General features: G+C 67.9%; 109 protein-coding genes (2 of these 109 running past the window's edge). 65 read left to right on the top strand and 44 right to left on the bottom strand.

Features of this window, described 5'->3' with window-relative positions; all coding sequences use genetic code 11:
- Together EOJ32_RS15310 and EOJ32_RS15305 are read right to left on the bottom strand one after the other, a co-directional pair.
- Positions 1-1,449 carry the 5' portion of a nitrite/sulfite reductase gene (locus EOJ32_RS15310; protein WP_127899129.1) on the bottom strand. The gene continues 210 nt to the left of window position 1, outside the view, so the window shows 1,449 of its 1,659 coding nt (coding positions 1-1,449); its start codon is at positions 1,447-1,449; its stop codon lies beyond the left edge, outside the window.
- On the bottom strand, positions 1,442-1,789 hold the full coding sequence (locus EOJ32_RS15305) for a DUF2849 domain-containing protein (RefSeq protein WP_045981428.1): 348 nt from the start codon (positions 1,787-1,789) through the stop codon (positions 1,442-1,444). Before EOJ32_RS15305 ends, EOJ32_RS15310 begins: the two co-directional genes overlap by 8 nt.
- A 99-nt stretch (positions 1,790-1,888) precedes the next feature.
- Here EOJ32_RS15305 and EOJ32_RS15300 point away from each other — a divergent pair, with 99 nt between their 5' ends.
- Both EOJ32_RS15300 and arsC read left to right on the top strand, forming a co-directional pair.
- Positions 1,889-2,404, top strand: coding sequence for an Lrp/AsnC family transcriptional regulator (locus tag EOJ32_RS15300; RefSeq protein ID WP_127899128.1), 516 nt, complete (start codon positions 1,889-1,891; stop codon positions 2,402-2,404).
- Position 2,405: 1 nt separating this feature from the next.
- Positions 2,406-2,780 carry an arsenate reductase (glutaredoxin) gene (arsC, locus tag EOJ32_RS15295; protein WP_127899127.1) on the top strand — a complete coding sequence of 125 codons (375 nt, stop codon included), beginning with the start codon at positions 2,406-2,408 and terminating at the stop codon, positions 2,778-2,780.
- Between the two features lie 66 nt (positions 2,781-2,846).
- Here arsC and EOJ32_RS15290 read toward each other — a convergent pair whose 3' ends face one another.
- From EOJ32_RS15290 to EOJ32_RS15280, 3 genes are all read right to left on the bottom strand, one after another.
- Positions 2,847-3,365: a hypothetical protein gene (locus EOJ32_RS15290; protein ID WP_127899126.1), complete on the bottom strand. Its 519-nt coding sequence runs from the start codon at positions 3,363-3,365 to the stop codon at positions 2,847-2,849.
- Positions 3,359-5,041 (bottom strand): YadA-like family protein, encoded by a 1,683-nt coding sequence (locus EOJ32_RS15285; RefSeq protein ID WP_127899125.1) that lies wholly within the window; start codon positions 5,039-5,041, stop codon positions 3,359-3,361. Before EOJ32_RS15285 ends, EOJ32_RS15290 begins: the two co-directional genes overlap by 7 nt.
- A gap of 107 nt (positions 5,042-5,148) precedes the next feature.
- Entirely contained in the window at positions 5,149-5,607 is a 459-nt protein-coding gene (locus EOJ32_RS15280) for an Rrf2 family transcriptional regulator (RefSeq protein ID WP_045981432.1), read from the bottom strand.
- Between the two features lie 181 nt (positions 5,608-5,788).
- Between EOJ32_RS15280 and EOJ32_RS15275 the strand changes: the two genes are divergently transcribed.
- The 9 genes from EOJ32_RS15275 to EOJ32_RS15235 all read left to right on the top strand — a co-directional run bounded on the left by EOJ32_RS15275 (position 5,789) and on the right by EOJ32_RS15235 (position 18,116).
- Positions 5,789-6,451, top strand: coding sequence for an alpha/beta hydrolase (locus EOJ32_RS15275; RefSeq protein ID WP_045981433.1), 663 nt, complete (start codon positions 5,789-5,791; stop codon positions 6,449-6,451).
- Between the two features lie 11 nt (positions 6,452-6,462).
- Complete coding sequence (locus EOJ32_RS15270; protein WP_127899124.1) at positions 6,463-7,587, top strand: HD domain-containing protein; 1,125 nt, start codon at positions 6,463-6,465, stop codon at positions 7,585-7,587.
- A gap of 102 nt (positions 7,588-7,689) precedes the next feature.
- A complete protein-coding gene (locus EOJ32_RS15265) occupies positions 7,690-8,901 on the top strand; it encodes an NADP-dependent isocitrate dehydrogenase (RefSeq protein ID WP_127899123.1) in 1,212 nt (403 codons plus the stop codon).
- 172 nt (positions 8,902-9,073) lie between these two features.
- Positions 9,074-9,742 (top strand): phosphoribosylformylglycinamidine synthase subunit PurQ, encoded by a 669-nt coding sequence (gene purQ, locus EOJ32_RS15260; RefSeq protein WP_127899122.1) that lies wholly within the window; start codon positions 9,074-9,076, stop codon positions 9,740-9,742.
- A gap of 140 nt (positions 9,743-9,882) precedes the next feature.
- On the top strand, positions 9,883-11,598 hold the full coding sequence (locus EOJ32_RS15255; protein WP_127899423.1) for an ATP-binding protein: 1,716 nt from the start codon (positions 9,883-9,885) through the stop codon (positions 11,596-11,598).
- A 23-nt stretch (positions 11,599-11,621) separates the two neighbouring features.
- Positions 11,622-12,947, top strand: coding sequence for a sigma-54 dependent transcriptional regulator (locus EOJ32_RS15250; RefSeq protein ID WP_127899121.1), 1,326 nt, complete (start codon positions 11,622-11,624; stop codon positions 12,945-12,947).
- Between the two features lie 403 nt (positions 12,948-13,350).
- Entirely contained in the window at positions 13,351-14,553 is a 1,203-nt protein-coding gene (metZ, locus tag EOJ32_RS15245; protein ID WP_127899120.1) for an O-succinylhomoserine sulfhydrylase, read from the top strand.
- A gap of 96 nt (positions 14,554-14,649) precedes the next feature.
- Positions 14,650-15,612, top strand: a complete 963-nt coding sequence (gene folE2 / locus EOJ32_RS15240; RefSeq protein ID WP_045981439.1) for a GTP cyclohydrolase FolE2 — start codon at positions 14,650-14,652, stop codon at positions 15,610-15,612.
- Between the two features lie 137 nt (positions 15,613-15,749).
- Positions 15,750-18,116, top strand: coding sequence for an ATP-dependent helicase (locus EOJ32_RS15235; RefSeq protein WP_127899119.1), 2,367 nt, complete (start codon positions 15,750-15,752; stop codon positions 18,114-18,116).
- Here EOJ32_RS15235 and EOJ32_RS15230 read toward each other — a convergent pair.
- Positions 18,080-18,892 (bottom strand): EcsC family protein, encoded by an 813-nt coding sequence (locus tag EOJ32_RS15230; RefSeq protein ID WP_164871453.1) that lies wholly within the window; start codon positions 18,890-18,892, stop codon positions 18,080-18,082. The genes EOJ32_RS15235 and EOJ32_RS15230 overlap by 37 nt on opposite strands.
- A 14-nt stretch (positions 18,893-18,906) precedes the next feature.
- On the bottom strand, positions 18,907-19,839 hold the full coding sequence (locus EOJ32_RS15225) for a cation diffusion facilitator family transporter (RefSeq protein WP_205963157.1): 933 nt from the start codon (positions 19,837-19,839) through the stop codon (positions 18,907-18,909).
- Positions 19,840-19,944: 105 nt separating this feature from the next.
- Here EOJ32_RS15225 and EOJ32_RS15220 point away from each other — a divergent pair, with 105 nt between their 5' ends.
- From EOJ32_RS15220 to EOJ32_RS15205, 4 genes are read left to right on the top strand one after another with little or no spacing between them, the layout of a single operon-like run.
- Positions 19,945-20,253: a hypothetical protein gene (locus EOJ32_RS15220; protein WP_052714614.1), complete on the top strand. Its 309-nt coding sequence runs from the start codon at positions 19,945-19,947 to the stop codon at positions 20,251-20,253.
- Positions 20,254-20,261: 8 nt separating this feature from the next.
- Positions 20,262-20,819, top strand: a complete 558-nt coding sequence (locus tag EOJ32_RS15215) for a DUF1523 family protein (RefSeq protein WP_127899117.1) — start codon at positions 20,262-20,264, stop codon at positions 20,817-20,819.
- Positions 20,816-21,754 carry a deoxyribose-phosphate aldolase gene (gene deoC / locus EOJ32_RS15210; protein ID WP_127899116.1) on the top strand — a complete coding sequence of 313 codons (939 nt, stop codon included), beginning with the start codon at positions 20,816-20,818 and terminating at the stop codon, positions 21,752-21,754. The genes EOJ32_RS15215 and deoC overlap by 4 nt, the downstream gene beginning before the upstream one ends.
- A 7-nt stretch (positions 21,755-21,761) precedes the next feature.
- Positions 21,762-24,095 (top strand): aldehyde dehydrogenase family protein, encoded by a 2,334-nt coding sequence (locus EOJ32_RS15205; protein ID WP_127899115.1) that lies wholly within the window; start codon positions 21,762-21,764, stop codon positions 24,093-24,095.
- Positions 24,096-24,132: 37 nt separating this feature from the next.
- On the opposite strand, the gene EOJ32_RS15200 is transcribed toward EOJ32_RS15205, so the two are convergent.
- From EOJ32_RS15200 to EOJ32_RS15190, 3 genes are all read right to left on the bottom strand, one after another.
- Positions 24,133-25,113, bottom strand: a complete 981-nt coding sequence (locus EOJ32_RS15200; RefSeq protein ID WP_045981443.1) for an ABC transporter permease — start codon at positions 25,111-25,113, stop codon at positions 24,133-24,135.
- Complete coding sequence (locus EOJ32_RS15195; protein WP_045981444.1) at positions 25,106-26,113, bottom strand: ABC transporter permease; 1,008 nt, start codon at positions 26,111-26,113, stop codon at positions 25,106-25,108. Before EOJ32_RS15195 ends, EOJ32_RS15200 begins: the two co-directional genes overlap by 8 nt.
- A 116-nt stretch (positions 26,114-26,229) precedes the next feature.
- The gene (locus EOJ32_RS15190; protein WP_127899114.1) at positions 26,230-27,933 is read right to left on the bottom strand and encodes a peptide ABC transporter substrate-binding protein; all 1,704 of its coding nucleotides are present in this window, start codon (positions 27,931-27,933) and stop codon (positions 26,230-26,232) included.
- Positions 27,934-28,181: 248 nt separating this feature from the next.
- Here EOJ32_RS15190 and EOJ32_RS15185 point away from each other — a divergent pair, with 248 nt between their 5' ends.
- From EOJ32_RS15185 to purU, 3 genes are all read left to right on the top strand, one after another.
- Positions 28,182-30,014: an ABC transporter ATP-binding protein gene (locus EOJ32_RS15185; RefSeq protein WP_127899113.1), complete on the top strand. Its 1,833-nt coding sequence runs from the start codon at positions 28,182-28,184 to the stop codon at positions 30,012-30,014.
- Positions 30,015-30,104: 90 nt separating this feature from the next.
- Positions 30,105-31,271: a M20 aminoacylase family protein gene (locus EOJ32_RS15180; RefSeq protein WP_045981468.1), complete on the top strand. Its 1,167-nt coding sequence runs from the start codon at positions 30,105-30,107 to the stop codon at positions 31,269-31,271.
- A gap of 116 nt (positions 31,272-31,387) precedes the next feature.
- Positions 31,388-32,272, top strand: a complete 885-nt coding sequence (gene purU / locus EOJ32_RS15175) for a formyltetrahydrofolate deformylase (RefSeq protein ID WP_127899112.1) — start codon at positions 31,388-31,390, stop codon at positions 32,270-32,272.
- Here purU and EOJ32_RS15170 read toward each other — a convergent pair.
- The 5 genes from EOJ32_RS15170 to EOJ32_RS15150 form a co-directional block, all read right to left on the bottom strand.
- On the bottom strand, positions 32,269-33,375 hold the full coding sequence (locus tag EOJ32_RS15170; protein WP_127899111.1) for a VWA domain-containing protein: 1,107 nt from the start codon (positions 33,373-33,375) through the stop codon (positions 32,269-32,271). The two genes, purU and EOJ32_RS15170, sit on opposite strands and share 4 nt — an antisense overlap.
- Before the next feature lie 149 nt (positions 33,376-33,524).
- Positions 33,525-34,601: a BMP family ABC transporter substrate-binding protein gene (locus EOJ32_RS15165; RefSeq protein WP_127899110.1), complete on the bottom strand. Its 1,077-nt coding sequence runs from the start codon at positions 34,599-34,601 to the stop codon at positions 33,525-33,527.
- A gap of 31 nt (positions 34,602-34,632) precedes the next feature.
- Positions 34,633-35,520, bottom strand: a complete 888-nt coding sequence (locus EOJ32_RS15160; RefSeq protein WP_045981450.1) for an ABC transporter permease — start codon at positions 35,518-35,520, stop codon at positions 34,633-34,635.
- Positions 35,517-36,593 carry an ABC transporter permease gene (locus EOJ32_RS15155; protein WP_046001368.1) on the bottom strand — a complete coding sequence of 359 codons (1,077 nt, stop codon included), beginning with the start codon at positions 36,591-36,593 and terminating at the stop codon, positions 35,517-35,519. The genes EOJ32_RS15160 and EOJ32_RS15155 overlap by 4 nt, the downstream gene beginning before the upstream one ends.
- Entirely contained in the window at positions 36,590-38,101 is a 1,512-nt protein-coding gene (locus tag EOJ32_RS15150; protein WP_205963222.1) for an ABC transporter ATP-binding protein, read from the bottom strand. The genes EOJ32_RS15155 and EOJ32_RS15150 overlap by 4 nt, the downstream gene beginning before the upstream one ends.
- Positions 38,102-38,205: 104 nt before the next feature.
- Here EOJ32_RS15150 and dnaE point away from each other — a divergent pair, with 104 nt between their 5' ends.
- From dnaE to ftsH, 14 genes are all read left to right on the top strand, one after another.
- The gene (gene dnaE / locus EOJ32_RS15145; RefSeq protein ID WP_046001370.1) at positions 38,206-41,676 is read left to right on the top strand and encodes a DNA polymerase III subunit alpha; all 3,471 of its coding nucleotides are present in this window, start codon (positions 38,206-38,208) and stop codon (positions 41,674-41,676) included.
- Between the two features lie 99 nt (positions 41,677-41,775).
- The gene (gene ruvC / locus EOJ32_RS15140) at positions 41,776-42,285 is read left to right on the top strand and encodes a crossover junction endodeoxyribonuclease RuvC (RefSeq protein ID WP_127899108.1); all 510 of its coding nucleotides are present in this window, start codon (positions 41,776-41,778) and stop codon (positions 42,283-42,285) included.
- On the top strand, positions 42,282-42,992 hold the full coding sequence (ruvA, locus tag EOJ32_RS15135) for a Holliday junction branch migration protein RuvA (protein WP_127899107.1): 711 nt from the start codon (positions 42,282-42,284) through the stop codon (positions 42,990-42,992). The genes ruvC and ruvA overlap by 4 nt, the downstream gene beginning before the upstream one ends.
- 15 nt (positions 42,993-43,007) lie before the next feature.
- Positions 43,008-43,928 carry a zinc metalloprotease HtpX gene (gene htpX / locus EOJ32_RS15130; protein WP_127899106.1) on the top strand — a complete coding sequence of 307 codons (921 nt, stop codon included), beginning with the start codon at positions 43,008-43,010 and terminating at the stop codon, positions 43,926-43,928.
- Complete coding sequence (gene ruvB / locus EOJ32_RS15125; protein WP_045981457.1) at positions 43,925-44,956, top strand: Holliday junction branch migration DNA helicase RuvB; 1,032 nt, start codon at positions 43,925-43,927, stop codon at positions 44,954-44,956. Before htpX ends, ruvB begins: the two co-directional genes overlap by 4 nt.
- A gap of 36 nt (positions 44,957-44,992) precedes the next feature.
- Positions 44,993-45,388 carry a tol-pal system-associated acyl-CoA thioesterase gene (gene ybgC, locus EOJ32_RS15120; RefSeq protein WP_127899105.1) on the top strand — a complete coding sequence of 132 codons (396 nt, stop codon included), beginning with the start codon at positions 44,993-44,995 and terminating at the stop codon, positions 45,386-45,388.
- Between the two features lie 167 nt (positions 45,389-45,555).
- Positions 45,556-46,248, top strand: a complete 693-nt coding sequence (gene tolQ, locus EOJ32_RS15115; protein ID WP_045981459.1) for a protein TolQ — start codon at positions 45,556-45,558, stop codon at positions 46,246-46,248.
- A 1-nt stretch (position 46,249) separates the two neighbouring features.
- The gene (locus EOJ32_RS15110; RefSeq protein ID WP_046001374.1) at positions 46,250-46,699 is read left to right on the top strand and encodes an ExbD/TolR family protein; all 450 of its coding nucleotides are present in this window, start codon (positions 46,250-46,252) and stop codon (positions 46,697-46,699) included.
- Between the two features lie 3 nt (positions 46,700-46,702).
- Entirely contained in the window at positions 46,703-48,643 is a 1,941-nt protein-coding gene (locus tag EOJ32_RS15105) for a protein TolA (RefSeq protein WP_127899104.1), read from the top strand.
- Positions 48,644-48,698: 55 nt separating this feature from the next.
- Positions 48,699-50,018, top strand: a complete 1,320-nt coding sequence (gene tolB, locus EOJ32_RS15100; RefSeq protein WP_127899103.1) for a Tol-Pal system beta propeller repeat protein TolB — start codon at positions 48,699-48,701, stop codon at positions 50,016-50,018.
- A gap of 7 nt (positions 50,019-50,025) precedes the next feature.
- On the top strand, positions 50,026-50,625 hold the full coding sequence (gene pal / locus EOJ32_RS15095; RefSeq protein WP_071209482.1) for a peptidoglycan-associated lipoprotein Pal: 600 nt from the start codon (positions 50,026-50,028) through the stop codon (positions 50,623-50,625).
- Complete coding sequence (locus EOJ32_RS15090) at positions 50,625-51,527, top strand: tetratricopeptide repeat protein (protein WP_045982843.1); 903 nt, start codon at positions 50,625-50,627, stop codon at positions 51,525-51,527. Before pal ends, EOJ32_RS15090 begins: the two co-directional genes overlap by 1 nt.
- Positions 51,524-52,750 carry a tRNA lysidine(34) synthetase TilS gene (gene tilS, locus EOJ32_RS15085; RefSeq protein ID WP_052714845.1) on the top strand — a complete coding sequence of 409 codons (1,227 nt, stop codon included), beginning with the start codon at positions 51,524-51,526 and terminating at the stop codon, positions 52,748-52,750. Before EOJ32_RS15090 ends, tilS begins: the two co-directional genes overlap by 4 nt.
- A 57-nt stretch (positions 52,751-52,807) precedes the next feature.
- Complete coding sequence (gene ftsH, locus EOJ32_RS15080) at positions 52,808-54,697, top strand: ATP-dependent zinc metalloprotease FtsH (protein ID WP_045982844.1); 1,890 nt, start codon at positions 52,808-52,810, stop codon at positions 54,695-54,697.
- 43 nt (positions 54,698-54,740) lie between these two features.
- On the opposite strand, the gene EOJ32_RS15075 is transcribed toward ftsH, so the two are convergent.
- The gene (locus EOJ32_RS15075) at positions 54,741-55,169 is read right to left on the bottom strand and encodes an organic hydroperoxide resistance protein (protein ID WP_127899102.1); all 429 of its coding nucleotides are present in this window, start codon (positions 55,167-55,169) and stop codon (positions 54,741-54,743) included.
- A 99-nt stretch (positions 55,170-55,268) separates the two neighbouring features.
- On the opposite strand from EOJ32_RS15075, the gene EOJ32_RS15070 reads away from it, so the two are divergent.
- From EOJ32_RS15070 to folD, 3 genes are read left to right on the top strand one after another with little or no spacing between them, the layout of a single operon-like run.
- A complete protein-coding gene (locus EOJ32_RS15070; RefSeq protein WP_164871452.1) occupies positions 55,269-55,727 on the top strand; it encodes a MarR family winged helix-turn-helix transcriptional regulator in 459 nt (152 codons plus the stop codon).
- 46 nt (positions 55,728-55,773) lie between these two features.
- Positions 55,774-56,076: a chorismate mutase gene (locus EOJ32_RS15065; protein ID WP_045982896.1), complete on the top strand. Its 303-nt coding sequence runs from the start codon at positions 55,774-55,776 to the stop codon at positions 56,074-56,076.
- Positions 56,073-56,948, top strand: a complete 876-nt coding sequence (gene folD, locus EOJ32_RS15060; protein WP_045982846.1) for a bifunctional methylenetetrahydrofolate dehydrogenase/methenyltetrahydrofolate cyclohydrolase FolD — start codon at positions 56,073-56,075, stop codon at positions 56,946-56,948. The genes EOJ32_RS15065 and folD overlap by 4 nt, the downstream gene beginning before the upstream one ends.
- Here folD and EOJ32_RS15055 read toward each other — a convergent pair.
- From EOJ32_RS15055 to tldD, 6 genes are all read right to left on the bottom strand, one after another.
- The gene (locus EOJ32_RS15055; protein ID WP_127899101.1) at positions 56,945-57,517 is read right to left on the bottom strand and encodes a hypothetical protein; all 573 of its coding nucleotides are present in this window, start codon (positions 57,515-57,517) and stop codon (positions 56,945-56,947) included. The genes folD and EOJ32_RS15055 overlap by 4 nt on opposite strands.
- A 65-nt stretch (positions 57,518-57,582) precedes the next feature.
- Positions 57,583-58,221, bottom strand: a complete 639-nt coding sequence (locus tag EOJ32_RS15050; protein ID WP_046001381.1) for a 3-oxoacid CoA-transferase subunit B — start codon at positions 58,219-58,221, stop codon at positions 57,583-57,585.
- Entirely contained in the window at positions 58,221-58,925 is a 705-nt protein-coding gene (locus EOJ32_RS15045) for a CoA transferase subunit A (protein WP_127899100.1), read from the bottom strand. Before EOJ32_RS15045 ends, EOJ32_RS15050 begins: the two co-directional genes overlap by 1 nt.
- Before the next feature lie 99 nt (positions 58,926-59,024).
- Positions 59,025-61,742 carry a type I DNA topoisomerase gene (gene topA, locus EOJ32_RS15040; protein WP_127899099.1) on the bottom strand — a complete coding sequence of 906 codons (2,718 nt, stop codon included), beginning with the start codon at positions 61,740-61,742 and terminating at the stop codon, positions 59,025-59,027.
- A 94-nt stretch (positions 61,743-61,836) separates the two neighbouring features.
- Positions 61,837-62,973, bottom strand: coding sequence for a DNA-processing protein DprA (dprA, locus tag EOJ32_RS15035; protein ID WP_127899098.1), 1,137 nt, complete (start codon positions 62,971-62,973; stop codon positions 61,837-61,839).
- 67 nt (positions 62,974-63,040) lie between these two features.
- The gene (gene tldD, locus EOJ32_RS15030; RefSeq protein WP_127899097.1) at positions 63,041-64,462 is read right to left on the bottom strand and encodes a metalloprotease TldD; all 1,422 of its coding nucleotides are present in this window, start codon (positions 64,460-64,462) and stop codon (positions 63,041-63,043) included.
- A 208-nt stretch (positions 64,463-64,670) separates the two neighbouring features.
- On the opposite strand from tldD, the gene coxB reads away from it, so the two are divergent.
- The 10 genes from coxB to EOJ32_RS14980 all read left to right on the top strand — a co-directional run bounded on the left by coxB (position 64,671) and on the right by EOJ32_RS14980 (position 73,610).
- A complete protein-coding gene (gene coxB, locus EOJ32_RS15025; protein WP_084693889.1) occupies positions 64,671-65,576 on the top strand; it encodes a cytochrome c oxidase subunit II in 906 nt (301 codons plus the stop codon).
- A gap of 68 nt (positions 65,577-65,644) precedes the next feature.
- Complete coding sequence (gene cyoE, locus EOJ32_RS15020; RefSeq protein ID WP_046001386.1) at positions 65,645-66,562, top strand: heme o synthase; 918 nt, start codon at positions 65,645-65,647, stop codon at positions 66,560-66,562.
- Positions 66,562-66,792: a hypothetical protein gene (locus EOJ32_RS15015; protein WP_046001387.1), complete on the top strand. Its 231-nt coding sequence runs from the start codon at positions 66,562-66,564 to the stop codon at positions 66,790-66,792. Before cyoE ends, EOJ32_RS15015 begins: the two co-directional genes overlap by 1 nt.
- Positions 66,789-67,361, top strand: a complete 573-nt coding sequence (locus EOJ32_RS15010; protein WP_127899096.1) for a cytochrome c oxidase assembly protein — start codon at positions 66,789-66,791, stop codon at positions 67,359-67,361. The genes EOJ32_RS15015 and EOJ32_RS15010 overlap by 4 nt, the downstream gene beginning before the upstream one ends.
- A gap of 34 nt (positions 67,362-67,395) precedes the next feature.
- Positions 67,396-68,223 carry a cytochrome c oxidase subunit 3 gene (locus tag EOJ32_RS15005; RefSeq protein WP_045982855.1) on the top strand — a complete coding sequence of 276 codons (828 nt, stop codon included), beginning with the start codon at positions 67,396-67,398 and terminating at the stop codon, positions 68,221-68,223.
- Positions 68,224-68,302: 79 nt separating this feature from the next.
- A complete protein-coding gene (locus EOJ32_RS15000) occupies positions 68,303-68,974 on the top strand; it encodes an SURF1 family protein (protein ID WP_127899095.1) in 672 nt (223 codons plus the stop codon).
- A 10-nt stretch (positions 68,975-68,984) separates the two neighbouring features.
- Positions 68,985-70,361, top strand: coding sequence for a threonine synthase (gene thrC / locus EOJ32_RS14995; RefSeq protein ID WP_127899094.1), 1,377 nt, complete (start codon positions 68,985-68,987; stop codon positions 70,359-70,361).
- Positions 70,362-70,423: 62 nt separating this feature from the next.
- On the top strand, positions 70,424-71,632 hold the full coding sequence (locus tag EOJ32_RS14990) for a pitrilysin family protein (protein ID WP_127899421.1): 1,209 nt from the start codon (positions 70,424-70,426) through the stop codon (positions 71,630-71,632).
- The gene (locus EOJ32_RS14985) at positions 71,632-72,213 is read left to right on the top strand and encodes a GNAT family N-acetyltransferase (protein WP_127899420.1); all 582 of its coding nucleotides are present in this window, start codon (positions 71,632-71,634) and stop codon (positions 72,211-72,213) included. Before EOJ32_RS14990 ends, EOJ32_RS14985 begins: the two co-directional genes overlap by 1 nt.
- Entirely contained in the window at positions 72,213-73,610 is a 1,398-nt protein-coding gene (locus EOJ32_RS14980) for an FAD-binding oxidoreductase (RefSeq protein ID WP_127899093.1), read from the top strand. Before EOJ32_RS14985 ends, EOJ32_RS14980 begins: the two co-directional genes overlap by 1 nt.
- On the opposite strand, the gene EOJ32_RS14975 is transcribed toward EOJ32_RS14980, so the two are convergent.
- Together EOJ32_RS14975 and EOJ32_RS14970 are read right to left on the bottom strand one after the other, a co-directional pair.
- Positions 73,607-74,140, bottom strand: coding sequence for an adenine phosphoribosyltransferase (locus tag EOJ32_RS14975; RefSeq protein WP_127899092.1), 534 nt, complete (start codon positions 74,138-74,140; stop codon positions 73,607-73,609). The genes EOJ32_RS14980 and EOJ32_RS14975 overlap by 4 nt on opposite strands.
- Positions 74,137-74,739 carry a flavin reductase family protein gene (locus tag EOJ32_RS14970; RefSeq protein WP_045982860.1) on the bottom strand — a complete coding sequence of 201 codons (603 nt, stop codon included), beginning with the start codon at positions 74,737-74,739 and terminating at the stop codon, positions 74,137-74,139. The genes EOJ32_RS14975 and EOJ32_RS14970 overlap by 4 nt, the downstream gene beginning before the upstream one ends.
- Positions 74,740-74,851: 112 nt before the next feature.
- On the opposite strand from EOJ32_RS14970, the gene EOJ32_RS14965 reads away from it, so the two are divergent.
- Both EOJ32_RS14965 and EOJ32_RS14960 read left to right on the top strand, forming a co-directional pair.
- Positions 74,852-75,448, top strand: a complete 597-nt coding sequence (locus EOJ32_RS14965; protein ID WP_127899091.1) for a GNAT family N-acetyltransferase — start codon at positions 74,852-74,854, stop codon at positions 75,446-75,448.
- Entirely contained in the window at positions 75,408-76,199 is a 792-nt protein-coding gene (locus tag EOJ32_RS14960) for an EcsC family protein (protein WP_127899090.1), read from the top strand. Before EOJ32_RS14965 ends, EOJ32_RS14960 begins: the two co-directional genes overlap by 41 nt.
- A 48-nt stretch (positions 76,200-76,247) precedes the next feature.
- Here the strand turns inward: EOJ32_RS14960 and EOJ32_RS14955 are convergent, their stop codons facing one another.
- Positions 76,248-77,780, bottom strand: a complete 1,533-nt coding sequence (locus tag EOJ32_RS14955; protein WP_127899089.1) for an ATP-dependent RecD-like DNA helicase — start codon at positions 77,778-77,780, stop codon at positions 76,248-76,250.
- A 98-nt stretch (positions 77,781-77,878) separates the two neighbouring features.
- Between EOJ32_RS14955 and EOJ32_RS14950 the strand changes: the two genes are divergently transcribed.
- The gene (locus tag EOJ32_RS14950; RefSeq protein WP_045982863.1) at positions 77,879-78,085 is read left to right on the top strand and encodes a hypothetical protein; all 207 of its coding nucleotides are present in this window, start codon (positions 77,879-77,881) and stop codon (positions 78,083-78,085) included.
- A 67-nt stretch (positions 78,086-78,152) separates the two neighbouring features.
- On the opposite strand, the gene ccrA is transcribed toward EOJ32_RS14950, so the two are convergent.
- Positions 78,153-79,442 carry a crotonyl-CoA carboxylase/reductase gene (ccrA, locus tag EOJ32_RS14945; RefSeq protein WP_046001395.1) on the bottom strand — a complete coding sequence of 430 codons (1,290 nt, stop codon included), beginning with the start codon at positions 79,440-79,442 and terminating at the stop codon, positions 78,153-78,155.
- Between the two features lie 208 nt (positions 79,443-79,650).
- On the opposite strand from ccrA, the gene EOJ32_RS14940 reads away from it, so the two are divergent.
- Complete coding sequence (locus EOJ32_RS14940; protein WP_127899419.1) at positions 79,651-81,609, top strand: protein meaA; 1,959 nt, start codon at positions 79,651-79,653, stop codon at positions 81,607-81,609.
- Positions 81,610-81,694: 85 nt separating this feature from the next.
- Positions 81,695-82,618, top strand: coding sequence for an acyltransferase (locus EOJ32_RS14935; RefSeq protein ID WP_127899088.1), 924 nt, complete (start codon positions 81,695-81,697; stop codon positions 82,616-82,618).
- 60 nt (positions 82,619-82,678) lie between these two features.
- Here the strand turns inward: EOJ32_RS14935 and rpmE are convergent, their stop codons facing one another.
- The 10 genes from rpmE to EOJ32_RS14885 form a co-directional block, all read right to left on the bottom strand.
- Entirely contained in the window at positions 82,679-82,900 is a 222-nt protein-coding gene (rpmE, locus tag EOJ32_RS14930) for a 50S ribosomal protein L31 (protein ID WP_042249018.1), read from the bottom strand.
- A gap of 14 nt (positions 82,901-82,914) precedes the next feature.
- Positions 82,915-83,298, bottom strand: coding sequence for a 50S ribosomal protein L19 (gene rplS, locus EOJ32_RS14925; RefSeq protein ID WP_045982866.1), 384 nt, complete (start codon positions 83,296-83,298; stop codon positions 82,915-82,917).
- Entirely contained in the window at positions 83,295-84,182 is an 888-nt protein-coding gene (gene trmD / locus EOJ32_RS14920; protein ID WP_127899087.1) for a tRNA (guanosine(37)-N1)-methyltransferase TrmD, read from the bottom strand. The genes rplS and trmD overlap by 4 nt, the downstream gene beginning before the upstream one ends.
- A complete protein-coding gene (gene rimM / locus EOJ32_RS14915) occupies positions 84,179-84,679 on the bottom strand; it encodes a ribosome maturation factor RimM (protein WP_046001398.1) in 501 nt (166 codons plus the stop codon). The genes trmD and rimM overlap by 4 nt, the downstream gene beginning before the upstream one ends.
- Positions 84,680-84,730: 51 nt before the next feature.
- Complete coding sequence (gene rpsP / locus EOJ32_RS14910; protein ID WP_045982869.1) at positions 84,731-85,087, bottom strand: 30S ribosomal protein S16; 357 nt, start codon at positions 85,085-85,087, stop codon at positions 84,731-84,733.
- Positions 85,088-85,115: 28 nt separating this feature from the next.
- Positions 85,116-85,412: a chorismate mutase gene (locus tag EOJ32_RS14905; RefSeq protein WP_042249024.1), complete on the bottom strand. Its 297-nt coding sequence runs from the start codon at positions 85,410-85,412 to the stop codon at positions 85,116-85,118.
- Positions 85,409-85,945 (bottom strand): GNAT family N-acetyltransferase, encoded by a 537-nt coding sequence (locus EOJ32_RS14900; protein WP_045982870.1) that lies wholly within the window; start codon positions 85,943-85,945, stop codon positions 85,409-85,411. The genes EOJ32_RS14905 and EOJ32_RS14900 overlap by 4 nt, the downstream gene beginning before the upstream one ends.
- Positions 85,942-87,438, bottom strand: coding sequence for a signal recognition particle protein (ffh, locus tag EOJ32_RS14895; RefSeq protein WP_127899086.1), 1,497 nt, complete (start codon positions 87,436-87,438; stop codon positions 85,942-85,944). The genes EOJ32_RS14900 and ffh overlap by 4 nt, the downstream gene beginning before the upstream one ends.
- 163 nt (positions 87,439-87,601) lie before the next feature.
- The gene (locus EOJ32_RS14890) at positions 87,602-88,000 is read right to left on the bottom strand and encodes a TonB C-terminal domain-containing protein (protein WP_127899085.1); all 399 of its coding nucleotides are present in this window, start codon (positions 87,998-88,000) and stop codon (positions 87,602-87,604) included.
- A gap of 72 nt (positions 88,001-88,072) precedes the next feature.
- A complete protein-coding gene (locus EOJ32_RS14885) occupies positions 88,073-88,660 on the bottom strand; it encodes an FMN-dependent NADH-azoreductase (RefSeq protein ID WP_127899084.1) in 588 nt (195 codons plus the stop codon).
- 101 nt (positions 88,661-88,761) lie between these two features.
- On the opposite strand from EOJ32_RS14885, the gene EOJ32_RS14880 reads away from it, so the two are divergent.
- The 3 genes from EOJ32_RS14880 to EOJ32_RS14870 all read left to right on the top strand — a co-directional run bounded on the left by EOJ32_RS14880 (position 88,762) and on the right by EOJ32_RS14870 (position 91,433).
- Positions 88,762-89,607: a LysR family transcriptional regulator gene (locus tag EOJ32_RS14880; protein ID WP_127899083.1), complete on the top strand. Its 846-nt coding sequence runs from the start codon at positions 88,762-88,764 to the stop codon at positions 89,605-89,607.
- Positions 89,608-89,695: 88 nt separating this feature from the next.
- Positions 89,696-90,589, top strand: coding sequence for a DMT family transporter (locus EOJ32_RS14875; RefSeq protein ID WP_127899082.1), 894 nt, complete (start codon positions 89,696-89,698; stop codon positions 90,587-90,589).
- Between the two features lie 73 nt (positions 90,590-90,662).
- Positions 90,663-91,433 (top strand): division plane positioning ATPase MipZ, encoded by a 771-nt coding sequence (locus tag EOJ32_RS14870; RefSeq protein WP_045982875.1) that lies wholly within the window; start codon positions 90,663-90,665, stop codon positions 91,431-91,433.
- Between the two features lie 53 nt (positions 91,434-91,486).
- Here the strand turns inward: EOJ32_RS14870 and EOJ32_RS14865 are convergent, their stop codons facing one another.
- From EOJ32_RS14865 to EOJ32_RS14835, 7 genes are all read right to left on the bottom strand, one after another.
- Complete coding sequence (locus EOJ32_RS14865) at positions 91,487-92,821, bottom strand: pyruvate dehydrogenase complex dihydrolipoamide acetyltransferase (protein ID WP_127899081.1); 1,335 nt, start codon at positions 92,819-92,821, stop codon at positions 91,487-91,489.
- Positions 92,822-92,833: 12 nt separating this feature from the next.
- Entirely contained in the window at positions 92,834-94,213 is a 1,380-nt protein-coding gene (locus tag EOJ32_RS14860; protein ID WP_127899080.1) for a pyruvate dehydrogenase complex E1 component subunit beta, read from the bottom strand.
- Positions 94,214-94,226: 13 nt separating this feature from the next.
- A complete protein-coding gene (gene pdhA / locus EOJ32_RS14855; protein WP_045982878.1) occupies positions 94,227-95,261 on the bottom strand; it encodes a pyruvate dehydrogenase (acetyl-transferring) E1 component subunit alpha in 1,035 nt (344 codons plus the stop codon).
- 84 nt (positions 95,262-95,345) lie between these two features.
- Positions 95,346-95,639: a septum formation initiator family protein gene (locus EOJ32_RS14850; protein ID WP_045982879.1), complete on the bottom strand. Its 294-nt coding sequence runs from the start codon at positions 95,637-95,639 to the stop codon at positions 95,346-95,348.
- Between the two features lie 61 nt (positions 95,640-95,700).
- Positions 95,701-96,480 carry a 23S rRNA (adenine(2030)-N(6))-methyltransferase RlmJ gene (gene rlmJ / locus EOJ32_RS14845; protein WP_127899079.1) on the bottom strand — a complete coding sequence of 260 codons (780 nt, stop codon included), beginning with the start codon at positions 96,478-96,480 and terminating at the stop codon, positions 95,701-95,703.
- A 39-nt stretch (positions 96,481-96,519) separates the two neighbouring features.
- Positions 96,520-96,735 (bottom strand): DUF2945 domain-containing protein, encoded by a 216-nt coding sequence (locus tag EOJ32_RS14840; protein WP_127899078.1) that lies wholly within the window; start codon positions 96,733-96,735, stop codon positions 96,520-96,522.
- Positions 96,736-97,351: 616 nt separating this feature from the next.
- On the bottom strand, positions 97,352-97,579 hold the full coding sequence (locus EOJ32_RS14835; RefSeq protein ID WP_045982882.1) for a DUF1127 domain-containing protein: 228 nt from the start codon (positions 97,577-97,579) through the stop codon (positions 97,352-97,354).
- A gap of 338 nt (positions 97,580-97,917) precedes the next feature.
- On the opposite strand from EOJ32_RS14835, the gene EOJ32_RS14830 reads away from it, so the two are divergent.
- The 9 genes from EOJ32_RS14830 (at position 97,918) to murD (ending at position 108,690) form a co-directional block, all read left to right on the top strand.
- The gene (locus EOJ32_RS14830; RefSeq protein ID WP_127899077.1) at positions 97,918-99,009 is read left to right on the top strand and encodes an Mrp/NBP35 family ATP-binding protein; all 1,092 of its coding nucleotides are present in this window, start codon (positions 97,918-97,920) and stop codon (positions 99,007-99,009) included.
- A gap of 630 nt (positions 99,010-99,639) precedes the next feature.
- On the top strand, positions 99,640-100,152 hold the full coding sequence (locus EOJ32_RS14825) for a division/cell wall cluster transcriptional repressor MraZ (RefSeq protein ID WP_045982884.1): 513 nt from the start codon (positions 99,640-99,642) through the stop codon (positions 100,150-100,152).
- Between the two features lie 3 nt (positions 100,153-100,155).
- Positions 100,156-101,118: a 16S rRNA (cytosine(1402)-N(4))-methyltransferase RsmH gene (gene rsmH / locus EOJ32_RS14820; RefSeq protein WP_127899076.1), complete on the top strand. Its 963-nt coding sequence runs from the start codon at positions 100,156-100,158 to the stop codon at positions 101,116-101,118.
- Positions 101,118-101,477 (top strand): cell division protein FtsL, encoded by a 360-nt coding sequence (locus tag EOJ32_RS14815; protein ID WP_045982886.1) that lies wholly within the window; start codon positions 101,118-101,120, stop codon positions 101,475-101,477. The genes rsmH and EOJ32_RS14815 overlap by 1 nt, the downstream gene beginning before the upstream one ends.
- On the top strand, positions 101,474-103,303 hold the full coding sequence (locus EOJ32_RS14810) for a penicillin-binding protein 2 (RefSeq protein ID WP_045982887.1): 1,830 nt from the start codon (positions 101,474-101,476) through the stop codon (positions 103,301-103,303). The genes EOJ32_RS14815 and EOJ32_RS14810 overlap by 4 nt, the downstream gene beginning before the upstream one ends.
- Positions 103,300-104,799 carry a UDP-N-acetylmuramoyl-L-alanyl-D-glutamate--2,6-diaminopimelate ligase gene (locus tag EOJ32_RS14805; protein WP_205963156.1) on the top strand — a complete coding sequence of 500 codons (1,500 nt, stop codon included), beginning with the start codon at positions 103,300-103,302 and terminating at the stop codon, positions 104,797-104,799. The genes EOJ32_RS14810 and EOJ32_RS14805 overlap by 4 nt, the downstream gene beginning before the upstream one ends.
- Positions 104,796-106,166 carry a UDP-N-acetylmuramoyl-tripeptide--D-alanyl-D-alanine ligase gene (gene murF / locus EOJ32_RS14800; RefSeq protein WP_127899075.1) on the top strand — a complete coding sequence of 457 codons (1,371 nt, stop codon included), beginning with the start codon at positions 104,796-104,798 and terminating at the stop codon, positions 106,164-106,166. The genes EOJ32_RS14805 and murF overlap by 4 nt, the downstream gene beginning before the upstream one ends.
- Before the next feature lie 4 nt (positions 106,167-106,170).
- On the top strand, positions 106,171-107,253 hold the full coding sequence (gene mraY, locus EOJ32_RS14795; RefSeq protein ID WP_046001410.1) for a phospho-N-acetylmuramoyl-pentapeptide-transferase: 1,083 nt from the start codon (positions 106,171-106,173) through the stop codon (positions 107,251-107,253).
- Between the two features lie 30 nt (positions 107,254-107,283).
- Positions 107,284-108,690 (top strand): UDP-N-acetylmuramoyl-L-alanine--D-glutamate ligase, encoded by a 1,407-nt coding sequence (gene murD, locus EOJ32_RS14790; protein WP_127899074.1) that lies wholly within the window; start codon positions 107,284-107,286, stop codon positions 108,688-108,690.
- Between the two features lie 3 nt (positions 108,691-108,693).
- Here murD and EOJ32_RS14785 read toward each other — a convergent pair whose 3' ends face one another.
- Positions 108,694-109,455, bottom strand: coding sequence for an enoyl-CoA hydratase (locus tag EOJ32_RS14785; RefSeq protein ID WP_127899073.1), 762 nt, complete (start codon positions 109,453-109,455; stop codon positions 108,694-108,696).
- A 56-nt stretch (positions 109,456-109,511) separates the two neighbouring features.
- Between EOJ32_RS14785 and EOJ32_RS14780 the strand changes: the two genes are divergently transcribed.
- From EOJ32_RS14780 to rpsI, 3 genes are all read left to right on the top strand, one after another.
- On the top strand, positions 109,512-109,952 hold the full coding sequence (locus EOJ32_RS14780; RefSeq protein ID WP_045982892.1) for a PaaI family thioesterase: 441 nt from the start codon (positions 109,512-109,514) through the stop codon (positions 109,950-109,952).
- Between the two features lie 133 nt (positions 109,953-110,085).
- The gene (rplM, locus tag EOJ32_RS14775; RefSeq protein ID WP_042248180.1) at positions 110,086-110,550 is read left to right on the top strand and encodes a 50S ribosomal protein L13; all 465 of its coding nucleotides are present in this window, start codon (positions 110,086-110,088) and stop codon (positions 110,548-110,550) included.
- Positions 110,551-110,552: 2 nt separating this feature from the next.
- Positions 110,553-110,853: the 5' portion of a 30S ribosomal protein S9 gene (gene rpsI / locus EOJ32_RS14770; RefSeq protein WP_045982905.1), read on the top strand. Its footprint extends 191 nt past the window's final position; the window shows 301 of its 492 coding nt (coding positions 1-301); the start codon lies at positions 110,553-110,555; the stop codon falls past the right edge of the window.

Below are 110,853 nucleotides of genomic sequence, written 5' to 3'. Positions count from 1 at the left end.
CGTGATCTGATAGTTTTCCACGCCCGCACGATCCAGCCCCAGGATGCCGATATGGCCCAGGTGGTGATGCCCGCAGGCGTTGATGCAGCCCGAGATGCGGATGTTCAGGTTGCCGATCTCCTCCTCCAGCCCGACGGAGCGGAAATGGTCGGCGATCTCTTCGGCGATGGGGATGGAACGGGCGGTGGCCAGCGCACAGTAATCCATGCCGGGGCAGGCGATGATGTCGCTGGTCAGCCCGGCATTGGCGGTGGCAAGGCCCGCGGCGCGCAGCTCGGCGTACAGCGCCGGCAGGTCCGACTTGTGCACATGCGGCAGGGCCACGTTCTGGTCGTGCATCACGCGCAGGTCGTCGTGGCCGAACCGTTCGGCCAGATCGGCCAGCAGGCGCATCTGGTCCGCGCTGGCGTCGCCCGGCGTCTGGCCCGGCGCCTTGAAGGTCACGACGACGCTGGCATAGCCCTCGACCCGGTGCTGATGCAGGTTCGTATCAGACCAGCTGCGGAAGGCCGGGTTCGCCTGCCGCTCGGCCTCATAGCCATCGACGGGCGCGTTGCGGAAGGACGGCGCGCGGAAGCGGTCCTTGAACACGGCCAGCGCGTCGCGGTCGGCGCCGTGGAAATCGCGGCGGCGGGCCAGGAACTCTTCGTCGATCTCGGCGCGCATGACGTCGATACCGCGCTCCAGCACGGTGATCTTGATGCGGGCCTTGTACTTGTTGTCGCGGCGCCCGGCCAAGTTGTAGGTCGCGATGATCGCCTCGACGTAAGGCAGCAGGTCCTCCTCGGGCAGGAAGTCGCGGACGACCTGACCCAGGAGCGGCGTGCGGCCCAGACCGCCGCCGATCCAGACCTCGAAGCCGGTCTTGCCGTTCCGCTCGGTCAGGCGCAGGCCGATGTCATGGGCGGCGATGACGGCACGGTCCTTCTTCCCGCCGGAAATGGCGATCTTGAACTTGCGCGGCAAGAACTGGAATTCGGCGTGATCGGTGGACCAGCTGCGCAGCAGCTCCGCATAGGGGCGCGGATCGGCGGCCTCGTCGAAGGCCGCGCCAGCGAAGGCGTCGGTGGTCACATTGCGGATGGTGTTGCCGCTGGTCTGGATGGCGTGCATGCCGACATTGGCCAGCGCGTCCAGCATGTCCGGGATGTCCACCAGCTTGGGCCAGTTGAACTGGATGTTCTGGCGGGTGGTCCAGTGGCCGTAACCCTTGTCCCACTTCTCGGCCAGCAGGGCCAGGGTGCGCATCTGGTCCGGGCTGATCGTGCCATAGGGAATGGCCACGCGCAGCATGTAGGCATGCAGCTGCAGATAGACGCCGTTCATCAGGCGCAGTGGCTTGAACTCGTCCTCAGTCAGGCTGCCGTCCAGGCGGCGGGCGACCTGGGCGCGGAATTCGGCCGCGCGCTGGCGGACATAATCGGTCTCGACGGGGCGGATATCAAACATGGGCGGTTTCCGTCTTCTGGGCGTCGGCTTGCCGATCGGCCTGGATGCCGTGGAAATAGTTGGACGGTCCGCGCTGGCGGAAGGCCTCGCGGAAATGGACGGGCTCGGGTCCGTCGGGACCGCGCCTGGCCTCGACCAGATAGGGACCGACGACGATCTCGGATTGCGCCACGGCCTGCAGCAGGTCCAGGTCGGCGATGGCCTCGTCGTCATAGACGGTCGCCTGGCGCGGATCGCGGGTCCAGCCGTCGGCGCACATCCACACATTGTGGCCTTCGCGAAGGTCGTTCGCGGTGATGACGCCGGGGCGTGCGGCCGACAGGGGGAAGGATTTGCTCATGACTGGACCTCGCGGTTTTGCTGACCTCTATATAGAATTTCGTTCTGGATTCTGCACAGTGGTCGCGGCAAATAAGGACGATCGACCAAGGAGCGCGCCATGCCGGAACCGATTTCCCCCGATGCGGGCGCAGGCCAAACGCCTGTCCGCCTGGACGAGGTGGACCGCAAGATCCTGTTCCTGCTGCAGCAGGATGCCAGCCTGTCGCTGGACCAGATCGCCGATCGGGTGGGGGCCTCCAAGACCCCGGTCTGGAACCGAATCCGCAAGCTGCGAGAGGCAGGCGTGATCCGCCGTCAGGTCGCCATCCTGGATCCCGAGGCGCTGGGGCTGGAGGCCTGCTTCTTCGTGCTGATCCGCACCAGCGAGCATGACCGCGACTGGGCCGCGCGCTTTCTGCGCGCGCTGCGCGAGCGGCCCGAGGTGGTCGAGGCACACCGTCTGGCGGGCGACATCGACTATATCCTCAAGGTGCAGGTCAGGAACGCCCGCGCTTATGACCGCTTTTACCAATCGCTGATCGGCGAGGTGAAGATCCACAACGTCACGGCCCTGCTGTCGATGGAGGAGATCAAGGCGACCAGCGCCCTGCCCATCCCGGACGGGGAGCGCTGAGATGGGTTGGGTGATCTGGCACAAGCCGACCTGCTCCACCTCGCGCTGGGTTCTGGCCGCGCTGCGCGAGGCGGGGATCGCACCCGAGGTGCGCGACTACATCACCGCGCCGCCGTCCGAGGATGCGTTGCGCGATGCGCTGTCGCGTCTGGGCATCGGGGCGCGGGGGTTGCTTCGGCGCAAAGGAACGCCATTCGCGGAACTGGGCCTGGGCGATCCGGCGCTGTCCGATGACGCGCTGGTCGCGGCGATGGCGGCCCATCCGATCCTGATCGAACGGCCGGTCGTCTTCGCGCCGCATGGCGCGGTGCTGTGCCGGCCCAAGGAGCGGGTCAGTGAGCTGATCGCCCGCAATCACGCAGGTGGTCCGCCGTGATCCGGTGGGGGTGCGGGGTGCGAACCGACAGATGACGCCCAGACTGCGGCGACATCGGCAGATGCCTTACGGATCGATCGGATCGAACGCCCCGACAGAGATGCCCAGCAACAGCCAACGCCGCCCCTCCAGCCCCAGGACCAGATCGAAGCTGACATGACGCGGCTGCAGCGGGACAAAGCCGGTCAGGCGCAGCTCCTGCCCGGTATCGGACAGCGCGCTGTCCAGGATGACCGGGTCGACGACCATCGCCTGCAGCAGGTCCAGCCGTTCCTCGCGCAGCGGCGTGAACAGGCCCGCCAGGCGCGTCGGATCGTTGGCCAATGCGAATTCCGGGGCGGCGATGTCGCGCAGCACCGTGTAGTTGCCCGTCCAGTTGCCGTGGTTCACCGCCGCCAGCACGTCGCGGATCAGGGCGGTGGCATAGCTGGGTTCGACAAGGGGGGCCTCGGCCCGGGGTTCGGGCTGCGGTTCGGCGGGGGCGTCCTGCGCATGGGCGCTGGCGCCGACCAGCGCCAGCGCCATCGCGATGGCCAGGGACAGCGCATGCGCCGTCCCCGTCCGTGTTGCGGCGTGGCCTACCACGCGTAGGTCACGCCGATGCGGCCGCCGACCTGGTTCTGGTCAAAGCCATAGGTGATGCCCGCGTCGAACTGGGTGTTCGCGTCGAAGCGGTAGCCCATCGACGCGGCCAGTGCCTGCGAGCCTTCGAAGCTGCCGATGCTGGTCGACACGGCATAGGTCTTGTCCTCGGGGACATAGGGGGTGTTCAGCGCCATCGCCATGGCAATGCCTTCCTTGTTGTCCTCGACCTGCTGGCCCAGAGAGCGCACGCGGCCGTTCAGCGACGACATGCTCTCGCCGATCGACCGGTCGACCGCCAGGTTGCCCTGCGCGTCCGAGGTCACGACGCCGATGGGGGTGCCCTGCGCCGCCGTGCTGGCATCCGACGCGATGCCCGCCGCGCGATAGGTGTTGGCGCCGTTGCCCAGCACGAACTCGTTCGCGCGGGTCGCGGTCGCGCCATCACCGATGGCGACCGAGTTGTCGGCCGCAGCGACCGCCTGGTTGCCAAGCGCGATCGACCCCGATCCCATGGCCATCGCGGCCTCGCCGATGGCGGTCGAGCGCACGCCGCTGGCCGCTGCCAGGTGGCCGAAGGCATGGGCGCGTTCGGCGGTGGCCTGCGCCTGCCAACCGAAGGCGGTGGCGGCGGTGCCGTTCGCGACCGATTCACCGCCGACCGCGGTGGTCGAGGTGCCGGTCGCGACCGAGGTGTCGCCGATGGCCAGCGCGTCGGTGCCGTTGGCGATGGATTCGTTGCCGATGGCGGTCGAGAAATCCGACTGGGCGTCGGCATTCTCGCCCACGGCCAGCGAGCGGACACCCTGCGCGGTGGCCAGGTGGCCGATGGCCTGGGCGCGTTCCGCGGTCGCCATGGACTGCCAGCCGATGGCGCTGGCACCCGGCCCGGTCGCGACCGATTCGCCACCGATGGCGGTGGTCGAGTTGCCGTTCGCCGCGGCCGTGTCGCCCACGGCCAGCGCATCGATGCCGTTGGCGATGGATTCGTTGCCGATGGCGGTGGACAGGTCGGTCTGGGCGTCGGCATTCTCGCCGATGGCCATCGACCGGACGCCCTGTGCGGTGGCCAGGTGGCCGAAGGCCTGGGCGCGTTCGGCGGTGGCTTGGGCCTGCCAGCCGATGGCGCTGGCGCCGGGGCCGGTCGCGACCGATTCGCCGCCGACCGCAGTGGTCGAGTTGCCGTTCGCCGCCGCGGTGTCGCCCACGGCCAGCGCGTCGACGCCGTTGGCGGTGGATTCGTTGCCGATGGCGGTGGAAAGGTCGGTCTGCGCGTCGGCGTTCTTGCCCACGGCTAGGGACCGGACGCCTTGGGCGGTGGCCAGGTGGCCGATGGCCTGCGCGCGTTCCGCGGTGGCCTGCGCCTGCCAGCCGATGGCGCTGGCGCCCGGCCCGGTCGCAACCGATTCGCCGCCGACCGCGGTGGTCGAGGGGCCGGTGGCGGTCGCCTCTCCGCCGATGGCCACGCCGTCCACGGCGGTCGCATCGGTCGAGGCGTTGTCGCCGATGGCGACCGACAGCGGGCCCTCGGCGATGGCGGTCGGGCCGCAGGCCAGCGATCCGGCGCCGCCTGCGCCCTGCTGGCACTCCTGTGCGGCTGCCGTGCCGACGGCGCCGGTCATCGCGATGGCGGCAGCACCGCCTAGCAGCATGGCACGGGTACGGGTCAGGTGGGTCATGGGATTCTCCTCATCCGTTGGACAGGGCCTTTTGCGGGCCTCTGACCGGGGGACGCGGGAAACCGCCGACCGGATCCAGGATTTGTCGAATTAATTCCCGGGCGGCCTCAGTCGTCCACGACGTTGAGGATCTTGGGCAGCGCGGGGCAGGGCAGCAGCTGGTTCTTCGCCACGTCGGCCAGCGTGTGATTGTGCAGGAAGACATAGACATGCGCGGACAGGCTTTCCCACAGCCGGTTCGACAGGGTCTGCGCCCGCGACCCGGAAATGCCGCCCGACGCGCCCGCGCCGATATGCATGGCGCTGACGGTCTCGTCCACGGCCTCCAGGATCTCGGCCACGCGGATCGTCTCGGGGGTGCGGGCCAGGCGGTATCCGCCGCCCGGACCGCGCACGGACGCCACCAGCCCCGCCCGGCGCAGGCGCACGAACAGCTGTTCCAGATAGGGCAGCGAGATGTCCTGGCGTTTCGAGATTTCGGCCAGCGAGGTCAGGTCGCCCCCCTTGGCGATGGCCAGGTCGGTCAGCGCGATGATCGCGTAGCGTCCCTTGGTGGACAGTTTCATGGCGCGTCTTCCCCCCGATGGTCCCTGCCGGGCCTGCCTTTGCATTGACGCGCGCCGTCGTCGCGCGCTATGCCCGGCCCAGCATGTTTCTTGCCAAACCTGTGCCGGCTGCCCAGATATCCCGTCTAGAAGCCATGCGCGCACGCGTCAAGAAACCCGACAGGACCTGTGAAGGACAACCATGCCCGAGCTGATTTTTCCCGGCCCCGAAGGCCGTCTCGAAGGCCGTTACCACCCTCAGCCCGGCAAGCCAGACGCCCCCATCGCCATCGTGCTGCATCCGCACCCGCAATATGGCGGGACGATGAACAACCGCGTCGTCTACAACCTGCACTATGCGTTCCACCGCATGGGGTTCACGGTGATGCGGTTCAACTTCCGCGGCGTGGGCCGCAGCCAGGGCGAATTCGACCAGGGCATCGGAGAGCTGTCCGATGCCGCCTCGGCACTGGATTACCTGCAGGCGATGAACCCCAATTCCAAGCATTGCTGGGTCGCGGGATTCAGCTTCGGTGCGTGGATCGGGATGCAGCTGCTGATGCGCCGCCCCGAGATCACCGGCTTCATCAGCGTGGCCCCGCCCGCGAACATGTACGATTTCAGCTTCCTGGCGCCGTGCCCGTCGTCAGGCCTGATCGTGAACGGCACTGCCGACCGCGTTGCTCCGCCCAAGGACACCGCCACCCTGGTGGGCAAGCTGCGCGAGCAGAAGGGCATCACCGTCACCCATGAGGAGATCGAGGGCGCGGACCATTTCTTCCGCGACGACGAGACCCACATGAAGCCGATGATCGACCTGGTGCAGGGTTACGTCAGGAAGCGCCTGACCGAGACGTCGCGCTGAGGGCTGCGGCCATGCTGGACGATGCGTTCGCCTTTCTGTGCGAGGCGGACCGGCTGAAGTCGGTCCACCGCGCCAGCGTCCTGATGGACCTGTCGCGCCCCGAGAACAGTGCAGAACACAGCTGGCACGTCGCCCTGTGGGCAATGGTGATGGGCGCCAGCGACCGCGCCATCGCGATGATCCTGATCCACGACCTGGTCGAGATCGACACCGGCGATCAGCCGATCCACCTGGATCATGACGTGGAAGGCCTAGCCATCGCCGAGGCCGCGGCGGCGGATCGCATCTTTGGCCTGGCGCCGGACGGGGCGCGTCTGGCCGCCCTCTGGCGCGATTTCGAGGGGCGCGCGGACGCTGCCGCGGTGACCGCCAAGCGCATGGATCACGCACAGCCCATCTTTCAGGTACTCCAGGCGCGCGATCCGATCCCCGACCATGTCCGGATCGTGCGCGACAACCTGTCGGCCGGACGCGCGGCGCGGTTCGAACGCGAATGGCCGCAGGGGTGGCAGGCCGCGCAGGCGCTGCTGTCCGGGCAGGAGGTCGCCCAGGGCGATCTGGCCCGCCGCCTGGCCTTTCTGGCCGAGGCCGACGCGCTGAAGGGCGTCCTGCGCGCAAACCGCCTGCTGGACGGATCGCGTCGCGAGAACAGCGCCGAGCACAGCTGGCATCTGGCGCTGTACGCGCTGGTGCTGGGCGGTCTGGCGGGGCCGGGCGTCGATCCGGGCCGCGTCATCCGGATGCTGCTGATCCACGATCTGGTCGAGATCGACGTGGGCGATGTGCCCCTGCATTCCGCCGGCGGGCAGGCGCATGGATCGGCGGCGATCCAGGCCGCCGAGGAGGCCGCCGCGCGGCGCCTGTTCGGCCTGCTGCCCGACCCGCAAGGACAGCAGATGCTGGCCCTGTGGCAGGAGTTCGAGGCGGCGGCCAGCCCCGATGCCGTCTTCGCCAAGGCGCTGGACCGCTGCCAGCCCGCCGTCCAGAACCTGCGGTCGGGCGGCGCGGGCTGGGTCGAATACGACGTGACCCTGGCGCAGGTGGAAAGCCGCGTGGGCCCTTGGGTCGAACGCGGCTGCGCGCCGCTGTGGCAGTGGCTGCACAACGGTCTGCGCGCCCATTTCGCGGGCAGCTAATCACCGGACGGGTGTCTTGCATACCATCGCATACCGTCTTTCAATCGGACGCTTTTGCGGCTAGAAGCGGCGCGACCGTATCCACCGCACAAGGGGCAGTTCATGTCGAAGATCAAGGTTGCCAATCCCGTCGTCGAGCTGGACGGGGACGAGATGACGCGGATCATCTGGGACTTCATCAAGCAAAAGCTGATCCTGCCCTATCTGGACATCGACCTGAAATATTATGACCTGGGCATCGAGGAGCGCGACCGCACCAACGACCAGATCACCATCGACGCGGCCGAGGCGATCAAGCGCCACGGGGTCGGCGTGAAATGCGCGACCATCACCCCCGACGAGGCGCGGGCCGAGGAATTCGGCCTGAAGAAGATGTGGCGCAGCCCCAATGGCACGATCCGCAACATCCTGGGCGGCGTGATCTTCCGCGAACCAATCATCTGCAAGAACGTGCCGCGGCTGGTGCCGGGCTGGACGCAGCCGATCATCGTCGGCCGCCACGCCTTCGGCGACCAGTACAAGGCCACCGATTTCCGTTTTCCGGGCAAGGGCAAGCTGACCATCAAGTTCGTCGGCGAGAACGGCGAGACGATCGAGCACGAGGTCTATGACGCCCCCGCCGCCGGGGTCGCAATGGCCATGTACAATCTGGACGATTCGATCCGCGATTTCGCCCGTGCCTCGCTGAACTATGGCCTGGCGCGCGGCTATCCGGTCTATCTGTCAACCAAGAACACGATCCTCAAGGCCTATGACGGCCGCTTCAAGGACCTGTTCCAGGAGGTCTACGAGGCCGAGTTCCAGGACCGGTTCAAGAAGGCCGGCATCCATTACGAACACCGCCTGATCGACGACATGGTCGCAAGCGCGATGAAATGGTCGGGCGGCTATGTGTGGGCCTGCAAGAACTATGATGGCGACGTGCAGTCGGACACCGTCGCGCAGGGCTTTGGCAGCCTTGGCCTGATGACCTCGGTCCTGATGACCCCGGACGGCAAGATCGTCGAATCCGAGGCCGCCCATGGCACCGTCACCCGCCACTATCGCGAACACCAGAAGGGCAATGCGACCTCGACCAACTCGATCGCGTCGATCTTTGCCTGGACCGGCGGCCTCAAGCACCGCGCCAAGCTGGACGACAACGCCGCCCTGCTGACCTTTGCGCAGACGCTGGAGAAGGTGACCGTCCAGGCGGTCGAGGACGGCCACATGACCAAGGACCTGGCGCTGCTGGTGGGTCCCGACCAGAAATGGCTGACCACGATGGGCTATCTGGAAAAGGTCGACCAGTACCTGAACAAGGCGCTGAACTGATCACGAAGGCCGGGCAATCGCCCGGCCTTCTGCTTTCCGAGGGCGCAGGATGCATTTCTCCGTTGTTCAAATACCCCCGGGGGGATCGCCGCAAGGCGATGGGGGGCTGGCCCCCCTTTCTTTGGAACCCGGCCTGCGCTAAGGGCAGGGCGTCCCAAGCAGGAGTCCCGCGATGAAAGCCGCCGTCGTCACCTTTCCCGGATCGAATTGCGACCGCGACCTTGCCGTCGCGCTGGAACAGGCGGGGGCCGAGGTGGTGCGCGTCTGGCACAAAGACAGCCAGCTGCCCGACGGGATCGACCTGGTCGGCGTGCCGGGCGGGTTCTCCTATGGCGACTATCTGCGCTGCGGGGCGATCGCCGCGCATTCCCCCATCGCCGACGCGCTGCGGGCCCATGCGGCGCGGGGCGGCTATGTGCTGGGGATCTGCAACGGCTTGCAGGTGCTGACAGAACTGGGCCTGCTGCCCGGCGCGCTGATGCGCAACACCGGGCTGACTTTCCTGTGCAAGCCGTCGGTCCTGACCGTGGGCACCGCGGACAGCGCCTTCACCGGCGGTTACGCCAAGGGCCAGCGGATCTGCATTCCGGTGGCCCATCACGACGGCAACTATCAGATCGGCACCGAAGGCTTGGCGCAGCTGCGCGATCAGGACCGCATCGCCTTCACCTATGCCCCGGCGATCAACGGGTCTGTCGGCGACATCGCGGGCGTGCTGTCGGAAAACCGGCGCGTCCTGGGCATGATGCCGCATCCCGAACGCGCCGCCGACCCGGTCACGGGCGGCACCGACGGGGCGGCGCTGTTCACGGGGCTGGCCACGGCGCTGACGCACGCCTGACTTGAGCCGGACCGTTCTTCGCCATAGATTGCGTCAGCCGATCTTGTGGGACGGGTCCGTGCGTGGTCACTGAGGATCATATCGAAGACAGCGCCGAACGCAGGCGCGGCAGGGTCGGCCAGCCGGTCAACCCCTGGTGGCTGCGTGCGACGATCGCACTGATCTGCCTGGCAGCGCTGGGCACGATCTGGGTCACCAACGCATGGCTGACCGACCGCTTCTCCGAGAACACGCGCGTGCGGTCCGAACTGCGTCTGGCGCTGTATTCGGGCAACCTGATGTCGGAACTGCAGCGCAATTCGGTCGTGCCCTTGCTGCTGGCGCGTGACCCGGCGCTGATCGGGGCGCTGAACGGCAACGATTTTTCCACCACCTCGGCGCGGCTGATGACCGCGCAGAAGGAGATCGGCGCGGCCTCGATCCGCCTGTTGGACGCATCGGGGCGGGTCGTGGGGGCCACCGACCGCTATCAGATCGGCACGAACAGCGTCGCGGCCCCGCAATATGTCGAGGCGCTGCGGTCGCGCGACACGGTCTTCACCGTGTCCGAACTGGCATCGGGCGCCCATGAGTTCGCCTATTCCCGCGCCGTGGTGTCCGAGGGGCGGACGCTGGGTGTGATCGTCGTGGGGGCCGACCTGACCCGGCTGGAGCGGTCCTGGGCGGGCATTTCCGATGCCGTGGCCGTCACCGACAGCGAGGGTGTGATCATCCTGTCGACCGAGCCGCGCTGGCGTGGCCTGACCGTCGCCGAGGCGCAGGCGGTGCGCGATGCGCCCTCTGCGATCCGGCGGGCGTTCCAGGTGACGGCGGACTGGACCTCCAGCCCCGCCGACGCCTATGTCCAGGGCCGCGCGGTGATGCAGTCCGAGGCGCGGGTGCCGTTCCGCGGCTGGCGGATGATCAGTTTCACCGCCTATTCGTCCGTGCGCGAGCGCGTCAACGCCATTCTGGCGCTGCAGATCATGGGTTTTGCCATCCTGCTGGCGGGGGCGTTCTGGATGCTGTCGCGGCGCGCGCGCATCCAGAGCCAGGCCTATATGCGCGAATCGGCCGACCTGCGCGCCCTGAACGCCCGCCTGACCCGAGAGATCGCGGAACGCGAGCGCGTGCAGAAGGAGCTGCGCGTGGCCGAGCAGACCATGCAGCAATCCTCCAAGCTGGCCGCCCTGGGAGAGATGTCGGCCGGCGTCAGCCACGAGCTGAACCAGCCCTTGGCCGCGATGAAAACCTATCTGGCGGGGGCGCGGCTGCTGCTGCAGCGCGGCCGCCCCGAGGAGGCGCTGTCCAGTTTCCAGCGCATCGACGACCTGATCGACCGGATGGGCGCGATCACCCGGCAGCTGAAGTCCTATGCCCGCAAGGGCGGCGAGGCGGTCGAGCCGGTCGATCTGCGCGCCGCGGTCAGCAGCGCGCTGACCATGATGGAGCCCCAGCTGCGCACCCGGCCCATCCGCATCATCCGCATCGTGCCGCGCGAACGGGTGATGGTCATGGCCGATCGCATCCGGCTGGAACAGGTGCTGATCAACCTGCTGCGCAACGCGGTCGACGCGGTCAAGGGCCGCCCCGACGCCGCGATCGAGATCACGGTCGAGGCCGCGGCTCACGCCTATGTGTCCGTCCGCGATAACGGGCCGGGTGTCTCGGACCTGGAAAAGCTGTTTGAACCCTTCTGGACCACCAAGAAGCCCGGCGAGGGGACCGGGCTGGGGCTGGCGATCTCGTCCACGATCGTCGCCGATTTCGGGGGTCGCCTGACCGCCCATAACGAAAACACCGGCGGAGCGGTGTTCCGGGTCGAGCTGCCGCTGCACCGCCCCGGACAGCCCCGTCAGGCCCTGGCGGCCGAATGACGCAACACGAGAGGATGACAAGAATGTCCCGCAAGCTGAAGATCGCCATCGTGGATGACGAACCCGACATGCGCGAATCGATCAGCCAGTGGCTGGTCCTGTCGGGCTTCGAGACCGAAACCTTTGCCAGCGCCGAGGACGCGCTGAAGGTCATCGGGTCCGACTGGCCCGGCATCGTCGTCAGCGACATCCGCATGCCCGGCATGGACGGCATGGCCTTTCTGAAACGCCTGATGGGCCTGGATTCGAACCTGCCCGTCATCATGATTACCGGCCATGGCGACGTGCCCATGGCGGTCGAGGCGATGCGCCTTGGCGCGATGGATTTTATGGAGAAGCCCTTCAACCCCGACCGCATGACCCAGCTGGCCAAGAAGGCCACGCAGGCCCGGCGCATGACCCTGGACAACCGCGCCCTGCGCCGCGACCTGTCCGAAGGCCAGCAGGTCATGTCCAAGCTGATCGGCGCCAGCCCGGTGATGGAGCGCCTGCGCGAGGACATCCTGGACCTGGGCCAGGCCGACGGCCACGTGTTGATCGACGGCGAGACCGGCACCGGCAAGACGCTGGTGGCGCATGCCCTGCACGCGGTCGGGCCGCGCGCGTCCAAGAAGTTCGTGCCGGTCAGCTGCGCGGCCTATAACGACGAGGCCCTGGCATCGCGCCTGTTCGGCCCCATCGAGGACGGGCTGCCCGCCGTCGAGGAGGCCCGCGCCGGCACGCTGTGCCTGGAGGATGTCGAGGCCCTGTCCGAGGCAATGCAGGCCCGCCTGCTGGCGTTTATCAGCGAGCAGGGCACACCTGCCGAGACGCGCATCATCGCGATCAGCAACGCCCGTGGCGAGGGCCGAAAGGCCGAGGATTCGCTGCGTCCCGACCTGTTCTATCGCTTGTCGGCGCTGAAGATCACCCTGCCGCCGCTGCGTGCGCGGGGCGAGGACATCCTGGCGCTGTTCACCCGCATGACCGAGCAGTTCAGCGAGGAATACGGCTGCGAGCCGCCCCAGGTCAGCGCGCAGGAGGCCGCCCAGCTGCTGCAGGCGCCCTGGCCGGGCAACATCCGCCAGCTGATCAACGTGGCCGAACGCGCGGTCTTGCAGAACCGCCGCGGATCGGGGTCGATCGCATCGCTGCTGATGGCGGATGGCGAGGACAACCAGCAGGCCACCACCACCGAGGGCAAGCCGCTGAAGGAATATGTCGAGAGCTTCGAGAAGATGCTGATCGACAACACCATGCGCCGCCACAAGGGCAGCATTTCCGGGGTGATGGACGAGCTGTGCCTGCCGCGCCGGACGCTGAACGAAAAGATGGCCAAGTACGGCCTGCAGCGCGGCGACTATCTGTAAGGGACCATTGGGGGCGGCGCGACCTGCCGCCCCCAACTGTCCGGGTCCCGCCGTCCGAATAAACACGCGATGGTCACAGCAACACACTGGACCGCAGGAACCGTCTTCAGAAAACTTGTGACACGACCCCGCACCTGCGGGACGCTGGTGAAAGCGGGGCGAAAGCCCCGTACCGGTTTTGGGTGAACATCACCCGACCGTGGTTCAACCATAGCTTGCGACCCGTCGGTTTCCAACTGTCCATTTGGACAGGAAGATCAAGCATCCCCCTGTAAAATAACCGTTTATCTGCATTTCCTGCAATTTGTCGGCTAGGCGACAGTTCGGCGCGCCCGGGGTCGCGGGACTTGCGAAAGATGCCTGTGGGGATTACGCCGCAGGGGACCACGGAAAGGCAGCCCGCATGAGCGTTTCGTCCGACGACAAGTTCACCCCCCGCACCCCCCATCCCCGGACCCAGGCCGTCCATCACGGCACCCGGCGCAGCCAGTATGGCGAGATGGCCGAGGCGATCTTCCTGACCCAGGGCTTCGTCTATCCCGACGCCGCCTCGGCCGAGGCGCGGTTCCAGGGCACCGGCCCGGACGAGTTCATCTATGCCCGTTACGGCAACCCCACCAGCCGCATGTTCGAGGACCGCATCGCCGCGCTGGAGGGGACCGAGGACGCCTTTGCCACCGCCAGCGGCATGGCCGCCGTCAACGGCGCGATGTTCGCGATGTGCAAGCCGGGCGATCACGTCGTCGCGGCGCGGGCGCTGTTCGGGTCCTGCCTGTACGTGCTGGATCTGCTGGTGCGGTTCGGGGTCAAGGTCAGCTATGTCGACGGCACCGATCTGGACCAATGGGCCGAGGCGATCACGCCCGGCACGCGGGCGGTGTTCTTCGAAAGCGTGTCGAACCCCACGCTGGAGGTGATCGACATCCGGGCCGTCGCGGACCTTGCCCATGCGGCGGGCGCGACGGTGGTGGTCGACAACGTGTTCGCGACCCCGGTCTTTTCCCGCGCGGTCGAGCAGGGGGCCGATGTGGTCGTCTATTCCGCGACCAAGCATATCGATGGCGGCGGGCGGGCGCTGGCCGGGGTGATCTGCGGCACGCGTCAGTTCGTGCGCGAGGTGGCCGAGCCCTATCTGAAGCATACCGGCGGCGCGATCAGCCCGTTCCATTCCTGGATCATGCTGAACGGGCTTCAGACCATGGACCTGCGCGTGCGCGCCCAGGCCGAGGCCGCCGCGGGCATCGCCGCCGCGCTGCACGGCCATCCGGCGCTGAGCCGCGTGATCTATCCGGGCCTGGCCGATCATCCGCAGCACGACCTGGCCATGCGGCAGATGGGGTCGGGCGGCACGATGATCGCGATGGAACTGGCGGGCGGCAAGGAGGCGGCATTCGCCGCGCTGGATCGTCTGCGGATCATCGCGATCTCGAACAACCTGGGCGATGCGAAATCCATCGTGACCCATCCGGCCACCACCACCCATTCGCGCCTGACCGACGAGGACAAGGCGCGCCTTGGCATCACGCCGGGCCTGTTGCGCCTGTCGGTGGGGTTGGAGGACGCGCGCGACCTGACCGCCGATCTGATGGACGCGCTGCAGGGCTGAGCCGGGCTGCGTCATCGTGGCGTGGCGCATCTGCGGGGGCGGGCTGACATTTGTTGTGCCGCCCCCTATATCTGTGGCGATCACGCCGGAGGCACCATGACCGAGATCCGCCCCCTGACCCCCGCCTATCCCGCGCTGGCGCGCAGCTATGACGCGGAGTTCCGCGTCGACCCCGCCTACAAGGACAGCCTGCCGGACCTGCAGAACGGGCCTGCCAGCCTGATCGTGGGCGCGCGCACCGCGATCCAGCATGTGGGCATCTCGAACTTTCGGCTGCCGATCCGCTATCTGGTGCGCGACGGCGGAGAGATCACGCTGGAGACCAGCGTGACCGGCACCGTCAGTCTGGAGGCCGACCGCAAGGGCATCAACATGTCGCGGATCATGCGGTCATTCTATGGCCATGCCGATCATGCGTTCAGCCTGTCGGTGCTGGAGGCGGCGCTGGACGACTACAAGACCGACCTGGACGCGCTGGATGCGCGGATTCAGATGCGGTTTTCGTACCCGGTGCGGGTGGACAGCCTGCGGTCGGGCCTCTCGGGCTGGCAATATTACGACATCGCGCTGGAGGTGATCGACGTGGCCGGCGCGCGGTTGCGGGTCATGCATGTCGATTACATCTATTCGTCGACCTGCCCCTGTTCGCTGGAACTGTCCGAGCATGCCCGACAGACGCGCGGGCGGCTGGCCACCCCGCATTCGCAGCGGTCGGTCGCGCGGATATCGCTGGTGATGGACGGCCCCGAGCGGATCTGGTTCGAGGATGTCATCGCGCTGTGCCGCGCCGCGGTGCCGACCGAGACGCAGGTCATGGTCAAGCGCGAGGACGAGCAGGCCTTTGCCGAGCTGAACGCGGCGAACCCGATCTTTGTCGAGGATGCGGTGCGGGCCTTTGCGGGCCAGCTGATCGCCGATCCGCGGGTAGGCGATTTTCGTGTCGTGGCCAGCCACCAGGAATCGCTGCATTCGCATGATGCGGTCAGCCTGCTGACCAGCGGGCCGACCTTTGCCCAAGCATCGCTGGACCCCGCGACTTTTGCAGGGTTGCGCGCCTGATCTGCGTCCCGCGGTGGCCGGGGGAGCTGCGCGCCCCCCGGACCCCCTGCTGATGGGGCGCACCATTTCGGCACGGATGAGAACATAGGGCGAACGTCGGGCTTTCCTTGGCGCGCGGCGATGCCTATGTTGGCGGAATGGAGCATTTCGACGATTCCGATGATCTGGCGGCGGTGCCGCTGTCGCAGCGCGCGATGGCCGCGCGGCCCGCGCCGTATCTTGACGGGCTGAACGCCGCACAGCGCGCCGCTGTCGAAGCGCTGGACGGGCCTGTCCTGATGCTGGCGGGGGCCGGCACGGGCAAGACCCGTGCGCTGACCACGCGAACCGCGCATCTGCTGATGCTGGGCAAGGCGCGGCCCGGGCAGCTGCTGGCCGTGACCTTCACCAACAAGGCCGCGCGCGAGATGAAGGACCGGATCGGCCGCCTGCTGGGCGATGCGGTGGAGGGGATGCCTTGGCTGGGCACCTTCCACAGCATCAGCGTCAAGATCCTGCGCCGCCATGCCGAGCTGATCGGGCACGGCAACCTGCACCTGAAGCCCAGTTTCACTATTCTGGACACGGACGATCAGATCCGCCTGCTGAAGCAGCTGATCGCGGCCGAGAACATCGACGAGAAGCGTTGGCCCGCACGGCAGCTGGCGCATCTGATCGATGGGTGGAAGAACCGCTGCATCACGCCCGGCAACCTGCCCCGGGGCGAGGGTGAGGCGTTTGACGGGCATGGCGGCAAGCTGTACGCGGCCTATCAGGACCGGCTGCTGACGCTGAACGCGGTCGATTTCGGCGACCTGCTGATGCATTGCGTGACGCTGTTCCAGGCGCATCCAGACGTGCTGCGCCAATGGCAGGACCGGTTCCGCTATATCCTGGTGGACGAGTATCAGGACACCAACGTCGCGCAGTACATGTGGCTGCGGCTGTTGGCGCAGGCGCATCGCAACATCTGCTGCGTGGGCGACGACGACCAGTCGATCTATGGCTGGCGCGGGGCCGAGGTTGGCAACATCCTGCGGTTTGAGAAGGACTTTCCGGGCGCCGAGGTGATCCGGCTGGAGCAGAATTACCGGTCCACCCCGCAGATCCTGGCGGCGGCGTCCGGCCTGATCGCGGCGAACCAGGGGCGGTTGGGCAAGACGCTGTGGACGGATGCCGAACCGGGCGAACCGGTGCGCCTGATCGGGCATTGGGACAGCGAGGCCGAGGCCCGCTGGATCGGCGAGGAGATCGAGGCGTTCCAGGGCGGCCATCGACAGGCCCTGGGCCGCGTCAGCCTGAACGACATGGCGATCCTTGTGCGCGCGTCGCACCAGATGCGGGCCTTCGAGGACCGGTTCATGACCATCGGGTTGCCTTACCGCGTGATCGGCGGCCCGCGGTTCTATGAGCGGCAGGAAATCCGCGACGCGATGGCCTATTTCCGGCTGGTCGTCAGCCCGGACGACGATCTGGCCTTCGAGCGGATCGTGAACACGCCCAAGCGGGGCCTTGGCGACAAGGCGCTGCAGACGGTCCAGCATGCGGCGCGCCAGAACGGCGTGAACCTGCTGGAGGGCGCGCGCATCGTGGTCGAGGACAAGCAGCTGGGCGGCAAGGGGCTGGCCAACCTGCGCGATTTCGTAGGCCTGATCGGGCGGTCGCATATGGCGGTGCGCGACGGTGTCGGCCATGTGGAGCTGGCCGAGCGGGTGCTGGACGAATCGGGCTATACCGCGATGTGGCAGAACGACAAGTCGCCCGACGCGCCGGGGCGTCTGGACAACCTCAAGGAACTGGTCAAGGCGCTGGAGGAGTTCGAGAACCTGCAGGGGTTCCTGGAGCACGTGTCGCTGGTCATGGACCGCGACAATGCCGACGACGACGAACAGGTCAGCATCATGACCCTGCACGGCGCCAAGGGGCTGGAGTTTCCGGTCGTCTTTCTGCCCGGATGGGAGGACGGCCTGTTCCCCAACCAGCGCGCCATGGACGAGCAGGGCACCAAGGGCCTGGAGGAGGAGCGGCGGCTGGCATATGTCGGCATCACGCGGGCCGAACGGCTGGCCACGATCACCTTCGCGGGCAACCGGCGCCTGTACGGCCAGTGGCAGAGCGCCCTGCCGTCACGCTTCATCGACGAGCTGCCCGAGGAGCATGTCGAGGTGCTGACCCCGCCGGGCCTGTATGGCGGCGGCTATGGTGCGGCGATGGCGATGGCGGGCGGCACGCGGATGGACGAACGGGTGGCCAAGGCCGATGTCTATGCCTCTCCGGGATGGAAGCGGATGCAGGCGCGGGCCGCCGATCGCGGCCAGCCGGTGCATCGCACCCCCGTCACGATCAACGCGGCGCCCGCGTCGCGATTCAGCGTGGGCGACCGCGTGACCCACGCCAAGTTCGGCGAGGGTCTGGTCATGGGGATCGCCGAGGACACGCTGACCGTTCAGTTCGAGGCCGGGTTCAAAAACATCAAGGCGGCCTATGTTCAACTGGCAAGCGGGGGCGACGACGTCCCCTTCTGACGGCGGGATAGGCGGGGCTGTCCCGCGCGGGTCAGGGCTTGGGCATAGGCCGCGTCGACATCCGTGCCCGGATGGTTTTCTGCCAGGCGCAACAGGCGGAAATGGATGTCTGCGACCCGTTCGTAGTAATCCAGGAAGGCATAGTTGATCGCGGCCCCCGTCGCCGCGCCCAGGACCGGAACGGCCTGCGCGCCCAGCTTGGTCGTCAGGCGGGTCGCGAACTGACCGGCAAAGCGGGTGATAAGCGTCGACACGGTCTGCCCATTGGTCAGCAGGCGGTTCGCCAGGAACGATTGCGCGGCCGCGTCTCCCTCTTGTCCCGGCTCGCCGTACTGGAACACCGCCAGGCATTCCAGCCGCACCCGCGGATCGGTGGTGTCAAAGCCATGCTTGCGCGCGACCTTCTGGATGGAATTGAAGATGACCGTGGTCGAGGCCACCAGGTCCGGCACGATGCCCGCCAGCCCGAACCATCCGCCCGTGGCCCCCGACATCACCGCCGCCGCCCTGTTGGCGACCAGCGGCGCGTCACGCACCACGCTGATCCCGTCACCGCGCGCAGACAGGTCGTACAGTTGGCGGAACGCGCTTTCCATGACCTTTTCCAGCGACAGGGGCGACAGGCCCAAGACCGTGGTGGCCGCGCCTTCGGTCAGCCGGCCCACCGCCTCGACCCCGCGCATCAGCAGGCCGCGACCGGCCAGCTGGCGGGCGGCCAGGCGGTCCAGTTCGGCCTGCAGGTCGGCGGTCGGATCGGTCAGCGCGGTCGAGGTCATGGTGATGCTCCTGGTCAGTCGGCCCATTCGGGGTCGGTGGTAAAAGCGATGGTCAGCCAGCGGTTCGTGATGTCGCCGCCGATGGCGTCGCCGATCTGGTCGCGGATGGCGTCCCATTCCTCCAGCGGGCGGGGGGGCTGGCCCTGGGGGACGATGAAGTACAGCTCTATCTGGCGGCCACGGCCGACGCGGGCGACATAGGCGCGGTGGTCCAGGAATCCGTGCCGGGCCACCACGTCGCGGGCCACGCGGTCGACCTGCGCCATCATGTCCGGCGGCGTGATCAGCAGGATGTCGGCCAGTGCCCTGCGGATGGTCGGCACCGGCAGCGGGATCACGATCACGCAGACCAGCGCCAGCACGGCCGGATCGACATAGGGCGACAGGGGCGCCAGCGCCGTTCCCTGGATCGCCCAGCCAAAGACGAAGGCCGCCAGCAGCGCCCCCGTCAGCGCCGCCGAGATGGTCCAGCCCTGCACGTCCAGCGCCACGAAGTTGGACCGGATCGACAGGTTGGCGTGACGGTTGTGGATCGCCATGCCCACCGCCACGATCACCACGACGACCGCATAGACGATGGCCCGCCCGAAATCGAGTTCGCGCCCCCCGGCCAGCAGGCTGCCCACCGCGGTGACCAGCGCATAGATCGCCGCCCCCGACAGCAGGACGCCGTTCAGGCCCAGGACCATCGGCTCCAGGTGCCAGAACCCCATCGTGAAGCGCTGGACCAGCCGCGCCTGGCGGCGTTCCGACAGGCGTTGCGTGATCAGCGACGACACCAGCAGCGCGACCGACGTCATCACCGCATCCGTCAGCGAATAGATGCCGTCGAAGATGATCGACGCCGACCCCGACGCCACGCCGAAACCGATCCCCACCGCCGCCACGACGAAGGTCATGGCGATCGACAGGCGCAGGACGGCTTGTTCGGACATCGGGCGGGTCATGGGGGTCCTTTCGGCCGCCGAACGCCGCACGCGTTCAAAGGGTTGCACGCTGCGCCGCCGTGACGCGACGCGACATCTGGCCCCTGCCGCGCGGGGCGTGCTAACGTGGTCGCCAATGATGACGGGGGCTTTGCGGTGGCGGTGATCCGGCTGTGGCTGTTCGTGCTGGCGGCGCAGGTGGTGTTCTATGTGCTGCTGCGCATGCATATCCGGTCCGGACAGGTCGAACGCCTTGAGAACCGGTGGGATGCCCGCCATCCCGACCAGGCCGGGAACACCGCCGCACGGCGCGCGTTCATCGCCAAGGCGATGGTCGGGTTCAACCGAACCCTGCGGGCGCGGCTGGCCGGCTTGGTCTTCGTGTTGCCCACGCTGGCCGTTGTGGTCATCGTCATCCTGGTCAACTGGCAATAGGAGCTGCCATGTCTTATGTGCGCGTCGTCGCAGGCGTCCTGTTCGGCATCCTGGTCTTTGGCCTGCTGGATTACACCCTGCCGTCCCAGAACACGCTGCGGATCAGCAACACCTACAACCGCCTGACGGAGATCCCGCCCTCGGCCGCGATCTTCTGGGCATCCGACAGCACCGGCACGGTCGAGAACGCCCAGGGCCAGCGCGACGTGCGCTTCATCGACGCGGTGCGGCCCGGCGGGCGCGTCTTCGTCTATCGCAACGAGGATACGGGCTGGGTCTGGCCGCCCTATTTCAAGTATGACAGCGCGAACCTGCAGGCCGAGGCCACGAACCTGCAGTCCTCGGCGCGTGATCCGATCTGGGTCAGCGTGACCGCCTATGGCTGGCGTCTGCCGTGGATGTCGACCTATCCCAATGCGATTTCCATCAACACCGTGGCGGGCCCCGACGACCGCCCGACCAACTGGGCCGCGCTGATCGTATGTGGCGTGCTGCTGGCCTTGCTGACGCTGGTCTGGCGCATGTGGGCGCAGTTCCGTCAGCGCAGCGCAAGGAGACCGGCATGACCAACCCCGGAACCGACCTCCACCCCGACTGGTTCGAGGGCATCCGCATCAACACCCCGGCGGTCGAACGCCGCGCCGCGACGTTACCCGCGCGCCGCAGCCTGAAGAAGGATCACCAGACCGCGTGGCTTTTGAACGCGGTGCGCTGCATCGACCTGACCACGCTGGCGGGCGATGACACGCCCGACCGGGTCGCCCGTCTGTGCGCCAAGGCGCGCCAGCCGATCGCCGCCGATCTGCTGGAGGCCGTGGGCGTGACCGGGCTGACCACCGGCGCGGTCTGCGTCTATCCGACGATGGTCGCGCCCGCCAAGCGCGCCCTGGGCAACAGCGGCATCCCCGTCGCCAGCGTGGCGACTGGCTTTCCCGCAGGCCTGATGCCCCTGGACCTGCGCCTGGCCGAGATCCGCTATGCCGTGGATCAGGGCGCCGATGAGATCGACATCGTCATTACCCGCGCCCATGTGCTGCAGGGCAACTGGGCGGCGCTGTATGACGAATTGCGCGCCATGCGCGAGGCCTGCGGGGCCGCGCGGATGAAGGCGATCCTGGCCACCGGCGATCTGAAGTCGCTGGAGAATGTCGCCAAGGCCAGCCATGTGGCGATGCACGCCGGGTCGGACTGGATCAAGACCTCGACCGGCAAGGAGGGCGTGAACGCGACCCTGCCGGTCAGCTTGGTCATGGTTCGCACCATCCGCGACTTTCATGCCCGCACCGGCATCAAAGTCGGGTTCAAGCCCGCGGGCGGCCTGCGCACCGCCAAGGACGCGATCAGCTGGCAGGTGCTGATGGCCGAGGAGCTGGGCCGCGACTGGCTGGCCCCGGACCTGTTCCGCATCGGCGCCTCCAGCCTGCTGGGCGATATCGAGCGCCAGATCAGCCACCATGTGACGGGCCGCTACGCCGCCGCCCACCGCCAAGCGATTGCCTGAGGATCCGATGACCAAAGTGAGCGAGATCATGCAGACGATGGAATACGGCCCCTCGACCGAGGACGCGTCCGCGGCCCGCGACTGGCTGGCCCGGCGCGGGACGTTCGGCCATTTCATCAACGGCAGCTTCACCAAGCCGGGCGACACCTTCGAGACCCGCGACCCCGCCACCGGCGAGGTTCTGGCCCGCGTGACGCAGGGAACGGCGGACGACGTCGCGACGGCGGTCAAGGCCGCGCGCCGCGCGCAGAAGGGCTGGGCCGCGCTGACCGGCACCGAACGGGCGCGGCATCTCTATGCGCTGGCCCGCCATGTGCAGAAGCGCGAGCGCTTCCTGTCGGTCCTGGAGACGCTGGACAGCGGCAAGCCGATCCGCGAGGCGCGCGACATCGACATCCCGCTGGTCGCGCGGCATCTCTATCACCACGCGGGTTGGGCCGAACTGCGCGACACGCGGTTCCCGGGCCATGCGCCCCTGGGCGTCTGCGGCCAGATCATTCCGTGGAACTTTCCGCTGCTGATGCTGGCTTGGAAGGTGGCGCCCGCGCTGGCCGCGGGCAACACGGTCGTGCTGAAGCCCGCCGAATACACCCCCCTGACCGCCCTGGCCTTTGCCGAGATCTGCCAGGAGGTCGGCCTGCCCGCGGGCGTCGTGAACATCGTGACCGGCGACGGCGCGACGGGCGCGGCCCTGGTCGCGGCGGACGTGGACAAGATCGCCTTCACCGGCTCGACCGAGGTCGGGCGCGGCATCGCCACCGCCCTGGCCGGGACCGGGCGCAAGCTGACGCTGGAACTGGGCGGCAAGTCACCCTTCGTGGTGATGGAGGATGCCGACCTGGACGCCGCCGTGGAGGGCGTGGTGGACAGCATCTGGTTCAACCAGGGCCAGGTCTGCTGCGCGGGCTCGCGCATCTTGGTGGCGGAATCCGTCGCGGAGCGGTTCGAAACGCTGCTGTCGGCCCGCATGGCGCGGCTGCGCGTGGGCGCGCCCTTGGACAAGTCCACCGATATCGGCGCCATCGTCGATCCGGTGCAGAAGGACCGCATCCTGTCGATCTGCCGTGCCGCGACCGATGCCGGGGCGGAACTGGTCGGCGGGCAGGCGCAGGAGGGCTGCTTCATCGCACCCGGATACCTGAAGAACATCGCCCCCGCCAATCCCGGCATGGAGCAGGAGATCTTCGGCCCCATCGCCACGCTGTCGACCTTCCGCACCGCGGATGAGGCGGTCGAGCTGGCCAACAACACCCGCTATGGCCTGGCCGGATCGGTCTGGTCGGAAAGCGCGACGGTCGCCACCGACATCGCCGCGCGGATCAAGGCCGGGGTGATCTGGATCAACGGCGCTAACATGTTCGACGCCGCGGCCCCCTTCGGCGGCTATCGCGAAAGCGGCTATGGCCGCGAGGGCGGGGCCGCGGGGATGCGCGACTATCTGGCCGAACCTGCGGTGAAACCGGCGCGTGAGATTGCGTTGAAACCGGTCGTCGCGGTAACGGACGGGGCCGCGCCGCAGCAGGGCATCGACCGCACGGCCAAGCTCTATTACGGCGGCGTGCAGAAGCGGCCGGATGGCGGCGCGATGTATGCGGTGCCGGGCGGGCTGGCCCCCCTGGGCAGCCGCAAGGATATCCGGAACGCCGTCGAGGCGGCGACCAAGGCCGGCAAATGGGCCGCGGCGGGCGGTCATGCCCGCGCGCAGGTCCTCTATTACATCGCCGAGAACCTGTCGGCGCGGGCCGCGGAATTCGCCGCCCGCACCAGCCGGGCCGAGGTCGATGCCGCCATCGCGCGCGCCTTCCATTATGCGGCCTGGGCCGACAAGTTCGACGGCGCCACCGTGCAGGCCAAGCCCGGCCATCTGGTCAACGTGATCCCCGAACCGATGGGCGTCATCGGCATCGCCTGTCCGAATGCGCAGCCGCTGGCGGGGTTCCTGTCGCTGGTGCTGCCCGCCATCGCCATGGGCAACGCGGTCGTGGCGATCCCCGCGCAGGACGATCCGCTGGCGGTGACGGACCTCTATCAGGTGTTCGACACGTCGGACCTGCCTGCGGGCGTGGTCAATATCGTGACCGGGGTCACCGCCGATCTGGCCGTGCCCTTGGCTGCCCATGAGGAGGTCGCGGGCTTCTGGCACGCGGGACCCGCGGCAGGGCTGGCGGCGGTGGACCGGGCGGCGGCGGGGAACCTGAAGCCGGTCTGGGCCGTGCCCGCCCGCGACTGGACCGGTGGTCACGCGCAGGGCGAGACCTTCCTGCATCACGCGACGCGGTCCAAGACGATCTGGCTGCCCTATGGCGCCCTGCCTGCGGGCAGCGGCAGCGCGGCCTATTGAAACGAAGAAGGGGGGGCCGCTTGGCCCCCCTTTACCGTCAGCGCCCCCGGATGCGGGGGTCCATGGCGTCGCGCAGCCCGTCGCCGATATAGTTCACGCACAGCACCGTCAGCGAGATCAGCAAGCCGGGAAAGATCACCCGCCACGGATACAGCACCATCTGGTCCACGGCGTCGAACAGCAGCCGTCCCCAGGTCGGGAAGTCGGGCGGAAAGCCCAAGCCCAGGAAGGACAGCGCGCTTTCGGTGATGATCGCGGTGGCAATGCCCAGGGTCGCGGCCACCATGATCGGCGACAGCACGTTGGGCAGGATGTGGCGCGTGATCATCCGGTGCGACGGCGTGCCGATGGACCGCGCGGCCAGGATGAACTCGCGTTCCTTCAGGCCCAGCACCTCGCCGCGCACGATGCGGGCGGCCTGCATCCAGCTGGTCGCGCCGATGGCGGTCACGATCAGGAAGAAGATGCCAAGCGCCGGGCCGAAGGTCTGCGACAGCGGCTCGCGGAACAGCGTCACCATCAGCAGCAGCAAAGGCAGCAGCGGCAGCGCCAGGAACAGCTCTGTCAGGCGCATCAGCGGCGCATCCAGCCGGCGGAAGTAGCCCGACATCACGCCGATCAGGCTGCCCAGGAAGATCGCGATGATCATCGCGGTCAGGCCGACGGCGATGGACACCTGGCCGCCCGCCATCAGGCGCGCCAGCAGGTCGCGGCCCAGCTGGTCGGTGCCCAGGGGATGGGCCGCGGAGAAGCCCGAGTTGCGGGCGCGGATGTCCACATAGGTCGGGTCGATCGTCCAGATCAGCGGTCCGACGGACACGAACAGGATGATCGCCACGAACAGCACCAGCGCCACCATCGCGCCGCGGTGGCTGCGGAACTGGCGCCAGACGTCGGACCACTGGCTGCGGGTCTCGACCGCGCCCTGGGGGGGCACGACCGGGGGGCTGGCGGCGGCGGGGACGGCGGCGTTGCCTGCGGCGGCGCGCAGGTCGTCGGGGGATTTGGGGTCAGTCATAGCGGATCCTCGGGTCCAGCACCCCATAGAGGATGTCTGCGATCAGGGTGAAGACGACGATCAGGATGGCAAAGATGAAGGTCAGCGTCAGGACCATCGGGATGTCGTTGCCGTGGATCGAGGTGATCAGCAGCTGTCCCAGCCCGTTCACCTTGAACACCTGTTCGGTGATGATGGCGCCGCCGAACACCGCCGGCAGGCCAAGCGCGATCACGGTCACGACCGGGATCAGGCTGTTGCGCAAGACGTGCTTCAACACGACGACGCGTTCGGACAGGCCCTTGGCTCGGGCGGTGCGGACATAGTCCTGGCCCAGGTTGTCCAGCATGGACGAGCGCATGAAGCGGCTGATCTGCGCCGCGTTGTAAAGCGCCAGCACCGTCACGGGCATCACCATCTGGCGGGCCTGCTGCTTGAAGCTGGCCCAGTCGTCGACCTGCAGCGTGGTGTCATAGACCGACGGGAACCACTGCAGGTTCACCGCGAAGATGATGATCAGCACGACGCCGGTGAAGAAGGTGGGCATCGAGAACCCGATCATCGACACGAAGGTGCCGATCTGGTCGAACCAGCTGTACTGCTTGTAGGCCGAGATGATCCCGATGGGGATCGCGATGAGGATGCCCACCAGATAGGACATTCCGACCACGGTCAGGGTCTGCGGCACGCGCTGGGCGATCACGTCGAAGACGGGGCTGCGCGACTGGAAGCTGATGATGCGCTGGGCGCCGTCGCTGAAGTTCGTGCCGAACCACTGGTCGGTCCAGTACAGCGGCTCGACCCAGAAGAACTGCTTCAGCCACAGCAGGTAGCGGACCGGCCAGGGCTCGCCCAGGCCCAGGGCCGCACGCATGCGTTCGCGGACCTCCGGGGGCACGGTCAGGGGCACGTCGCCCAAGGGGTCGCCGGGCGAGGCTTCCAGCAACAGGAAGATCACCAGCGAGATGAACAGCAATGTCGGAATGGCCAGCAGCAGCCGGCGGATGGTGAAACTCAGCATGGTGCCTCGATCCGGTGGTTTCTGGGCATCTGTGTCCCCCCGTCACGGTCCCGCGCGCCCGCGGGCCCCTGAGAGAGGGGCGCCGCCCCGGCGCAGGGCCAGGGCGGCAGGATGCATTACTGTTCGACGCGGGTCCAGTCCGCGACGTTCCAGATCTCGCTGTCCCAGGCGTTCAGCTGCACGCCGCCAAGCGTGTTCGAATGCGCCGAGGCCGTGCCGCGATAGACCAGCGGGATGATCGCGTTGCTGTCCTTGGTCAGCATGTCGTTCATCGTCCGGCCCATGGCGGCGCGTTCGTCGGCGTCGACGATGCCTTCGATCTCGTCGACCATGCGGTCGTATTCCGGGTCGCAGAAGCGGCTGATGTTCTCGCCCTGCCACTGGTTGGCGGGCGAGGGCGCCTTGTCGCAGGTCCACTTGGACAGGTAGGGCGCCGGGTTGTTGCCGTCGAAGTTGTCGGCATACATCTCGACGTCGGCATAGAACTTCTGCAGCGTGTCGGGCGAGCCCGCATCCGAGCCGAAGAACACCGACGCGTCGACCGTCTTCAGTTCGGTCTGGACGCCGATTTCCGACCACCACTGCTTGATCAGCGCCTGGAAGTCCTGGCGGACCGCATTGACCGAGGTCTGGAAGACCATGTTCAGCTGCACGCCGTCCTTCTCACGCACGCCGTTGCCGCCCATCGTCCAGCCTGCCTCGTCCAGCAGGGCGTTCGCACCGGCGATGTCCTGGGTCAGGCATTCGGTGTTGTCGGACGCCCAGGCCTCGGGGGCGGGGACATAGTTGCAGGTCGGCTGGCCCGACGTGCCATAGCCGATCTCGACCAGCAGGGCGCGGTCGATGGCCATGGACAGCGCCTTGCGCACCGCCGGGTCCGACAGGAACGGATGCGGATGCGCGGCGGTCGAACGCTCGCCCTCGGGCAGCGACGATGACGGGTCGGTCAGGTTGACGTGGATGCGTTCCACCAGCGTGCCGAAGGCGGCCGAGACCTTGCCGCGGCCCGCGGCCTCCATGCCGGCGATGACGTCGGGGGCCAGCTGGGTGTTCCAGGCATAGTCGAACTCGCCGGTCTCCATGACCGACCGCGCGGCGCCGGCCGCGTCGCCGCCACCCTTGACCAGCACGGTCGCGAAGGCGGGCTTGGCCGCGTCGCGGTATTCCGGGTTCGCTTCCAGGCTGATCGTGTCGTTGGTCAGGAACTGGGTGACGCGGAACGGGCCGGTGCCGATCGGGCCAAAATTCTGGTCGGTGCAGGTCGGCGCGTTCACGCCCTTGCAGGCCTCGAACTGGGCCTTCTGCAGGATCGGCGACTGCGATCCGACAAAGGCCGAGAACGGGTCGGCGCGCGGTGAATCGAAGGTGACCTTGACGGTCTGCGGATCGACCGCCTCGACCGCGGTGATGCCCTCGAACTTGGCCAGCTGCGCGCAGCCACCCTCGGGGTCCATGCAGTATTCGGCGGTGAAGACGACGTCATCGGCGGTCAGCGGCGTGCCGTCCGACCATTTCACGTCGTCGCGCAACGTCCAGGTGACCGAGGTCAGGTCCTCGGCGATGCCGCCGTTCTCCAGCGACGGGATTTCCGTCACCAGGCGGGGATAGATCTGACCTTCGGTGTCATAGCCCGCCAGCGGTTCCAGGACCAGGCTGCCGGCGATGACCTCTTTGGTGCCGCCCGACAGATAGGGGTGCATCAGGGTCGGGGCCTGCCACATGATGATGTTCAGCTGGCCGTCGCTGCCGCGTTCCGCGAAAGCGGCAGGGGCCATCGCCAGCGTGGCGGCGGCGCCCATCAGACCGGTTCTCAGTTTCATTACACTCTCCTGTTGGGTGTTGCGGCCCGCGGGGGGTTCCACGCCACCTTCAGCCATTCGGGGGCTGATCGTCTTGTCGCGTCCCCGATTGTCCGGGTGGTTGTTCGTGTTGTCATCGTCCCTGCGGAATGCGCGCATCATCAAACGAAGCCTCTGCGAAAGGCAAGACCCATCGCACATGCGTTTGGGCTTTGACTTTCCCCGGGCAATGGCTAGCCTGCTGGCTTGATCTTTCCCGGGGGCCCCAGATGCTTGACGACAAACCTCTTGTTTCCATTGAGAAACTGCGGGTCGAATTCGAAACCAACGATGGGGTCGTGGTCGGCGTCAAGGATGTCAGCTTCAACATCAAGCCGGGCGAATGCGTCTGCGTGGTGGGCGAATCCGGGTCGGGAAAATCGGTCAGCTCGTTGTCGCTGATGCGGCTGGTGGAATTCGGCGGGGGCACCATCGCGGGCGGCCAGCTGATGTTCGAACAGGATGACGGCAAGGTCGTCGACCTGGCCCGCCAGAACAGCGCCGCGATGCGCGACATCCGCGGCAACCAGATCGGCATGATCTTCCAGGAGCCGATGACCGCGCTGAACCCGGTCTTCACCGTCGGCGACCAGCTGGTCGAGGGGTTGATCACCCATCGCGGCCTGAAGAAGGCCGAGGCCCGCGCCCGCGCGCTGGAGATCCTGCGCCAGGTCCGCATTCCCGAACCCGAACGCCGGCTGGACCAGTATCCGCACGAACTGTCGGGCGGCATGCGCCAGCGCGTCGTGATCGCCATCGCCATGGCCTGCGAGCCGCGCCTGCTGATCTGCGACGAACCCACGACCGCGCTGGACGTGACGATCCAGGCGGAGATCCTGGCGCTGATCGACCGGCTGAAGCGGGAAAAGCAGATTGCCGTCCTTTTCATCACCCATGATATGGCCGTGGTCGCCCAGATGGCCGACCGCGTGGTGGTCATGTATCGCGGCGAGAAGGTCGAGGAAGGCCCGGTCGAGCAGATCTTCGAGAATCCTCAGCGGGATTACACCAAGATGCTGCTGGCCGCCGTCCCGCGCCTAGGCGAGATGACCGGCAAGGCCGCCCCCGAACGCCTGCGCCTGATGAGCGACGGATCGACCGGCGCCCCCGAACCCATCGTCGTCGCCAACCCCACGCCGCTGCTGACGGTCAAGAACCTGACCACGCGGTTCAAGGTCAAGGGCGGCCTGCTGCGCCGCACCGTCGCGCGGGTGCACGCGGTCGAGGATGTCAGCTTTACCATCAACGCCGGCGAGACGCTGTCGCTGGTGGGGGAATCCGGCTGCGGCAAGTCCACCTGCGGGCGGTCGATCCTGCGCCTGGTCGAGCCCGAATCGGGCACGGTCGACCTGGGTGGCACCGACATCATCGGCCTGTCGGCGAACGCGCTGCGCAAGTCGCGCCGCGACATGCAGATGATCTTTCAGGACCCGTTCGCCAGCTTGGACCCGCACATGAAGCTCTACGACCAGGTCGCAGAGCCGATGGAGAACTATGGCATCGGCAGCAAGTCCGAACGCCAGGACCGCATCGCGGCCCTGTTCGACCGGGTGGAACTGCCGCGCAGCTTCATGCGCCGCTATCCGCACGAGATGTCGGGCGGCCAGCGCCAGCGCATCGCCATTGCCCGCGCCCTGGCGCTGAACCCCAAGCTGATCATCGCGGACGAGGCCGTGTCGGCGCTGGACGTGTCGGTCCAGGCGCAGGTGCTGAACCTGCTGATGGAGCTGCAGCAGGACCTGGGCATATCGATGCTGTTCATCAGCCATGACATGGCCGTCGTCGAACGCGTCAGCCACCATGTGGGCGTGATGTATCTGGGCCGCATCGTCGAGATGGGCACCCGCGCGCAGGTCTTCGAGAACCCCCAGCACAGCTATACCCGCCAGCTGATGTCGGCAGTGCCCGTGGCCGACCCGCGCCAGAAGAAGATTACCGAGGATCTGAGCTTCAAGCCCATCCCGTCGCCCATGCACCCGGTCGATTATGTGGCCAAGCCGTCCGTCTACCGAGAGGTCGCGCCGGGGCACCGCGTGCTGGTCGATCCGGTCACCCACGGCTGATCGTTTTTCGGGCAGGGCGTGGCGGGGTGCCCCTGGCCCCTCTTGCAGATCGTGCAGGAAATCGCCACCCTGCGTCCGAAGGAGACAACCATGCCCGTCAAGAACCGCTTTGCCGAACTGCTGCCCGAAATCACCGCCTGGCGCCGCGATTTCCACGAACATCCCGAACTGCTGTACGACGTCCACCGCACCGCGGGCCGCGTGGCCGACCTGCTGCGCGAATTCGGCTGTGACGAGGTCACCGAGGGCGTGGGCCGCACCGGCGTCGTCGGCGTCATCAAGGGCCGGACCGACAGCAAGGGCCGCGTCGTGGGCCTGCGCGCCGACATGGACGCGCTGCCGATCATCGAGCAGACGGGCGTGGAATATGCGTCAAAGACGCCGGGCAAGATGCATGCATGCGGCCATGACGGCCACACCGCCATGCTGCTGGGTGCGGCCAAGTATCTGGCCGAGACGCGCAATTTCGACGGCACCGCCATCGTGATCTTCCAGCCCGCGGAAGAAGGCGGTGCCGGGGGCGAGGCGATGGTCCTGGACGGTCTGGTCGACCGCTGGAAGATCGACGAGTTCTACGGCATGCACAACATGCCCGGCATGCCGGTGGGCCAGTTCTCGATCCGGCCCGGCGCGATGATGGCGGCGGCCGATCAGTTCGACATCACCGTGACCGGCAAGGGCGGCCATGCCGCAAAGCCGCATGAATGCATCGACACCACCCTGACCGCCGCGCAGATCGTCGTGGCGCTGCAGTCGGTCGTGGCGCGCAACATCGACCCGCTGAAGAACGCGGTGATCTCGGTCTGCGTGGTGTCGACGGATTCGACGGCGCATAACGTGATCCCGCAGGTCGTCCAGCTGAAGGGCACCGCCCGCAGCCTGGCACCCGAGGTCCGCGACCAGCTGGAGGAGGGGATCAAGCGCGTCGCCACCAACATCGCCGCCGCGATGGGCGCACGCGCCGATGTCGATTACCAGCGTGGCTATCCGGTCACCATGAACGACCCGCAGGCGACGGAATGGGCCGCCGACGTGGCCCGCGACATCTCGGGCGGGGTGAACATGGACATGCAGCCGATGATGGGCGGCGAGGATTTCAGCTATATGCTGAACGAACGTCCGGGCGCCTATATCTGGGTCGGCAACGGCGACACGGCGATGGTCCATCACCCGGCCTACAACTTCAACGACGATGCGATCCCGGCGGGCTCCAGCTGGTATGCAGGCATGGTCGAGGCGCGGCTGCCGGCGGCCTGATCCGGGCCGCCTGATGTCGCGGGCGGCCCCCCGCCGTCGCAAACGTGATTGCCCTTCGCGGGCAATGCGTTGAAATGCCGGTGGCGTTCGCGCCATCGGCAAAACGGGGACCCCATATGAAGACCTTCACCCTGCGCGTGACCTGCGCCTCGACCCGCGGCATCGTCGCGGCGATTTCCGGCGCGCTGGCGGATGCGGACTGCAACATCACCGACAGCGCCCAGTTCGACGACGTCGAGACGGGTCGGTTCTTCATGCGGGTCAGCTTCCGCTCCGAAGGGGCCGCGACGCTGGAGAGCCTGCGCGCGATGTTCGCGCCCATCGCCACGCGGTTCGGCATGGAGGTCGAGGTCACCGACGATGCCGTCAAGAAAAAGGTGCTGATCATGGTCAGCCGGTTCGGGCACTGCCTGAACGACCTTCTGTACCGCTGGCGCATCGGTGCCCTGCCGATCGAGATCGTTGGCGTCGTGTCGAACCACCACGAATACCAGAAGGTCGTCGTGAACCACGACATCCCCTTCCACATGATCCGCGTCACGCCCGAGAACAAGGCCGAGGCCGAGGCCCGTCAGATGGAGATCATCGACCAGACCGGAGCCGAACTGATCGTGCTGGCGCGCTATATGCAGGTGCTGTCGGACCGGATGTGCCAGCAGATGTCGGGTCGGATCATCAACATCCACCATTCCTTCCTGCCCAGCTTCAAGGGGGCGAACCCCTACAAGCAGGCCTATGAGCGGGGCGTCAAGCTGATCGGCGCGACCAGCCATTACGTCACCGCCGACCTGGACGAAGGCCCGATCATCGAACAGGACACGGTCCGCGTGACCCATGCCCAGTCCCCCGGCGACTATGTCTCCCTTGGCCGCGACGTCGAGGCGCAGGTGCTGGCCCGCGCGGTCCATGCCCATATCCACGGCCGGGTCTTCCTGAACGCTGCCAAGACGGTGGTCTTCCCGCCGTCGCCCGGCAGCTATGCCAGCGAGCGGATGGGTTAACGCACCGCCTCGAACTCGGCCGCATCGGCGTCGCGCTGATCCTGGACGGCCTGGTTTGCACTGTCGCGCGCGGCCTCCAGCGTGCTGCGGATTTCTGCCGCGCGGGCGTCATGGGCGTCATGCGCGGCCGTCAGCGCGGCGCGCAGCGCGGCCTGCTGGTCGGGGGTCAGATCCTGGTCGCGTGACCAGGCACGCACCCGGTTGCTCTCGCGCAGCGAACGACCGCCGATGCAGTTGTCCAGCCGCAGCAGCGCACCTCCGGCGGCGTTGGAATTGCGCAGCTGGGTCATCGACGCCTGGTTGTTGGTTCTCAGCATCTCAAAGCTGTTGGCGTTCCAGCGACGCCTTTCCTCGATCTCGCGCGCCAGCTCGTTTTGCGTGGTGATGGGGGTGAACAGGCCGCCCCCGGCCTGGGCCACGGCCTCCAGCTGGGCGCGTTCGTCGGCGGGCAGGTCCAGCCCCAGGATGTTGACGACGGCGCGGATGTCGCCGTCATGCAGGGCGCGGGCCTGTTCCACCGGATCGCCGCCGCAGGTCTCCTCTCCGTCCGACACGACATAGACGACCTGTTCGCCCGCCGTGTCTGACGGCGCCAGCTGCGTCCCGGCGGCAGCCAGCGCATCCGCCAAGGGCGTCCAGCCCGCCGGTTCCAGCGCCTGCGCCGCGGCCTTCAGCGCCGTGGTATCGTCGGTGGCGGGCACCAGGGTCTCGACTCCCGCACAGCTTTCGGCGCGACCGGCATCATCGTTCGTGCCCCGATGGCCAAAGGCCACCAGGCTGGCGGTCACGTCATCAGGCAGGTCGTCCAACAGGGCATCGACCGCCTGCCGTGCCGCCGCCATCTTGGTGTCGCTGCCAAGCGCACCCGCCATCGACCCGGATGCGTCGAAGGCCACCACAAGTCGCCGCAGGGGCACCGGGGCGTCCGTCGCACCACGGAAATCGGCATCGCGCTGGTCGTCGCGCATCTGTGGCATGTCGGTGAAGCAGGCGTCGATATCCTCGCCCCGGTCCTGCAGGAAGCGCGCCAGCAGCGCGTCGGCGTCCTGGGCCAGGGCAGGGGCGGTGGACAGCAGCAGGGCGATCAGGGCAAACAGGCGCATCAGGCGGCCTCCGGTATCGGTTGCGCACAGTATCGCCGGGGTCGCGGCCGGATGTCATCACCGCGGCCAGGCCTGCGCGGGATGTCGCCGGAACGACGAACGCCCCGGCCGTTTCGGACCGGGGCGCGCAGGGTGTGGGTCAGGGCCGCTTACTGCGGGATCTGGGCGGTGATGCCTTCGACGTAGAAGTTCATCGACTGCAGGTCAGCATCGCTGGCGGTCTCTCCCTCGGCCAGCCAGACGGTGCCGTCGGCCTTGTTCAGCGGCCCGGTGAAGGGGTGGTATTCGCCCGCGCCGATGGCGTCGCGCAGGGCCTCGGCCTCTGCCTTGACCTCGGCGGGGACGGCGTCGGTGATCTCTCCGATCACGACCTCTCCGTCACCGATGCCCGCCCAGCTGGACCCGCTTTCCCAGGTGCCGTCCAGCACCGCGCCGACGCGCTTGATGTAATAGGGCGACCATTCATCAATGATCGAGGCCACCCGCGGGCTGGGCTTGAACGCCGCCATGTCGCTGGCCTGACCGAAGCCGATGGCGCCGGCCTGCTGGGCCTGGGCCAGGGGCGCGGTCGAATCGGTGTGCTGCAGGATCACGTCCACGCCCTCGGCCAACAGCGCCGACGCGGCCTCGGCCTCCTTGGCGGGGTCGAACCAGCTGTAGGCCCAGACGACGCGCATCTCCACATCCGGGTTCACCTTGCGGGCATGGATGAAGCTGGAGTTGATGCCCTGGATCACCTCGGGGATCGGGAAGGACCCGATATAGCCGATCTTGTTCGATTCCGTCATGCGGCCCGCGATGGTGCCGATGACCGCCCGACCCTCGTAGAAGCGCGCGTCATAGGTCGCGACGTTCTCGGCGGTCTTGTAGCCGGTGGCATGTTCGAACTTGATGTCGGGAAACTTGGCCGCAACGTTCATCACCGGGTCCATGAAGCCGAAGCTGGTCGCGAAGATCAGCTCGTTCCCGGCCAGGGCCAGCTGGGTCAGGGCGCGTTCGGCGTCAGCGCCTTCCGGCACGCTCTCGATGAAGGTGGTCTCGACGCGGTCGCCGAACTCGCCCTCGACGGCCTGGCGGGCCAGGTCGTGCTGATAGGTCCAGCCGCCGTCACCCACGGGGCCCACATAGATGAAGCCGACCTTCAGCGGCTCGTCCTGGGCCATGGCCGGGGCGGCCATCGCGGTCATCAGGGCGGCGGCCGTGGCCAGAAGATGTCTGCGGTTCATGGTATCCCTCTTGGTTGGTATGGCCGCGGTTCTACCGCAGCGCGTGGAAGTTGGTCCCAAGCGAGCCGGGGGCAGCCGCCCCCGCGCGCCGCGAGTATTTCTGCCGGGCCGAGATGGCCACCAGCACGATGATGGTCGCCAGATAGGGCGCCATCGACAGCAGCTGCACCGGCACCTGCACGCCCGCCGCCTGCAGGCGCAGCTGCAGCACGGTAACGCCGCCGAAAAGCCAGGCCCCCGCCAGGACCCCCGCCGCCGTCCAGTTCGAGAAGACCACGATCGCCAGCGCGATCCAGCCCGCCCCGGCGGTCATCCCCTCGGTCCATTGCAGGACCGTCGCGATCGATATGAACGCCCCGCCGATCCCCGCCATCGCGCCGCCAAAGGCGATGGCCGCCAGACGGGTCAGGCGCACGTCATAGCCCAGGGCGTGGGCGGCCTCGTGGTTCTCTCCGACGCCGCGCAGGACCAGGCCGCGCCGGGTGCGGTTCAGGAACCACCAGACGACCGGCACCATCGCCAGCCCCAGCCACACGATCCAGTTGATGCGCAGCGGCCCGATCGGCATGGGCGGCGCCTTGACCCCTTCGAACGGCTTGCCGAACATCGCGGCCAGGCCCAGGCCGAACAGGGTCAGCGCCAGGCCCGATGCGACCTGGTTGGCCAGGAACAGCTGCGTCAGCGCCGCGAACAGCAGCGATATGGCCGCCCCCGCCACGGCCGCGACCAGAAACCCCAGAAACGGATTGCCGCTGGCATAGGCGGCGGCGAAACCGGCCAGTGCGCCGGTGATCATCATCCCCTCGACCCCCAGGTTCAGGACGCCCGCGCGTTCCACGACCAGTTCGCCCAGGGCGGCGAACAGGATCGGGGTCGAGGCCGAGATCAGCAGCAGGAAGACGGACAGGGGGTCGATCATGCGGTGCGCCTTCTGCGGATCTGATAGCGGGTCAGGACGTCGAAGCCCAACAGGAAGAACAGCAGCATCCCCTGGAACACCTGCACGGTCGCGGCGGGCAGCGACATGGTCAGCTGAGCCAGTTCGCCCCCGATATAGGTCAGCGCCAGCAGCAGTCCCGCCAGCAGGATGCCCACCGGGTGCAGCCGTCCCAGGAACGCCACGATGATCGCGGTGAAGCCGTATCCGACGCCCAGCTTGTCGGTGATCTGGCCCGCGGGGCCCGCGACCTCGAACAGGCCCGCGGCACCGGCCAGCGCGCCCGACAGGCCCAGGCAGAACGCGACCAGCGTCTGCGGCCGCACGCCCGCGAATCGCGCGGCGCGGGGCGCAGTGCCGGCGGCGCGGATGTGGAACCCGCGGATGTGGCGGCTCATCAGGAACCACGTGGCCAGGACCGCGGCGGCGGCGGCCACGACGCCCCAATGCGCGCCAGTTCCGGCGATCAGCTCGGGGTTCGCGGCCGAGGGGTATTGCTGCAGGTTGCGCGATCCGGGAAAGCCCATGCCCTGCGGGTTGCGCATCGGGCCGAACGCCATCCATGCAGCGATCCGCTGCGCGACATAGACCAGCATCAGCGACACCAGGATTTCCGATGCGCCGAACCAGTTCCTGAGCATCGCGGGGATCATGCCCCAGGCCCAGCCCCCGGCCAGTCCGGCCGCGACCATCAGCGGAAACAGCCACCACGCCTCCAGCGGGTAAAGCGCCAAGGCGACCGCGGCGCCGGTGATGCCGCCGATGATGTACTGCCCCTCGGCCCCGATGTTCCAGATGCCGGCGCGAAAGCCGATGGCCAGCCCGGAGGCGATCAGGATCAGCGGCGCGGCCTTGATCAGCAGCTGCGGCCGGGAATAGCCGGCGGCAGGGCCGAACAGCGGGTCCCAGAAGATCGTGCGGATCGCCGCGACCGGGTCATGCCCCAGCATCGCGAACAGCAGCCCGCCGGCGATCATCGTGGCCAGCACGGCCATGACCGGCGTCGCGACCTGCCAGCCGGTCGAGGCGCTTTGGCGCGGGATCAGCGTGATCATAGATGCGCCTCTTCCATGCCGTGCGCGCCGCCCAGCATCAGGCCGATGCGGTCCAGCGTCAGGCCGTCGGTGGGGACGGGGGGCGACAGGCGGCCTTCGTTCAGGGCGCAGAAACGGTCGGACAGTTCCAAAAGCTCATCCAGATCCTGAGAGATGACGATGACGCCCGCACCCTGGCGGGCCAGGTCCAGCAGCGATTGCCGCACACTGGCTGCCGCTCCCGCATCCACGCCCCAGGTGGGCTGGTTCACGACCAGCACGCGCGGGTTCTGCATGACCTCTCGGCCGATGACGAATTTCTGCAGGTTGCCGCCGGACAGGGCGCGGGCCGCGACATGGGGCCCGGGGGTGCGGACGTCGAACCCGTCGATCACCGCCAGCGCATAGTCGCGCGCGGCCTTGTGGTCGATCAGCCCGCCGCGGACCAGGGACTTGCGGCTGCCCGCGGTCAGCAGCGTGTTCTCGGTCAGGCTGAAATCGGGGACGGCGGCATGGCCCAGCCGGTCCTCGGGCGCGCTGAGCAGGCCCTTGACGCGGCGCGGTTCGGGGCCGGCGGGGGACAGGTCCGCGCCATCCAGCGTGACCGTGCCCGGCGCGCTGCGCACCTCGCCCGACAGGGCGGCCAACAGCTCCTCCTGGCCGTTGCCGGCGACGCCGCCGATGCCCAGGATCTCTCCGGCCCGCAGGGTCAGGGCGATGTCCTTCAGCGCGGTGCCCTCGGCATTGGGGGCGGGCTGGGACAGGGCGCGCACCTCCAGCAGGACGGCGCCGGGCTGGCGACCACTGCGGTCGATCTGGCGCATCTGGCCGCCGACCATCATCGCGGCCAGGTCGCGGGCGGAATGGGCGCGGGGATCGCAGCTGTCGACGACCTTGCCGTGCCGCAGGATCGTGGCGCGGTCGCAATGGCTGCGGATCTCGTCCAGCTTGTGGCTGATGTACAGGATCGCGGTGCCTTGCGCCGCCAGCTTGCGCAGGGTCGCGAACAGCAGCTCGGCCTCCTGCGGGGTCAGCACGCTGGTCGGCTCGTCCATGATCAACAGGCGCGGGTTCTGCAGCAGGCAGCGGATGATCTCGACCCGCTGGCGTTCGCCGGCCGACAGGGTGACGATGCGCCGCGCGGGGTTCAGCGGCAGGCCGAAATCATGGCTGACCTTGGTGATGCGCGCCGACAGTTCGCGCCGCGGCGGCGGATTCTCCATCCCCAGGGCGATGTTTTCGGCGACCGTCAGCGCGTCGAACAGGCTGAAATGCTGGAACACCATCGCGACGCCCGCTGCTCGCGCCGCCCGCGGATCGGAGGGCGCATGAGCGCCGTCGCCCAGCCACATCTGCCCGTCATCGGGACGCACCAGCCCATAGATCATCTTGACCAGCGTCGACTTGCCCGCGCCGTTCTCGCCCAGCAGGGCGTGGATCTCTCCGGGCATGACGTGGAACGACACGTCGTCATTGGCGCGGACGCCGGGATAGGACTTGCCCAGACCCCTGGCGCGGAACACGGGCATGTCGGTCAATTCTGTCCCCTTGGTCAAATTCCTGACCTGCTTAGACCGCAATTCGGCAGCCGCGCAATTGCACTGTTTGGTCACGCTGCGATACTGTCCCGATCATGGCCGCAAAATCCCCCCGATTCATCCATCTTCGCACACATTCCGAGCATTCGCTGCTGGAAGGTGCCATTCCCGTAGGCAAATTGCCAAGCCTTGCCTTCGAGGCGGGCATGCCGGCGGTCGCGCTGACCGACACGAACAACATGTTCGCCGCGCTGGAATTCAGCGTGAAGGCCCGCGACAAGGGCATCCAGCCCATTATCGGCTGTCAGGTGACACTGATGGCCGAGGCCACCGGGCCGGTCGTCCTTCTGGCACAGAACCAGGCGGGGTGGATGAACCTGATGGCGCTGTCCACCTGCCTCTATCTGCGCGAGGGCGGGGCGCTGCCGCATGTGACGGTCGACGAGCTGTGCGCCAAGGCCGAAGGGCTGATCTGCCTGACCGGGGGCGCGACGGGTCCCTTGGGCCTGCTGATCGCGCAGGGCCAGATGCCCAAGGCCGAGGCGCTGGCCGACCGGCTGGCGGCGTCCTTCGGCGACCGGCTCTATGTCGAACTGCAGCGCCATCCCGGCGAGAACGGCCAGCTGATGGCCGCCGAGGCCGCGTCCGAGGGCGGTCTGGTCGATCTGGCCTATGCTAAGGGTCTGCCGCTGGTGGCGACGAACGATGTCTATTTCCCCAAGACCACCATGTACGAGGCGCATGACGCGCTGATCTGCATCGCCGAGAAAGCCTATGTCGACCAGTCCCAGCCCCGTCGCCGCCTGACGCCCCAGCATTACTTCAAGTCCGCCGAAGAGATGGCGGTCCTGTTCGCCGACCTGCCCGAGGCGATCGAGAACACCGTCGAGATCGCCCGCCGCTGCGCCTTTGCGGTGTCCAAGCACGCGCCGATCCTGCCCAGGTTCGCCGATGACGAGGTGACCGAACTGCGTCGCCAGGCCCATGCCGGCCTGGCCGAGCGGCTGAAGGTCATTCCCCACGCGGTCACGGTCGAGGAATACACCGCGCGCCTGGATTTCGAACTGGGCATCATCGAGCAGATGGGTTTTCCCGGCTACTTCCTGATCGTGGCCGATTTCATCCACTGGGCCAAGGAACAGGGCATCCCGGTCGGACCAGGCCGCGGGTCGGGCGCCGGGTCGCTGGTCGCCTATGCGCTGACCATCACCGACCTTGATCCGCTGCGCTACAACCTGCTGTTCGAGCGGTTCCTGAACCCCGAACGGGTCAGCATGCCGGATTTCGACATCGACTTCTGCATGGACCGCCGCGAGGAGGTGATCCGTTACGTGCAGGGCAAGTACGGGGCCGACAAGGTGGGCCAGATCATCACCTTCGGCGCGCTTCTGTCCAAGGCTGCGGTGCGCGACGTGGGCCGCGTGCTGCAGCTGCCCTTCGGCCAGGTGGACCGCCTGTCCAAGATGATCCCGGTCGAGGGCGTGAAACCCGTCAGCATCGCCAAGGCCCGCGCCGACGAGCCGCGCCTGCGCGAGGCCGCGCGCGAGGAGGTGGTGGCCCGCCTGCTGGATTACGCCGAACAGCTGGAGGGGCTTTATCGCAACGCCTCGACCCACGCGGCGGGGGTGGTGATCGGCGATCGGCCGCTGGACCAGCTGGTGCCGCTCTATCGCGATCCGGCGTCCGACATGCCCGCGACCCAGTTCAACATGAAATGGGTCGAGCAGGCCGGCCTGGTCAAGTTCGACTTCCTGGGCCTTAAGACGCTGACGGTGATCCAGAATGCGGTCGACCTGATCAACGGGCAGGGCCGTCCGCTGCACATCGCCGCCGACGGGCGGCAGTTGTACGACCCCGCGCCGGGGACGGAAAACCAGATCAACCTGATCCCGCTGGACGACAAGGCCAGCTATGATTTGTTCGCCAGCGCGCGCACGGTCGCGGTGTTCCAGGTGGAATCCAGCGGCATGATGGACGCCCTGCGCCGCATGAAACCCACCTGCATCGAGGACATCGTGGCGCTGGTGGCGCTGTACCGTCCCGGCCCGATGGAGAACATCCCGACCTATTGCGAGGTCAAGAACGGCCTGCGCGACCTAGAATCGATCCACCCGACCATCGACGACATCCTGGCCGAGACCCAGGGCATCATCGTCTATCAGGAGCAGGTGATGCAGATCGCCCAGGTCATGGCGGGCTATTCGCTGGGCGGCGCCGACCTGCTGCGCCGGGCGATGGGCAAGAAGATCGCCGCGGAGATGGCCAAGGAGCGGCCCAAGTTCGTCAAGGGCGCGGTCGCCAACGGCGTGCCCGACAAGAAGGCCGGAGAGGTCTTCGACCTGCTGGAAAAGTTCGCCAACTACGGCTTCAACAAGTCGCACGCGGCCGCCTATGCCGTGGTCAGCTATCAGACCGCGTGGCTGAAGGCGAACCACCCGGTCGAATTCATGGCCGCGGTGATGAACTGCGACATCCACCTGACCGACAAGCTGGCCGTCTACAAACGCGAATGCGATCGGATGGGGATCGAGATCGTGCCGCCCTGCGTCAACCGCTCGGCGCCGACCTTCACCGTGGGGCCGGGGCGCATCCACTATGCCCTGGGCGCGCTGAAGGGCGTGGGCCTGGAGGCGATGCGCCTGATCCACGATGCGCGCGCGGACCAGCCGTTCCGCGACATCCACGACCTGGCACGGCGCACCGACATGAAGCGGGTGGGCAAGCGCCCGCTGGAGATGCTGGCCCGCGCCGGCGCCTTCGACGGACTGGACGACAACCGCGCCCGGGTGATGAAGTCCCTGGACGGGTTGGTCGCCTGGTCGGCGGCGGTCCAGAGCCAGGCCGCCTCCAGCCAGACGTCGCTGTTCGGGGGCGGAGAGGATCTGCCGCCGCCGCGTGCCCCCCTGTCGGGCATCTGGCTGCCGACCGAGAAGCTGGGAGAGGAGCACAAGGCCGTCGGATTCTATCTGTCCGGGCATCCGCTGGACGACTATCTGCCGGCCCTGCGCCGCAAGAAGGTGATGACCCTGGCCGAGATCAGCCAGGACGCGCTGAACGGCCCGCTGGTCGCCCAGATCGCGGGCACGGTCGCCGCGCGGATGGAGCGCAAGTCCGCCAAGGGCACTGCCTATGCCTTCGTCAGCCTGTCGGACCCCACGGGCCTGTATGAGGTCACGGTGTTCTCGGACCTGCTGACCGCAAGCCGCGACAAGCTGGAACCGGGCGCCAGCGTCGTGCTGCAGGTCAAGGTCGAGCCGTCGGGCGATCAGGTCAAGATGCTGGCCAATTCGGTCACCGCGCTGGAGGACGCCGTGGCCGACGCGGGTGCAGGCTGCCTTGCGGTCGAGATGCAGGGCGCCGACACGATCCCGCGCCTGGTCGAGGTGCTGACCCGCATCCGCACCGACATCATCGTGCCGCCCCGGTCGCGCGGCCCGATCCGCCTGCGCATCCGAGAGGGCGACGAGATCATCGAGATCGAGGTCGCCAACGACGCCCCCCTGACCACCCCCGCGCGCCAGGCGCTGCGCGCGGTGCCCGGCGTGCTGGACGTGGTCGAGGAGTGAGCCGGGCGTCTTCGTCGCTCGAATACCCATGGCCCGCCGCGGCATGCCCCTAGCCAGATGTTCGCGCTTCGTGCTAGCAATTGGAAAAAAGAGGGCAGCATGAAGGTCTTGGGTATCGATCCCGGTTTGCGGAACATGGGCTGGGGGATGATCGAGGTGGACGGATCGCGCATCCGTCACATCGCCAACGGCACCATCCATTCGGACTGCGCGCAGGATCTGGGCGCGCGGCTGTCGGTTCTGTTCCGGGGCCTGTGCGCGGTCATCGCGACCCATGCCCCCGACGAGGCCGCGGTCGAGCAGACCTTCGTCAACAAGGACGCGACCGGGACGTTGAAGCTGGGGCAGGCGCGGGGCGTGGCCCTGCTGGCGCCAGCCGAGGCCGGGATATCGGTCGGGGAATACGCGCCCAACGCGGTCAAGAAGACCGTCGTGGGCGTGGGTCACGCGGGCAAGGAGCAGGTCCAGCACATGGTGCGCATCCAGCTGCCCGGGGCGGTCTTCGACAGCGCGGACGCGGCGGATGCACTGGCCATCGCCATCTGTCACGCCCGTCATCTGCAGGGACGGTCGCTGCGGGTCGCCACGCCCAAGCGGGGCGCGGCATGATCGGGCGGATCGCGGGGGTCATCCTGCACCGGGCGCGCGATCACATGCTGATCGACGTGCGGGGCGTGGGATACATCGTGCATGTCAGCGAACGGACGGCGGCGGGGCTGCCGCCGGTGGGGCAGGCGGCGGCGCTGTATACCGAGCTGGTGGTGCGCGAGGATCTTTTGCAGCTGTTCGGATTTCCGACCATGCTGGACAAGGAGTGGCACCGGCTGCTGACGTCGGTCCAGGGGGTCGGTGCCAAGGTGTCGCTGGCGATCCTGAGCACGCTGGGCCCCGAGGGGCTGGGCCGGGCGATCGCGCTGGGGGACTGGGCGTCGGTTCGCAAGGCGAACGGGGTCGGTCCTAAGCTGGCGCAGCGGATCGTGCTGGAACTGAAGGACAAGGCGCCGTCGGTCATGGCCCTGGGCGGCGCGCTGACCATCGATGCGGGGGACGTTGCCGCGGGCGGTCATGCGGAGGAGCCGGGCGTCGAGCCCGGCCCCTCCGCGGCATCCGCGCGCGGTCGCGCCGATGCCCCCGGCCCCGCGACCGGCGCGCATCAGGGCCAGGCCATGGCGGATGCGCTGTCGGCGCTGACCAATCTGGGCTATGGTCCGTCCGAGGCGGCATCCGCCGTGGCCGAGGCGCAGGCGCGGGAACCGGCGGCGGCCATGCCCGCGTTGATCCGCGCGGCGCTGCGTCTGCTGGCGCCCAAGGACTGAACCGGAGGTCTGAACATGGCAGGAAACGTCAAGGTCTTCATGCTGATGGCGGCGCTGACCGCGCTGGTCATGGCCTTCGGCTGGATGCTGGGCGGATCGGGCGGTGCGGTGATGGCGCTGGTGATCGCGGGGGGCATGAACTTCTTCAGCTACTGGAACAGTGACAAGATGGTCCTGCGCCAGCAGGGGGCGGTCGAGTTGTCGCCCCAACAGGGGGCCGAACTGCACGCGATGACCGCGCGGCTGGCCGAGCGCGCGCAGATGCCCATGCCCAAGCTGTACCTGCTGCCGACCCAGCAGCCCAATGCCTTTGCCACCGGGCGCAATCCGCAGAACTCCGCCGTGGCGGTGACGCAGGGGCTGCTGAACCACCTGTCCGCAGACGAGATCGAGGGCGTGATCGCCCATGAGCTGGCCCATATTCGGCATCGCGACACGCTGACCATGACCGTCACCGCGACCATGGCCGGCGCCATCGCGATGATGGGGAACATGATGCTGTTCGCGGGCAACCGCGAGGGGCGGGGCGGCATGATCGGCGGCATTCTGGCGATGATCCTGGCGCCGATGGCCGCGATGATGGTGCAGATGGCGATCTCTCGTGCGCGGGAATACGAGGCGGATGCGACCGGCGCGCAGATCAGCGGCAAGCCGCGGGCGCTGGCCTCGGCCCTGAGTCGGATCGCGCAGGCGGCGGGGCGCAGCGTGAACCTGCCGGCCGAGAAGAACCCCGCCGCCGCGGCGATGTTCATCATCAACCCGCTGCACGCGATGCGGGCCGACCGGCTGTTCACCACCCACCCCCCGACCGAGGAGCGGATCGCCCGGCTGATGGCGATGGATGGCACGGCCCCGCGTGACCCGGCCCCCGCCGCAGGACCAAGCCGCATCCCCCGCACCGGCGCCGCGCCGCGCACGCCCTGGGGCCGCGGATGACCGGACCGGACCCTGACCTGCGCCCCGAAAAGCTGGACAGCGATGTCGAGGATCGCGCGTTGCGCCCGCAGAACCTGTCCGAATTCGTGGGCCAGGCCGAGGCGCGCGCGAACCTGAAGGTGTTCATCGAAAGCGCCAAGATGCGCGGCAAGGCGATGGACCACACGCTGTTCTTCGGCCCCCCGGGACTGGGCAAGACCACGCTGGCGCAGATAATGTCACGCGAACTGGGGGTGAACTTCCGCATGACATCCGGGCCGGTCATCGCGCGGGCGGGGGACCTGGCCGCGATCCTGACCAATCTCGAGGCGCGCGACGTCCTGTTCATCGACGAGATCCACCGCATGAACCCCGCGGTCGAAGAGATCCTGTACCCCGCGATGGAGGATTTCGAGCTGGATCTTGTGATCGGCGAGGGCCCGGCCGCACGCACCGTGCGGATCGAGCTGCAGCCCTTCACGCTGGTGGGGGCGACCACGCGGCTTGGCCTGCTGACCACGCCGCTGCGCGACCGGTTCGGCATTCCGACCCGGCTGCAGTTCTATGAGATCGCGGAACTGGACCTGATCGTGCAGCGCGGCGCGCGGCTGATGGGGATCAGCGCCGATCCCGAAGGCACGCTGGAGATCGCGCGCCGCGCCCGCGGCACGCCCCGCATCGCGGGCCGGCTGCTGCGCCGCGTGGTCGATTTCGCGCTGGTGGAGGGGAACGGCCGCCTGACGCGCGAGATCGCCGATATCGCGTTGAACCGGCTGGGGGTGGACGATCTGGGCCTGGACGGGGCCGACCGGCGGTACCTGACGCAGATGGCGCAGCATTACGCGGGCGGACCCGTGGGGGTCGAGACGCTGTCCGCCGCCCTGTCCGAGAGCCGCGACGCCATCGAGGAGGTGATCGAGCCCTATCTGCTGCAGCAGGGCTTGGTCGCGCGCACCCCACGCGGGCGCATGCTGACCCAGGGGGCCTGGCGCCATCTGGGCCTGGACATGCCGGTCCCCACCGGTCAGGCGACGCTGTTCGACGTCTGATTGCGGACGGGACCGATCGCGCGTATTTTGGTCCCCATGAGCCATCACCTGACATTGCGCGTCTATTACGAAGACACCGACCTGGCCGGGATCGTCTATTATGCGAACTATCTGAAATACATCGAGCGGGGGCGGTCCGAATGGATGCGTGCCACCGGAATCGACCAGATGCGCATGAAGGAGACGTCGGGCCACGTCTTCGCCGTCCGCCATATCGAGGCCGACTATCTGCGCCCCGCGCGCTTCGACGACCTGCTGACCGTGGTCACCGACCTGTCGCACGCCACGGCCGCGCGGATCGTGGTCGACCAGCAGGTGCTGCGCGGCGATGAGGTACTGTTTTCGGCGCGGGTGACGATCGTCAGCCTGGACGGGCGGGGACGTCCCGTGCGCCTGCCCGCCGCCCTGTCGCGGGCGCTGCCGGAGGGCTGAACCCGTGGCCTCTGCCGCGCGGATGCGGCAACACGGACGCAGGTTGATGAAAATTGACGCCATTGTGTTGCCGCGGGGGCTGAAACCCGTGGCAATTACAGGGTAACAGGCCGCAACGCCGGGCTGCCAGGGGGCAGTTGCGGCCCCTGATGATGAGGCATTAGACCATGGAACCCATTCAGGCCGCCGAGGCCATAGACTTTTCGGCCGTGGCTTTGTTCTGGCGATCCTCGCTGACGGTGCAGGTGGTCATGATCATGCTGATCGCGGCCTCGTTCTGGTCCTGGGCGATCATCGTGCAGAAGTTCCTGACCTTTGCGCAGGCGCGCAAGGAGGCTGCCCGCTTTGACCGCGCCTTCTGGTCCGGAGAGCCCTTGGACGATCTTTATGACCGGCTTGGCGACCGTCCCAAGGGGCCGTCGGAACGGATCTTTTCCGCGGGCATGACCGAATGGCGCCGCAGCCACCGCGATGACGGGCGGCTGATCGCGGGCGGCATCGGGCGCATCGACCGGGCCATGAACGTGGCCATCCAGCGCGAGGAACAGCGCCTGTTCCGCGGCCTGTCCTTCCTGGCGACCGTGGGGTCGACCGCGCCCTTCATCGGCCTGTTCGGCACCGTCTGGGGCATCAAGTCCGCATTCGAGGGTATCGCCCTGACCCAGGATACCAGTCTGGCCGTCGTGGCGCCGGGCATCGCCGAGGCCCTGCTGGCGACTGCCCTGGGCCTGGTCGCGGCCATCCCGGCCGTCGTCTTCTACAACAAGCTGTCGGGCGATGCGGAACGCATCACTGGCGGATGGGAGGCATTCTCGGACGAGTTCTCGACGCTTCTGTCGCGTCAGATGGACGAGGCCTGACATGGCATCCGGGGTCGTCAAGCGCGTCCGCAGCAAGGGCCGTCGGCGCAACCTGCCGATGTCCGAGATCAACGTCACGCCCTTCGTGGACGTGATGCTGGTGCTGCTGATCATCTTCATGGTCGCGGCGCCGCTGATGACGGCGGGCGTTCCGCTGAACCTGCCCGAAACCGCCGCCAACGCCGTCCCCAACGAGGACGAGGAGCCGTTGATGGTGTCGATCCCGGTCGAGGGGTCGCTGACGATCATGGACCAGCCGGTGGCGGACGAGCAGGTCGTGACGACGCTGCGCACGATCCTGGCGGAACGGCAGTCGGGCCGGGTGTTCCTGCGTGCCGACGGCACCATCCCCTATGCCCGCGTGGTCCAGATCATGGGCGCGCTGAACGCCGCGGGGATCACCGACATCGTGCTGGTCACCGAGACCGGCGGACCGCGGATGGACGGCTGAACCATGGACGAACGCGAAGGGCGCATCGGTTACTGGGTCTCGGGGGTCGCGCACGGCTCCCTGATCCTGTGGGCGATCCTGGGCGGGGCGCTGTTTCGTCCGCAGCCCAGCCCGATGGTGCGCACGACCCAGGTCTCGACCATCAGCGGCGCCGAGTTCGAGGCGATGGCCGCCGCCGCCCGCGGGGCGGGGCCGGTGGGTGCCGATTCGACCGCAGTGGCCACATTGCCCGACCCCGTCGACCCGGCCGAGGACGGTGCGGCGCGGCCCGTCGATGCGATCCCCCCGCAATCGGGGCAGGCCGCGGCGCTGGAACAGCCCGACACGGCCGAATCCGTGCCCGACCTCAGCGATTTCGCGCCCGCCGCGCCGGTCGAGGTCGCGACCGATCTGCCCGCACCGCGCCCGAACCAGACCGACGGCGCCGAGACCGCCCCGCAGGTCCCGGACACCCCCCCGGCCCCCGTGGCAGAGGCCCAGCCCAACCGTCCGGCGTTGCCGACGCCCGACGCCGCGGCCGTTCCGGTCGCCCCGCGGTCGGCGCTGGCGCTTGACGCCTCGCGCCGCCCCGAGGACCGGCCGGCCGACCTGGTCGAATCCTTCAACCGCCGCGTGGCAGAGGCGGCTGCGGCCGAGGCTGCGCGTCAGGCGGCCGCGGATGCGGCTGCCGCCGCCGCGCGTCAGGCCACGGCCGATGCGGCCGCCGAAGCCGCAGCCGAGGCAGACCGCCAAGCCGCCGCCGAACGCGAGCGCCAGGCCGCGGCGGACGCTGCCGCGGAAGCCGAACGTCAGGCTGCGGCAGAGGCGGAGCAGGAACGGCGCGCAGCGGCAGAGGCCGCGGAAGAGCGCCGCGCGGAAGCCGCGCGCCAAGCTGCGGAGGAGGAACGGCAGGCAGCCGACGCCGCCGCCGCAGAGGCCGAACGCCGCGCCTCGGCCGAAGCGGAAGAGGCGCGTCGTGCCGCCGCAGAGGCCGCGGCCGAGGAGGAGCGCCGCGCCGAAGCCGCACGTCAGGCGGCGGAGGCCGAGCGCCAAGCCGCTGAGGAGGCGGAACGCCAAGCCACTGAGGAGGCGGAGCGCCGTGCTGCCGCAGAGGCGGAGGAGGAGCGCCGCGCCGCTGCAGCGGCCGAGGAAGAACGTCGCGCCGAAGCCGCACGCCAGGCCAAAGAAGCGGAGCGCCAGGCCGCCGCGGAGGCGGAACGCCGCGCTGCCGCAGAGGCCGAGGAAGAGCGCCGTGCCGCCGCCGAAGCCGCCGCCGCCGAGGCAGAGCGCCAAGCCGAGGCCGCGCGTCAGGCGGCTGCCGAACAGGCTGCGCGCGAGGCGGCGGATCGGCAGGCGCTGGAAGACGCGCTGCGCGATGCCCAGGGCGGGGCAGGGGGGCAGGACGCCGCCTCTGGCTCCGACACGGCCGGCAGCCCGTCGCAGACCATCGAGGGCGGCAGCGGCGCCTCGGCCGGGCTGGACCCGCTGGCCGCCGCGCTGGCGGGGGCCATGGCGGGGACCGGGGCCGCGGCGGATCCGGCGAACGACCCTTCGGGCCCGCCGGCCGATATGATGCAGCTGACCCCCAGCCCGATCCAGGCGACGCCCCTGCCCGATGCAGCGCAGGGCCTGCCTTTGGGCGACCCGCTGACGCTGTCGGAACGCGACGGGCTGCGCTTTGCGATCCAGGACTGCTGGAACCTGGGCGCGCTGTCGGTCGAGGCGTCGCAGATGACCGTCTCGGTCGGGTTCACGCTGTCGCCGGACGGGGTCCCCGACCAGAACAGCATGCGCATCGCCGGCTATCAGGGCGGCAGCGAATCCGCAGCCCAGCAGGGGTTCGAGGTCGCGCGCCGCGCCATCCTGATGTGCGGACGCGCCGGGTTCGATCTGCCCGCATCGAAATACGGACGCTGGCGCGATGTCGTGGTGGATTTCCGCCCCGACGGCGTCGCGTTCCAATGACTGACCGGCGGGGGCCACCTTCCGCTGTTCGCCGAAAAAAGGTAGTGATGACGCCATGTTCCGCAGATTGATCCTTGCCCCTGCCTTCCTGCTGGCCGCAGCGTTGCTGCCGGCCGGGCCCGTGATGGCGCAGGACACCCCCCTGCGCATCGAGATCACCGACGGCGTGATAGAGCCGATGTCGATCGCCATCCCGGCCTTTCACGGCGATGCCGAGATCGCGGCCCGCATCCGTCAGGTCGTGGCGGACGACCTGACCGGCACCGGCCTGTTCAGCGAGATCCCCGTCGAGACGCATGTCGCCCGCTCCGCCAGCTTTACCGAGGCCGTCAGCTATGACGACTGGCGGGCGGTGAACGCGCAGGCGCTGGTCTCGGCCGAGGTGCGGCAGATGGGCGACAACATCAGCGTGGGCTTTCGGCTGTTCGACGTCGTGTCGGGCCAGCCGCAGGGCGACGGGATGCAGTTCGACGCCCGCGCCGCCGACTGGCGCCGCGCGGCCCACAAGATTGCCGACCAGATCTATGCCCGGCTGACCGGCGAAAAGCCCTATTTCGACAGCCGCGTGGCCTTCGTCCAGGAAACCGGCCCCAAAAGCGCGCGGATCAAGCGGATCGGCGTGATGGATTACGACGGCGCGAACATCCTGTGGATGACCGACAGCTCGTCCCTGGTGCTGGCGCCGAAATTCTCGCCCGACGGGCGCCGCCTGCTGTTCACCAGCTATGACAGCGGCTTTCCCCAGATCCAGCTGATGGACGTGGCGACCGTCAGCGCCCGGCCGCTGACCCGCGATGCCAGCACGATGGCTTTTGCGCCGACCTTCAGCCCGGACGGGCGGTGGGTCGCGTATTCGCGCGAACAGGGCGGCAATACCGACATCTGGCTGATGGACGTGGCCACCGGCGCCCAACGCGCGCTGACCAATTCGCCGGCCATCGACACTTCTCCCGGGTTCAGCCCGGACGGGCAGCGCATCGTGTTCGAAAGCGACCGGTCCGGCGCGCCGCAGCTGTACATCATGGGGCTGGACGGGGCCGAGCCGTCGCGCATCAGCTTTGGGGACGGGCGTTACGGCACGCCCACTTGGTCGCCCAAGGGGGACCTGATCGCGTTCACCAAGCAGATCGGCGAACGCTTTCACATCGGCACCATGCGCACCGACGGATCGTCCGAACGCATGCTGACCGAAAGCTTCCTGGACGAGGGCCCGACCTGGGCCCCGAACGGTCGGGTGGTGATGTTCACGCGCGCCACCCCCGGCGGAAACGGCCAGCCGCGTCTGCATTCGGTGGACATCACCGGGCGCAACATGCGACCGATGAATCTTGACTTTGCCGCCTCGGACCCGTCCTGGGGTCCCCTGTTGCCATGAGGATGAGATGATGAACGCCGCGACCAAGCCTGTCCTGCTGGCCGCCCTTCTGGGGCTGGCGGCCTGTGCCCAGCCCGCGCCGACGGTGGCGCCGCCCGTGGTCGACCCCTATGCCAGCACGGGCGGGGGCGCGGTGTTCCAGGGCGATCTGGCCGGCGGCGTCCTGGGCGCCGAGGCGACGGCCCAGTATTTCCGCGGCACGGTCGGCGACACGGTCCTGTTTCCCGCCGACCAGACGACCCTGACCCCCGAGGCGCGGACCATCCTGGCGGCGCAGGCCGCCTGGCTGACGCGCCACACCGCCTTTACCGCCGTGGTCCAGGGCCATGCCGAGGAGACGGGCACCCGCGAATACAACCTTGCGCTTGGCGCACGGCGGGCCAGTGCGGTGCAGGAATACCTGGTCGCGCAGGGCGTGGCCCCGGGCCGCATCCGTACGCTGTCCTTCGGCAAGGAGCGTCCCGCAGCGACCTGTTCGGACGAGGGCTGCTATGCCCAGAACCGCCGTGCCGTCACCGTCGTGACCGAAGCCGCACCCCCCGCCGTGGCGATGGCCCCCGTGGCAAGCGCCGCCCCTGCCGGGGGCGTTGTCGGGGCAGGCATGTGATGCGGCTGATCCCCGCGCTGATCCTGGCCCTGACGCTTGGGGCGCCTGTTCAGGCCGCCCCCGACGCCGCGACGCTGGCCGACATGCGTCAGCAGGTCACGCAGCTGCGCAGTCAGCTGCAGGGATTGCGGGGCGAACTGGTCGCGTCGGGCGCCGCCGGGTTCCAGGCGGCGGGCGGGGCCAGCGCCATCGACCGCATGAACGCGATGGAGGCGCAGCTGATGCGCCTGACGAACCAGGCCGAACAGCTGCAAAATCGCATCAACCGCATCGCGGGCGACAGCGAACGGCGCCTGTCCGACCTGGAATTCCGCCTGTGCGAGGCCGAACCCGGCTGCGATCTGTCGGCGCTGACCGTGCCGCAGGCGCAGGCGGGGCTCAGCCCGCAGCTGGCGCCCTCGGCCCCGGCGGATGGCGGGGCGGGGCAGCCGGCCTCGACCGCGGCCGAGCAGACCGATTTCGACGCGGCCCGCGCCGCGATGGACGCCGGCGATCACGCCCGCGCGGCGCAGATGTTCGCCGATGTCGCGGAAACCCATGCCGGCGGTCCCCTGACCGCCGAGGCGCTGTTCCTGCGCGGTCAGGCGCTGGATCTGGCCGGCCAGCCGCGCGATGCTGCAGCCGCTTGGCTGGAGGGGTTCGCCGCCGATCCGGACGGCGCACGGGCGGGCGAGAGCCTGCTGGGCATCGCTCGTGTGATCGAGGCGCAGGGTGACGCGACCGCCGCCTGCCTGTACCTGGCAGAGATTCCCGCGCGCTTTCCCGGCAGCCCGCAGGCCGTCGAGGCCGAGGGCCACGTGACCCGCCTTGGCTGCGGCGTCAGCGACCTGGGCGTTCTGGACCCGCTGCTCGATCCGTCGATGGACCCCGAAGCGGCGGCCGATCTGGCCGAATATCCGTGATCCGCGACCCCGGCGCCCGCATCAGGTCCGTCCTGGACCGGCTGGCGGGGGACCTGCCGGCGCTTGGACTGGCGGTGTCGGGGGGCGGTGATTCCATAGCCCTGATGCATGTGGCCGCCGAATGGGCGCAGGGGCGGCGCGTCATGGTCGCCACCGTCGATCACGGCCTGCGCGAGGGCAGCGCGGCCGAGGCCGAGGAGGTCGCCCGCGCCGCGCGTGCCCTGGGCCTGTCGCATGCGGTGCTGCTGTGGCGGCGCGACACGCAGGTCGGCAACCTGATGGCGCAGGCCCGCGATGCGCGGCTGCGGCTGCTGTCGGGCTGGGCGCGGCGCAACGACCTGCCGGCGGTGGCGCTTGGCCACACGGCCGACGATCTGGCCGAGACCCTGCTGATGCGCCTGGCGCGCGGGTCCGGCGTGGATGGGCTGTCGGCGATGGCGGAATGGCGCGACGCGTTCGACATGCGCTGGCTGCGGCCGATGCTGGGCACCGGGCGGGCGGAGCTGCGCGACTGGCTGACGGCGCGAGACATCACTTGGATCGACGATCCGACGAACGACAATGCCGACTATGACCGCATCCGGGCACGTCAGGCCATCGCGGCCCTGGGGCTGGAGGTGTCGGGCCTAGCCCGATCCGCCGCCCATATTGCCGAAGCGCGCGACGCGCTGGCCGATTACGCGGCCCTGCTGAGCGCCGATGCCAAGGTCGATCGCGGCAGCCTGATCCTGTCGCGCGGCCCCCTGCGCGACGCGCCGCCAGAGATCCGGCGCCGCATTCTGGTCGCCGCATGCCGGTGGGTAACGGGCGCCGACTATCCGCCGCGCCGCGCGACGCTGGTCCACGCGCTGGAGGCGATGCTGGCACAGGGGCGGGTGACGCTGGACGGGGCGATGATCTCTCCGACGGGCGGGGGGCTGCGGGTCACGCGTGAGGCCGCGGCCGCGCTGCGCACCGGCCCAACGCCCGACCAGGTCTGGGACCGTCGGTGGCGGGTGCGCGGTCTTGCCCCCGGCCAGACGATCGCGGCCTTGGGGACCGAGCCGCTGGCCCGCCTGCCGTGGCGCGATTCGGGCCTGCTGCGTGACGAGGCTGCGGCCAGCCCCGGCATCTGGCAGGACGGACGGCTGATCGCCGCGCCGCTGCTGCGCGACCATCCCGGAATCACCCTGATTCCGGTCCGGGGCGCGGCAGATTTCCGCAGGTTGGTGAAGGCGCATTGAACCTGTCGCGATAATCCCTATTTTCAAGTCAAACCGCATTCCGTCGGAGGACCCGTATTGGGCAATGCTCGCAACTTCGCCTTCTGGGTGGTTCTGTTCCTGATGATCCTCGCGCTGTTCAATCTGTTCAGCGACGGGTCGGGCACCATGAACAGCCGCCAGATCAGCTATTCCGACTTCATCGAACGGGTGCAGAACGACCAGGTCAGCGCCGTCACGATCGACGGAGAGGACGTGGCCATCACCGGTACCAACGGCGAACAGTACGCGACCGTGCGCCCGATGGGCGAGGATATCAGCGACCGGCTGATCCAGCAGGGCGTGGACGTGCGCGTGGTCAAGCAGCAAAGCAGCGGCTTCATGTCGATGCTGGGCGTCTGGCTGCCGTTCATTCTGCTGATCGGGGTGTGGATCTTCTTCATGAATCGCATGCAAGGCGGCGGCAAGGGCGGCGCGATGGGCTTTGGCAAGTCCAAGGCCAAGCTGCTGACCGAAAAGCACGGTCGCGTGACCTTTGACGACGTCGCGGGCATCGACGAAGCCAAGGAGGAGCTTGAGGAGATCGTCGAGTTCCTGCGCAACCCGCAGAAGTTCAGCCGCCTTGGCGGCAAGATCCCCAAGGGCGCGCTGCTGGTGGGCCCTCCGGGCACTGGTAAGACGCTGCTGGCGCGGGCCATCGCGGGCGAGGCGGGCGTGCCGTTCTTCACCATCTCGGGGTCGGACTTCGTCGAGATGTTCGTGGGCGTCGGTGCCAGCCGCGTGCGCGACATGTTCGAGCAGGCCAAGAAATCGGCCCCCTGCATCCTGTTCATCGACGAGATCGACGCCGTGGGTCGCGCCCGTGGCGTGGGCATCGGCGGTGGCAACGATGAGCGCGAACAGACACTGAACCAGCTGCTGGTCGAGATGGACGGCTTCGAGGCGAACGAAGGCATCATCATCATCGCTGCAACCAACCGCAAGGACGTCCTAGACCCCGCACTGCTGCGTCCGGGCCGGTTCGACCGCACGATCCACGTGCCGAACCCCGACATCAAGGGCCGCGAGCGGATCCTGTCGGTCCATGCTCGCAAGGTTCCGGTCGGACCGGATGTCGACCTGCGCCTGATCGCGCGCGGTACGCCCGGCTTTTCGGGCGCGGACCTGATGAACCTGGTGAACGAGGCTGCCTTGGGCGCCGCGCGCATCGGGCGTCGCTTTGTCAGCATGGCCGATTTCGAGAACGCCAAGGACAAGGTGATGCTGGGCGTCGAGCGTCGCAGCCTGGTCCTGACGCCCGAGCAGAAGGAAAAGACCGCTTATCACGAAGCCGGCCACGCCGTCGTCGGCCTGTCGCTGCCGAAATGCGATCCGGTCTACAAGGCCACGATCATCCCGCGCGGCGGCGCCTTGGGCATGGTCGTCAGCCTGCCCGAGATGGACCGCCTGAACTTCCACAAGGACGAGGCCAAGCAGAAGATCGCCATGACCATGGCCGGCAAGGCCGCCGAGATCATCAAGTACGGCGAGGAGGGCGTCTCGAACGGCCCTGCTGGCGATATCCAGCAGGCCAGCGCGTTGGCCCGCGCGATGGTGATGCGGTGGGGCATGTCCGACAAGGTCGGCGCAGTCGACTATGCCGAGGCGCATGAGGGCTATAACGGCAGCACCGGCGGCTTCTCGGTGTCGGCCTCGACCAAGGAACTGATCGAGCAGGAGGTTCGCGACCTGATCGAGGAGGGCTATCAGGAAGCCCGCCGCATCCTGCTGGAGAAGGAGGTCGAGTTCGAGCGCATGGCCAAGGGCCTGCTGGAATACGAGACCCTGACCGGAGAGGAGATCGCCCGCATCCTGCGCGGTGATGCGATTGGCGGGGATGACGACGACACCCCGGCCAGCGTGATCCCCTCGGTCACGGCCATCCCGCGAACAAAGCCCGCGCCGGGTGGCGACCCCGCCCCTGCCTGAGACGACAAAACCCCGGTCCGATGGACCGGGGTTTCTTCTTGGATCACACCAGGGTCGGCGTGATGGTCAGCGTGCCGGCCGTGGCATGCGAATAGGGACAGACCTTGTGACCGCCCTCGATCAGGTCCTGCGCCACGGCGGGGTCCAGGCCGGGCAGGGACACGGCGATCTGGACGTCCAGCCCGAAGCCCGGATCGCTGCGGGGGCCGATGCCGACGCTGACATTGACCGCCGCATCATCCGGCACCTTGACCTTTTGCGACGCAGCGTAATGGCGCATCGCGCCCATGAAGCAGGCGGCGTAGCCGAGCGCGAACAGCTTTTCCGGGTTCAGCCCGTCGCCGCCGGGACCGCCCAATTCCTTCGGAACGACCAGGTCGATGGCCGAAGTGCCGTCATTTAAGGCGGTTTTGCCGTCACGGCCGCCCCCGGTGGCCGTCGCGGCGGTCCGATAGAGGATCTTTTCCGGCATGGCATTTCCTTTCTTCGATAATAGATAGCGCACTATATAAATTAACCCTTCGAAATTGCAACAGTTGCGGACTGCCCTTTGTGCAATTACACCATGTTCATGAGCGATGATCCCGCCTTGTCCAGCCTGTCGCCTTTCGAACAGATGCTGTGCTTTGACGTTTATGCCGTCAATCTTGCCTTTGGGCGGATCTACAAGCCGTTGCTGGACCCGCTTGGGCTGACCTATCCGCAGTTTCTGGTGATGATGGCGTTGTGGGCCAACGATCATCAGTCCGTCGGCGGCATCGGCGACAGCCTTGGGCTGGACAGCAGCACCCTGACCCCGCTGATCAAGCGGCTGGAGGCGGCGAACCTGGTCACCCGACAGCGTGATTCGCGCGACGAACGCCGGGTGATCGTGTCGCTGTCCCCGCAGGGCGCCGACCTGCAAAGTCAGTCCGAACGCGTCATCGCCTGCGTGACCGGCAATACCGGCCTGGATGACCGGACCGCCCAGGCACTGCGCGAACAGCTGCGCCGCCTGCGACATCAGCTGCAGCAGAGCCCGCAGGGCTAGGCTGGGCCTTGCGATTTTGCGCGCGACGGTGCATGGGACGGACAACATGACCCGGACCTGTGACATTCCCGACATGCCCGCGCTGCGGGCCCAGATCGACCAGCTGGACGAACAGCTGATGGCGTTGCTGGCGCGACGCCATGCGCTGATCGACCGCGCCGCGCAGATCAAGGCAGGCAACGGCATGCCCGCGCGCATCGACGCCCGCGTCGAGGAGGTCGTGGCGAATGTCCGCCGCCACGCCGAGGGTCACGGTCTGGACCCCCAGCTGTACGACCGCCTGTGGCGGCAGCTGATCGAGGCCGCCATCGCCCAGGAAGAACGCCAGCTGAACAAGGACCGCCCATGACCGCCCAGACCCTTGACGGCAAGGCCTTTGCCGCCCGCCTGCGCGCCCGGATCGCCACGCAGGTCGCCGATCTTGCAGGGCAGGGCATCGTGCCCGGCCTGGCCGTCGTCCTGGTGGGCGAGGATCCGGCCAGCCAGGTTTATGTCCGGTCCAAGGGGCGCATGACGCGAGAGGTCGGCATGACCTCGTTCGAACACCGGCTGCCGGCATCGACGGATCAGGACACGCTGATGGCGCTGATCGCCAAGCTGAACGCCGATCCGGCCGTGAACGGCATCCTGGTCCAGCTGCCCCTGCCCAAGGGCATGGACGAGGCGGCGGTCATCAACGCCATCCTGCCCGAAAAGGACGTGGACGGGTTCCACATCCTGAACGTCGGGCGCCTGGCCACCGGGCAGAAGGCGATGGTGCCCTGCACGCCGCTTGGCTGCCTGATGCTGCTGCGCGACCATCTGGGGTCGCTGGCCGGCCGAAATGCGGTGGTCATCGGGCGCAGCAATATCGTGGGCAAGCCCATGGCGCAGCTGCTGCTGCGCGACAGCGCGACCGTGACGGTGGCGCATTCGCGCACGACCGATCTGGCCGCGCTGTGCCGTCAGGCCGACATCCTGGTGGCCGCCGTCGGGCGGCCGCATTTCGTGCAGGGCGACTGGATCAAGCCGGGCGCCACCGTCATCGACGTGGGCATCAACCGGACCGATGACGGACTGGTGGGCGATGTCGACTTTGCCGCGGCAGTGCAGGTGGCCGGTGCGATCACCCCGGTTCCCGGGGGCGTGGGGCCGATGACCATCGCCTGCCTGCTGGCCAACACGCTGACCGCGACCGCGCGCAGCCACGGCCTGCCCGACCCCGAGGGGCTGACCCCCTAGGCGGCCATCCGCGCCGACAGCCGAAGCGCATGGGCCGGCTGTGTCGCGGCCACCGGCAGCACCGGGTCATAGGCGGCGCGGATCAGCGCCGCCAGCGCGGCGGATGGCGTCACCTCGGTAGAAAAGGTCAGCGCGGATTGCATCGTGATGCGTTCCGCAAGGGCCGCTGGATGCGCGTCGGCCAGCGCGCCCCCCATCCTGACGAAGGTCAGGCAGGCGCGGATGCCGCCAGCCTCGTCAAAGCGGAACAGCCGGTACTGGTCGGCGCCCTGGCCCGCCAGACGGTCGGGCAGGCCGGGAAGACCCGTCAGCCGGTCCAGATCGGGCACCCCGGCCAATTCGGACCAATCCCGCACGAAGAACAGCATCAGGTTCGCGCCGGTTTCGGGGTCGGTGTCGACCACCGGGTGGCGCGCATGCGCAAAGCCCGCACGGATCGCGCCGCGAAAGATGTCCAGGCTGTCATCAGCCAGGCCGAACACCACGGGCGCCACCGGGCGGCCCCACCGCGCGCACAGGAAGCTGCCGTCGGGGCGGGTGAACAGGGTCTCTATCGCGGCGGGGTCCATGGCGTCTTTCCTGGGCATGAGAACGGGGGGCGAATGCCCCCCGGTCGGTGGTCGGTGCGGGTCGGTCAGACCAGCGTGGCCTGGGTCGCGGCGCGGATCTCGTCCTCGGTGATGCCGTCGGCCAGCTGGACGATGCGCAGCCCGCCGGGCACCACGTCCAGGACACCCATGTTGGTGATGATCCGGTCGACCACGGCCTTGCCGGTCAGCGGCAGGGTGCAGGATTTCAGCACCTTGGACTCGCCCGCCTTGTTGGTGTGGTCCATGACCACGATCACGCGGCCCACGCCCGCGACCAGGTCCATCGCGCCGCCCATGCCCTTGACCAGCTTGCCGGGGATCATCCAGTTGGCCAGATCGCCCTCCTCCGAGACCTCCATCGCGCCCAGGATCGCCGCGGCGATCTTGCCGCCGCGGATCATGCCAAAGCTGGTGGCGCTGTCGAAATAGCTGGTGCGGGACAGTTCGGTGATGGTCTGCTTGCCGGCGTTGATCAGGTCGGGATCCTCGTCGCCCTCGAACGGAAAGGGGCCCATGCCCAGCATGCCGTTCTCGGACTGGAGCGTGATGTCCTTGTCGCCGACATAGTTCGCGACCAGGGTCGGGATGCCGATCCCCAGATTGACGTACCAGCCGTCTTCCAGCTCCTCGGCCGCGCGGGCGGCCATCTGGTTGCGGTCCCAGCCTTTTGCTGCCTCGGTCATCACACGGCCTCCTTCTTGCGGGTGGTGCGCTGTTCGATGCGCTTTTCGTGCGACCCCTGGATGATCCGGTGGACATAGATGCCGGGCAGGTGGATCAGGTCGGGGTCCAGGCTGCCGCGCGGGACGATCTCCTCGACCTCGGCGACGCAGATGCGGCCGCACATCGCGGCGGGCGGGTTGAAGTTGCGCGCGGTCTTGCGGAACACCAGGTTGCCGGTGTCGTCGGCCTTCCAGGCCTTGACGATGGACAGGTCGGCCACGATCCCGCGTTCCAGGATGTAGTCCTGGCCGTCGAAATTCTTGACCTCCTTGCCCTCGGCGATGACGGTGCCGACGCCGGTCTTGGTATAGAAGCCCGGGATGCCGGCGCCGCCCGCACGCATGCGTTCGGCCAGGGTGCCCTGCGGGTTGAACTCCAGGTCAAGCTCTCCGGACAGGTACTGGCGCATGAACTCGGCGTTCTCGCCGACATAGCTGCTGATCATCTTCCTGATCTGACGCGTGTCCAGCAGCTTGCCAAGGCCGAACCCGTCCACGCCGCAATTGTTGCTGGCGATGGTCAGATCCTTGACCTTGGATTCGACCAGGGCGTCGATCAGCAGCTCGGGGATGCCGCACAGGCCGAACCCCCCTGCCGCGATGAACATCCCGTCATGCAAAAGCCCGTCCAGAGCCTCGCCCGCAGTGGCATAGACCTTTTTCATCGGTCCTCCCGTCCTTGATCCCTTTATCGGCCCAAGTTGTTGCGTGCGCTGGCGCAAGTGTCAATCGCGGGGGCGGCGTGTTAGCGCCGCCACCCGGTCCTACTCGGCCTCGGGCTTGGCCGCGGCCTTTTTCGCGGCAGGCTTCTTGGCCGCGGGCTTCTTTGCCGCCGGTTTCTTGGCGGCAGGCTTCTTGGCGGCTGCCTTGGGCGCAGCCTTCTTGGCGGCCGGTTTCTTGGCCTTGGACGGCGATTTCGCAGCCTTGGCCGCGATCAGCTCCAGCGCCTGTTCGACGGTCAGATCCTCGGGGGTGACGTCGCGGGGCAGGGTCGCGTTGACCTTGGCCCATTTGACATAGGGGCCGTACTTGCCGCCCAGGATCTGGATCGGACCACCGTCCGGATGCTCTCCCAGCTCGCGCAGCGGTGCGGCCGCTGCGGCGCGGCCGCGGGTCTGCTTGGCGGCCAACACCTCGACCGCGCGGTTCATGCCGATGGTGAAGACCTCGTCGACATCGGCGATGTTGGCGTATTTCGACCCGTGCTTCACATAGGGGCCAAAGCGGCCGATCCCGGCCTCGATCAGCACCCCGTCCTCGGGGTGGGGACCGACGGGGCGGGGCAGGGCCAGCAGCTGCACGGCCTGGTCCAGGTCCAGGGTCGCGACCTCCCATCCCTTCGGGATCGACGCGCGGGGGGGCTTGGGGGCCTCCTCGGTCGCCTCGCCGCGCTGGACATAGGGACCGAAACGCCCGGTCTTGAGGCTGATCTGATCGCCCGCATCCTCTCCCAGCACGCGGTCGCCGATGGGCGCCTCTCCGTCCGGGGCGGACAGGGGGCGGGTATAGCGGCATTCCGGATAGTTGGTGCAGCCGATGAAGGCCCCACCCGACCGCGCGGTCTTGAGGTTCAGGCGGCCCTGACCGCACAGCGGGCATTCGCGCGGATCACCCCCATCCGCCCGGGGCGGATAGAGATGCGGCGCCAGCGCGTCGTCGATCGCCTCCAGCACCTCGGTGATGCGCAGCTCGGACGTGCCCTCCAGCGCTTTGGAGAAGTCCTTCCAGAAGCGGCTCAGAACCTCGCGCCACAGGCGGTCGCCGGCGCTGATCTCGTCCAGCTCGTTCTCCAGGTCGGCGGTGAAGTCATAGCTGACGTAACGCGGGAAATACTTCAGCAGGAAGATCGTGACCAACCGGCCCTTGTCCTCGGCGATCAGGCGGTTCTTGTCCTTGCGGACATATTCGCGGTCCTGGATCGTGGTGACGATGCTGGCATAGGTCGATGGGCGTCCGATGCCCAGCTCCTCCATCCGCTTGACCAGCGTGGCCTCGGTATAGCGCGGCGGGGGCTGGGTGAAATGCTGGCGCGCTGCGGCCTGGGCCTTGTCGCTGACCAAGAGGCCCGGCCCGGCCTTCAGCCCCGCGGGGGCCGCGACCGCGTCGCCGCCCTTCTCGCGGGCCTTGGCCAGTTCGTCGTCGAAGGCGTGGGCGACCAGACGCGCGGCCTCGCCCTCCGTGATCGCAGGCAGGCGGGCGCTGTCCTCTCCATCGTCGTCGTCGCGACCCTGGTCATAGACGCGCAGGAAGCCGTCGAACAGCATCACCTGGCCGGTGGCGCGCAGGCCCACCTGGCCGTCGGGGCTCTCGATCTCGACGGTGGTCCGCTCCATCCGGGCGGCCTCCATCTGGCTGGCGATGGTGCGCTTCCAGATCAGGTCATAGAGCCTGCGCTGGTCATCCGCGGTGACCTTGAGGCGGTCGGGCGACAGCATCATGTCCGTGGGACGGATGCATTCATGCGCCTCCTGCGCGTTCTTGGCCTTGTTCTTGTACATGCGGGGCGATTTCGGCAGGTAGGTCTCGCCGAACTTGGCCTTGATCGCGTCGCGGGCGGCCATCACGGCCTCGGGGGCCATGTCGATGCCGTCGGTCCGCATGTAGGTGATCAGCCCGGCCTCGTAGAGGCGCTGCGCCGCCGACATGCAGGCCTTCGCGCCCATGCCCATCTTGCGGCTGGCCTCCTGCTGCAGGGTCGAGGTCATGAAGGGCGGCCAGGGGTTGCGGCTGGCGGGCTTGGCGGCGACCGACGCGACTTTCAGGTCGCGGCTTGCTACCGCGCTCAGCGCCATCGCGGCCTGATCGGCGGCGGCCAAGTCGAACCGGTCCAGCTTCTTGCCGGCCAGCGACACCAGCGTGGCGTCGTATTCGTCGCCGCCCGGGGTCGCCAGGCGGGCATGGACCGACCAGTATTCGCGTGCCTTGAAGGCCTCGATCTCCATCTCGCGGTCGACGATCAGGCGCAGGCAGACGGACTGGACGCGGCCCGCCGACTTTGCGCCCGGCAGCTTGCGCCACAGGACCGGCGACAGCTTGAACCCCACCAGATAATCCAGCGCGCGGCGCGCCAGATAGGCGTCGACCAGCGGCTGGTCGATCTGGCGCGGCTTGGCCATCGCCTCGGTCACGGCGGTCTTGGTGATGGCGTTGAAGGTCACGCGGCTGACCGCGCTGCCCTTCTTCAGGGCCGGGGCCAGCGCCTCTAGCAGGTGCCAGCTGATCGCCTCGCCCTCGCGGTCGGGGTCGGTGGCCAGAATCAGCGTCTGGTCGTCCTTTAGCGCATCCTTGATCGCCTTGAGGTGCTTGCGGCTGTCGGCCGCGACCTCCCATTTCATGTCGAAATCATGGTCGGTGTCGACGCTGCCGTCCTTGGGCGGCAGGTCGCGGACATGGCCGAAGCTGGCCAGAACCCGATAGTCGGAACCCAGGTATTTCTCGATGGTCTTGGCCTTGGCCGGGGATTCGACGACGACGACGGGCATGATGACCTCGGACAACTGCAATGGGGCGGCAAGATGGGTGCCGGGCGGGGCAGTGTCAACGGGGGGTGACAGCACAAGACCGCAAGACGGGGGGTCAGGACAGCGCCAGACGCCCCCCGGCCAGCCGCGTGACGCGGCCCTGCAGTTCCAGCGACAGGATCACCGCGCTGGCCGTCGCCGCCGGCACGCCCAGATCGCGGATCAGGTCGTTCTCCTCGGTCGGAGAGGGGGACAGGCGCTGCAGAATGCGGCTTTCCAGCTGGATCGGACCGCCCTGGTCACGCGGCGGAGGCGGCAGGGGGTCGGGCGCGGCCATGGCGACGGGCGCGGGCAGGGGCCGGGTCTGCGCCAGCGCGTCGGCCACGTCCGCGGCGCTGCGCACCAGCGTCGCCCCGTCGCGGATCAGCGCGTTGCAGCCCGCCGCCCGTGCATCCATCGGATGTCCGGGCACGGCCATGACCTCTCGTCCCTGGTCCAGCGCGTTCCGGGCGGTGATCAGGGTGCCAGACCGTTGCGCGGCCTCGATCACCACGACGCCCTGTGACAGGCCTGACACGATGCGGTTGCGGGTCGGGAAATGCCGCGCCGCCGGTTCCGTGCCGGGCGGCTGTTCGGACACCAGCACGCCGCATTCCGCGATCCGCGCGGCCAGATCGGCATTTTCAGCCGGATAGATGACGTCGACGCCCCCGGCCATCACGGCGATGGTCCCGGTGGGCAGGGCCGCGGCATGGGCGGCGGTATCGACGCCGCGCGCCAGCCCGGCGGCCACGGTGAACCCGGCCTCTCCCAGCCCGGCGGCCATGCCGCGCGCCATGCGCAGCCCCAGGGACGATGCGTTGCGCGCCCCGATCACCGCCATCACGTCGCGCGACAGCCAGGCCGGGTCGCCCCGGACCCACAGGATCGCGGGGGCGCCGTCGATCTGGCGCAGGCTGTCGGGATAATCGGCGCTGTCATGGCGGACCAGCCGCGCCCCCGCCCGCCGACCGGCGGCCAGTTCAGCCGCGGCGACGCCTTCGGGGCAGACGGCATAGTCGGCGATGCCGGACTGGGCCGCGATCCCGGGCAGCGCCTCCAGCGCGGCGCGGGCGCTGCCATGTTCGGCGATCAGGCGGTGGAACGTGGTGGGGCCCACGCGGCGCGACCGGATCAGCCGCAGCACGGACAGGTCGTCGTCGACGGCCGAGGCGGGCAGGCCGAAACGGGCAGGGGCAAGGCCGATGGTCATGGGGCACCTTCTGCAGGACGGCCCCAGGATAGCCCCGTGGTGGTTAACAATCGGTTAGCGCGCGCCCTCAGGCGGCCGAGCCGCCGACCGTCAGGCCGCCGATCATCAGCGTGGGCTGGCCCACGCCGACGGGCACCCATTGCCCCTGCTTGCCGCAATTGCCGATGCCGGGGTCCAGCGCCATGTCGTTTCCGATGGCGCGCACCTGCTGCAGCGCGGTCGCCCCATCGCCGATCAGCGTCGCGCCGCGAATCGGGTCGCCGACGACACCGTTCCTGACGCGATAGGCCTCGGTGCAGCTGAAGACGAACTTGCCGTTGGTGATGTCCACCTGGCCGCCGCCGAAACCCACCGCATAGATGCCGTCGCGCAGGTCGGCCAGGATCGCCGCGGGATCCGCGTCGCCGCCCGGCATGAAGGTGTTGGTCATCCGCGGCATCGGGACATTCGCGAAGCTTTCGCGCCGGCCGTTGCCGGTGGGCGCCACGCCCATCAGCCGCGCGTTCTGGCGGTCCTGCATGTATCCGGTCAGGATGCCGTCCTCGATCAGCACGTTGCGGGCGGGCGGAGTGCCCTCGTCGTCGATGTTGATGCTGCCGCGGCGGCCCGCGATGGTGCCGTCATCGACCACGGTCACGCCGGGGGCCGCGACGCGCTGGCCCATCAGGCCCGCAAAGGCGGAGGCCTTCTTGCGGTTGAAATCACCCTCCAGCCCGTGGCCCACGGCCTCGTGCAGCAGGATGCCGGGCCAGCCCGGCCCCAGCACGACGTCCATCACCCCCGCCGGCGCGGGGACCGACCGCAGGTTGACCAGGGCGATGCGCAGCGCCTCGTGGACCAGTCCCTGCCAATGGTCGGGGGCCATCAGCTGTTCCAGCCCGTGACGTCCGCCGCCGCCCGCGCTGCCGCTTTCGCGGCGATCGTTGTTCTCGACGATCACCGCGACGTTCAGGCGCGCCATGGGGCGGATGTCGGTGGCAAGTCCGCCCTCGGGGCGCAGGATGGCGATCTCCTGCAGGCTGCTGCCCATGGAGATGGTCACCTGCACCACCCGCGGGTCCAGCGCGCGGGCAAAGGCGTCGATCTCGCGCAGCAGCGCGATGCGGCGGGCGGTCGAGATGCCCTCGGCCGGGTCGATCGCAGGATAGAGGTTCACCGGCTCCATCGCGGGGCGCATCGCAGCCGTTCCGCCGCCGCGGCCCACGGCCAGGCGCGCGGTCTCGGCCGCGCGGCGCAGCGCGGCCTCGGAGATGTCGGTCGAATGGGCATAGCCCGTGACCTCGCCCAGCACTGCGCGCAGGCCGAAGCCACGCCCGGCCATGAAGCTGGAATTGCGCAGCCGGCCATCGTCGAAGACCAGCGATTCCTGCTGGCTGCGTTCCAGGAACAGCTCTCCGTCATCGGCGCCGGCCACCGCATCGCGCAGGATCCGCAGCGCGCCGTCCCGGTCCAGATCGGTCGAGAACGGGTCGAAGGACGGGCGGGTCATGGCGGATCTCCTGGCGGTTGGCGGGCGGGGACGGGCCTTTGGACGGGCGCGGCAGGGGGTCGCGTTTCCTTCGGGCGGGGAAATGCTGTAGGTATGTCTTGCCCGTAAGGGCGAGATATGGTCATAGAACGGTCACTGTGAAAGGAAAAGGGGCAGCCTCCCGGCAGCCCCTGCGGTCATTGGGGCCGGGCCACTGCAACGGGATGGAATGATGGCAAAAGCGATGATGGGCCGTGCATTCGCGGCAGCGACAGGGTTCGCGACGGCGGGCATGTTGGCCGGGACTGCGATGGCACAGGACGTGCTGGGCGATCTGCCCACGATCGGCAAGCCGGTCGCAAGGGGCATGGGCTTTCAGCCGGCGTCCACGGAACTGGCGCGCGATCAGCAATGGCTGGACCATTTCGTGCTGATCATCATCACGGTCGTGACGGTCTTCGTCTGCCTGCTGCTGCTGTTCGTGATCTTCCGGTTCAACGCCAAAGCGAACCCGGTGCCCGCGAAATACACCCACAACACCCCGCTGGAGATCGGCTGGACCCTGGTCCCGGTGCTGATCCTGGTGGCCATCGGCGCCTTCTCCCTGCCGATCCTGTTCCGCAGCCAGGAGATGCCGGAAAATCCCGATGTCGTGATCAAGGCCACCGGCCACCAGTGGTACTGGTCCTATGAATATCCCGACAACGGCATCGCATTCGATTCGCTGATGCTGCCCGAGGAGGAGCTGGCCGAGAACGGCTATGCCCCCGACGAATACCTGCTGGCGACCGATACCACGGTAGTCGTGCCCGTCGGCCAGACCGTGCTGCTGCAGGTGACCGCCAGCGACGTGATCCATTCCTGGACCATCCCGGCCTTTGCTGTGAAGCAGGACGCCGTTCCGGGCCGCATCGCCCAGGCCTGGTTCAACGTCGAGCAGGAAGGCACCTATTTCGGCCAGTGCAGCGAGCTGTGCGGCATCAACCACGCCTACATGCCGATCGTCGTCAAGGCCGTCAGCCCCGAAGTCTATGCGGCTTGGGTCGCCGAGCAGGGCGGCACCATGGGCGACGAACCCGCACCGACCGCCAGCCTGGACGGGGCGGCCAAGGTCGACCTGGCCCGCGCCGACTGAGGTCGGACCCACCCAGGCCCGTGGCGGCATCCTGCCGGCACGGCCAAGGAACAAAGATTGCAGGCGCGATGACCGATATCAACGCATATGACGCCGCCCCCGAGGGCGAGTTCCGCGATTACGTCGCGCTGCTGAAGCCGCGTGTGATGTCGCTGGTCGTGTTCACCGCCTTTGTCGGTCTGTTCGTCGCCCCCGTCGACGTGCATCCCTTCATTGCCTTCTGCTCGGTGCTGTTCATCGCCTTGGGCGGCGGCGCCTCGGGCGCGCTGAACATGTGGTACGACCGCGACATCGACGCGATCATGAATCGTACCCAAAGCCGCCCCATCCCGTCGGGCCGGGTCGAGCACAGCGCGGCCCTGGGCCTGGGGCTGGTCCTGTCGATCATCTCGGTCATGATGCTGGGCCTGGTGGCGAACTGGTTCGCGGCCGGGTTCCTGGCCTTCACCATCTTCTTCTATGCCGTCGTCTATACGGTCTGGCTGAAGCGCTGGACGCCCCAGAACATCGTCATCGGCGGCGCCGCGGGCGCCTTTCCCCCGATGATCGGATGGGCCTGCGCGACCGGCGGGATCAGCATCGAATCGCTTCTGATGTTCGCCCTGGTCTTCTTCTGGACGCCGCCCCATTTCTGGGCGCTGGCGCTGTTCATGAAGGAGGACTATCACAACGCGGGCGTCCCGATGCTGACCGTGACCCACGGTCGCCGCGCCGCGCGTCGCCACATCTTCGCCTATACGCTGGTCCTGGCGCCCTTCGCGCTGTGGCTGGGCGTGACCTCGGTCGGCGGGCCGCTCTACATGGCGGTCGCGGTCGTGCTGAACGCGGCCTTCATCCGCGGCGGCTGGCAGGTTCTGCGCCGCGACGAGGACGCCGCGATCGCCGACGGTTATCTGGTCGAACGGCGCGTCTTCAAGCTGTCGCTCTATTACCTGTTCCTGCATTTCCTGGCCCTGCTGGTGCAGAGCTGGATGGGAGGCTGGTGATGGCCCTGCGCACCGAACACGAGATCCACCGCCGCCGCCGGTCCCGCAACGTGGGGCTGGGCATCGTGCTGCTGGGCTTTGTCGCGCTGGTCTTTGGCCTGACCGTGGTCAAGGTCCAGGAGGGCGGCTTGGTCGAGGGTTTCGACCACCAGCCGCGCGTGTCGCTGACCCCGATGGAACCGCAGGCCCCGGCCCAGGGCCAGGCCCCCGTGCAGGAGGTGACCGAATGAAGCGTCTGAGCCCCGAGGGCCGCACCGTCGCGATGCTGCTGGGCGTCGTCGTCACGATGGGCGCGCTGGCCTGGGCCGCCGTGCCCTTCTATGACTGGTTCTGCCGGGTGACCGGGTTCGGCGGCACCACGCAGGTGTCCGAGACCGCATCGGACCAGATCCTGGACGAGGTCGTGCGCGTCCGGTTCGACGCCAACACCGATTCCAACCTGGAATGGACCTTCCGCCCGATGCAGGCCCGCATGGACCTGAAGATCGGCGAAAGCGGTCTGGCCTTCTACGAGGCCGTGAACGATTCCGACGTGCCGCTGACCGGAACGGCCAGCTACAACGTCGCCCCCGAGGTCTCGGGCTATTACTTCATCAAGGTCGAGTGCTTCTGCTTCACCGAGCAGACGCTGCAGCCGGGTGAACGGGTCGAGATGCCGGTCAGCTTCTACGTGGACCCCGAGCTGGTGGACGACCGCGACGCCGGTCATGTCCGCGACATCACGCTGTCCTATACCTTCCATCGGACCGAGCCGCGCAGCGCTGCGCTTGACAGCGGCGCGGCCGACACCATCAACTAAGACGAATACACGAGGGAGCCGACGGGGATCCGACATGGCGCACGCAAAGAACCACGACTATCACATCCTACCGGCCTCGGTCTGGCCGTTCCTGACCGCGATCGCGGTCTTCGTCATGCTGTTCGGCGCCGTGGCCTGGATGTCCGGAGAGGTGACCGTCATGGGCGTGCCGGTGACCGGCCCCTGGATGTTCGCGATCGGCCTGGTCGGCACCTTCTACGTGGCCTTCGCCTGGTGGGCCGACATGGTGCGCGAGGCCGAGCAGGGCGACCACACTCCGGTGGTCCGCATCGGCCTGCAGTACGGCTTCATCCTGTTCGTGATGTCCGAGGCGATGCTGTTCGTGTCGCTGTTCTGGAACTTCATCAAGCACGCGATGTACCCGATGGGCGAGAACAGCCCCATCACCGACGGCGTCTGGCCGCCGCAGGGCATCGAGACCTTCGACCCCTGGCACCTGCCGTTCATCAACACGCTGATCCTGCTTCTGTCGGGCGTGGCCGTGACTTGGGCGCACCATGCCTGGGCGCATGAGGGTGACCGCCGCACCACCATCAACGGCCTGGCGATCGCCGTGGTCCTGGGCCTGGTCTTCACCGGCCTGCAGGCCTACGAATACAGCCACGCGGCCTTTGGTCTGGCCGACACGGCCTATGCGGCGGCCTTCTACATCGCGACGGGTTTCCACGGCCTGCACGTGATCATCGGGACGATCTTCCTGGCCGTCTGCCTGCTGCGCTTCCAGAAGGGCCAGATGACCAAGGACCAGCATCTGGGGTTCGAGGCCGCCGCCTGGTACTGGCACTTCGTCGACGTGATCTGGCTGGTGCTGTTCGCCGTCATCTATGTCTGGGGCAGCTGATCCCCGACGGTGACCGTTCAAGGCGCGCGGGGCGATCGTCCCGCGCGTTTTTCGTTGTCCTTGCCCCCCGGAGCGCCCCATGCGCCGCTATCTGTTTCCCGTAATCCTCGGCGTCGTCGGCTGTGCCGTCCTGATCTATCTGGGGCTGTGGCAGCTGGACCGCCGCGCCTGGAAGGAGGACATGCTGGCAGACATCACCGCGGGCATTCAGGCCGATCCCGTGCCCTTGCCGGACGCGATCGACCCGTCGATGAAATACCTGCCGGTGACGGTCAGCGGCACCACCACCGGGGCCGAGATCGACGTGCTGTCCCACACCCGCGAACAGGGCGCCGGCTATCAGATCGTGTCGCGCTTCGTCACCGATGACGGCCGCGCGATCCTGCTGGACCGGGGCTTCGTCCCGCAGGAGGCGCGGCGCATCGACCGGCCCCCCGTCCGCCTGCAGGTGACGGGAAACCTGCACTGGCCGCAGGATGCCAGCAGTTCTACCCCGGCGCCGAACATGGACGAGAACATCTGGTTCGCCCGCGACGTGGACGCGATGGCCCTGACGCTGGACACGCTGCCCGTGCTGGTCGTGGCCAGCGCCGTCGAGGGCGACAACCAGGGCGCCCGTCCCCTGCCGGTGGCCATCGAGGGGATTCCCAACAACCACCTGTCCTATGCGGTGCAGTGGTTCCTAATCGCGGCCACTTGGGCGGTGATGACACTGGCGCTGATCTGGCGTATCAGGCAGCGCAGCTACTGAAGGATTTCCGATGCGTTACGTCTCGACGCGGGGCCAGGCCCCGGTGCTGAATTTCGAACAGGCCATGCTGTCGGGGCTGGCGCGCGACGGGGGCCTGTACCTGCCAGAGACGATCCTGGCCTTCGCGGGGTTGGAGCAGCTGGACGGCCTGTCATACGAGGAGGTGGCCTTCCGCGTGGTGCGCCCCTTCACCGGCGACAGCTTCAGCGATGACGAACTGCGCGGCGCCATCGACCGCGCCTATGCGCGCATCAGCCACGATGCCCGCGCGCCGCTGGTCCAGCTGGCCCCCGGCCATCACCTGCTGGAGCTGTTCCACGGGCCCACGCTGGCCTTCAAGGATTTCGCGATGCAATTGATCGCGCAGCTGTTCCAGATCGCCCTGACGCGGTCGGGCCAGCGGATCACCATCGTGGGCGCCACCTCCGGCGACACCGGATCGGCCGCCATCGAGGCCTTCCGCGGCATCGACAACGTGGACGTGTTCATCATGTATCCGCATGGCCGCGTGTCCGAGGTCCAGCGCCGCCAGATGACCACGCCCCCCGCCGCCAACGTCCATGCGCTGGCCGTGACCGGGCATTTCGACGACTGCCAGGCGCGGCTCAAGGACCTGTTCAACGACCATGCCTTCCGCGACGGGGTGGGGCTTGCGGGCGTGAACAGCATCAACTGGGCCCGCGTCGTGGCGCAGATCGTCTATTACTTCACCGCAACCGCGTCGCTTGGCATGCGGCCCACCGATTTCTGCGTGCCGACGGGCAATTTCGGCGACATCTTCGCGGGCTCCATCGCGCGCCGGATGGGCCTGCCGATCCGCCGTCTGATCGTCGCCACGAACCAGAACGACATCCTGCACCGCGCGCTGACCAGCGGCGAATACCGCATGGGCGCGGTCGAGCCCTCGATCAGCCCGTCGATGGACATCCAGGTCAGCTCGAACTTCGAACGCGCGCTGTATCTGGCCTACGGCCAGGACGCGGGCGCGATCCGGCAGCTGATGGAGGAGCTGAAACAGGGCGGCTTCGCGATCAGCCAGGGCGCGCTGGAGGCCCTGCGCGAGCAATACGCCTCGGGCCGCGTCTCCGAGGAGGAGACGCTGGACACGATCCGCGCCATGCGCGAGCGCACCGGAGAGATCCTGTGCCCGCACAGCGCCGTGGGCGTCGCCGTGGCCGAGCGCCATCTGGAGCCCGGCGTGCCGATGGTCACGCTTGCCACCGCCCATCCGGCCAAGTTCCCCGACGCGGTGGAACGCGCCATCGGCCACCGCCCCGGCCTGCCGCCGCATATGGCGGACCTGTTCGACCTGCCCGAGCGCCTGACCCGGGTTGAAAACGACGTGGACGCGCTTAAGTCCCTGATCCTTGAACGGAGGACCGCGTGAGCCAAGACCCCACCCCGCGCCTGACAACGCTGCCCAACGGGCTACGCATCGTGACCCGGCAGATGCCCGGCCTGCATTCGGCGGCCCTGGGCATCTGGGTCAGCGCGGGCGGGCGCAATGAACGCGCCGACCAGAACGGCATCGCGCATTTCCTGGAGCACATGGCCTTCAAGGGCACCGCAACCCGCAGCGCGCTGCAGATCGCCGAGGCGATCGAGGATGTGGGCGGCTATATCAACGCCTATACCTCGCGCGATGCGACGGCCTATTACGTCCGCGTGCTGGAGGATGACGTCGATCTGGCCTTCGACGTGATCAGCGATATCGTCCTGAGCCCCGTCTTCGACGAACGCGAGATCGAGGTCGAGCGCGGCGTGATCCTGCAGGAGATCGGGCAGTCGCTGGACACGCCCGACGACATCATCTTCGACTGGCTTCAGGAGGCCGCCTATCCGGACCAGCCGATGGGCCGCACCATCCTGGGCCCCGCTGAACGCGTCAGCAGCTTTGGCCGCGCCGATCTGGCCGGTTTCGTGACCGAGAATTACGGCCCCGGCCAGATGGTCGTGGCCGCCGCGGGATCGGTCGATCACGACCGCATCGTGCGGTTGGCCGAAAAGGTGCTGGGCCATATCGTGCCGCGTCCTCAGGGTCCGCGCGAACAGGCCCGCTGGCAGGGGCTGGAGAGCCGGACCGTCAAGCCGCTGGAGCAGGCGCATTTCGCGCTGGCGCTAGAGGGGCCGGGTTACCTGGCGCCCGATTTCTATGCCGCCCAGATCTTCTCCTCGGCGCTTGGCGGGGGGATGTCGTCGCGGCTGTTCCAGAAGATCCGCGAGGAGCGCGGGCTGTGCTATACGATCTTCGCGCAGTCGGGTTTTCATGACGACACGGGCATGCTGACCATTTATGCCGGTACCGGCGCCGAGGATCTGGGCGATCTGGCGACCCTGACCATCGACGAGGTCCGTCGTGCGGCCGACGACATGTCCGAGGCCGAGATCGCCCGCGCCAAGGCGCAGCTGCGGGCGGGACTGTTGATGGGGCTGGAAAGCCCGTCGGGCCAGGCCGAACGCATGGCGCGCAGCCTGGCGATCTGGGGCCGCGTCCCGGACCCGGCCGAGGTTGCCGAACGCATCGTCGCGGTCACCGCCGCGGACGTGCGCGCGCATGCCGAGGCGCTGCTGGCCAATGCCCGCCCGGCGCTGGCGCTTTATGGTCCGGTGGACGGTGCGCCGTCGCGCGAGGCCCTGGCTGAACGGCTGGCCGCATGATCCTGGCGCGGCGCCGTGCCTTTCGGCTGGATACCGAACGCATCGCGCTGCGCCTGCCATTGCATTCCGATTTCAGCGCGTGGCGGACGCTGCGCAATGACAGCCGCGCCTTTCTGACCCCGTGGGAGCCGGTCTGGTCCCCTGACCATCTGTCACGCAAGAGCTTCACCAACCGCGTCTATTGGGCGGCCCGTTCGGCGCGGGCGGGCACGGCCTTTCCGCTGTTCCTGGTCCATCGCGACGGCACGTTGCTGGGCGCGATCACGCTGGACAACATCCGCCGCGGCCCCGCGCAATCGGGCACCATCGGATACTGGATCGGGCAGGAGCATGCCCGACATGGCTATATGCGCGAGGCGATCGGGGCGCTGGTGCATCACGCCTTCACCGCGCTGGACCTGAGCCGAATCGAGGCCGCCTGCCTGCCCGAGAATGCCGCATCGCGGGGCGTGCTGGAACGGTCGGGCTTCAAGTACGAGGGCGTGGCCCAGAGCTATCTGCAGATCGACGGTCGCTGGCGCAACCATGTGCTTTACGCCAACCTGCGCAGTGACCGGCGCGGAAAGACCGAGGTGCGCTGATGCTGATCCCCGCCGACAAGACCCTGGCCGCGGCCCTGCCCGCGGGCGTGCTGCGCGACCCGTCCCCCGCCTATACCGAGGAACCGCGGGGCCGGTATCACGGGCAGGCGGGCCTGGTCGCGGCGCCCCGCGACACGCAGGAATGCGCCGCGATCATCCGCGCCTGTGCAGAGGCGCGCGTCCCGGTGGTGCCGCGCGGTGGGGGCACCGGGCTGGTCGGGGGGCAGGTGATGACGGACGGTCCCGCGCCCCTAATCCTGTCGATGGAGCGGATGACAGCGATTCGCGACACCTTTGCCGAGGAAGGGGTGATGATCGCCGAATCGGGCGTGACGCTGCAGGCGGCGCGGCAGGCGGCGGCGGGTGTGGGACGGCAGTTCCCGCTGTCGCTGGCCTCGCAGGGCTCAGCCCAGATCGGTGGCGTGCTGTCGACCAATGCGGGGGGCGTGAACGTTTTGCGATACGGCAATGCCCGCGCGCTGTGCCTGGGTCTGGAGGCGGTGCTTCCCGACGGGTCGGTGATGCACGACCTGAAGCGCCTGCGGAAGGACAACACTGGATACGACCTGCGCGACCTGCTGATCGGGGCCGAGGGGACGTTGGGCATCATCACCGCCGCGTCGCTGGTCCTGGCGCCGGTGCCTGCAGAGACCGGGGTCGCGATGCTGATCGTGGACAGCCCCGCCGCCGCCCTGTCGCTGCTGTCACTGGCGCAGGCCCGCATGGCGGGCGGCGTCACGGCCTTCGAACTGATCTCGGGCCAGAGCCTGCATTTCCTGGACGCGGCCTTTCCTGACATGCGCCAGCCGTTCGACACGCGGCCCGACTGGCTGGTTCTGATCGAGGTCGGCCTGCCCGCGGGCCTGTCGGCCGACGCGGCGCTGGAGGGGCTGTTCACCGCGGGGACCGAGGCCGGTCTGGTCCATGACGGCGTCATCGCGCAATCGGGCCAGCAGGGCGCGGACCTGTGGGCGCTGCGCGAGCATATCCCGCTGGCCAACCGGCACATCGGCGCGATCGCCAGCCATGACATCAGCCTGCCTCTGTCCGAGGTCGCCCGCTTCATCGACGATGCCAGGGCCTGGCTGGCGGGGCAGGGGGACATGCGCGTCAACTGCTTCGGCCATCTGGGCGACGGCAACCTGCATTACAACCTGTTCCCGGCGGCGGGCCGAACCCACGACGACTACGAAACCATCCGCCGCGACCTTTCGCGCAGGCTGCACGAAATGGTCGTGGCGCGTGGCGGGTCGTTCTCGGCCGAACATGGCGTGGGGCGGCTCAAGGCCGCCGATCTGGCGCGGTGGGGCGATCCGGCGCGGCTGGCGGCGATGCGGGCGATCAAGGGGGCGCTGGACCCCCTTGGCATCATGAACCCCGGCGCGGTGCTGGCCTAGGCGCCTTCGAAGTCGCAGAGCGCGTGGACCGGCATGTCCATGCCCTCCAGCACGCGGCGCCCGCCCAGTTCGGGCAGGTCGATCACGAAGGCGCAGCCGATGACCTCGGCGCCAAGGCGGCGGCACAGCGTGATCGCCGCCGCCGCCGTGCCGCCGGTGGCCAGCAGGTCGTCCACGATCAGGACCTTTTCGCCGGGCTTCAGCGCGTCGTCATGAATCTCCATGATCGCCTCGCCATATTCCAGCTGATAGGCCTCGGAGATGACGGTGCCGGGCAGCTTGCCTTTCTTGCGGATCGGCACGAAGCCGGTCGACAGCTGATGCGCCACCGCGCCGCCCAGGATGAAGCCGCGCGCCTCAAGGCCCACGACCTTGTCGATGCGGGTCCCGGCATAGGCGTGCAGGATCTGGTCCACCGCCATGCGGAACCCGCGCGCATCCGCGAACAGCGTAGTCACGTCGCGGAAGATGATCCCCTCATGCGGGAAATCATGGATGGAGCGGACATAGTCCTTGACGGTGCGGCTCATGCAGGGCGGTCCATTTCGAAAAGATCGGTCACCGCGGCATAATCCTTGTATCCCAGACGCGCAATCCAGCCGCCCGCGGCACGCGGATCGAACCGCCCGTCCACGACGCAATCGTCGCGCATGTGGATGCCGGTCACCACGCCGAAAACGGCAAAGTTCGCCTGGCCGGCCAGCGGCACGATCTGGGTCATGCGGCATTCCAACGCCGCCGCGGCGCCCGCCACGCGCGGACAGTCGATGGTGGTGCAATCGGCGGCCTCGATCCCGGCGGCTGCGAATTCGCTGGCCCCCGCGGGCAGCGGGGCCGATGTCGCGTTGACCGCGTCGCGCAGATCGCCCGTGGCGATGTTCACGCAGAAAACGCCGGTCTCGATGATCTGGGCCACGCTGTCCTTGGTGCCGGGTCGGTCGCCCTTGGCACCGGTAGAGGCGAACATCACCTGCGGCGGGACATAGGCCACGGCGTTGAAGAAGGAGTAGGGCGCCAGGTTGTCGCCCTGCGACCCGCGGGTCGAGATCCAGCCGATCGGGCGGGGGGCGATGATCGCGTTGAAGGGATTGTGCGGCAGGCCGTGTCCGGCTTCGGGGCGATAGAACATGGGCGGCCTCCTTGTGGGTTCGGGCGCCAACCTGCCCCGCTTTTTCGCGCGACGCAATGTTTCGCCCGCCTTGCACCCGTGCTAAACGCCCGCCCGACAGCAAGGAGGCGCGATGTACGAGATCTGCCCCGAGACGCCCGCCGACGAACCCGAGGTCGAGGGCCTGTACGATTTGTGCTTTGCGCCGGGTCGCACCGCGCTGTCGTCCTATCGCCTGCGCGACGGGGTGCCGCGGGTGGCCGAACTGTGCCTTGTGCTGCGCGATGCGGGCGGCACGCTGATGGCCGCGATCCGGTTCTGGCCGGTGCGCGTGGACGACCGGCCAGTGCTGCTGCTGGGGCCCATCGCCGTGCACCCCACCGCGCAGGGAGAGGGTCTGGGCGGGCTACTGATGCGCGACAGCCTGACGCGCGCGCGCCGGATGGGGTTCGACCGGGTCCTGCTGGTGGGCGACGCGCCCTATTACAGCCGTTTCGGCTTTCAGCGCCTTGACGATGTGGTGATGCCGCCGCCCACGAACCCCGACCGGGTGCTGGGGCTGGAACTTCGGCCGGATGCATGGGTTAACGTGGCAGGCCCCGTCCAGCAAGAGACCCGGCCCCCTGCAGACCCGCCCGCGCCGGACCCCACGGCTTGCACCCAGGTCGACCCTCCGAAAAGGCCCGCTGATGACAGAACCGAAACCCCTCGTCCTGCCCCCCATCACTGATTCGGCGCTGCACGCCCAGATCGATCGTCTGGCGTTGCGCTATCTGGAGGCCGGGGGTCTGGGCATGCAGATCATGTCCCGCATCGGCAACGGCGCCGAAGGGCTGATCGAACGCCTGCCGGGTTTCGTACGGTCGCGGCTGGAAAGCGTCACGCGGGCCGCGCTGACGCGGGCGTTTGGTGCCGCCAGCCAGTCGCGCAAGGTGGTGCGGGACCGGGGCGATTGGTTCAACCGCATGGCCTCGACCGTCAGCGGTGCGGCGGGCGGGGTCGGCGGTTTCGCGGGCGCGCTGGTCGAACTGCCGTTCACGGTCACGCTGCTGCTGCGCGCCATGCTGGACATCGCCGCCGAACACGGCCTTGATCCCGAAAGCGAAGAAGTGCGCCTGGAATGCCTGCGCATCTTCGCCGCCGCGGGTCCGATGGCCGATGACGATCAGACCGACCTGGGCATGCTGGCCGCGCGCTTGTCGGTGACCGGCCAGACGGTGCAGAGCATGGTCAGCAAGGTCGCCCCGCGCCTGTCCGTCTCGCTTGGGCAGAAGATGGCGGCGCAGGCGGCGCCGGTTTTCGGCGCGGTCGTCGGCGCGTCCATCAACTATACCTTTGCCCGCTACTACCAGGAACTGGCCCGCGTCCATTTCGGCGTCATGCGCCTGTCCCATGAAACCGGCATTCCGCAGGAGGCCCTGACCGAAGCGCTGCGCCTGTCCATCCAGCGCCAGACGCCCCCCGACCGATCATCGCGCTGACCGCGGGGGGGCCGGGGGGCGGCAGCCCCCCGGCGTCGCGGGACGCAATCACGCCTCCTCGGCGTCCAGTGCCAGGGGCGCTGACGGGGCCGCCAGATCGTCCGTCGTCAACGGCCCTGCGGGACGCGCCAGCCGTGCTTTGGTCACCCAGTACAGCCGCTCCTGCGCCCGGGTGATGGCGACATAGGTCAGCCGCTTCCACAGCTGGACTCCGGCCTCGGACCGGTTCGACCAGGCGGCGGCGCTGATGTCAGGGCCGAACACCTGCACCTCGGGCCACTGGCTGCCCTGCGCCTTGTGGATCGTGACCGCCGCCCCGTGCAGAAAGGCCGCGCCCATCCGCGCCGCAAAGGGGATGAAGGGTTCGTCCTCGTCCGGCATCTCGATCTTGACGATGCTGGCAGCCGACAGGCGCGGGTCCTCGGCCCCGATCACGTGCAGGCGCGAAAAGCCCGGCTTGCGGCCCGGCCCCAGATAGACGACCTGCGCTCCCTTGATCAGGCCGCGCGCCTCCAGATCGATCCGCTTCTTGCGATGCTTCAGCGGCAGCTCCAGCCCGTCGCAGATCAGCGGCTCTCCGGGCAGCAGCGCGTCCCCTGGCGCGCCGAAGGCCGTGCGGAAGGCATGGATCAGCCGGATGCGCGTCGCGTTGCGCCAGACCAGGACCGGGCTGCGCGCCATCAGGTCGCTTTCCACCCGCTCGGCCCAGACCACGCGGTCGTCCTTGCGCGCCGCATCGCGGATCATCTGCTCGAAATCGTCAAAGCCCAGCTGATCGTCGGCCAAAGCATGGGCCAGGTCCAGGATCGGGTTGTCGTCGGCCTGGCGGTGAATGCGGCTCAGCATCAGGCGCTGCGCCGGCGCCAGCTTGTCAAACACCATCTCTCCGGACTGGCCGACCGGGGCCAGCTGGGCAGGGTCGCCGAACAGGACCAGCACGGGAAAGATCTCGCGCAGGTCCTCGAACTGCTTCTCGTCCAGCATCGAGGCCTCGTCGATCAGCCCGACGTCCAGCCCCTCCTCGCGCCTGGTCCAGCCGCGGATGAAATCCGACCCGCGCAACCCGGCCGTGGCCAGCGCCCCGGGGATCGAGGCATGCTGGTCATAGAACGCCTTGGCCCGGTCCAGCGCCGTGTCCGACAGTTCCGCGATGACCGGGCGTTCGGCCGCCCCGGTCAGCCATTCGGCGATCTTCTCGTATTGCGGATCATAGACCGGGGTGTACAGGATCCGGTGGATCGTCGTGGCCGGCACGCCGCGCATGCGCAGAACGAACGCCGCCTTGTTCGTCGGCGCCAGGATGGCGACGCTGCGCCGGTCCTTGCGGCGCCGCCCTTCGTAATCTGGGCTGATCAGTTCGACCCCCGCCTCCAGCAGGGCCTTGGTGATCTGCGACAGCATCAGCGTCTTGCCCGATCCGGCCTTGCCGATGACCGCCATGACGCGACCTTTTCCCGACTGTGGCGGATGCAGTTCCTCTGCGATGATGTCGATGCCCGCCGCGCCGAAGGTTTCGGCCAGCGTATCCCAGGCATCGGCCTGATCGGGCGAAAGGGTCGGGGCGGGGACGGGACTGTTCATGCCAGACCCTTAGCCTGCCTTCGCGGCCAAGGCAAAGCGCCGCGCAACTTTTCCGCCCCGGGCACCGTGCCTGCGGGCACCCCAACAGGAGAGACGCGATGATCGAGCTGTTCTTCGTCACCTGCCTGCTCGCCGACCCACAGCGCTGCAGCGATCACAGCCTGCTGTTCGAGGAACGGAACGGCCTGTTCACCTGCATGCTGCAGAGCCAGTCCGAGCTTGCGAAATGGGTGGCCACCCATCCGACCGAACAGGTTCGCGAATGGAAATGCCGCCGCGCCGGAGAGGGCGACCGCAAGGTCTGACCCCATGCACCGCCGCGCGGGGGGGGCCGAGGGGCGGCAGGCCCCCCGGCACGTCGCGGGACGCAGGTCAGCGCCGGCCGGCCTCCAGCGCATCCTCGAAGGTGCGCAGCCCGGTCCGCGGCGATTGGACCAGCACCGCCATGTTGCCCGGCTTGTGCTGGTTGCGCAGCATCATCATGTGCGCGGCCGGGATCTCGGCCCAGGGGAACACCTCGGACATGCAGGGGTCCAGGCGGCGTTCCAGCATCAGCTTGTTCGCGGCGCTGGCCTGCTTCAGATGCGCGAAATGCGATCCCTGGATGCGCTTCTGATGCATCCACAGGTACCGCACGTCGAAGGTGCAGTTGAACCCGGTCGTGCCTGCGCAGATCACCACCATCCCGCCCTTCTTGCAGACCAGCGTGCTGACCGGGAAAGTCGCCTCGCCGGGATGCTCAAAGACGATGTCGACATTGTTGCCCTTGCCGGTGATGTCCCAGATCGCCGCGCCGAACTTGCGCGCCTCGTTGAACCACTCCTTGTATTCCGGCGTGTTCACCGTGGGCAGCTGCCCCCAGCAGCGGAATTCCTTGCGGTTGATGACCCCTTTCGCGCCCAGCCCCATGACGAAGTCGCGCTTGTCCTCCTCGGAGATCACCCCGATGGCGTTGCCGCCCGCCGCGTTGATCAGCTGGATCGCATAGGAGCCGAGGCCCCCCGACGCGCCCCAGACCAGCACGTTCATGCCCGGCTTCAGCTCATGCGGCTCGTGCCCGAACAGCATCCGGTACGCCGTGGCCAGCGTCAGCGTATAGCAGGCCGATTCCTCCCAGGTCAGGTGGCGCGGCCGGGGCATCAGCTGCTGGGCCTGTACGCGGGTGAACTGGGCAAAGCTGCCGTCCGGCGTCTCGTATCCCCAGATCCGCTGCGTGGGCGAGAACATCGGATCGCCGCCGTTGCAATGCTCGTCGTCGCCGTCGTCCTGGTTGCAGTGGATGACGACCTCGTCACCGACCTTCCACCGCTTGACCTTGTCGCCCACCGCCCAGACGATCCCCGACGCATCCGATCCGGCGATGTGATAAGGCTGCTTGTGCACGTCGAACATGCTGATCGGCTTGCCCAGGCCCGCCCAGATCCCGTTATAGTTGACGCCCGCCGCCATCACCAGGACCAGCACCTCGTTGCTGTCGATGGCCGGGGTGTCCACGACCTCCAGCTGCATCGCCTGATCGGGCTCTCCCTGCCGTTCGCGGCGGATCGCCCAGGCATGCATGCGCGCAGGCACATGGCCCAGGGGGGGCATCTCGCCCACGGCGTACAGGTCTTTGACCGGGGCGTCGTAGGGCGCGATCGGGGTGGGTGCGTCGAGAGCCATCGTCTTTCTCCTGTCCTGTGCCGCAGTGCAGAATCACCGCGCCGATTTGCCCTGTCCTACGACATGAAAAGCAACAATGCAACTATCAGGCACCATTGTGCGCAACAATATGTCGGAATGATCAGAAACGCGCCGCGCTGCGGCGAATTGACGACGCAGCTTTGTGTCTGTATCGATACTCATGATAACATTTTCTTGCGAGGGCATGATGGCCGACAAGGACAAACCCTGGCTGTTCCGCACCTATGCGGGCCATTCCACGGCGGCGAAATCCAATGCGCTGTACCGGACGAACCTGTCGCGCGGACAGACCGGCCTGTCGGTGGCCTTCGACCTGCCCACGCAGACCGGTTACGACAGCGATCATATCCTGGCGCGCGGAGAGGTCGGCAAGGTCGGCGTCCCCGTCTGCCATCTGGGCGACATGCGCGCGCTGTTCGACCAGATCCCGCTGGAGCAGATGAACACCTCGATGACGATCAACGCGACCGCGCCGTGGCTTCTGTCGCTGTATATCGCCGTGGCCGAGGAGCAGGGGGCCGATGTCAGCCGCCTGCAAGGCACCGTCCAGAACGACCTGATCAAGGAATACCTGTCGCGCGGCACCTATATCTGTCCACCCGCGCCGTCGCTGGCGATGATCACCGACATCGCCGCCTACACGCGGCAGCACCTGCCGAAATGGAACCCGATGAACGTCTGCAGCTATCACCTGCAGGAGGCCGGGGCGACGCCGGAACAGGAGCTGGCCTATGCGCTGGCCACCGCCGTGGCCGTGCTGGACGATCTGCGGGACAAGGTGCCCGCCGACAGCTTTCCCGAGATGGTCGGGCGGATCAGCTTCTTCGTGAACGCGGGCATCCGCTTCGTCACCGAGCTGTGCAAGATGCGCGCCTTTACCGAGCTGTGGGACGAGATCACCCGCGACCGCTATGGCATCGCGGATGAGAAATATCGTCGGTTCCGCTATGGCGTGCAGGTCAACAGCCTTGGCCTGACCGAGCAGCAGCCCGAGAACAACGTCTATCGCATCCTGCTGGAGATGCTGGCTGTCACGCTGTCCAAGAACGCCCGTGCCCGTGCGGTGCAGCTGCCCGCCTGGAACGAGGCCCTGGGCCTGCCGCGGCCCTGGGATCAGCAATGGTCCCTGCGGATGCAGCAGATCCTGGCCTATGAGACCGACCTGCTGGAATATGGCGACCTGTTCGACGGCAATCCGGTGATCGCCGCCAAGGTCGAAACCCTCAAGCAGGGCGCTCGGGACGAATTGGCGCTGCTGGACCAGATGGGCGGCGCGATCGCGGCCATCGACTACATGAAGGCGCGGCTGGTCGAATCGAACGCGGCCCGCCTTGGCCGGATCGAGACGAACGAGACGGTCGTGGTCGGCGTCAACCGCTGGCAGCAGGCCGAGCCTTCGCCGCTGACGGCGGGCGATGGCGGCATCATGGTCGTCGACCCCGCGGTCGAGGCCGATCAGGTCGGCCGCCTGGCCGCCTGGCGCGCGGAACGCGACGCAAGCGCGGTCGAGGCGGCGCTGGCCGCGCTGCGCCGCGCCGCGCAGTCGGGCGCGAATATCATGGGGCCGTCCATCGCCGCCGCCCGCGCGGGCGTCACCACCGGCGAATGGGCGGGCGTGATGCGCGCGGTGCATGGCGAATACCGCGGCCCGACGGGGGTGTCGCAGGCGCCCTCGAACCGGACCGAGGGGCTGGAGGAGATACGGGACGCGGTCGATGCGGTCAGCGCCCGGCTGGGGCGGCGGCTGAAGTTCCTGGTGGGCAAGCCGGGCCTGGACGGCCATTCGAACGGCGCCGAACAGATCGCTTTCCGCGCCCGCGACTGCGGCATGGACATCACCTATGAGGGCATCCGCCTGACCCCGGAGGAGATCGTCGCCCGTGCCCGCGAACAGGACGTCCATGTCGTCGGCCTGTCGATCCTGTCGGGCAGCCACCTGCCGCTGATCGAGGATCTGATGGCCCGCATGCAGGCCGCCGGAATGGGCCATGTGCCGGTGATCGTCGGCGGCATCATTCCCGACGACGACGCCGCCCGCCTGACGGCGATGGGCGTGGCGCGGGTCTATACGCCCAAGGATTTCCAGCTGAACACGATCATGATGGACATCGTCGGGCTGGTCGTGCCGGGCGCCGCTGCCGCGTGACCGGGCAAGGCGCAGATAACGCGCCCTGCGGGTGAACCGGACGGGCCTTTGGCCGTTGACAGGGCTGCACGACAAAGGCCGGCCCATGACATCCCAGACCCGGCGCAACAGCGCCATCGACCCGTTGCGCATCCTTCTGGCACTGACGGTCATCGCCCTGCATAGCGGATTTCCCGAGGCCGCGCAGCCGCTGGTCAAGCAGGTGCTGTTCAACGGCCTCTATCGTCTGGCTGTGCCGGTCTTTGCCTTGATCTCAGGGTACTTCTTCCTGTCGGCCATGCGCGGCGGGCGCAGTGGGCCGTATCTGCGCCGCATCCTGGCGCTGTACCTGCTGTGGATGACGATCTATCTGCCGATCTATGGTCCGGACCTGACCGGGGCGGGGCATGCGCTGCAGACGCTGGTGTTCGGCTTTTTCCACCTGTGGTTCCTGCCGGGCCTGCTGGTATCGGCTGTGATGGTCATGGTGCTGCGCCGACCGATGCGGATCGCGGTCGCGGCGGCGCTTCTGGCGGGTACGGGGCTGGCCCTGCAGTTGCTGGTCCTGACCGGGCAGGCAGAGATCCAGCTAGACCATTATCGCAACGGGGTCTTCACCATCTTTCCGTTCTTCGCGCTTGGCGTTCTACTGGCGCATGGCTGGGGTGCGGGGCTGCGGCGGTGGGCCATGCCGTTGGCCGGTCTGGCGCTGCTGGCGGTGATGGGGGAAAGCCTGGTCTGGCGGGTGATCGCGGGCGGGGGCTGGGGCGTCGACATGATGCTGTCGCTGCTGTCGGCGGCGCCGCTGCTGTTCCTGGCTGCGCAGCAGGTGCAGGGGGCGTGGGACGGCAAGCGCGCGGCCAGCACCGCGGCCTTCGTCTATTTCGTGCATGTCATGATCATGATCTGCGCCAGCCGGTTCGGGCTGGAGGGGGACACCAAGGCGCTGACCGTCATGGCGGTCTGCCTGGCCTTGGCCACCTGGCTGGGGATGGCAGAGCGCCGCCGCGTGCTGGCGTTTTTCACCTGACCCCGGAATGCGAAACGCCGCCCCGAGGGGCGGCGTCTGCAACGTCGATCGTGGCGTGGATCAGAAACCCAGGCCCGCGTATTTCGACTTGAACTTGGTCACGCGGCCGCCGGCATCCATCAGGCGCGACGAACCACCGGTCCAGGCCGGGTGCGAGGTCGGGTCGATGTCCAGCGACATGCTGTCGCCCTCGGCGCCCCAGGTCGAACGGGTCTGGTAGGTGGTCCCGTCCGTCATCTTGACCGAGATCGTGTGGTAATCGGGGTGAATCTCTTTTTTCATGGCGTGACCTCTGCTCAGGCTTTCGCGTCCGACAGCGGACGGTAGTTGGTCTTTTCGACGATACGGGCCGACTTGCCGCGACGATCGCGCAGATAGTACAGCTTGGCGCGACGGACCTTGCCGCGACGGACGACCTCAATCGTGGCGATGTTGGTCGAATACAGCGGGAACACGCGCTCCACGCCTTCGCCGAAGCTGATCTTGCGGACCGTGAAGCTGGCCGCGATGTTCGCGCCGCCACGGCGCGAGATGCAGACGCCTTCGTAGTTCTGGACGCGGGTACGGGTACCCTCGGTCACTTTGTAGCCGACGCGGATGGTGTCGCCGGCCTTGAAGTCGGGAATGGACTTGCCAAGCTCGGCGATCTGCTCGGCTTCGAGTTGTGCGATCAGGTTCATCGCTTTGGTTCCTTGTCATGCTCGCGGTACATCCGCGATTGGTCTGATGCGCCCGAGCGCTGTCGGTCCTTTGCCGGGTCCACATGCGTTTCCGCATATGCCCGCCACAGATCGGGGCGGCGTTCTTGTGTCAGCCTCTCGGCCTCACCGGACCGCCATGCGGCGATGGCTGCGTGATTGCCCGACAACAGCACGGGCGGTATCTCGCGGCCATCCCAGAGGGCGGGCTTGGTGAACTGCGGCGCCTCCAGAAGACCCCGGTTGCCGATGGAAAAGGACTCCTCGGCCAGGGAATCATGATTGCCCAGCACGCGCGGTATAAGCCGGACCGTCGCGTCGATCAAGACCTGTGCGGCGATCTCTCCGCCGGTCAGGACATAATCCCCGATGCTGATCTCCTCGATGGCGTGCTTGTCCAGCACGCGCTGGTCGATTCCCTCGAACCGGCCGCAGATCAGCGTGACGCCCGGCCCCTGCGCCAGCGCCCGGGCACGGGCCTGGGTCAGCGGCCTGCCGCGCGGCGACATGTAAAGGACGGGCAGGGACGGCCCCGGTCCCGCCTGCGCCTCGGTCAGGGCCGCGTCCAGCACGTCCGCGCGGATGACCATGCCGGCCCCGCCGCCCGCGGGCGTGTCGTCGACATTGCGGTGCCGGCCCATGCCGAAATCGCGCAGGCCGATGGTGCGCAGGTTCCACAAGCCCTGCGCCAGCGCCTTGCCGGTCAGGGACAGGCCCAGGATGCCGGGAAAGGCCTCGGGGAACAGCGTGACGATCCGCGCGGTCCATGCGCCCGCCACCTGCGGTTCCGCCATCAGCTCGCGCGGGCGCAGGCTGGGGCGGGCGGTCAGGCGGCCATGCGACTTGGGACTGGGCGCGTCGCTCATTCGTCGTCGCCGGGCGGGTCCACCACGATGCGACGCGCGGCCAGATCGACGGTCGGCACGACGGCACGGGTAAAGGGCAGCATCAGCACCTGCGTGCCGCCCACCACCTCGATGATGTCGCCGGCGCCGTGATCGTACAGCGCGCGCACCCGGCCCAAGGATTTGCCGCCGGTATCGACGACCTCCAGCCCGATCAGGTCGGCGTGATAGAATTCGTCATCCGGCAGCGCGGGCAAGGCACTGCGCGGGGCCCACAGGGTCACGCCGCGCAGGGCGTCGGCATCCTCCTTGGTGGCGATGCCCTTGATGCGCGCACCCAGGGCCCCCGTCACCTCGCGCGTCAGCGACACCTCGAACCGGCGGGTGCCGTCCTCGGACGTCAGGGGGGAATAGGTCGCGATATCGGCAGGGTCCGAGCAGAAGCTTTTCAGCCGCACCTCTCCGTGGACCCCGAAAGCCCCCGCGATGGCGCCGACGCAGATGCGGTCTTCGGTCATGTCACACCCTTGCAATAAAGGACTGGCGGGGTTTCCCCCGCCAGCGTCAGATCACTCGGCTTCGGCGGGCGCCGCGGCCTTCTTGGCGCGCTCGTCGGCGCGGGCCTTGGCTTTCTTGCCGGGCTCTGCCTTCTTCATGTTCTTGCGCTCGGCCTTTTCCTTGACGCCCGCGGCTTCCAGGAAGCGTGCGACGCGATCGGTCGGCTGCGCGCCGTGGCTCAGCCAGTACTGGATGCGCTCGACGTCCATCTTGACGCGGTCTTCGCTGTCCTTGGCCAGCAGCGGGTTGTAGGTGCCCAGCTTCTCGATGAAGCGGCCGTCGCGCGGCATGCGCGAATCCGACGCGACGATGGCATAGTGCGGGCGCTTCTTGCTGCCACCACGGGCCAGGCGGATCTTCATGGACATCAGATAGTCTCCTTGGGTTGTCGTCCGGTCAGGACTGATAATGTTCGTGGTGCCGAATGACTTCGGCGATCACGAAGGTCAGGAATTTGCGCGCGAATTCCGGGTCGAGATCGGCCTCGCGCGCGAGGCGTTCCAGGCGTTCGATCTGGCTTGCCTCGCGCGAGGGATCGGACGGCGGAAGGTCGTGCCGGGCCTTCAGGCGGCCGACGGACTGGGTGTGCTTGAAGCGTTCGGCCAGCGTATAGACCAGGATGGCGTCAAGCCGGTCGATGCTGGCACGGTGGTCGCGCAGCAGGTCGGCCGCGCGGGTGGTTGCGTCGGTCATGCGGCCTCCGGGCTGTGACGATAGACGAGGCAGGGCTTGTCGAAGACCGGCTGCCGCGCGCCGCGGTCGCGCACCGCGCCAAGCCGTTCGGCCAAAGCGATCGACCGGGCATTGTCCGGGTCGATATAGCTGACGGCCGTGGTCCAGCCCAGGTCGCGGAACGCATGCGCGCGCACCGCACGGGCGGCCTCGGCGACATAGCCGCGGCCTTCGGCGGCCTGCGACCAAACGGTCCAGCCCAACTCATGCTCGGGCCAGCCGTCGGGGTACCACGGGCCGGTCATGCCCAGGGGCGTATCATCGCCCTTGAGGCAGAACACGAACATCCCGAAGCCGCGCATCACCCAATGGCCGGTCAGGTGGCCGAAGGCCCGCCAATAGGCGCCGGGCTTGGGTTCGGGCGAACCGCCGCCCACGAACTGCGCGCGATCCGACTGATAGAAGCTGCGCCAATGCGGCCAGTCGCTGCCCAAGGGCGCGCGCAGGGTCAGCCGTTCCGTCTCCAGAACCGGGGTGGGGGACAGCGTGATCATTTCTTGCCGAACAATCCGCCCAAGCCGGCAGGCAGGCCCGCGCGGCCCAGTTGCCCGCCCAGGCCCTTGGGATCGGCCAGCATCTTCTGGGCCTCGGCCATCTTGGCGGGGTCCAGGTTCTCCATGTCGGGCAGGCCGCCGCCCTTGCCGGTCATGGCGCGCATGGCCTGCTTCATCAGCCCGCCCTTGCCCATCTTGCCCAGCTTCTTCATCGTGTCAGCCATCTGCTTCTGCATCTTCAGCAGCTTGTTCAGGTCCGACACGTCCAGACCCGCGCCCGCAGCAATGCGCTTTTTCCGGCTGGCCTGCAGCAGGTCGGGATTGGCCCGTTCCTTCTTGGTCATCGAATTGATCAGGGCGATCTGGTGGCGGACGACCTTGTCGTCATAGCCCGCGGCCTCGGCCTGCTTGGCCATCTTGGCCATGCCGGGCATCATCCCCATGACCGAGGACATGCCGCCCATCTTCTGCATCTGCTCCAGTTGGCTGCGCAGGTCGTTCATGTTGAAGAGGCCCTTCTGGAACCGCTTCATCATGCGTTCGGCCTGCTCGACCTCCAGCACCTGCTGGGCCTTCTCGACCAGGGCCACGATATCGCCCATGCCCAGGATGCGCCCCGCGACGCGGCTGGCATCGAACGTCTCCAGGGCGTCCATCTTTTCGCCCAGACCCACGAAGCGGATCGGCTTGCCGGTCACCGCGCGCATCGACAGGGCCGCGCCGCCGCGCCCGTCGCCGTCCATCCGGGTCAGGACCACGCCGGTGACGCCGACCTTGGCGTCGAACTCGGTCGCGACGTTCACGGCGTCCTGGCCGGTCAGGCCGTCGACGACCAGCAGCGTCTCGCGCGGGTTCGCGATGTCGCGGACCTGCTGGACCTGGGTCATCAGCGCTTCGTCGATATGCAGGCGGCCGGCGGTGTCCAGCATCACCACGTCATAGCCGCCAAGCGAGGCCTGCGTCTTTGCGCGCTGCGCGATCTGCACGGCGGTCTGGCCCATCACGATGGGCAGCGTGTCGACGCCGATCTGCTGGCCCAGGATGGCCAGCTGCTCCATCGCGGCGGGGCGGTTGGTGTCCAGGGACGCCATCAGCACGCGCTTCTTCTCGCGGTCCTTCAGGCGCAGGGCCAGTTTCGCGGTCGTGGTGGTCTTGCCCGAACCCTGCAGGCCGACCATCAGGATGGCGGCGGGCGGGTTGTCGATGCGCAGCGCCTCGGGGGCGTCGTCGCCCTGCAGGACCTTGATCAGCTCGTCATGGACGATCTTGACGACCTGCTGGCCGGGGCTGACCGATTTCGTGACCGCAGCGCCGGTGGCCTTGGCCGTGACGGCCTTGACGAAGTTGCGCGCCACCGGCAGCGAGACGTCCGCCTCCAGCAGGGCCACGCGCACCTCGCGCATAGCGGCGGTGACGTCCTCCTCGGACAGGGCGCCTTGCTTGGTCAGCCGGTCGAAGACGCCGCCCAAGCGATCGGAAAGGTTCTCGAACATGGCCGGGCCTCCTATGGCTCCAAATCGGTTTAGCCCCCGTGGGCGCAACGCGCTGACGGGGGGCGATCCCCGCATCTGGCGCAGGGACCGGAAGGCTGTGCTTCCGGGAATCCGGGGTCTTGTACAGGGCAGGGGGGTTCCTGTCAACGCAGGCCCGGTCGGATCACGGGGTCGCGACGTTGACCGGCAGAACGAAGCTGGCGCTGCCCCGCGGCATGTCGTCCGTGAAGGGCGGCATCCGGTACATGTCCATGATGCTGTTGCGCAGGGCATGATCTATCAGCGGGTTGCCCGAGGACTGCATGGTCCGCACATCGATGATCACGCCGTCCTCGGCCACGACGATGACGAATTGGGCGGCGTTGGTCGCGCTGACGGTCGCTGCCTGCAAGAGGGCCACATGGCTTTGGCGGGCGGCATTGTCGCGCAGCAGCTTGGTCCATTCGATCATGTCACGGGGGCGGTGCGTGGCGATTTCGTTGACCGCGGTCTGCGCCACGGCCGGGGTGTAAAAAACCGCCAGCCCTGTCAGCAGGGCGGCGGTCGCAATCGTGAAACGCATGGCGGCAATGTCCCCGAAGGATGCAATGCCGCCATATGAGGATGGGGTGAACCTGCGCAACAGCGCAGACGGTCAGGCCGCGATCTGCTGCAGCGCCTGTTGTGCGCGTGCCATGCCAGCCTCGCGGTCCATGGCAAGGCCGTCGGCGGCCACGAAGGTCACGTCGGTGATGCCCAGGAACCCCAGCATGTGGCGCAGATAGCCTGACGCGTGGTCCAGGTCCGAACCCATCGGCGTGCCGGCGGCGGTATACGCCACGAAGGCGCGCTTGCCCGTCAGCAGGCCCTCGGGGCCCTCGGCGGTATAGCGGAAGCTGACACCGGCGCGGGCGATCTGGTCCAGCCAGGTCTTCAGCTGCGACGGCAGGAAGAAGTTGTAGACCGGCAGCCCGATCACCAGCGTGTCGGCGGCCTGAACCTCGGCCAGCAGCGCGTTCGAGGTGTCAATCTGCGCCTGCTGCTGCGGGGTCGGATCGTCGGTGCCCACGCGCACGGCCTTGAACCATGCGGTGTCGATGGCGGGGACGCCCGTGCTGAGATCGCGATAGGTCACCGTCGCGTCGGGATTGCCAGCAGTCAGGCGGGCCAGGATGTCGGCGGTCAGCTGGCGCGAGACCGAGGCGTCGGCGGTGATGGCGCTGTCGAGATGCAGGATGTTCATGGCAAGCTCCCAGAGAGTTGTTTCTGCGTTGCAGCAGATTTAGGTCTATGCACCTGCGAACGTAAGGGGGATAACTGCGCATTCACTGTGCGGGGATGCACATGCAGATCGAATCGTGGGACGATATCCGCGTGGCACTGGCCGTCGCGCGCACCGGAACGGTCAGCGGGGCGGCCGCCGATCTTGGCGTGCACCACGCCACGGTGATCCGCCGCATCGACGCGCTTGAATCGGCCCTGCGCGCCCGGCTGTTCCAACGCCACACCCGCGGCTATGCCCTGACCGAGGCCGGGCGCACCCTGCTGGATGCGGCGGGGGCTGCGGATGAACGCTTTGCCCAGATGGCCGCGCAGATCGCCGGCGCCGGAGACCGGATCGAGGGAGAACTGGTCGTGACCTCGCTGCCGGAACTGGTGGATCTGGTCATGCCGCGGCTGATCGCGCTGATGGCGCGCCATCCCGACCTGCGCCTGACCTATGCCACGGACGCGCGCCTGTTCCGGCTGGGCGCCGGAGAGGCGCATGTGGCCATCCGGGGCGGGGCCGAACCGACCGAGCCCGACTATGTCGTGCGTGCGATGGGGCAGATGGGGCATGTGATGTATGCCGCGGCCTCGTACCTGGACCGGCACGGGCCGGTCGACAATCCGCGCGACCACCGCTTTGCCCTGCCGGGACCAGAGGCGCGCGGCGCCCCGTACATGCGTTGGCTGCAGGACCGCATCGGCCCCGAGAACATCCTGGTCACCGCCAACGAGGCCACTGCGCGCGAGGCGGTGATCCGCGCCGGGCTGGCGGTCGGTGCCCTGCCCGACAGCCTGGCGCATGGCCTTCTGCCCGCGCTGAGCTTGCCGGAATGGGATTCCAACCTGTGGCTGGTCACCCATGTCGACCTGCATCGCACCCCGAAGGTCCAAGCCGCGCTGGCGGCGCTGCGCGACGGCTGAGCCCTTTCCCTCGGCCCCGGCTTGGGGCAGCGTGCGCCGCAGGAGGACCCATGACCCATTCCCGCCCATTGCCTGACCGGACCGTCCGATGATCACCGCGCGGATGAGCGCATCCGACTGGGGCCTTCTGCTGCTGCTGTCACTGATCTGGGGCGGGTCGTTCTTCCTGATCGCGCTGATCGTGGGGCATATGCCGGTCCTGTGGGTGGTGGCGCTGCGCGTGATGATCGCCGCCGCGGTCCTATGGGCCATCGTGCTGGCGACCGGGCGGGCACTGCCGCGCGGCGCGGGGCTGTGGGGCGCGTTCCTGGTGATGGGCGTCCTGAACAACGCCATCCCCTTTGGGCTGATCGTCTGGGCGCAGGGGTTCATCCCGGCCGGGCTGGCATCCATCCTGAACGCGACGACGCCGCTGTTCACGGTGCTGGTCTCGACCTTGGTGCTGGCGGATGAACGCGCGGGACTGATGCGCCTGGCCGGTGTCGCCCTGGGCCTGGGCGGTGTCGCGGTGATGATCGGCGTGGACGAATTGGCCGGTCACGGCCATGGCGTGCTGCCGCAACTGGCGATGCTGGGCGCCGCGATCAGCTATGCCTGGGCCGCGGCCTTTGGGCGGCGGTTCCGTGCGCAGGGCGTCGATCCGCTGGTCACGGCGGCGGGCATGGTGACGGGCACCAGCGCCGTGCTGCTGCCCCTGGCATTGGCGCATGACGGGCTGCCGCCGGCGGCACCTGCTCAGGTCTGGCTGGCGATCAGCCTGCTGGGGCTGGTCTGCACGGGGCTGGCCTATGTGCTGTTCTTTCGCATCCTGGGCCGGGCAGGGGCCACGAACATCTCTCTGGTGACGTTCCTGGTGCCGGTGTCGGCAATCCTGCTTGGCTGGCTGTTCCTGGACGAGGTGCTTGGCCTGCCGCAACTGCTGGGCATGGCGGTCATCGGGCTGGGGCTGGCGATGATCGACGGACGGCTGCTGCGGCGCTAGGGCTGCCGGGGCGGCTTTCCATCCGGCGGCGCGGTCGCTAGGTTTCCCGTCGGGACAGGACAAGAGGCTGCTTGTGGCGCATATCATCGTGGTCGGAAACGAAAAGGGCGGCTCGGGCAAGTCGACCACCTCGATGCATGTGGCGACCGCGCTGGCGCGGATGGGGCACCGGGTCGGCGGGCTGGACCTAGACGTCCGCCAGCGCAGCTTTGGCCGCTATCTGGAGAATCGCGCCGCCTTCCTGGTGCGCAAGGGGCTGGACCTGCCCATGCCCGTGCTGGCGCCGCTGGGCGAGGGCGCCGATCCCCTGACGCCCGCCCTGCGGCAGCTGGAGGAGACGTGCGACTTCATCCTGCTGGACTGCCCCGGGTCGCACACCAAGCTGAGCCAGATGGCGCATACGGTCGCCGACACGCTGATCACGCCCCTGAACGACAGTTTCGTCGATTTCGACCTGCTGGCGCGCCTGTCGCCCGACGGTGACGTGCTTGGTCCCTCGATCTATGCCGAGATGGTATGGGGCGCACGCCAGCTGCGCGCGCAGGCCGGGGCAGGGCCCATCGACTGGCTGGTGCTGAGAAACCGACTGGGCAGCCAGCAGATGCACAACAAGCGCAAGGTCGGCGGCGCGTTGGCCGACCTGTCCAAGCGGATCGGGTTTCGGGTGGCGCCCGGATTTTCGGAACGCGTGATCTTTCGCGAGCTGTTTCCGAACGGGCTGACCCTGCTGGACCTGAAGGACGTCGGCACCGAGGCCATGAGCATGTCCCAGATCGCCGCGCGGCAGGAGTTGCGCGACCTGATCAACGAATTGCGCCTTCCGGGCGTCACCGTCACGTTCTGACAACGAAAGACGGCGGGCCGATGGCCCGCCGTTCGTTCCGTCCGGTGGCTGGATCAGGCCAGCATGCCCATCGGGTTTTCCAGATGGGCGACGATCGCCTCCAGCAGCTGCGCGCCCATGGCGCCGTCGATCACCCGGTGGTCCACCGACAGCGTCATCGACATGACGTTGCGCACCACGACTTCGCCCTTTTCGACGACCGGGGTCGGGATGCCCGCACCCACGGCCAGGATCGCGCCATGCGGCGGGTTGATGACCGCGTCGAAGTTCTCGATGCCGAACATGCCCAGGTTGCTGATCGCGAAGCTGCCGCCCTGGTATTCATGGGGGGCCAGCTTCTTGGACTTGGCGCGCGCGGCCAGATCCTTCATCTGCGCCGACAGCGCCGACAGGGTCTTCTGATGCGCGTCCTTCAGCACGGGCGTGAACAGCCCGCCCTCGATGGCCACGGCCACGGCGACGTCCGACGGTTTCAGCTTGAGGATGCGATCCCCCGCCCAGACCGCGTTCGCGTCAGGCACCTGCTGCAGCGCCAGGGCGCTGGCCTTGATGATGAAGTCGTTGACCGACAGCTTGACGCCACGGCTCTCCAGCTGCTTGTTCAGCGTGGCCCGGAACTCCATCAGCGCATCCAGCTTGGCCGAGCGGCGCAGGTAGAAATGCGGGATGGTCTGCTTGGCTTCGGACAGGCGGGCGGCGATGGTGCGGCGCATGCCGTCCAGCGCGACCTCCTCGGTCTCGCGGTCGGCATACATCTTCAGCACAGCGTCGGTCGACAGGCCCTTGGGGGCCTGGGCCGGGGCTGCGGCTGCCGCGGGGGCCGCCTTCGCCTCGGGCTGGGCCGCAGCCGACGCGGAGGGCTTGGCGTCACCTGCCTTGGCGTTCTCGACATCGGCCTTGACGATGCGGCCACGGGGGCCGCTGCCTTGGATCTGCGACAGGTCCAGACCCTTGTCCTTGGCGATGCGCCGCGCCAAGGGCGAGGCGAAGACCCGGTCGCCCTTGGGTGCGTCGGCCTTGGCATCGCCGGCGACCGGCGCGCCGATCGGGCCGCCATAGCCCTTTTCGGCCGGTTCGGGCTCGGCATCCGCCTTGGGCTTGGGCTCTTCCTTGGCCTTGGGCGCGCTGATGTCGCCCGCCTCCTCGCCGTCCTCCAGCAGGACCGCGATGGCGGTGTTGACCTTGACCGCCGAGGTGCCCTCGGCGATCAGAATCTTGCCGATGCGACCTTCGTCGACGGCCTCGAACTCCATCGTGGCCTTGTCGGTCTCGATCTCGGCGATGACGTCGCCGGACTTGACCTCGTCGCCTTCCTTGACCAGCCACTTGGCCAGCGTGCCCTCCTCCATCGTCGGGGAGAGGGCGGGCATCAGGATTTCCGTGGGCATCGCGCAGCTCCCTTACTTGTAGGTGACTTTTTTCACGGCTTCGACGATCTCGGCGGGCGTGATCAGCGCGTGCTTTTCCAGGTTGGCGGCATAGGGCATCGGCACGTCCTTGCCGGTGCAGTTGATGACGGGCGCGTCCAGATAGTCGAACGCGTTCTCCATCAGATAGGCCGAGATGTGGTTGCCGATGGCGCCCACGGGGAAGCCCTCCTCGACGGTCACGCAACGGTTGGTCCGCTTGACCGATTCCAGGATCGCGTCATAGTCCAGCGGCCGCAGGGTGCGCAGGTCGATCACGTCGGCCTCGATGCCCTCCTCGGCCAGCTTGGCCGCGGCCTCCAGCGCATGCGCCACACCGATGCCGAAGCTGACCAGCGTCACGTCGTCGCCCGACCGGACCGTGTTGGCCTTGCCGAAGGGAATGGTGAAGTCCTCAAGGTCCGGCACCTCGAAGCTGCGGCCATACAGGATCTCGTTCTCCAAGAAGATGACCGGGTTGTTGTCGCGGATCGCCTGCTTCATCAGGCCCTTCGCGTCGGCGGCCGAATAGGGCATCACGACCTTGAGGCCCGGAATGGCCGCGTACCATGCGGCATAGTCCTGGCTGTGCTGCGCGCCCACGCGGGCGGCGGCGCCGTTCGGGCCGCGGAACACGATCGGGCAGCCCATCTGGCCGCCCGACATGTACAGCGTCTTTGCGGCCGAGTTGATGATGTGGTCGATCGCCTGCATGGCGAAGTTGAAGGTCATGAACTCGACGATCGGGCGCAGGCCGGCCAGGGCCGCCCCCGTGCCGATGCCGGCAAAGCCGATCTCGGAGATGGGCGTGTCCACGACGCGGCGGGGGCCGAACCGCTCCAGCAGGCCTTGGCTGATCTTGTAGGCGCCCTGGTATTCGCCCACTTCCTCGCCCATCAGGAAGACGGTCTCGTCGCGGTCCATCTCTTCGGCCATGGCCTCGCGCAGGGCTTCCCGCACGGTCATGGTCTTCATCTTGGTGCCCTCGGGCCAGTCGGGGCTGCGCGGCTTGGGCTGCGGGGTCACGACCTCCTCGATGGCGGATTCGCCGGGCTGGGCGCCGTCATCCTTCTTGGGGGCTTCGGCCGGCTTGGCTTCGGCCTTGGGGGCAGGGGCCGCGTCGGCGTCCTCTCCCTCCTCGACCAGCACCGCGATGGGGGTGTTCACGGCGACGTTCTGGGTGCCCTCGGCCACCAGCAGCTTGCCCATGATCCCCTCGTCGACGGCCTCGAACTCCATCGTGGCCTTGTCGGTCTCGATCTCGGCGATGACGTCGCCGGATTTCACCGCGTCGCCCTCTTTCTTCAGCCATTTCGCCAGCGTGCCTTCCTCCATCGTGGGGGACAGGGCGGGCATCAGGATTTCAATTGCCATGTGACGGTCCCCCTCAGGCGTTCTCTTCGGCGCTGCCCTGGGGCAGTTCGTCGGCATAGATGTCGGTCCAGAGCTCGGCCAGGTCAGGCTCGGGGCTGTCCTTGGCGAATTCCGCGGAATCGTTGACGATGTCCTTGATTTCCTTGTCCAGCGCCTTGAGGTCCTCCTCGGTGGCATGCTTGCCGGTCAGCAGCATCTCACGGATGTTCTCGATCGGGTCACGCTCGTCGCGCATCTTCTGGACCTCCTCGCGGGTCCGGTACTTGGCCGGGTCCGACATCGAATGCCCGCGATAGCGATAGGTCATGACCTCCAGGATGTAGGGGCCCTTGCCGGCGCGGCAATGCGCCACGGCCTTTTCGCCCGCCGCCTTGACCGCCAGCACGTCCATGCCGTCGACCTGTTCGCCGGGGATGCCGAAGGCCTCTCCACGGCCAAAGAAGGTGGTCGATTTCGTCGACCGCTTGACCGACATGCCCATGGCATACTGGTTGTTCTCGATCACGAAGACGACCGGCAGGTCCCACAGCTCGGCCATGTTGTAGGTCTCGTAGACCTGGCCCTGGTTCGCCGCACCATCGCCGAAATAGGTGAAGGTGACGTTGTCGTTGCCCAGATACTTGTCCGCGAAGGCCAGGCCCGCGCCAAGCGGCACCTGCGCGGCGACGATGCCGTGGCCGCCATAGAAATGCTTTTCGCGGCTGAACATGTGCATGCTGCCGCCCTTGCCCTTGGAATAGCCGTCCTGACGCCCGGTCAGCTCGGCCATGACGCCGCGCGCCTCCATCCCGCAGGCCAGCATGTGACCGTGGTCACGATAGCTGGTGATGCGCTTGTCGCCGTCCTTGGCGCAGGCCTCCAGACCCACCACGACGGCCTCCTGGCCGATATAAAGGTGGCAGAACCCGCCGATCAGGCCCATGCCGTACAGCTGGCCGGCCTTCTCCTCGAATCGGCGGATCAGCAGCATGTCGCGATAGTATTTCAGCAACTCTTCCTTCGACGTGTTCGAAGGAGCCTCCTGCTGGGGGCTTGGTTTTCTGGCCATGCGGCGTGTCCTCCTGGAAGCGTGGCGGATAGTTCAGCGTTAAACTATCCGTAGCGCATCACCGACAGCCGTGCAATCCCGGCCCTAGCGCAGCAGGATCTCGTCCGCGCGCAGCAGGCCCAGCACCTCGCGGGCGCGTTCGTCCAAGAGGTCCAGGTCCAGATAATCGTCCGACAGGCGGCGGGTCAGGTTCTGCATGCGGGTCACGTCGGCCTGCAGCAGGTCGCGGGCCTCGCGCAGATCCTCGGTCTCGGCCTGGATCTGGATTCGGCGCAGGATGCCCGACGGGCCCTGCACCGCAGCATAGGCGAAATACAGGCCGACCAGGACGGTCAGGACCAGGAACACGGTGGCGCCGATGGACAGACGTTGAGGCATGGCAGGGAATCCTTGTGGCCGGGCCGATCATGGCACAGCGCAATCGGCGGGGGAATCCCCGTCAGGCGCGCTCGCGGAACATCGCCTCGATCTGGCGGGCGTGCTCGGCCAGGCCCCAGGGGGCGTTGAGCACGAACATGCCCGATCCGATCATCGAATGGCCTGGACGGGCAGGGGGAAACGACACCTCGGACAGCAGGGCATCGGGGAAATCGCTGACCAGCTGCGCGGTCATGCCCATGTGGCGGTGATCGGTCAGGATCGGATACCACAGCGCGATGACGCCCGCGTTCCACTTGCGCGCGATCAGGCCGATCTGGCGGGGGATCGCGGCATAGTCTGCCTTGACCTCATAGCTGGGGTCGATCAGCAGCAGGCCGCGGCGCGGATCGGGCGGACAGACCGCCTGTGCCATCGCGAAGCCGTCCTGCTGGTGCAGGGTGGCAAAGCCCGCCACACGGCGCAGGGCCTGAAATTCGGCGGGGTGCAGTTCGGCCAGATGGGCCTTGTCCTCGTGGCGCAGGAAATGCCCCGCGATCAGCGGTGAACCGGGATAGGCCTGCGCGCCCCGCAGGTCGCGCACGGCCCGCAGCGCCTGCATCAGCGGGTGATCCTGCGGCAGCCAGTGTTCGACCGTGGCACGGGCGATGCCCTGCGCGGCCTCCTGCGTCTTCTGCGCCTCGGCGCCGGTCAGGTCATAAAGGCCACGACCCGCATGGGTTTCCAGATAGGAAAGCGGCTTGTCCTTGCGGGTCAGGTAGTCCAGCGCGACCGCCAGCAACGCGTGCTTGTGCAGGTCGGCCAGGTTCCCGGCATGATAGGCATGTTGATAGCTGAGCATCCGCCAGCCTTAGCGTGGGTGCACGGCGGGGAAAAGACGTCAATCGGCGCGGCGCAGTTCTGACCGGCCCTTCAGCACCTGGTCACCGTCTTCCTGTTCGATCAGGTAGGCGGGATCGTCCTTAGATGCCTTTCGGCTGATCTTGCTGCCCTTGATCGTCCGTTCGACGTCATCGGTGAAGATGTCGGTGATCTTTCCGGTCGCCTTGTGGCCCGACCAGTCCCATTCCACCTTGGTGCCCTTGCGCAGAATCATGCGGCCTCCGACTGCGTGTCGGGGGCAATGCGTCATGGGGGCGCTGGGTTCCGGAGGAAGGGCGCGGCGACCTCTAGGGAGGAGGAGGGAGGTCGCCGCTGAACGCTGGCCCAGGGAGGAGGAGGGGCCGCGTATGGGTCGCGGTTCCGGCCAGGGAGGAGGAGAGGCCATCACCGCTTACGACCGGGCAGGGAGGAGGAGAGCCCGTCGTATCCGTGTGCCGCAATCAGGGCGGCTATGAAGGCGCGGCGACCTCCAGGGAGGAGGAGGGAGGTCGCCGCTGAACGCTGGCCCAGGGAGGAGGAAGGGCCGCGTATGGGGTGCGGTAGGGCCAGGGAGGAGGAGAGGCCGTACCGCGAACGCCGGGTCCGGGAGGGAGGAGGAGAGGACCGGGCGTATCAGCGTGCCGCGAATGGGGCGGCTATGAAACTTTTTGCGGCGACCCCTGGGAGGGAGGAGTGGGGCCGCCGCCTGGCACGTGAACCCGGGGAGGAGGATCGGGTTCCAGTGCGTCTTTTGGGCGGCACCCTCCAGGGAGGAGGAGAGGAGGATGCCGCCGGTCCCGGACCCAGGGAGGAGGAGAGGGCCGGGAATGCGAATTCTTGGTGTCCCAGGATTACTGGGCCGAACCCCATGCCGCTTCGTGCGCCAGGCGGGTGATCATCGAGCGGCTGATGCCCAGATCGTCCAGATCGCGGGTGGTCAGGGCATTCAGTTCGCGCACGGTCTGGCGGTAAACGGCGCGGCGGGCTCGGTTTTCCTGCATCCGCTGGATCGCGCTCAGCAGGCGGCCACGCAGGCCGGCGTCGGCGGTGGCGTTGTGTGCTTGGGCGATAACAGCCATGGTCGTATCCTTTCGGTTCATCTCGTCTGCGCCGTTCCCGGATTGGCCCGGCGTTTCGTTGAGTTGAAGATGGCCCCATCGACGGCGTTTCACAACGGATGGTTTCGTAATGCTGCCATGCAGCAATTGCATAGCCAACGCTGACCTATTGCCTTCTTTAACGATGAATTAACGACATAAAATTGACACGATACATCTGTTAGCGATCACGCCGCGGACGCAAAAATCACCTGTTTGAAAGCGGTTAGCGCCGTGCGGTACGGACTGTCGCAGGGGGTGTTGAGGGTCCCGTCTCAATGCTTCATGCTGCCGGGCGAACAAAGACACAGGTCCCTCACATGCCCGTCACACGCGAAACGATCCTTACGGCAATCTCGGATATTGCCCTTCCGCAGGGAGGGACGCTGGGTCAGGCCGACCTGATCCGCGCGCTGACCATCGACCAAGAGACGGTGCGATTCGTGCTGGAGGTCGAGAATGCGGCCACCGCGCAGGCCATGGCCCCGGTCGAGGCCGAGGCCCGTGCCCGGCTGGAACGTATCCCCGGTGTGGCCAAGGTCCAGATCGTCATGACCGCCCCCGCCAAGCCCGCGCCGCCCAAGGCCGTATCCGGGCAGGGCGCCGCCCCGTCCCTGAAGATCGGCGGGCATCCCACGCCCCAGGCCGGTCCGCAGGCGATTCCCGGCGTGCGCCACATCATCGCCGTCGGATCCGGCAAGGGCGGTGTCGGGAAATCCACCGTCACCTCGAACCTTGCCGTCGCCTTGGCGCGCGCGGGGCGCAAGGTCGGCCTGCTGGATGCCGACATCTATGGCCCCTCGCAGCCGCGGATGATGGGCGTCTCGGGCCGGCCTGCCAGCCCGGATGGACAGCGGATCGATCCGATGCATGCGCATGGCGTCACCGTCATGTCGATCGGCCTGATGCTGAAGGAGGGCGAGGCACTGGTCTGGCGCGGCCCGATGCTGATGGGCGCGCTGCAGCAGCTGCTGCAGCAGGTGAACTGGGGCGAACTGGACGTCCTGCTGATCGACCTGCCGCCCGGCACCGGCGACGTGCAGCTGTCGCTGTGCCAGAAGGCCCCCGTCACGGGTGCGATCATCGTGTCCACGCCGCAGGACGTGGCGCTGCTGGACGCGCGCCGTGCGATCGACATGTTCGGCAAGCTGAAGACACCGGTCCTGGGCCTGGTCGAGAACATGTCGACCTATATCTGTCCCAAATGCGGGCATGAGGCGCATCTGTTCGGCCATGGTGGCGTCGCGGCCGAGGCCGAGGCGCTGAACCTGCCGTTCCTGGGCGCCCTGCCGCTGGAGCTGGAGGTCCGGCTGGCCGGCGATTCGGGACGACCGGTGGCCTTGGGCGATGGTGCCGTGTCCGAGGCCTATGCCCGCCTGGCCGACCGTCTGGTGCAGGGCGGCATCGCCTGATCTGCGCGAAATCCGGGCTTGCTTTGGGAATGCACGGGACGGTCGGGAAATTGCGGGAAGTGAGGCTCGAATGACCTCTCGATTTCGTGATCGTCCGTGATCTGTTCCAAAAGTTTTGCAACGCTGCCCGGATTTTCGACTTGCAGGGCTTTGAACTGTGGTGAAATGGACCCAGTGACCGGCAAAATGCGTTTGTTACTCGCCTTCTAGATGTAGTGTGGCTTTCGCGTCACGCCACCAAACTTTGCCACATCACTGCCGCTTCTGCGGCATTTTTTGATTCGGGCTTAGGCAAAAGCTGCGGCGGAATGCGGCTGGTGGCCCAAGAATACCGTTGCTTCCCATGAAATCCCATGTCACAACCGGATCACGAAAACGGGCAGTTCAAGGGGCGCCAAGACCCCGGACAGGCGAAGCAGACTTCATACAGGCAACCGTTTTCCAACATAGCCGGCCCGCGTCCGCGAGCAGCACCTCCCCCAGGTGGCGTGCGACGGGTCGGCAACCAACCCCGCAAAGGGGCCCGGGTAAATCGGGAACGAGGGCGGCGGATCGGGCAGTGGCAGCGGCCCGATCCGCCCTTTCTCTTTCGGACGTCCCGAAAGAGCAGGACAGTGAGGGCGGGCCCAGGTGGCGCGGAAGTTCAGAGGCACCGAAACCGTCAAGGTCGATGGCAAGGGTCGGATGTCGATCCCGGCCCGGCTGCGCCGCGTGTTCGATGCCGGCGACCCGTCATTCTCGGGGACGAACACCGGGCGCACGCAGCTGGTGGCGGTCTATGGCCCCGACTGGTGGAACTGGCTGGAGCTGTACACCATCGAGGCCATCGAGCAGATCGACGAGCAGATCGACCGCCTGACCCGCGGCAGCCAGGAGCGCCGCTGGCTGGAGCTGCTGATGAACGGACAGTCCACCGACCTTGAGATCGACCGCGAGGGCCGCCTGGTCCTGCCCGCAAAGCTGCGCGACAGGTTGGGCTTTGCCGACGGGACCGAGACGATCTTTGAATCGCGCGGCGACTACATCCAGGTCTATCACCCCGAATCGCGTCCCAAGGACGTGCAGGCGCTGGAGGACTTCGCGGCCAGCAAGGGCCCCGAATTCGACCCCCGCGCCTTCCTGCAGCAATCCTCCGAGGGCTAGGGCATGGCGTATCCGCATATTCCGGTCCTGCTGGCGCCGCTGCTGCGCGCGACCGCACCCATCGGGGGCGTCTGGCTGGACGGCACGTTCGGCGCGGGCGGCTATGCCCGAGGCCTGCTGGATGCGGGGGCCGACCTGGTCATCGGCGTCGACCGCGACCCGTCGGTGTTTCGCATGGCCGAGGCATGGCGCGGCCAGTACGGCGACCGCCTGCGCCTGGTCGAGGGTACGTTTTCCGACATGGACGTCCTGGCCGGTCAGCCGCTGGACGGGGTGGTGCTGGACCTTGGCGTCAGCTCGATGCAGCTGGACCAGGCGGATCGCGGGTTCTCGTTCATGCGGGACGGGCCGCTGGACATGCGGATGGGCGGCGATGTGTCGTCCGCCGCGGACCTTCTGAACAGCGCCGAGGAATCGGAGATCGCCGACGTGCTGTATCATTACGGAGAGGAGCGCGCCGCGCGCCGCATCGCGCGTGCCATCGTGGCCGCGCGCCCGCTGACCCGGACCACGCAGCTGACCCAGGTGGTCACCGGCTGCCTGCCGCGCGCCAAGCCGGGGCAGAGCCATCCCGCGACGCGCAGCTTTCAGGCGATCCGCATCTGGGTGAACGACGAGTTCGGTCAGCTGGTCGCGGGCCTGTCGGCCGCCGAACGCGCGTTGAAGCCGGGCGGCCAACTGGCCGTCGTCAGCTTTCATTCGCTGGAGGACCGGATCGTCAAGCGCTTCATGCAGGCGCGGTCCGATGCGGGCGGCGGCGGCAACCGGTATGCGCCGGTCACGCAGGTCGTGGAGCCCGCCTTCCGCCTGCCCTTCCGCCGTGCGATCGGTCCCGATCCCGAGGAGCTGGACGTGAACCCGCGTGCGCGTTCAGCCTTGCTGCGCGTGGCCGTGCGGACCGACGCTGCGGCGGGCGCGGTCGATGCCCGGTCGCTGGCCATGCCGCATCTTCCGGGAGCTGCGTGATGCGGTCGTTGACCTGTCTGGCCTGCGTGCTGATGCTGATGGGACTGGCCTTCTGGGCCTATCGCGAGAACTATGCCACCCAGGCCGCCATCGGAGAGATGTCCCAGGTTCAGCGCCAGATCGCGGGCCTGCGCGAGGAGCTGGGCGTGCTGCGTGCCGAATGGGCCTTCCTGAACCGCCCCGACCGCCTGCGCCAGCTGGTCGACCTGAACTTCGACCGGCTGGAACTGGGTCCGGTCGAATCGGGGCAGTTCCTGGACCTGGACCACATCGACTATCCCAAGCCGCCCCCGCCGTCGGCCGACATGGTCACCGACCTTCTGCCCGAAACCGATCCTGCCGAGGAGCCTCAGCCATGATCCGCACCCCCCTGCGCCCCCTGGCCCGCATCCTGAGAGCGCGCGAGCGCGGCGAGAACCCCGACGACATCGAGGCCGAGAACCGCCGCCGCCGTCACGAACAGATCCAGGACCGCGCCCGCAGGCGCGCCGAAGGTCGGCTGATCGTCATGGCGGGCTGTTTTATGCTGGCCTTCGGCACGGTCGCGGTGCGCATGGGAACGCTCGCCTCCAGCGCGGCGGCAGAACCGCGGGCGCAGGTGCTGTCGTCGCAGATCATCTCTCAGCGGGCGGACATCACCGACCGGCGGGGCAGGGTGCTGGCCACGAATCTGCTGACCCATTCGGTCTATGCCCATCCCCACCAGATGGTCGATCCCATCGGTACCGCGCAGGGCCTGGCCGAGATATTCCCCGACCTGGACGTGCAGCGCTTGACCCGCGACTTCACCGGCAACCGCAAGTTCATGTGGATCAAGCGCAAGATCAGCCCCGAGCAGATGCAGGCCGTTCACGACCTGGGCGAGCCCGGCCTGCTGTTCGGCCCGCGAGAGATGCGCATCTATCCCAATGCCGACCTGGCCAGCCACATCCTGGGCGGGTCCGGCTTCGGCAGCGAAGGCGTGAACAGCGCCGAGGTCATCGGCGTCGCAGGCGTCGAGAAGGCGTTCGACGCCTGGCTGCGCGATCCCGGCAACGAGGGGGCGCCGCTGGCCCTGTCCATCGACCTGACGCTGCAGCAGGCGATGGAGGACGTGCTGGCCTCGGGCATGAACGTCATGAACGCCAAGGGCGCGACCGGCATCCTGATGGAGGTCGAGACCGGAGAGATCCTGGCCATGGCCAGCCTGCCCGATTTCGACCCCAATGATCGCCCACGCCCGCTGCTGACCGGAGAGCCGTCGGACAGTCCGCTGTTCAACCGCGCCGTCCAGGGCCAGTACGAGCTGGGTTCGACCTTCAAGATCTTCCCGGTCGCGCAGGCGCTGGACCTGGGGCTGGTCAACCCCGCGTCGGGCATCAATGCTGCAGCACCCATGCGGATCGGTCGGTTCCTGATCAACGATTTCCACAATTACGGCAAGGAACTGAGCGTGACGGACGTCATCGTGAAGTCCTCGAACGTGGGAACGGTGCGCATCGCGCAGCTGATCGGGCCCGAGCGGCAGAAGGATTTCCTGGAAAAGCTTGGCCTGTTCGTGCCGACCTCCATCGAGATGGTCGAAGCCCCCACCGGTCAGCCGCTGGTGCCCACGCGCTGGCCCGCCGTCACCGCGGCCACGGTCAGTTTCGGCCATGGGCTGGCGGCCAGTCCGCTGCACCTGGCGGCCGCCTATGCGACGATCGCGAATGGCGGCAAGCGCGTGACACCTACGCTGGTGCATGGACGACAACGCCCCGAGGGTGAACAGGTGCTGTCGCCCCGTGCCGCCGCGATGGCTGTCGACATGTTGCGCCAGGTCGTCACCCGCGGCACCGCCCGCCAGGCCGAGGTTCCGGGATACGAGGTCGCCGGCAAGACCGGTTCGGCGGACAAGCCCAGGGCCGCAGGCGGGTACTACGAGAACAAGATCATCGCGACCTTTGCGTCGGTCTTTCCGGCCAGCGATCCGAAATACGTCCTCATCACCATGCTGGACGAGCCGTCAACCACCATCAACGGGACTGCGGTGCGTACCGCAGGTCATACCGTCGCGCCCGTCGCCGCGGAAATGGTCCGCCGCATCGGCCCGCTGCTGGGGCTGGAGCCGATCACCGACGAAATCCTGCCGACGATCACCGCGCGCTTCGAACCGCGTGTTGAACCCGACGAGGAGGCTGCGGTAAGGCTCGTCGCAAATCAATGACGGGTGGGACTGTGGACAAGGACGACGTGACGCTGTCGCAGCTGGGGCTGCGCGCCCCCGGTGGGCGTGACCCGCGGATCACGGGGCTGTCCATCGACAGCCGCACGATCAAGCCCGGGCACCTGTTCGCGGCCCTGCCGGGATCGGCCGTCCATGGCGGCGAATTCATCCAGTACGCGCTGCGCATGCAGGCCGCCGCCGTCCTGACCGACCGTCAGGGCGCCGAGATCGCCGCCGACGTCCTGTCGGGCTGGGACGGGGCGCTGATCGTGGCCGAGGATCCGCGCGCAGCCCTGGCCGGCGCCGCGTCGCTGTGGTTCGCCGATCAGCCCGACCATGTCGTGGCCGTTACCGGCACCAGCGGCAAGACCAGCGTGGCCAGCTTCACCCGTCAGATCTGGCAGGCGCTGGGCCACAAGGCGATCAGCCTGGGCACGATGGGGGTCGAGGGCGATCACCAGGCGAAGCTTGCCCATACCACCCCCGATCCGCTGACCCTGCACCGCGTCCTGGCCGAGGCGGTCGCCGCGGGCGTCACCCATGCCGCGATGGAGGCCTCCAGCCACGGATTGGATCAGCGCCGCCTGGACGGGGTGCGGGTCGAGGCCGGGGCCTTCACCAATTTCAGCCAGGATCACCTGGATTACCACGCGGGCTTTGACGAATATTTCGCGGCCAAGGCCCTTTTGTTCAACCGCGTGCTGGAGGACGGAGCCGCTGCCGTCATCAACATCGACAGCCAGCGCGGACGCCAGATGGCCGACATCGCGACCGATCGCGGCCTGGCCCTGACCACCGTCGGCACCGGAGAGGCCGCGATGCTGCGCATCCTGGGCCAGCGCTATGACGCGACGGGGCAGGATCTGCGGTTCTCGGTGATGGGGCGGGCGCATCTGGTGCGGCTGCCGCTGATCGGCGGGTTCCAGGCGGAAAACGTGCTGGCGGCGATGGGCCTGTGCCTGGCCTCGGGCGACAGCGCCGACGACATCCTGCGCGTGCTGCCGCAGCTGACCACCGTGCGGGGCCGAATGCAGCTGGTCGCGCAGCGCGAGAACGGTGCGGCGGTCTTTGTCGATTACGCCCACAAGCCGGGCGCGGTGGTCGCCGCGCTGCAATCGCTGCGCCCGCATGTGATGGGGCGCATCGTCTGCATCATCGGCGCGGGCGGCGACCGCGACCGGGGCAAGCGCCCGCTGATGGGCGAGGCCGCGCGCGATCATGCCGATGTGGTGATCGTCACCGACGACAACCCCCGGACCGAGGACCCGGCCCTGATCCGTGCCGCCGTCATGGCCAGCGCGGGCCCCGACGCGACAGAGATCGCCGACCGGGCCGAGGCGATCCTCCGCGGCGTCGATGCGCTGCAACCGGGCGACGCGCTGCTGATCTGCGGCAAGGGTCATGAGACCGGCCAGATCGTGGGGCAGGACGTCTATCCCTTCGACGATGCCGAACAGGCCTCGGTCGCGGTGGCGGCACTGGACGGGCGGATATGACACTCTGGACATCCGATGACGCCGCAGCCGCCACCGGCGGGCGGGTGACGGCCGCATGGGCCGCTTCGGGCGTGTCCATCGACACGCGCACCATCGCCCCCGGCGATCTGTTCGTCGCGCTGCAGGCCGACCGCGACGGGCATGATTTCGTGGCGCAGGCCCTGGCCAGGGGGGCGGCCGCCGCGCTGGTCAGCCGCATCCCGGACGGCGTGGCGTCTGACGCGCCGCTGCTAGTGGTGCCCGACGTGCTGGTCGCGCTGGAGGATCTGGGCCGGGCGGGCCGCGCCCGCATGACGGGCCGGGTCATCGCCATCACCGGGTCGGTCGGCAAGACCTCGACCAAGGAGATGGCGCGTACCGCGCTGGCGGGGCAGGGCGTGATCCACGCAGCCGAGGCCAGCTACAACAACCATTGGGGCGTGCCGCTGACCCTGGCGCGCATGCCCGCAAACACCGATTTCGCCATCATCGAGATCGGCATGAACCATCCCGGAGAGATCGCGCCCCTGTCGCGCATGGCGCGGCCGCATGTGGCGCTGATCACCACGGTGGCCGCCGCCCATCTGGAGGCCTTTGGCGCGATCGAAGGCATCGCCGGCGAAAAGGGTGCGATCTTCGAGGGGCTGCAACCCGTAGGTCACGCGATCCTGCCCGAGGATCTGCCCGTGACCCAGATCCTGCGCGATTGCGCGGACCGGGCCGGCGCGGTGGTCGTGGGTTTTGGCGAACATGGCGTGGCGCGTCCGCTGCGCATCGTGCCGCAGGACGGGGCGCTGTCCTGCCATGCCCGCATCATGGGCGACACGCTGGCCTTCACCCTGCCCACCACGGGGCGGCATTTCGCGATGAACGCCGTCGGCGTGCTGGCCGCGCTGGCGGCGGCGGGGGCCGACCTTGCGCAGGCGGCGGCACATCTGTCCGACTGGCACCCCCCGCAGGGGCGCGGCGCGGTCGAGACGCTGGGCGGCATCCGCCTGATCGACGACGCCTTCAACGCCAATCCGGCATCGCTGTCCGCGGGGCTTGCCACGCTGGCGGGCCTGCAGGGCGGCCGCCGGGTGGCGATTCTGGGCGACATGCTGGAGCTGGGCACGGAAGAGGTCGCGATGCATCGCGCCGTGGCCGACGATCCCTCCATGGCCGCAATTGACCTGGTCCATTGTGCCGGCCCCCTGATGCGGCACCTGCACGAGGCCCTGCCTGCGGACAAGCGCGGGCAATGGACGCAAACGGCGGCCGAACTGGCCGCCCAACCCGACAAACTGATTTCCGCCGGCGACATCGTGCTGGTGAAAGGCTCGAAATCCTCACGGATCTCGATGGTGGTCCAGGCGCTGCGCGCCGGTGCCGCCCAAGACAAAGGATAATGCCATGCTCTACTGGCTCAGCAACCTGTCCGAGGGCGGGGATTTCTTCAACCTGTTCCGATACATCACCTTCCGGGCGGGGGCCGCGTTCTTCACCGCGCTGTTCTTCGGCTTCATCTTCGGACGGCCGCTGATCAACTATCTGCGCCGCGTCCAGAAGAAGGGCCAGCCGATCCGCGACGACGGCCCGCAGAGCCACCTGGCCAAGGCGGGCACGCCGACGATGGGCGGGTTGCTGATCCTGTCGGCGCTGCTGTTCTCGACCCTTCTGTGGGCGAGGCTGGACAACGGCTATGTCTGGATCGTGCTGCTGGTGACCGCGGGCTTTGCGATGATCGGATTTGCCGACGACTATGCCAAGGTGACCAAGCACAACACCAAGGGCGTCAGTTCGCGCATGCGGATGCTGCTGGGTCTGGGCATCGCGGCCTGCGCCGGGATCGCGGCGTCGCTGCTGCATCCCGCGGGGCTGACCAACCAGCTGGCATTGCCGATCTTCAAGGATGTCCTGGTCAACCTGGGCTGGTTCTTCGTGCCCTTTGCGATGATCGTGATCGTGGGCGCGGCCAATGCGGTCAATCTGACCGACGGTCTGGACGGGCTGGCGATCATGCCCGTGATGATCGCCGCGGGCACCCTGGGCATCATCGCCTATACGGTGGGGCGCGTCGACTTCACCGAATATCTGGGCGTCCACCACGTTCCCGGCAGCGGAGAGATCCTGATCTTTGTCGCCGCCCTGATCGGCGGGGGACTGGGCTTTCTGTGGTACAACGCCCCGCCGGCTGCGGTGTTCATGGGCGATACCGGATCGCTGGCCCTGGGCGGCGCGCTGGGCGCCATCGCCGTCGTCACCAAGCATGAGATCGTGCTGGCCATCGTCGGTGGCCTGTTCGTGGTCGAGGCCCTGTCGGTCATCATCCAGGTGCTGTATTTCAAGCGGACCGGCAAGCGGGTCTTCCTGATGGCCCCCATCCACCACCATTTCGAGAAGAAGGGGTGGGGAGAGGCGCAGATCGTCATCCGCTTCTGGATCATCGCGCTGATTCTGGCGCTGATCGGCTTGGCGACGCTGAAGCTGCGCTGATACCGTCCCGTTTTCGCAAGGAGCCAACCCATGATCCCCGTTCAGGGCGTCGAAGAACTGACCGTCGCGGTGCTGGGGCTTGGCCGGTCCGGCAAGGCGACCGCCGCGGCTTTGGCCGCGGGCGGGGCGCGGGTCGTGGCCTGGGATGACGGCGTCGATACGCGCGACGCGGCCCAGGCCGATGGCCTGAGCATCCTTGACCTGACGCGCGAGGCGAACTGGCAGGGCATCGCGATGCTGATCGTCAGCCCCGGCATCCCGCATCTGTATCCCCGTCCGCACCCGGCCATCGCGATGGCATGGCAGCTTGGCATTCCGGTCGATAACGACATCGGCCTGTTCTTCCGCAGCTATGCGACCCGCGACTGGGACCAGTTCGACCGCGCGCCTCGAGTGATTGCGGTCACCGGGTCGAATGGCAAGTCGACGACCACCGCGCTGATCCATTACGTGCTGGAGGAATGCGGCCGACCCACGCAGATGGGCGGCAATATCGGCACGGGCGTGCTGTCGCTGGAGCCAGCGGTCGAGGCAGAGGTCGTGGTGCTGGAACTGTCCAGCTATCAGACCGAACTGGCGCGGGCGCTGACGCCCGACGTGGCGGTCATGACCAACCTGTCGCCCGACCACCTGGACCGCCATGCTGGCCTGGGCGGCTATTTCGCGGCAAAACGGCGGCTGTTCTCCGAGGGCGGTCCGGATCGGGCCGTCATTGGAATCGACGAACCCGAGGGGTCGTATCTGGCCAACCAGCTGTCGATGGGCCCCACCGACGACAGGGTGATCCGGGTGTCGTCGGGGCAGAAGCTGGACCGGGCGGCGTGGTCGGTCTTTGCGCGCAAGGGTTTCCTGTCCGAATACCGCAAGGGGCGGCAGGCGGCGTCGATCGACCTGCGCGCGATGCAGGGCCTGCCCGGTGCGCACAACCACCAGAACGCCTGCGCGGCCTATGCCGCCTGCCGCGCGGTGGGCCTGGCGCCGCGCGAGATCGAGGCCGCGTTCCACAGCTTTGCGGGCCTGCCGCATCGCAGCCAGACGGTCGCCCAGATCGACGGCGTCCGGTATGTCAATGACAGCAAGGCCACCAACGTCGATGCCGCCGCCAAGGCGCTGCAGGCCTTTCCGCGAATCCGCTGGATCGCCGGAGGCCTGGGCAAGGAGGGCGGCATCGCGGCCCTGCAGCCGCATTTGGGCGCGGTCGCCAAGGCCTATCTGATCGGCCATTCCGCGCGCGACTTTGCGCTGGAGATCGGCCAGACCCCGTACGAGATCGCCGACACGATGGAGCAGGCCGTCGCCCGTGCCGCGGCCGAGGCCGAGCCGGGCGACACCGTCCTGCTTGCTCCCGCCGCCGCCAGCTTTGACCAGTATCCGAACTTCGAAAAGCGCGGAGAGCATTTCGTGGCGCTGGTCCAGGCACTGGCCGCAGGGGCCTGACGGTCAGGCCCAGTTCGGCGGGCGCTTTTCCAGAAAGGCGCCGATCCCCTCGACCGTTTCGGGAAGGGCCATATTCGTGCACATGACCTGCGCCGTGGCCGCATAGGCGGCGGCGGCTCCCTGTCCCAGCTGGTCGTGGAAGGCCCGTTTGCCCATGCGGATCACCTGGGGCGGCTTGGCCGCGATACTGTCGGCCAGTCGCATCGTCTCTGCCTCCAGATCCGCGGCGGGGACGACGCGGTTGACCAGGCCCAGCTCCGCCGCGCGGGGGGCGGTGATGAAGTCGCCGGTGGTCAGCATCTCGAACGCGGCCTTGGGCGGGATGGCGCGGGTCAGGGCCACCATCGGCGTGGCGCAGAACAGACCGATCGAAACCCCGTTGACACCGAAGCGCGCCCCGCCTGCCGCCACCGCCATGTCGCAGGACGCGACCAGCTGGCAACCCGCCGCGGTGGCAACACCCTGAACCTGGGCGATGACCGGCTGGGGCAGGGCGGGGATCATCTGCATCAGTTGCGCGCAGCGGTCGAACAGATGCGCCAGTTGGTCCGAAGCCATCGCCTGCATCTGCCGCAGGTCGTGGCCGGCGCAGAAGGCCTTGCCCTCGGCCGCCAGGATCACGACCCGCGTCTCGTCGTCGATCCGGGCAAGGGCCGCGATCAGCGCCTCGATCATCTCCAGCGACAGGGCGTTGTAGGTCGCGGGCCGCGACAGCGTCAGGCGGGTCACGGGCCCAAGGTCGTGTCGCGTCAGCAGGTCGTCCATCTTGCATCCTCCCAAATTTGGCGAAAGCCTAGGCCGGGACGCATCGGGGGGAAAGCATGACGATCGTGATGGACAAGGATGCGCTGAACGCGTTCCTGGCGCGGGACTTTCCGCAGGTGGCCGGCAGCTATCGGGTGGAGTCGGTGACGGCGACGGGGCTGACCGCGCGCCTGATCACGGGGGACGATCATCTGAGGCCGGGCGGGACGGTCAGCGGTCCGTCGATGTTCGCGCTGGCGGACCTGGCGATCTATTGCGCGATCCTGGCGCGGATCGGCCCGGTCGGGCTGGCCGTCACGACGAACGCGTCGATTGACTTCATGCGCAAGCCCGCGGCAGGGGTCGATCTGCTGGCGGAATGCCGGATGCTGAAGCTGGGCCGCGTGCTGGCGGTGGCCGAGGCACTGATCTTTTCCGAAGGGGTGGCGGATCCGGTCGCACGCTGTTCGATGACCTATTCGATTCCGCCGAAATCCAGCGATTTCCGTGCCGTGTGATGGGGTATTCAGATACCTAAGTTTCAAGCCATTGATTTGGCGTCCTTAATCGGGCTTCGCTGCACTTGACGGATGGCGGGCAATCTTCGATATACCGCCATCTCTTACGATTACGACCCTGAAGGGACGACAGATGAAAACCTATACCGCGAAACCGGCGGAGATCGAGAAGAAGTGGATCCTGATCGACGCCGAGGGCGTCGTTCTGGGCCGCCTCGCCACGATCGTCGCCAGCCGCCTGCGCGGCAAGCACAAGCCCACCTTCACGCCGCACATGGATATGGGCGACAATGTCATCATCATCAACGCCGACAAGGTGCAGATGACCGGCAACAAGCGTGAAGACAAGAAGTACTACTGGCACACCGGCCACCCGGGCGGCATCAAGCACCGCACCGCGCGCCAGATCCTGGAAAGCGCGCACCCCGAGCGCGTGGTCGTCAAGGCCGTCGAGCGCATGATCAGCCGCAACAAGCTGGGCAAGCAGCAGATGACGAACCTGCGCGTCTATGCCAGCGCCGAACACCCGCACGAGGCCCAGCAGCCCGAAGTTCTGGATGTCAAAGTCCTGAACAAGAAAAACACCCGGAGCGCATGATCATGGCCGACGACATCAAAACTCTGGACGACCTGAAGTCCGCCGTGTCGGGCACCCCCGCCGCAGCCGTCGACGCCGCGATCAACCGCGAGCCGCAGATCGACAGCCAAGGCCGCAGCTATGCCACCGGCAAGCGCAAGGACGCCGTCGCACGCGTCTGGGTCAAGCCGGGCTCGGGCAAGGTCCTAGTGAACGGCAAAGAGATCAACGCGTATTTCGCGCGTCCCGTTCTGCAGATGATCCTGAAGCAGCCGTTCGAGGTTGCGGGCGTGGTCGGCCAGTACGACGTGCATGCCACCGTCA

Origin of the sequence: Paracoccus sp. Arc7-R13, from assembly GCF_004010775.1 — a bacterium.
Lineage (GTDB): Bacteria > Pseudomonadota > Alphaproteobacteria > Rhodobacterales > Rhodobacteraceae > Paracoccus > Paracoccus marcusii.
This window is presented reverse-complemented; position numbering and strand designations above follow the sequence as displayed.

What these genes read in the sequence shown, in the direction of transcription:
- EOJ32_RS14950 (WP_045982863.1), top strand. Translation starts at nt 77,879, where the DNA reads ATGATCGAGCTGTTCTTCGTCACCTGCCTGCTCGCCGACCCACAGCGC.
- arsC (WP_127899127.1), top strand. Translation starts at nt 2,406, where the DNA reads ATGGGTTGGGTGATCTGGCACAAGCCGACCTGCTCCACCTCGCGCTGG.
- rlmJ (WP_127899079.1), bottom strand. Translation starts at nt 96,480, where the DNA reads ATGCTCAGCTATCAACATGCCTATCATGCCGGGAACCTGGCCGACCTG.
- EOJ32_RS14885 (WP_127899084.1), bottom strand. Translation starts at nt 88,660, where the DNA reads ATGAACATCCTGCATCTCGACAGCGCCATCACCGCCGACGCCTCGGTC.
- EOJ32_RS15230 (WP_164871453.1), bottom strand. Translation starts at nt 18,892, where the DNA reads ATGACCTCGACCGCGCTGACCGATCCGACCGCCGACCTGCAGGCCGAA.
- EOJ32_RS15300 (WP_127899128.1), top strand. Translation starts at nt 1,889, where the DNA reads ATGCCGGAACCGATTTCCCCCGATGCGGGCGCAGGCCAAACGCCTGTC.
- EOJ32_RS15165 (WP_127899110.1), bottom strand. Translation starts at nt 34,601, where the DNA reads ATGAACCGCAGACATCTTCTGGCCACGGCCGCCGCCCTGATGACCGCG.
- EOJ32_RS15055 (WP_127899101.1), bottom strand. Translation starts at nt 57,517, where the DNA reads ATGGACCCCGCCGCGATAGAGACCCTGTTCACCCGCCCCGACGGCAGC.
- ybgC (WP_127899105.1), top strand. Translation starts at nt 44,993, where the DNA reads ATGAGCCATCACCTGACATTGCGCGTCTATTACGAAGACACCGACCTG.
- EOJ32_RS15005 (WP_045982855.1), top strand. Translation starts at nt 67,396, where the DNA reads ATGGCGCACGCAAAGAACCACGACTATCACATCCTACCGGCCTCGGTC.
- EOJ32_RS14880 (WP_127899083.1), top strand. Translation starts at nt 88,762, where the DNA reads ATGCAGATCGAATCGTGGGACGATATCCGCGTGGCACTGGCCGTCGCG.
- EOJ32_RS14780 (WP_045982892.1), top strand. Translation starts at nt 109,512, where the DNA reads ATGACGATCGTGATGGACAAGGATGCGCTGAACGCGTTCCTGGCGCGG.
- EOJ32_RS14980 (WP_127899093.1), top strand. Translation starts at nt 72,213, where the DNA reads ATGCTGATCCCCGCCGACAAGACCCTGGCCGCGGCCCTGCCCGCGGGC.
- EOJ32_RS14955 (WP_127899089.1), bottom strand. Translation starts at nt 77,780, where the DNA reads ATGAACAGTCCCGTCCCCGCCCCGACCCTTTCGCCCGATCAGGCCGAT.
- tolQ (WP_045981459.1), top strand. Translation starts at nt 45,556, where the DNA reads ATGGAACCCATTCAGGCCGCCGAGGCCATAGACTTTTCGGCCGTGGCT.
- EOJ32_RS15195 (WP_045981444.1), bottom strand. Translation starts at nt 26,113, where the DNA reads ATGCTGAGTTTCACCATCCGCCGGCTGCTGCTGGCCATTCCGACATTG.
- htpX (WP_127899106.1), top strand. Translation starts at nt 43,008, where the DNA reads ATGGCAGGAAACGTCAAGGTCTTCATGCTGATGGCGGCGCTGACCGCG.
- EOJ32_RS14785 (WP_127899073.1), bottom strand. Translation starts at nt 109,455, where the DNA reads ATGGACGACCTGCTGACGCGACACGACCTTGGGCCCGTGACCCGCCTG.
- dprA (WP_127899098.1), bottom strand. Translation starts at nt 62,973, where the DNA reads ATGACCATCGGCCTTGCCCCTGCCCGTTTCGGCCTGCCCGCCTCGGCC.
- murD (WP_127899074.1), top strand. Translation starts at nt 107,284, where the DNA reads ATGATCCCCGTTCAGGGCGTCGAAGAACTGACCGTCGCGGTGCTGGGG.
- EOJ32_RS15070 (WP_164871452.1), top strand. Translation starts at nt 55,269, where the DNA reads ATGAGCGATGATCCCGCCTTGTCCAGCCTGTCGCCTTTCGAACAGATG.
- EOJ32_RS15065 (WP_045982896.1), top strand. Translation starts at nt 55,774, where the DNA reads ATGACCCGGACCTGTGACATTCCCGACATGCCCGCGCTGCGGGCCCAG.
- EOJ32_RS15010 (WP_127899096.1), top strand. Translation starts at nt 66,789, where the DNA reads ATGAAGCGTCTGAGCCCCGAGGGCCGCACCGTCGCGATGCTGCTGGGC.
- ffh (WP_127899086.1), bottom strand. Translation starts at nt 87,438, where the DNA reads ATGTTCGAGAACCTTTCCGATCGCTTGGGCGGCGTCTTCGACCGGCTG.
- EOJ32_RS15265 (WP_127899123.1), top strand. Translation starts at nt 7,690, where the DNA reads ATGTCGAAGATCAAGGTTGCCAATCCCGTCGTCGAGCTGGACGGGGAC.
- EOJ32_RS14810 (WP_045982887.1), top strand. Translation starts at nt 101,474, where the DNA reads ATGATCCGCACCCCCCTGCGCCCCCTGGCCCGCATCCTGAGAGCGCGC.
- EOJ32_RS14835 (WP_045982882.1), bottom strand. Translation starts at nt 97,579, where the DNA reads ATGGCTGTTATCGCCCAAGCACACAACGCCACCGCCGACGCCGGCCTG.
- EOJ32_RS15170 (WP_127899111.1), bottom strand. Translation starts at nt 33,375, where the DNA reads ATGCGCCTGTTTGCCCTGATCGCCCTGCTGCTGTCCACCGCCCCTGCC.
- EOJ32_RS14805 (WP_205963156.1), top strand. Translation starts at nt 103,300, where the DNA reads ATGACGGGTGGGACTGTGGACAAGGACGACGTGACGCTGTCGCAGCTG.
- EOJ32_RS14875 (WP_127899082.1), top strand. Translation starts at nt 89,696, where the DNA reads ATGATCACCGCGCGGATGAGCGCATCCGACTGGGGCCTTCTGCTGCTG.
- coxB (WP_084693889.1), top strand. Translation starts at nt 64,671, where the DNA reads ATGATGGCAAAAGCGATGATGGGCCGTGCATTCGCGGCAGCGACAGGG.
- EOJ32_RS15090 (WP_045982843.1), top strand. Translation starts at nt 50,625, where the DNA reads ATGCGGCTGATCCCCGCGCTGATCCTGGCCCTGACGCTTGGGGCGCCT.
- rsmH (WP_127899076.1), top strand. Translation starts at nt 100,156, where the DNA reads ATGGCGTATCCGCATATTCCGGTCCTGCTGGCGCCGCTGCTGCGCGCG.
- dnaE (WP_046001370.1), top strand. Translation starts at nt 38,206, where the DNA reads ATGGCCGCAAAATCCCCCCGATTCATCCATCTTCGCACACATTCCGAG.
- EOJ32_RS15045 (WP_127899100.1), bottom strand. Translation starts at nt 58,925, where the DNA reads ATGAAAAAGGTCTATGCCACTGCGGGCGAGGCTCTGGACGGGCTTTTG.
- EOJ32_RS14970 (WP_045982860.1), bottom strand. Translation starts at nt 74,739, where the DNA reads ATGTTCTATCGCCCCGAAGCCGGACACGGCCTGCCGCACAATCCCTTC.
- EOJ32_RS15225 (WP_205963157.1), bottom strand. Translation starts at nt 19,839, where the DNA reads ATGACCCGCCCGATGTCCGAACAAGCCGTCCTGCGCCTGTCGATCGCC.
- EOJ32_RS14990 (WP_127899421.1), top strand. Translation starts at nt 70,424, where the DNA reads ATGCCCGGCCTGCATTCGGCGGCCCTGGGCATCTGGGTCAGCGCGGGC.
- folD (WP_045982846.1), top strand. Translation starts at nt 56,073, where the DNA reads ATGACCGCCCAGACCCTTGACGGCAAGGCCTTTGCCGCCCGCCTGCGC.
- EOJ32_RS15200 (WP_045981443.1), bottom strand. Translation starts at nt 25,113, where the DNA reads ATGACTGACCCCAAATCCCCCGACGACCTGCGCGCCGCCGCAGGCAAC.
- EOJ32_RS14890 (WP_127899085.1), bottom strand. Translation starts at nt 88,000, where the DNA reads ATGCGTTTCACGATTGCGACCGCCGCCCTGCTGACAGGGCTGGCGGTT.
- mraY (WP_046001410.1), top strand. Translation starts at nt 106,171, where the DNA reads ATGCTCTACTGGCTCAGCAACCTGTCCGAGGGCGGGGATTTCTTCAAC.
- topA (WP_127899099.1), bottom strand. Translation starts at nt 61,742, where the DNA reads ATGCCCGTCGTCGTCGTCGAATCCCCGGCCAAGGCCAAGACCATCGAG.
- EOJ32_RS14830 (WP_127899077.1), top strand. Translation starts at nt 97,918, where the DNA reads ATGCCCGTCACACGCGAAACGATCCTTACGGCAATCTCGGATATTGCC.
- EOJ32_RS15275 (WP_045981433.1), top strand. Translation starts at nt 5,789, where the DNA reads ATGCCCGAGCTGATTTTTCCCGGCCCCGAAGGCCGTCTCGAAGGCCGT.
- EOJ32_RS15150 (WP_205963222.1), bottom strand. Translation starts at nt 38,101, where the DNA reads ATGCCCGTGTTCCGCGCCAGGGGTCTGGGCAAGTCCTATCCCGGCGTC.
- tldD (WP_127899097.1), bottom strand. Translation starts at nt 64,462, where the DNA reads ATGACCCGCCCGTCCTTCGACCCGTTCTCGACCGATCTGGACCGGGAC.
- ruvB (WP_045981457.1), top strand. Translation starts at nt 43,925, where the DNA reads ATGACCGGACCGGACCCTGACCTGCGCCCCGAAAAGCTGGACAGCGAT.
- EOJ32_RS15190 (WP_127899114.1), bottom strand. Translation starts at nt 27,933, where the DNA reads ATGAAACTGAGAACCGGTCTGATGGGCGCCGCCGCCACGCTGGCGATG.
- EOJ32_RS15215 (WP_127899117.1), top strand. Translation starts at nt 20,262, where the DNA reads ATGTCTTATGTGCGCGTCGTCGCAGGCGTCCTGTTCGGCATCCTGGTC.
- EOJ32_RS15250 (WP_127899121.1), top strand. Translation starts at nt 11,622, where the DNA reads ATGTCCCGCAAGCTGAAGATCGCCATCGTGGATGACGAACCCGACATG.
- EOJ32_RS14860 (WP_127899080.1), bottom strand. Translation starts at nt 94,213, where the DNA reads ATGGCAATTGAAATCCTGATGCCCGCCCTGTCCCCCACGATGGAGGAA.
- EOJ32_RS15110 (WP_046001374.1), top strand. Translation starts at nt 46,250, where the DNA reads ATGGCATCCGGGGTCGTCAAGCGCGTCCGCAGCAAGGGCCGTCGGCGC.
- rplS (WP_045982866.1), bottom strand. Translation starts at nt 83,298, where the DNA reads ATGAACCTGATCGCACAACTCGAAGCCGAGCAGATCGCCGAGCTTGGC.
- EOJ32_RS15000 (WP_127899095.1), top strand. Translation starts at nt 68,303, where the DNA reads ATGCGCCGCTATCTGTTTCCCGTAATCCTCGGCGTCGTCGGCTGTGCC.
- cyoE (WP_046001386.1), top strand. Translation starts at nt 65,645, where the DNA reads ATGACCGATATCAACGCATATGACGCCGCCCCCGAGGGCGAGTTCCGC.
- EOJ32_RS15015 (WP_046001387.1), top strand. Translation starts at nt 66,562, where the DNA reads ATGGCCCTGCGCACCGAACACGAGATCCACCGCCGCCGCCGGTCCCGC.
- ccrA (WP_046001395.1), bottom strand. Translation starts at nt 79,442, where the DNA reads ATGGCTCTCGACGCACCCACCCCGATCGCGCCCTACGACGCCCCGGTC.
- EOJ32_RS15155 (WP_046001368.1), bottom strand. Translation starts at nt 36,593, where the DNA reads ATGATCACGCTGATCCCGCGCCAAAGCGCCTCGACCGGCTGGCAGGTC.
- metZ (WP_127899120.1), top strand. Translation starts at nt 13,351, where the DNA reads ATGAGCGTTTCGTCCGACGACAAGTTCACCCCCCGCACCCCCCATCCC.
- purU (WP_127899112.1), top strand. Translation starts at nt 31,388, where the DNA reads ATGAAGACCTTCACCCTGCGCGTGACCTGCGCCTCGACCCGCGGCATC.
- EOJ32_RS15235 (WP_127899119.1), top strand. Translation starts at nt 15,750, where the DNA reads ATGGAGCATTTCGACGATTCCGATGATCTGGCGGCGGTGCCGCTGTCG.
- EOJ32_RS15305 (WP_045981428.1), bottom strand. Translation starts at nt 1,789, where the DNA reads ATGAGCAAATCCTTCCCCCTGTCGGCCGCACGCCCCGGCGTCATCACC.
- EOJ32_RS14840 (WP_127899078.1), bottom strand. Translation starts at nt 96,735, where the DNA reads ATGATTCTGCGCAAGGGCACCAAGGTGGAATGGGACTGGTCGGGCCAC.
- rimM (WP_046001398.1), bottom strand. Translation starts at nt 84,679, where the DNA reads ATGACCGAAGACCGCATCTGCGTCGGCGCCATCGCGGGGGCTTTCGGG.
- folE2 (WP_045981439.1), top strand. Translation starts at nt 14,650, where the DNA reads ATGACCGAGATCCGCCCCCTGACCCCCGCCTATCCCGCGCTGGCGCGC.
- EOJ32_RS15270 (WP_127899124.1), top strand. Translation starts at nt 6,463, where the DNA reads ATGCTGGACGATGCGTTCGCCTTTCTGTGCGAGGCGGACCGGCTGAAG.
- EOJ32_RS14865 (WP_127899081.1), bottom strand. Translation starts at nt 92,821, where the DNA reads ATGCCCACGGAAATCCTGATGCCCGCCCTCTCCCCGACGATGGAGGAG.
- purQ (WP_127899122.1), top strand. Translation starts at nt 9,074, where the DNA reads ATGAAAGCCGCCGTCGTCACCTTTCCCGGATCGAATTGCGACCGCGAC.
- trmD (WP_127899087.1), bottom strand. Translation starts at nt 84,182, where the DNA reads ATGAGCGACGCGCCCAGTCCCAAGTCGCATGGCCGCCTGACCGCCCGC.
- pal (WP_071209482.1), top strand. Translation starts at nt 50,026, where the DNA reads ATGATGAACGCCGCGACCAAGCCTGTCCTGCTGGCCGCCCTTCTGGGG.
- EOJ32_RS15160 (WP_045981450.1), bottom strand. Translation starts at nt 35,520, where the DNA reads ATGATCGACCCCCTGTCCGTCTTCCTGCTGCTGATCTCGGCCTCGACC.
- tolB (WP_127899103.1), top strand. Translation starts at nt 48,699, where the DNA reads ATGTTCCGCAGATTGATCCTTGCCCCTGCCTTCCTGCTGGCCGCAGCG.
- pdhA (WP_045982878.1), bottom strand. Translation starts at nt 95,261, where the DNA reads ATGGCCAGAAAACCAAGCCCCCAGCAGGAGGCTCCTTCGAACACGTCG.
- ruvA (WP_127899107.1), top strand. Translation starts at nt 42,282, where the DNA reads ATGATCGGGCGGATCGCGGGGGTCATCCTGCACCGGGCGCGCGATCAC.
- deoC (WP_127899116.1), top strand. Translation starts at nt 20,816, where the DNA reads ATGACCAACCCCGGAACCGACCTCCACCCCGACTGGTTCGAGGGCATC.
- EOJ32_RS14900 (WP_045982870.1), bottom strand. Translation starts at nt 85,945, where the DNA reads ATGATCACGCTGTCCCCCACCCCGGTTCTGGAGACGGAACGGCTGACC.
- EOJ32_RS14905 (WP_042249024.1), bottom strand. Translation starts at nt 85,412, where the DNA reads ATGACCGACGCAACCACCCGCGCGGCCGACCTGCTGCGCGACCACCGT.
- thrC (WP_127899094.1), top strand. Translation starts at nt 68,985, where the DNA reads ATGCGTTACGTCTCGACGCGGGGCCAGGCCCCGGTGCTGAATTTCGAA.
- EOJ32_RS14935 (WP_127899088.1), top strand. Translation starts at nt 81,695, where the DNA reads ATGACATCCCAGACCCGGCGCAACAGCGCCATCGACCCGTTGCGCATC.
- EOJ32_RS15180 (WP_045981468.1), top strand. Translation starts at nt 30,105, where the DNA reads ATGCCCGTCAAGAACCGCTTTGCCGAACTGCTGCCCGAAATCACCGCC.
- rpsP (WP_045982869.1), bottom strand. Translation starts at nt 85,087, where the DNA reads ATGTCCATGAAGATCCGCCTGGCCCGTGGTGGCAGCAAGAAGCGCCCG.
- EOJ32_RS14940 (WP_127899419.1), top strand. Translation starts at nt 79,651, where the DNA reads ATGGCCGACAAGGACAAACCCTGGCTGTTCCGCACCTATGCGGGCCAT.
- murF (WP_127899075.1), top strand. Translation starts at nt 104,796, where the DNA reads ATGACACTCTGGACATCCGATGACGCCGCAGCCGCCACCGGCGGGCGG.
- EOJ32_RS15205 (WP_127899115.1), top strand. Translation starts at nt 21,762, where the DNA reads ATGACCAAAGTGAGCGAGATCATGCAGACGATGGAATACGGCCCCTCG.
- EOJ32_RS14965 (WP_127899091.1), top strand. Translation starts at nt 74,852, where the DNA reads ATGTACGAGATCTGCCCCGAGACGCCCGCCGACGAACCCGAGGTCGAG.
- EOJ32_RS15285 (WP_127899125.1), bottom strand. Translation starts at nt 5,041, where the DNA reads ATGACCCACCTGACCCGTACCCGTGCCATGCTGCTAGGCGGTGCTGCC.
- EOJ32_RS15280 (WP_045981432.1), bottom strand. Translation starts at nt 5,607, where the DNA reads ATGAAACTGTCCACCAAGGGACGCTACGCGATCATCGCGCTGACCGAC.
- EOJ32_RS15050 (WP_046001381.1), bottom strand. Translation starts at nt 58,221, where the DNA reads ATGACCGAGGCAGCAAAAGGCTGGGACCGCAACCAGATGGCCGCCCGC.
- ruvC (WP_127899108.1), top strand. Translation starts at nt 41,776, where the DNA reads ATGAAGGTCTTGGGTATCGATCCCGGTTTGCGGAACATGGGCTGGGGG.
- EOJ32_RS15185 (WP_127899113.1), top strand. Translation starts at nt 28,182, where the DNA reads ATGCTTGACGACAAACCTCTTGTTTCCATTGAGAAACTGCGGGTCGAA.
- EOJ32_RS14850 (WP_045982879.1), bottom strand. Translation starts at nt 95,639, where the DNA reads ATGCCTCAACGTCTGTCCATCGGCGCCACCGTGTTCCTGGTCCTGACC.
- EOJ32_RS14975 (WP_127899092.1), bottom strand. Translation starts at nt 74,140, where the DNA reads ATGAGCCGCACCGTCAAGGACTATGTCCGCTCCATCCATGATTTCCCG.
- rpmE (WP_042249018.1), bottom strand. Translation starts at nt 82,900, where the DNA reads ATGAAAAAAGAGATTCACCCCGATTACCACACGATCTCGGTCAAGATG.
- EOJ32_RS15105 (WP_127899104.1), top strand. Translation starts at nt 46,703, where the DNA reads ATGGACGAACGCGAAGGGCGCATCGGTTACTGGGTCTCGGGGGTCGCG.
- EOJ32_RS14815 (WP_045982886.1), top strand. Translation starts at nt 101,118, where the DNA reads ATGCGGTCGTTGACCTGTCTGGCCTGCGTGCTGATGCTGATGGGACTG.
- rplM (WP_042248180.1), top strand. Translation starts at nt 110,086, where the DNA reads ATGAAAACCTATACCGCGAAACCGGCGGAGATCGAGAAGAAGTGGATC.
- EOJ32_RS14960 (WP_127899090.1), top strand. Translation starts at nt 75,408, where the DNA reads ATGACAGAACCGAAACCCCTCGTCCTGCCCCCCATCACTGATTCGGCG.
- EOJ32_RS15075 (WP_127899102.1), bottom strand. Translation starts at nt 55,169, where the DNA reads ATGCCGGAAAAGATCCTCTATCGGACCGCCGCGACGGCCACCGGGGGC.